Source organism: Granulicella mallensis (genome assembly GCF_014203225.1).
GTDB lineage: Bacteria > Acidobacteriota > Terriglobia > Terriglobales > Acidobacteriaceae > Granulicella > Granulicella mallensis_A.
Genome location: NZ_JACHIO010000005.1, coordinates 57672 through 173014, shown reverse-complemented (window position 1 = coordinate 173014; position 115343 = coordinate 57672). Strand labels below are relative to the sequence as shown.

81 protein-coding genes (2 of these 81 cut by a window edge) are annotated in these 115343 nt (G+C 56.5%); 56 read left to right on the top strand and 25 right to left on the bottom strand.

All coding sequences use genetic code 11. The features are described from left to right. Together HDF15_RS07035 and HDF15_RS07030 are read left to right on the top strand one after the other, a co-directional pair. On the top strand, positions 1-217 hold the 3' portion of the coding sequence (locus HDF15_RS07035; protein ID WP_184254055.1) for a class I SAM-dependent rRNA methyltransferase. Its footprint begins 1016 nt before the window's first position; 217 of the gene's 1233 nt are visible here — the last part of the coding sequence; its start codon lies off the left edge, out of view; it ends in the stop codon at positions 215-217. A 331-nt stretch (positions 218-548) separates the two neighbouring features. Continuing rightward, the gene (locus HDF15_RS07030; RefSeq protein WP_184254053.1) at positions 549-980 is read left to right on the top strand and encodes a DUF2147 domain-containing protein; all 432 of its coding nucleotides are present in this window, start codon (positions 549-551) and stop codon (positions 978-980) included. 104 nt (positions 981-1084) lie between these two features. On the opposite strand, the gene HDF15_RS07025 is transcribed toward HDF15_RS07030, so the two are convergent. The 3 genes from HDF15_RS07025 to HDF15_RS07015 form a co-directional block, all read right to left on the bottom strand. Further along, entirely contained in the window at positions 1085-4327 is a 3243-nt protein-coding gene (locus HDF15_RS07025; protein ID WP_184254051.1) for a TonB-dependent receptor, read from the bottom strand. Positions 4328-4896: 569 nt separating this feature from the next. After that, the gene (locus tag HDF15_RS07020) at positions 4897-5973 is read right to left on the bottom strand and encodes an alpha/beta fold hydrolase (protein ID WP_184254049.1); all 1077 of its coding nucleotides are present in this window, start codon (positions 5971-5973) and stop codon (positions 4897-4899) included. A 109-nt stretch (positions 5974-6082) separates the two neighbouring features. After that, positions 6083-7546, bottom strand: coding sequence for a deoxyribodipyrimidine photo-lyase (locus tag HDF15_RS07015; RefSeq protein ID WP_184254047.1), 1464 nt, complete (start codon positions 7544-7546; stop codon positions 6083-6085). Between the two features lie 90 nt (positions 7547-7636). Here HDF15_RS07015 and HDF15_RS07010 point away from each other — a divergent pair, with 90 nt between their 5' ends. The 5 genes from HDF15_RS07010 (at position 7637) to rpoD (ending at position 13839) form a co-directional block, all read left to right on the top strand. Further along, on the top strand, positions 7637-8227 hold the full coding sequence (locus HDF15_RS07010; protein ID WP_221314316.1) for an N-acetyltransferase: 591 nt from the start codon (positions 7637-7639) through the stop codon (positions 8225-8227). Between the two features lie 108 nt (positions 8228-8335). Then, the gene (locus tag HDF15_RS07005; protein ID WP_184254045.1) at positions 8336-9487 is read left to right on the top strand and encodes an acyltransferase; all 1152 of its coding nucleotides are present in this window, start codon (positions 8336-8338) and stop codon (positions 9485-9487) included. Positions 9488-9559: 72 nt separating this feature from the next. Further along, on the top strand, positions 9560-9856 hold the full coding sequence (locus HDF15_RS07000) for a hypothetical protein (RefSeq protein WP_184254043.1): 297 nt from the start codon (positions 9560-9562) through the stop codon (positions 9854-9856). 138 nt (positions 9857-9994) lie between these two features. Next, positions 9995-11815, top strand: coding sequence for a phosphogluconate dehydratase (gene edd / locus HDF15_RS06995; protein WP_409254866.1), 1821 nt, complete (start codon positions 9995-9997; stop codon positions 11813-11815). 302 nt (positions 11816-12117) lie between these two features. Beyond that, complete coding sequence (gene rpoD / locus HDF15_RS26205; protein WP_014267884.1) at positions 12118-13839, top strand: RNA polymerase sigma factor RpoD; 1722 nt, start codon at positions 12118-12120, stop codon at positions 13837-13839. A 76-nt stretch (positions 13840-13915) separates the two neighbouring features. On the opposite strand, the gene HDF15_RS06985 is transcribed toward rpoD, so the two are convergent. Next, positions 13916-14125 carry a hypothetical protein gene (locus HDF15_RS06985; RefSeq protein ID WP_184254039.1) on the bottom strand — a complete coding sequence of 70 codons (210 nt, stop codon included), beginning with the start codon at positions 14123-14125 and terminating at the stop codon, positions 13916-13918. A 2137-nt stretch (positions 14126-16262) separates the two neighbouring features. Here HDF15_RS06985 and HDF15_RS06980 point away from each other — a divergent pair. Further along, positions 16263-16469 carry a hypothetical protein gene (locus HDF15_RS06980; protein ID WP_184254037.1) on the top strand — a complete coding sequence of 69 codons (207 nt, stop codon included), beginning with the start codon at positions 16263-16265 and terminating at the stop codon, positions 16467-16469. A 28-nt stretch (positions 16470-16497) separates the two neighbouring features. Beyond that, complete coding sequence (locus HDF15_RS06975; protein ID WP_184254035.1) at positions 16498-17109, top strand: Fic family protein; 612 nt, start codon at positions 16498-16500, stop codon at positions 17107-17109. A 138-nt stretch (positions 17110-17247) separates the two neighbouring features. On the opposite strand, the gene HDF15_RS06970 is transcribed toward HDF15_RS06975, so the two are convergent. Together HDF15_RS06970 and HDF15_RS06965 are read right to left on the bottom strand one after the other, a co-directional pair. Next, on the bottom strand, positions 17248-20637 hold the full coding sequence (locus HDF15_RS06970) for a TonB-dependent receptor (RefSeq protein WP_184254033.1): 3390 nt from the start codon (positions 20635-20637) through the stop codon (positions 17248-17250). 959 nt (positions 20638-21596) lie between these two features. After that, positions 21597-21842: a hypothetical protein gene (locus HDF15_RS06965; protein WP_184254031.1), complete on the bottom strand. Its 246-nt coding sequence runs from the start codon at positions 21840-21842 to the stop codon at positions 21597-21599. Between HDF15_RS06965 and HDF15_RS06960 the strand changes: the two genes are divergently transcribed. The 4 genes from HDF15_RS06960 to HDF15_RS06945 all read left to right on the top strand — a co-directional run bounded on the left by HDF15_RS06960 (position 21841) and on the right by HDF15_RS06945 (position 23969). Continuing rightward, positions 21841-22002 carry a hypothetical protein gene (locus tag HDF15_RS06960; protein ID WP_184254030.1) on the top strand — a complete coding sequence of 54 codons (162 nt, stop codon included), beginning with the start codon at positions 21841-21843 and terminating at the stop codon, positions 22000-22002. The two genes, HDF15_RS06965 and HDF15_RS06960, sit on opposite strands and share 2 nt — an antisense overlap. A gap of 313 nt (positions 22003-22315) precedes the next feature. After that, a complete protein-coding gene (locus HDF15_RS06955; protein ID WP_184254028.1) occupies positions 22316-22951 on the top strand; it encodes a hypothetical protein in 636 nt (211 codons plus the stop codon). A gap of 20 nt (positions 22952-22971) precedes the next feature. Continuing rightward, positions 22972-23373 (top strand): hypothetical protein, encoded by a 402-nt coding sequence (locus tag HDF15_RS06950; RefSeq protein WP_184254026.1) that lies wholly within the window; start codon positions 22972-22974, stop codon positions 23371-23373. Beyond that, on the top strand, positions 23352-23969 hold the full coding sequence (locus HDF15_RS06945; protein WP_184254024.1) for a nucleotidyltransferase domain-containing protein: 618 nt from the start codon (positions 23352-23354) through the stop codon (positions 23967-23969). Before HDF15_RS06950 ends, HDF15_RS06945 begins: the two co-directional genes overlap by 22 nt. A 224-nt stretch (positions 23970-24193) precedes the next feature. On the opposite strand, the gene HDF15_RS06940 is transcribed toward HDF15_RS06945, so the two are convergent. After that, the gene (locus HDF15_RS06940; protein ID WP_184254022.1) at positions 24194-26542 is read right to left on the bottom strand and encodes a Tat pathway signal protein; all 2349 of its coding nucleotides are present in this window, start codon (positions 26540-26542) and stop codon (positions 24194-24196) included. A gap of 24 nt (positions 26543-26566) precedes the next feature. Continuing rightward, positions 26567-28303: a DUF885 family protein gene (locus tag HDF15_RS06935; RefSeq protein ID WP_311733052.1), complete on the bottom strand. Its 1737-nt coding sequence runs from the start codon at positions 28301-28303 to the stop codon at positions 26567-26569. Positions 28304-28516: 213 nt separating this feature from the next. On the opposite strand from HDF15_RS06935, the gene HDF15_RS06930 reads away from it, so the two are divergent. The 4 genes from HDF15_RS06930 (at position 28517) to HDF15_RS06915 (ending at position 37673) form a co-directional block, all read left to right on the top strand. Further along, complete coding sequence (locus HDF15_RS06930; protein ID WP_184254018.1) at positions 28517-30733, top strand: TIM-barrel domain-containing protein; 2217 nt, start codon at positions 28517-28519, stop codon at positions 30731-30733. A 25-nt stretch (positions 30734-30758) separates the two neighbouring features. Next, positions 30759-32435, top strand: coding sequence for a DUF885 family protein (locus HDF15_RS06925; RefSeq protein ID WP_184254015.1), 1677 nt, complete (start codon positions 30759-30761; stop codon positions 32433-32435). 391 nt (positions 32436-32826) lie between these two features. Further along, positions 32827-35397, top strand: coding sequence for a DPP IV N-terminal domain-containing protein (locus HDF15_RS06920; protein ID WP_184254013.1), 2571 nt, complete (start codon positions 32827-32829; stop codon positions 35395-35397). 8 nt (positions 35398-35405) lie between these two features. Then, a complete protein-coding gene (locus HDF15_RS06915) occupies positions 35406-37673 on the top strand; it encodes a hypothetical protein (RefSeq protein ID WP_184254011.1) in 2268 nt (755 codons plus the stop codon). A 150-nt stretch (positions 37674-37823) separates the two neighbouring features. Here the strand turns inward: HDF15_RS06915 and arsB are convergent, their stop codons facing one another. Continuing rightward, on the bottom strand, positions 37824-38942 hold the full coding sequence (gene arsB, locus HDF15_RS06910) for an ACR3 family arsenite efflux transporter (protein ID WP_184254009.1): 1119 nt from the start codon (positions 38940-38942) through the stop codon (positions 37824-37826). Next, on the bottom strand, positions 38942-39355 hold the full coding sequence (locus HDF15_RS06905) for a metalloregulator ArsR/SmtB family transcription factor (protein ID WP_260330904.1): 414 nt from the start codon (positions 39353-39355) through the stop codon (positions 38942-38944). The genes arsB and HDF15_RS06905 overlap by 1 nt, the downstream gene beginning before the upstream one ends. 77 nt (positions 39356-39432) lie before the next feature. Between HDF15_RS06905 and arsM the strand changes: the two genes are divergently transcribed. The 4 genes from arsM (at position 39433) to HDF15_RS06885 (ending at position 43117) form a co-directional block, all read left to right on the top strand. Further along, positions 39433-40320 carry an arsenite methyltransferase gene (gene arsM / locus HDF15_RS06900; protein WP_184254005.1) on the top strand — a complete coding sequence of 296 codons (888 nt, stop codon included), beginning with the start codon at positions 39433-39435 and terminating at the stop codon, positions 40318-40320. Positions 40321-40342: 22 nt separating this feature from the next. Further along, positions 40343-40813 carry an arsenate reductase ArsC gene (locus HDF15_RS06895; RefSeq protein WP_184254003.1) on the top strand — a complete coding sequence of 157 codons (471 nt, stop codon included), beginning with the start codon at positions 40343-40345 and terminating at the stop codon, positions 40811-40813. A gap of 148 nt (positions 40814-40961) precedes the next feature. Beyond that, a complete protein-coding gene (locus HDF15_RS06890) occupies positions 40962-41906 on the top strand; it encodes a DUF2157 domain-containing protein (RefSeq protein WP_184254001.1) in 945 nt (314 codons plus the stop codon). Beyond that, entirely contained in the window at positions 41903-43117 is a 1215-nt protein-coding gene (locus HDF15_RS06885; protein ID WP_184253999.1) for a hypothetical protein, read from the top strand. The genes HDF15_RS06890 and HDF15_RS06885 overlap by 4 nt, the downstream gene beginning before the upstream one ends. A gap of 25 nt (positions 43118-43142) precedes the next feature. On the opposite strand, the gene HDF15_RS06880 is transcribed toward HDF15_RS06885, so the two are convergent. After that, on the bottom strand, positions 43143-43811 hold the full coding sequence (locus HDF15_RS06880) for a rhomboid family intramembrane serine protease (protein ID WP_184253997.1): 669 nt from the start codon (positions 43809-43811) through the stop codon (positions 43143-43145). Positions 43812-43890: 79 nt separating this feature from the next. Beyond that, positions 43891-44889, bottom strand: coding sequence for an aldo/keto reductase (locus HDF15_RS06875; protein WP_184253995.1), 999 nt, complete (start codon positions 44887-44889; stop codon positions 43891-43893). Between the two features lie 62 nt (positions 44890-44951). Between HDF15_RS06875 and HDF15_RS06870 the strand changes: the two genes are divergently transcribed. Next, positions 44952-46625, top strand: a complete 1674-nt coding sequence (locus HDF15_RS06870; RefSeq protein WP_184253993.1) for a M1 family metallopeptidase — start codon at positions 44952-44954, stop codon at positions 46623-46625. Between the two features lie 245 nt (positions 46626-46870). On the opposite strand, the gene HDF15_RS06865 is transcribed toward HDF15_RS06870, so the two are convergent. Further along, entirely contained in the window at positions 46871-47608 is a 738-nt protein-coding gene (locus tag HDF15_RS06865) for a GntR family transcriptional regulator (RefSeq protein WP_184253991.1), read from the bottom strand. A gap of 129 nt (positions 47609-47737) precedes the next feature. On the opposite strand from HDF15_RS06865, the gene HDF15_RS06860 reads away from it, so the two are divergent. From HDF15_RS06860 to HDF15_RS06840, 5 genes are read left to right on the top strand one after another with little or no spacing between them, the layout of a single operon-like run. Further along, complete coding sequence (locus tag HDF15_RS06860) at positions 47738-48688, top strand: proline racemase family protein (protein ID WP_184253989.1); 951 nt, start codon at positions 47738-47740, stop codon at positions 48686-48688. A 1-nt stretch (position 48689) separates the two neighbouring features. Beyond that, positions 48690-49823 (top strand): FAD-binding oxidoreductase, encoded by a 1134-nt coding sequence (locus tag HDF15_RS06855; protein ID WP_184253987.1) that lies wholly within the window; start codon positions 48690-48692, stop codon positions 49821-49823. Continuing rightward, positions 49816-50061 (top strand): 2Fe-2S iron-sulfur cluster-binding protein, encoded by a 246-nt coding sequence (locus HDF15_RS06850; RefSeq protein WP_184253985.1) that lies wholly within the window; start codon positions 49816-49818, stop codon positions 50059-50061. Before HDF15_RS06855 ends, HDF15_RS06850 begins: the two co-directional genes overlap by 8 nt. Further along, a complete protein-coding gene (locus tag HDF15_RS06845; RefSeq protein ID WP_221314314.1) occupies positions 50061-51368 on the top strand; it encodes an FAD/NAD(P)-binding oxidoreductase in 1308 nt (435 codons plus the stop codon). The genes HDF15_RS06850 and HDF15_RS06845 overlap by 1 nt, the downstream gene beginning before the upstream one ends. Then, entirely contained in the window at positions 51365-52288 is a 924-nt protein-coding gene (locus tag HDF15_RS06840) for a dihydrodipicolinate synthase family protein (protein ID WP_184253982.1), read from the top strand. Before HDF15_RS06845 ends, HDF15_RS06840 begins: the two co-directional genes overlap by 4 nt. Positions 52289-52776: 488 nt before the next feature. On the opposite strand, the gene HDF15_RS06835 is transcribed toward HDF15_RS06840, so the two are convergent. Next, complete coding sequence (locus HDF15_RS06835) at positions 52777-56667, bottom strand: carboxypeptidase-like regulatory domain-containing protein (RefSeq protein WP_184253980.1); 3891 nt, start codon at positions 56665-56667, stop codon at positions 52777-52779. Positions 56668-57308: 641 nt separating this feature from the next. Beyond that, positions 57309-61145, bottom strand: coding sequence for a carboxypeptidase regulatory-like domain-containing protein (locus tag HDF15_RS06830; RefSeq protein ID WP_184253978.1), 3837 nt, complete (start codon positions 61143-61145; stop codon positions 57309-57311). A 654-nt stretch (positions 61146-61799) separates the two neighbouring features. Between HDF15_RS06830 and HDF15_RS06825 the strand changes: the two genes are divergently transcribed. After that, complete coding sequence (locus tag HDF15_RS06825; protein WP_184253976.1) at positions 61800-63374, top strand: glycoside hydrolase family 27 protein; 1575 nt, start codon at positions 61800-61802, stop codon at positions 63372-63374. Positions 63375-63767: 393 nt separating this feature from the next. Here the strand turns inward: HDF15_RS06825 and HDF15_RS06820 are convergent, their stop codons facing one another. Beyond that, positions 63768-66551, bottom strand: coding sequence for a DUF5695 domain-containing protein (locus tag HDF15_RS06820; protein ID WP_184253974.1), 2784 nt, complete (start codon positions 66549-66551; stop codon positions 63768-63770). Positions 66552-66607: 56 nt separating this feature from the next. Next, positions 66608-69802, bottom strand: a complete 3195-nt coding sequence (locus HDF15_RS06815; protein ID WP_184253973.1) for a DUF5695 domain-containing protein — start codon at positions 69800-69802, stop codon at positions 66608-66610. A gap of 128 nt (positions 69803-69930) precedes the next feature. On the opposite strand from HDF15_RS06815, the gene HDF15_RS06810 reads away from it, so the two are divergent. The 12 genes from HDF15_RS06810 to HDF15_RS06755 all read left to right on the top strand — a co-directional run bounded on the left by HDF15_RS06810 (position 69931) and on the right by HDF15_RS06755 (position 88488). Then, the gene (locus HDF15_RS06810; RefSeq protein WP_311733056.1) at positions 69931-71535 is read left to right on the top strand and encodes a family 43 glycosylhydrolase; all 1605 of its coding nucleotides are present in this window, start codon (positions 69931-69933) and stop codon (positions 71533-71535) included. A gap of 308 nt (positions 71536-71843) precedes the next feature. Then, positions 71844-73385, top strand: coding sequence for an APC family permease (locus tag HDF15_RS06805; RefSeq protein ID WP_184253972.1), 1542 nt, complete (start codon positions 71844-71846; stop codon positions 73383-73385). Between the two features lie 140 nt (positions 73386-73525). Next, a complete protein-coding gene (locus HDF15_RS06800; protein ID WP_184253971.1) occupies positions 73526-75115 on the top strand; it encodes a ribulokinase in 1590 nt (529 codons plus the stop codon). Between the two features lie 28 nt (positions 75116-75143). Next, entirely contained in the window at positions 75144-76595 is a 1452-nt protein-coding gene (gene araA, locus HDF15_RS06795) for an L-arabinose isomerase (protein ID WP_184253970.1), read from the top strand. Between the two features lie 30 nt (positions 76596-76625). Further along, the gene (locus HDF15_RS06790) at positions 76626-78212 is read left to right on the top strand and encodes an aldehyde dehydrogenase (NADP(+)) (RefSeq protein WP_184253969.1); all 1587 of its coding nucleotides are present in this window, start codon (positions 76626-76628) and stop codon (positions 78210-78212) included. Positions 78213-78813: 601 nt separating this feature from the next. Beyond that, positions 78814-81696: a beta-L-arabinofuranosidase domain-containing protein gene (locus tag HDF15_RS06785; protein WP_184253968.1), complete on the top strand. Its 2883-nt coding sequence runs from the start codon at positions 78814-78816 to the stop codon at positions 81694-81696. 377 nt (positions 81697-82073) lie between these two features. Next, positions 82074-83330, top strand: a complete 1257-nt coding sequence (locus tag HDF15_RS06780; protein WP_260330903.1) for a GDSL-type esterase/lipase family protein — start codon at positions 82074-82076, stop codon at positions 83328-83330. 510 nt (positions 83331-83840) lie between these two features. Next, entirely contained in the window at positions 83841-84188 is a 348-nt protein-coding gene (locus HDF15_RS06775; protein ID WP_184253964.1) for a hypothetical protein, read from the top strand. Between the two features lie 81 nt (positions 84189-84269). Then, positions 84270-84887: a hypothetical protein gene (locus HDF15_RS06770; protein WP_184253962.1), complete on the top strand. Its 618-nt coding sequence runs from the start codon at positions 84270-84272 to the stop codon at positions 84885-84887. 262 nt (positions 84888-85149) lie between these two features. Further along, entirely contained in the window at positions 85150-85770 is a 621-nt protein-coding gene (locus tag HDF15_RS06765) for a hypothetical protein (RefSeq protein ID WP_184253960.1), read from the top strand. 71 nt (positions 85771-85841) lie between these two features. Next, positions 85842-87245 (top strand): serine protease, encoded by a 1404-nt coding sequence (locus HDF15_RS06760; RefSeq protein ID WP_184253958.1) that lies wholly within the window; start codon positions 85842-85844, stop codon positions 87243-87245. 535 nt (positions 87246-87780) lie between these two features. Then, positions 87781-88488, top strand: coding sequence for a hypothetical protein (locus HDF15_RS06755; RefSeq protein WP_311733050.1), 708 nt, complete (start codon positions 87781-87783; stop codon positions 88486-88488). Positions 88489-88814: 326 nt separating this feature from the next. On the opposite strand, the gene HDF15_RS06750 is transcribed toward HDF15_RS06755, so the two are convergent. The 3 genes from HDF15_RS06750 to HDF15_RS06740 form a co-directional block, all read right to left on the bottom strand. After that, a complete protein-coding gene (locus HDF15_RS06750) occupies positions 88815-89531 on the bottom strand; it encodes a DUF2490 domain-containing protein (protein WP_184253956.1) in 717 nt (238 codons plus the stop codon). A gap of 43 nt (positions 89532-89574) precedes the next feature. Then, on the bottom strand, positions 89575-90033 hold the full coding sequence (locus HDF15_RS06745; RefSeq protein ID WP_184253954.1) for a DUF302 domain-containing protein: 459 nt from the start codon (positions 90031-90033) through the stop codon (positions 89575-89577). Positions 90034-90100: 67 nt separating this feature from the next. After that, positions 90101-90610: a DsrE family protein gene (locus HDF15_RS06740; RefSeq protein ID WP_221314311.1), complete on the bottom strand. Its 510-nt coding sequence runs from the start codon at positions 90608-90610 to the stop codon at positions 90101-90103. A 991-nt stretch (positions 90611-91601) separates the two neighbouring features. Here HDF15_RS06740 and HDF15_RS06735 point away from each other — a divergent pair. Further along, positions 91602-92378 carry an alpha/beta hydrolase gene (locus tag HDF15_RS06735; protein ID WP_184253952.1) on the top strand — a complete coding sequence of 259 codons (777 nt, stop codon included), beginning with the start codon at positions 91602-91604 and terminating at the stop codon, positions 92376-92378. A 405-nt stretch (positions 92379-92783) separates the two neighbouring features. Here HDF15_RS06735 and HDF15_RS06730 read toward each other — a convergent pair whose 3' ends face one another. After that, positions 92784-94316: a GMC family oxidoreductase gene (locus tag HDF15_RS06730; RefSeq protein ID WP_409254865.1), complete on the bottom strand. Its 1533-nt coding sequence runs from the start codon at positions 94314-94316 to the stop codon at positions 92784-92786. Between the two features lie 541 nt (positions 94317-94857). On the opposite strand from HDF15_RS06730, the gene mdcA reads away from it, so the two are divergent. From mdcA to HDF15_RS26420, 9 genes are all read left to right on the top strand, one after another. Beyond that, entirely contained in the window at positions 94858-96510 is a 1653-nt protein-coding gene (gene mdcA / locus HDF15_RS06725; protein ID WP_184253948.1) for a malonate decarboxylase subunit alpha, read from the top strand. Continuing rightward, entirely contained in the window at positions 96511-97431 is a 921-nt protein-coding gene (locus HDF15_RS06720) for a triphosphoribosyl-dephospho-CoA synthase (RefSeq protein ID WP_260330901.1), read from the top strand. Beyond that, a complete protein-coding gene (locus HDF15_RS06715) occupies positions 97418-97714 on the top strand; it encodes a malonate decarboxylase subunit delta (RefSeq protein WP_184253946.1) in 297 nt (98 codons plus the stop codon). Before HDF15_RS06720 ends, HDF15_RS06715 begins: the two co-directional genes overlap by 14 nt. Then, a complete protein-coding gene (locus HDF15_RS06710) occupies positions 97711-98595 on the top strand; it encodes a biotin-independent malonate decarboxylase subunit beta (protein ID WP_184253944.1) in 885 nt (294 codons plus the stop codon). Before HDF15_RS06715 ends, HDF15_RS06710 begins: the two co-directional genes overlap by 4 nt. After that, positions 98592-99416, top strand: a complete 825-nt coding sequence (gene mdcE / locus HDF15_RS06705) for a biotin-independent malonate decarboxylase subunit gamma (RefSeq protein WP_184253942.1) — start codon at positions 98592-98594, stop codon at positions 99414-99416. The genes HDF15_RS06710 and mdcE overlap by 4 nt, the downstream gene beginning before the upstream one ends. Before the next feature lies 1 nt (position 99417). Continuing rightward, positions 99418-100365 carry an AEC family transporter gene (locus HDF15_RS06700; RefSeq protein ID WP_184253940.1) on the top strand — a complete coding sequence of 316 codons (948 nt, stop codon included), beginning with the start codon at positions 99418-99420 and terminating at the stop codon, positions 100363-100365. Positions 100366-100535: 170 nt separating this feature from the next. Further along, positions 100536-101468 (top strand): ACP S-malonyltransferase, encoded by a 933-nt coding sequence (locus tag HDF15_RS06695; RefSeq protein ID WP_184253938.1) that lies wholly within the window; start codon positions 100536-100538, stop codon positions 101466-101468. A 28-nt stretch (positions 101469-101496) separates the two neighbouring features. After that, positions 101497-101943, top strand: a complete 447-nt coding sequence (locus HDF15_RS06690) for an OsmC family protein (RefSeq protein ID WP_184253936.1) — start codon at positions 101497-101499, stop codon at positions 101941-101943. Between the two features lie 54 nt (positions 101944-101997). After that, entirely contained in the window at positions 101998-102312 is a 315-nt protein-coding gene (locus HDF15_RS26420) for a universal stress protein (RefSeq protein WP_184254379.1), read from the top strand. A gap of 64 nt (positions 102313-102376) precedes the next feature. On the opposite strand, the gene HDF15_RS06680 is transcribed toward HDF15_RS26420, so the two are convergent. Together HDF15_RS06680 and HDF15_RS06675 are read right to left on the bottom strand one after the other, a co-directional pair. Next, positions 102377-103054: a hypothetical protein gene (locus HDF15_RS06680; protein ID WP_311733049.1), complete on the bottom strand. Its 678-nt coding sequence runs from the start codon at positions 103052-103054 to the stop codon at positions 102377-102379. Between the two features lie 54 nt (positions 103055-103108). Then, positions 103109-103999, bottom strand: a complete 891-nt coding sequence (locus tag HDF15_RS06675) for an AraC family transcriptional regulator (protein WP_311733048.1) — start codon at positions 103997-103999, stop codon at positions 103109-103111. A 563-nt stretch (positions 104000-104562) separates the two neighbouring features. On the opposite strand from HDF15_RS06675, the gene HDF15_RS26200 reads away from it, so the two are divergent. Next, on the top strand, positions 104563-105540 hold the full coding sequence (locus tag HDF15_RS26200) for an AraC family transcriptional regulator (protein WP_184253932.1): 978 nt from the start codon (positions 104563-104565) through the stop codon (positions 105538-105540). 460 nt (positions 105541-106000) lie between these two features. Here the strand turns inward: HDF15_RS26200 and HDF15_RS06665 are convergent, their stop codons facing one another. Further along, positions 106001-107779 carry a hypothetical protein gene (locus HDF15_RS06665; protein ID WP_184253931.1) on the bottom strand — a complete coding sequence of 593 codons (1779 nt, stop codon included), beginning with the start codon at positions 107777-107779 and terminating at the stop codon, positions 106001-106003. A gap of 814 nt (positions 107780-108593) precedes the next feature. Here HDF15_RS06665 and HDF15_RS06660 point away from each other — a divergent pair. From HDF15_RS06660 to HDF15_RS25775, 5 genes are all read left to right on the top strand, one after another. Beyond that, positions 108594-109982 carry an aldehyde dehydrogenase family protein gene (locus HDF15_RS06660; protein ID WP_184253930.1) on the top strand — a complete coding sequence of 463 codons (1389 nt, stop codon included), beginning with the start codon at positions 108594-108596 and terminating at the stop codon, positions 109980-109982. A gap of 246 nt (positions 109983-110228) precedes the next feature. After that, the gene (locus HDF15_RS06655; RefSeq protein WP_184253929.1) at positions 110229-111677 is read left to right on the top strand and encodes a TolC family protein; all 1449 of its coding nucleotides are present in this window, start codon (positions 110229-110231) and stop codon (positions 111675-111677) included. A gap of 1 nt (position 111678) precedes the next feature. Continuing rightward, complete coding sequence (locus HDF15_RS06650; RefSeq protein WP_184253928.1) at positions 111679-112935, top strand: HlyD family secretion protein; 1257 nt, start codon at positions 111679-111681, stop codon at positions 112933-112935. Between the two features lie 59 nt (positions 112936-112994). Further along, on the top strand, positions 112995-114599 hold the full coding sequence (locus HDF15_RS06645) for a DHA2 family efflux MFS transporter permease subunit (protein WP_184254377.1): 1605 nt from the start codon (positions 112995-112997) through the stop codon (positions 114597-114599). Positions 114600-114643: 44 nt separating this feature from the next. Further along, on the top strand, positions 114644-114766 hold the full coding sequence (locus HDF15_RS25775) for a hypothetical protein (protein WP_260330899.1): 123 nt from the start codon (positions 114644-114646) through the stop codon (positions 114764-114766). A gap of 245 nt (positions 114767-115011) precedes the next feature. Here the strand turns inward: HDF15_RS25775 and HDF15_RS06640 are convergent, their stop codons facing one another. Then, positions 115012-115343, bottom strand: partial view of an MBL fold metallo-hydrolase gene (locus HDF15_RS06640; RefSeq protein ID WP_184253926.1) — the end only. Its footprint extends 682 nt past the window's final position; the window shows 332 of its 1014 coding nt (coding positions 683-1014); its start codon lies off the right edge, out of view; it ends in the stop codon at positions 115012-115014.

Sequence of the window (115343 nt, the reverse complement as noted above, 5' to 3'; positions counted from 1 at the left end):
GCTGCGCATGCTCTCCACGGGCGGAACGCTGATTACGAACTCCTGCTCGCACCACGTCTCACTCGAAGACTTCACCGGCATCATCGCCTCGGCCGCAGCCGATGCCGGACGCCGCGTGCAACTGATCGAAACCCGCGCCGCTGCCCCCGATCATCCCGAGGTGCTCACGCTGCCCGAGACGCGCTATCTGAAATGCCTGATCTGCCGTGTGGATTAGGCAGGGCTGTCCTACGGCACGGAGCGCGTTCCCTGACGCTTCAGCGTCGCGGGGCGGAGGGTAAGGGAGGCAATCGCCTTTAGGCTACGGAAATAGAGGCTTAGCAAAGAGGTGGCCTTTAGGCCTGGGCTCTCTTTCGGCTGCAGACAAAAGGCCTGGGGCTAAAGCCCGACTCTTGCCTGCCCTTGATTCCGTAGCCTAAAGGCTACGGCTCCCTCCGTTTCCGGGACGCTGAAGCGTCAGGGAACGCGCTTCGCGCTATTGCACAACATTACCGGCGCTTTAGCGTTCAAAAGATTGGCTCGCATCCAACTACGATTGAGAGAGGATCATGCGACTTTTAACTGCGACTTACCTTTTGCTTCTGACTTTGAACACCTCGGCCCACGCCGCCACCGGCGTACTTGGCGACTGGATCACCCCGACCCAATCCGTCGTACGCCTCTACCCCTGTGGCAGTGATGTATGTGCGAAGATCGTCAAGGTTTCCCCCACTTCGCCTGAAACAACGGACCTGAAGAACCCCGATGCCGGGCAGCATAACCGACCGCTTTGCGGGCTCGATGTCGGCATGGGTTTCCAGCGGATCGATGCCAATCATCTCGATGGCGGACACCTCTACGATCCCCAATCCGGCAGGACCTACAAGGGGACGATCACCGCAGAGGGCGATGACCTCAAGCTGCATGGGTATATCGGGATTTCGCTGTTGGGCAGGACCGAGGTATGGCATCGCGTGTCGACGATCGTTGCCTGTAAATAATCGCCAACAGTGCCGGGTGCCCATTCATCGTGCAACCCCACTCATGCGAGATAAAACCACGCATGAATGGGGCACCCAATCGGTTTTAGTGTCATCTTCGTTCGCTAGAAGAGAAGCTTCAAAGCCAACTGCGTGTTGAAGGGTTCGCCAGGACCGATGCCGGGCGCTCCGTTGAAATCGCCGATCGTATCGGTGCTGCGTCCGAAGGAACTCGATCCAAAAGACGAAGAGCTTGGAGGCGCGAGGTTGATACGGTTGGTGATGTTATAGAACTCAGCACGGAGCTGGGCCGAGACGCGTTGCGTGATGTGCGTCGTCTTGAACAGAGATAGATCTGCCGACGCATAGCCCGGTCCGTAGTACGCATTGCGATGCAGCGTGCCGAAGCTTCCCACAGCAGGTGCGGCAAAGGCCGCTGGATCAACCCACTGCACATAACGCGAGGTCTTCGTTGGAATAAAGTTATGTGAGACATCGAACGGCTTACCGACGAGATTGACCCGTTGATAGCCTTCATTCGTTCCTGTTGTATCGCTGGAGGTAGTGATATTGAACGGCGCGCCTCCATGCAGATTGATCAAGCCGTTGGCTTGCCAGCCTTCAGCCAGCCACTTAGGACCTTTGCCGAATCTGGGCAGCTCATAGCTGACAGCACCATTGAAACCGTGACGAGTGTCATAGTCCGAGTTGCCGTATTCACCTCTGAAGTTATTGCTGTTCTGGGGCAGCTTGCTGCGATACTGCGTCATGTCGTCCAGGTTGTGACTCCAGGTGTAATTGAACTGTGAGCTCACACCATGCCACGCACTGGTGCGCACCGTTGCCTGCAGAGAGTTGTAGTTGGAGTTTCCAATCGTCTCCACCTGATTGATCACACCGTAGGTTGGAAACAGCGCGTAATAGGGACGGGAAGATTGCTGGACCGATCCGGGTTTGCCGCCAAGAACTCCTACAAGTGGATTGGTTGGCGAAGCCGGATTCAAACCTGACTGATTGATATCCACCAGCGCCACCTGATGCCGGCTCTGGCTGCCCACGTACCCAAGCGAGAAGATGGCCTTCGACCCTAAAGACTGTTCGATACCCAGGGTGTAGTTGGAGGTGATGGGCGTCTTGAAGTTCTGGCTCACTGAAAACAGGTTCAGGATGCTGGAAGGGCTGCCCTGAAAGAGAGGCACGCCCGTCTCCCAGGTATAGGCGTTCTGGCTGATGGTCTGTACGGGCGAGGTTCCAGTGGGGTTACCTTCAAATCCGTTGGGGCCGCCATTGCCCGGACGATTGTCGAGGAAGGGGCTCAGCGAAGTTGAGTCATAGAACACGCCATAGCTGCCCCGCAAAACGAGGCGGCCATTCTCCTGCGGCTGAAAGGAAAAGCCGAGGCGTGGAGCGACGTTCGTGTACTGCGTTGGGTAAAGGCTGCCAATGCCATCTCCCTGCACAACGAGGCCACCGAGCGCAGGAACAAAGGTAGGCAGATCTTTGGTGCCGTCATGCAAGGGCCCTTCATAGTCGTAGCGGACACCATAGTTCACATTCAGACGATGCGTAACCTGCCATGAATCCTGTGCAAACAGATCAAAGTTATTCACGTACACCAAACGCTCCGCGTTGCCGCGCGCGAGGGATGACGAAACTACTTTGCCGGCGAGGAAGTCCGCCAATGCAGCCACATTCGAATCGGAGCTATAAGGGTTGGTCTTATATCCGCCCTGCGAACCGTCGAACGTAAAGGTTCCCAGTCCATTGCGATAGTAGAACTCATCAAGCTGGGCCTTGCGGAACTCTCCACCAAAACGAAGCTGGTGCGAGCCGATGTTATACGACACAGCCTCCGTGACGTGCCCAACGATATCGTTGCGACCCTCCGGAGGTGTCTCACCGGTCGGATCGAAGCTACCGATCTTAATGAGCGGTGCGCCATTGGCGACATCGGTAATCAGGCCTGCGGCATTCACATCGAAGCTGTGATTGAAGTCGTGAAATACCTGGTTGTAAGCACTGACACCAAACAACAACTGATTGGTCAGGCGCGGCGTAACGACAGCGTTATATACGATCGAGTAGTTCTGAACGTGGATAGGAGCTACCTCGTAGTAATCCTTGATGTAGGAACCTACAGGTGCCGTCTGATTCCCCTGTCCGACGATCCAGCGGGCCGAGATACTATTTTTCTCGTTGAAGTTATGGTCGAGTTTTATGACTCCGTTGTTGCTATAGCCGTTTTCCGCCGAAGGAATATAGTTGTTCGCGGTCGCGGGTCCAGTCAGAACAGAGGCCGGCCAGAGAAGATTTAATACATTCGTTGAAAGGGGATTGACTGAAAGCCCATTCAACCCAAGCAGGTTTTGCGCCTCTGCCTGGTAGGCAGTCGAAGGCTCGGTTCCAGTCGTCAATACACCGATGAGAAACTGCTGCCTTTCATACGAAGCAAAGTAGAAGGTGCGATCGCGGCGGATAGGTCCGCCAAACGAGAAGCCATACGCCTCATTGCGCAGCTTCGTCCTTGGAACGAAGACCGGGTCCGCGGCGAGCGCCTCATTGCGGTTGTAGTAGTACGCGCTGCCATGCAGGCTGTTAGTGCCGGACTTGATCACCAGGTTGGCCGTTGCACCTGGATTGCGTCCGGTCTCAGCGGTCGATTGTGTCTGGATCGAGAACTGGTCGACGGCATCCAGCGGCAATACCGTTCCAGCGATGCCGCCAATGCCGCTCTGATTGATGGCCGAGTTATTGGCCCAGAGATCGTTGTTGTCCGTGCCGTCGAGCTGCCAGTTCGTCTGGTTGGTGCGCGCTCCGTTGATGGCGCCGAGCACACCGGTATAACCGGCAAAGCCGGGAATGACGCCAACGATCTTCTTGAAGTCGCGGCCGTTGAGCGGCAAGGATTGCAGAGACTTGCCCCCGATAACAGTCGTCTGCTGCGTTGTCGTCGTGTCGAGCGACAGAGCATCGGCCAGAACTTCAACGGAGGTGCTTTGGTCCGCAACGTTCAGGTGCAGTGGCAAGGTATAGATTGCGCCTGCGCTTACCGTAACGCCCTTTATATTGATCGGTTGAAAACCAGAGGTGGCGACGTGGATCGTATAGCTGCCCAGCGGCAGGTCCTGGAAACTATAGCCACCAGACTTTGAAGTCATGGTGGTGTGAACTACGCCTGTCTCTTCATCGGTTGCCGTAACCTGCGTGTCAGGAATTGCTGCGTCAGACTTATCCGCGAGTGTGCCGTTGATGCCGCCGCGAAAGGTCTGAGCGATGGCTTGCGCAGGTGTCATGACAAAAAGCGTCAGTAGGAGCCCTGATAGAAAGACATAGATGATTTGTTGCTTGATCGTTCGAGTGCTGCCCATGATGCCTCCAAACTGTGTTGCGAGTAATGGGGTAAGACAACAACGTAAAAAGAAAATGGCCCGCAGGGGAAACCTGCGGGCCATTTAGAGAAAATTGGAGTCAGCTTTATCAGCGGACGCAGTCTCTGGCCCATGCGTAGGCATGGCAACACTCGGAGTAGACAGACACGAGTAGGGAAACTGAATTCATAAAGAACTTATAGCAGAGCTGAATATCTGTTGCAATGGCAGTAACTACCGAGTACGTCGAGAGTAAGTAGTCGAAGAATGCGGATATTGCGATAGCGCGAACCGTGACGCTTCAGTGTCGCGGGACGGAGGGTAAGGGAGGCAATCGCCTTTAGGCTACGGAATCAAAGGCCAGACGAGAATTGGGCTTTAGCCCCGGGCCTCTTATCCGCAACCGAAAGAAGGCCCGGGCCTAAAGGCCACATCTTTGCTAAGCCTCTATTTCCGTAGCCTAAAGGCTACGGCTCCCTCCGTCTCCCTGACGCTAAAGCGTCAGGGAATGCGCTTCGCGCTGTAATGAACAGGCAATCATGATTCAAGGAACTGGATAACCCGCCCAGCTACCTCGCCTTCAACGCACGATCGAAGAACTTCACAGCCATCGCGGCTACCTGTGCATGCACCGCATCGCGATTTACCCCGGCGTTGTCCGCGCAGTAGACTCCCAGCTTGCTCTTCCCCACCGCAGTGCACGTATCGAGAAAGGTATAGTGCTCCACGCCACCCGAGAGCAGGGTCTCGCGCGCCCCACGTACGTTCATGTGAATCCAGTTCGCGTTGTCACGAGGATCCGCGATCGGATCCGTCTTGCCCACGACCATCTCTACCGGAAGGCGCATCGCCCGCAGGCTCTCATCCGTGAGCACCATGCCATTGGCGGGAGCGATTGCAAATACGGCCTGCACACGCTCGTCGCGAAACGATTCTCCCGAGCGGGCCAGCGATTCCCTGCTGGACTTGCGCACCGCCTGCATCATCTCCTTCGGACTGCCCATACCGCGCATCTCGGGTACATGGCAGGAGGTTGTGTCCGGATGCTCCTTGCAGAAGTCGAAGAGGATGCTGATGTCCGTCTGGGCGCCGGCCAGCTCCATCACGGCGTAGCCACCGATGGAGAACCCCGCCGCCCCCACTCGCTGCGGATCGATGTGCGGCCCGATCTCGGCATCCGCCAGCACACCGTCAAGCACTTCGCTCAGGTCGGTCGCGCGCTCCCACGACAGGATGAAGCCTTCGCTGGTGTAGGGTTCGTGCGAGTTGTTGCCCGGGTGGTCTACCGCGACCGCGATATACCCTGCCCGAGCCAGCGCCGTGCCCAGCCAGGCGAACTGCTCCGCGGAACCGCCGGAGCCATGCGACAGCAGCACCAGTGGAAGCTTCTGCACGGTGGGTGCGAACTCCGCATTCGGCGCTGCTGAACCGGCCTCAAACAGCGGTTCGTCCGGAGGCCCAATCAACTGCTTCGTCTCCGTGGCCGTTGAGACCGCCGGATACCAGATCGTGCAGCGCAGCTCCTTATGTTCTGCCCCGCGCCAGTTACGCCTCTGCTCCGGATGAAACACGCGCGTCGCCAAGCCGACGCGCGCCGTGGATTGGGCGAACAGGGGCGCGACCGCAGCACATCCCAGTGAAACCAAGATGAGAATCTGTCTCCGCATGATTTCAGCTTAGATGCAGTTTTCTGCGATCTGGTGCTAAGTCAGTTCGACAAAAGGTTTGGCGTGGCGCCGATTTGGGGAGTCATCCCTACTTTGGCAACGCATTCATCTGCTCTTTGTATTTTTGCGCGTCGAACTTCCTGCCGGTGCTCGCGCCCGACATATAGCGGCGCTTGCCGAACACGGGACGCTCGCCCCAGGCACGGTCGAACTTGCCCAGCACGGCCCACGCCACACCCGCGTAGCCGTTTGGGTCTCGGCCGTCCAGAAAATATTTATCGTTCAAATGGATGGCCCACTTCATCGCCGTCGCGGTGTTGCGCGTCCACTCCACGATCTTTTTGGCCCAGTACATTCGCAGATAGTTGTGCATCCAGCCGTAGCGCACCATCTGCAACTGGGCGGCGTTCCATAGCTCGTCGTGCGTTCGGGCTCCCTCGAGTTGCGGGAGCGTGTACAGCACCTCGCGTTCATCGCGATCATGCTCGGCGATCGTCGCGCGAGCCCAGTTGTCGGCGCAAGCGGGCGAGTCGTACTCCGGCTGGTAACGCACGAAGTTCACCGCCAGCTCGCGCCACACGATCAGTTCGTTGAAGTAGCTATCGCGCGCGGCGGCCAGCTTCGGTTGGCGCTTCACCTGTGCATTCAGGGCGAGCGCGATCGTCAGAGGCCCCATGTGCCCGAAGTGCAGATACGGGCTCAGCTTGCTCGAACCATCGAGCTCCGGGTGATTGCGGTCGCGGTCATAGGTCTCCAGCATCTGGCCGCAGAAGAGGTGCAGGCGTTTCATCGCCGCACGATGGCCTCCCTCCCAGGCAGCAACCGGAAGAACGGAGCGGTCGAAGTCCTTCCACCCGCGGGTCATGTCCTCACGCACGTCGTCAGTGTGCAGTCCGCGCGGCTTTCGCCAGGACTTTAGCGCCGCTGGATTCTCGTAGACGTGCAGAAACTCCGGCAACGCGCGATACAGCCTGGGTCGCGCGACGCCCGCGCTGAACTGCGCTTTTTCCAGCAGCTTCGACGGCACGATCACGTCCGCGTCTACCGTCCAGAAAGGAATGCGCAGGCTTTTCGCGAGCTTTGCGCGCCACCTCTCCGGCTCGCGCATCGGGTTCTCGTCGCCGATCACCATCGCGGCGTCCACATCCGCGAAGAAGCGCTCGTGATCCTCCTCGGGAGCGCGACGCATCACGAACCCCACGCCACGCGCCGCGCAGTCCTCTTCGATGTCCGGCAGTCCCTGGTTGAGAAACGCATAGTGCCGCAGGTTCGCATGGGGAAAGTTTTTAATTCCTGCGAAGTACGCGACGCACGGCAGCCCTAGCAGATTCGCCACTGCGACGGCTTTGTCGAGCGCATGATTGTCGCGCCCGCGCTGCGCCCGCTGCATCCAGTAGACAACGCACTTTCCCTTGGCCGGAGCACCCGCGCGCCGGACCGTTACTCGCGTATCGTCGGCCTGAGCGCGCAGCTCTTTCGACACGCTCTCATCTCGCGCAAAGGCTTCGGCGATGGCTACGTGCTCTGCGTCCTGTTCCTGTGTGCTCTTCATCAGGCTTCCTTCGTCATGGTATCGATGCCCCTCGCAGCTTCAACGTTATCCTGCGGCCCTGCAATTACCATGGGTTTTGCGAGAGTCTTTATGTCCGTCGATATCCGTATCCCCACCGTACCGCCCACCGTTGAGCCCGTCACCCTGCGCCGAGCCACAGCAGCCGATGCCGCCGCACTCGCACTCGTTGGCGCCGCTACCTTTCTCGAAGCCTTTACCTGGATGCTGCCGGGCGCGGACATCGTCGCCCACTGCGCGAAGAATCACACGCCCGAAGCCTATGCCACCTATCTCGCCAAACCCGACACGCGCATCACGCTGGCCGTGGCCGGTGCGGATGTGCCCGTGGGCTATGCGATGCTCACCGCACCGGAGCTTCCCAGCTTCGATGTCCTGCCTACCGACATCGAGCTCAAGCGCATCTACCTGTTCTCGCGCTTCCGCTCGTCGGCCACACCGGTCGCGGGACACCCCGGCGTTCGCACGGCGCAGGCGCTCATGGACGCGGCCATCGCCGATGCCCTCGCCCTCGGACGCACCCGCCTGTTGCTGGGAACACACGCCGGCAATGAGCGCGCCATCGGCTTCTATCGCCGCAACGGATTCAGCGAGGCCGGAACCCGTACCTTCACCGTCGGCACGCAGGTCTGCTGCGACCTGATCTTTGCACTCGACCTGTAATGTGTATCTTGTGTCTATCTCTAAGTCAGATCTGAGCCTAGAGATACCTGCAAGATCGATGCGAGGTTTCTAGCAGGTTCTTCGAGGGTTTTTATCTTGGCAGAGGCGATGGCAACCACTTCGAGCGTAGAGGCGACAGATAGCTTAGCCTCGCACAAACCCTCGCGGCGAGGTTTCTACCGGCCCGAGTTGGATGCATTGCGCTTCTTCGCCTTTCTCTGCATCTTTTTCTGCCACACGCTCAGTCGTCCCAATCCTGGCACCGACCTTCGAGACACCCTTGCCATCAGCCTGAAGTTTGCCGTAAGCCTGTTCTTTCTGCTGAGCGGATATCTGATCACGACCTTACTTTCGATGGAGAAGGAACTCACCGGACGAGTGCACCTCGGCTCTTTCTATAAACGACGCATCGCGCGGATCATGCCTCTGTACTACTGGTTTCTCGTCGTTATGTTGCTCCTCGGCACAGGAATGCCCCGTCTGCTGCCCTCGGGCAAGGCCCTTACCGCCTTTCTCTTCTTCAGCGGCAACTGGTTTATCACCCGCGGCCAGGTAGATACATTGGGCGCCACCGGAATCCTGTGGAGCGTCAATGTCGAAGAGCAGTTCTATCTGGTCTGGCCGGTGATTACGAAGTTCTGTGGACGGCGCAATCTGGTTGCGGTCTCCACGGCCATTCTGGCCGCCTCTTATGCCGTCCTACTGTGGCTTGGCGCGCGGGGCGGTTTCTCGGATCTCACTTTACGATATAGCTCCCTGGTAGAGATGCAGTACTTCGCAGCCGGCGCCTTGCTGGCGGCGTGGCTACCGCGGCAGGGAATCAAGATGCCAGGAGCGGCACGTCTGCTGCTCGGCGTAGTGGGACTTTCCTGCTGGGCAGCCGGAACACGCCTCTTTGGAGATCTAGCGGTGGGGGCTTTTGCGATCTGGTGGACTCCGGCTGCACTTTACGGCTGCGTCCTGGTGGGGTGCGTCGCCCTGTTTCTCAGTTTCTTCGGGATGCCCGAAGCCTGGATTCCGCAACCCATTCTTTGGTTGGGTAAAATCTCTTATGGGCTCTATGTCTATCACATACTAGTACTTGCGCTTGTGCGACGATGGGCGGCAGGTTGGGGGCACGGGGCTGGCATCTCTACAGTACGCCTCTGCCTTGAACTGCTGCTGTCCATTCTCGTGGCGGGGCTCTCCTATCGCTGGATCGAACAACCCTTTTTACGCTGGAAAGAGAGTTTTACCTTTGTACCAAGCCGACAAGCTTAGAAAGCGCCATTCCATGAGTGGCCTGACACGCCCCGACCTGATCTCTGCCAGGCCGCTGGGAGCAGACGCTCGATGAAGCTTACGCCCTCGCCGTATCGCGGACGGTCTTCCGCCTCTGCTGCCACTCAATCTCAGACCACCGCGCCGGGGTTCTCCAATGCAAACCGGCAGAAGGTCATCGCCGCGACCGGTGCGCCCTCCACCTCGCGCGCGAACCAGAGTATCTACCACCTCCGCTGCGGGCTCTGCGGGCATGACTACGGCTGCAACGGGCTCGACATCAAGGCCCGCCTCTGCCCGAGCTGCCAGTCCGGCGCCCCCGGCGAGCCACTCCGCGAACGCGGGCCCATGTTCGATTTCGGCGTGTAATTTAACCTCCGCTCAATACAATTACATTCCAATAGAGATTTTCAGAGGCCAAGTTCGTCCGATTATCGGATATACTTCGCCCATGCCTCTGCTCTCATTCCGCACTCTCGTCTTGCGTCAGGTGTCTTCGCCATGGATGTGAATCACCGCGTCGCCGAAGTCACCCGCCGCATCGTGGAGCGCAGCCAGGCTACCCGCTCCCGCTATCTCCAGGCCGTCGCTGCTTCCTCTCGCACGACTCCTCGCCGCCAGGCCCTCGGCTGTGCCAACCAGGCGCACGGATTCGCTGCCTGCGGTTCCCACGACAAGGCAGCCCTGCGCCAGGGGGATGCCGGAAATATCGCCATCATCACGGCCTATAACGACATGCTCTCTGCGCACCAACCGTATGAGCGCTTCCCCGAACTGATTCGGGCTGCCGCGCGTGAGGCCGGTGGCGTGGCGCAGGTTGCCGGCGGTGTTCCCGCCATGTGCGACGGCATTACCCAGGGCGAAACCGGCATGGAGCTTTCGCTGTTCTCGCGTGACGTGATCGCCCTCTCGGCCGCGGTTGCGCTCTCGCACCAGACCTTCGACGCCGCCGTCTTCCTCGGCATCTGCGACAAGATCGTCCCCGGCCTGGTCATCGGGGCGCTGTCCTTCGGGCATCTTCCGGCGGTCTTTCTGCCCAGCGGCCCCATGCCCTCCGGTTTTTCGAACGACGAGCGCAAGATACTCCGCCAGCGTTATGCCGAGGGCAAGGTCAGCCGTGCCGAGTTGCTCGAGGCCGAGGCCGAGTCGTACCACAGCCCCGGCACCTGCACCTTCTACGGGACTGCCAATACCAACCAGATGATGATGGAGATCATGGGCCTGCACCTGCCCGGCTCCTCCTTCGTGAACGCGAACACTCCCCTGCGCGATGCCCTCACCCGTGCAGCCGTGCACCGCACTCTAGCCCTGACCGCCCTCAGCCCCGAGTACACCCCCATCGGCGCGATGCTCGACGAACGGGTCTTCGTCAACGGCCTGGTTGGGCTGCTGGCCACCGGCGGCTCGACCAACCACACCATGCACATGATCGCGATGGCGGCCGCCGCAGGCATCAAGCTCGAGTGGAGCGACTTTGCCGCGCTCGCCGAGGTTACGCCGCTGCTGGTGCGCGTCTACCCCAACGGCAAGGCCGACGTGAACCACTTCCACGCCGCCGGGGGCATGGGCTTCCTGATCCGCGAGCTTCTGGGGGCGGGTCTGCTGCATCGCGACGTCAAAACCATCATGGGCACCGGCCTCGACCGCTACACGCAGGAGCCCTTCCTCGACGATGCGGGCGAGCTGACCTGGCGCGAAGGCGTAGCTGTCAGCGGCGAGGCGAAGATCCTGCGCCCGGTCGCCGAGCCGTTTGAGACCCATGGCGGCCTCGGCGTGCTCCAGGGCAATCTCGGCAAGGCCATCGTTAAAACCTCGGCGGTAGCGGACGACCGGCACGTGATTGAAGGAGTTATCCGCACCTTCCACAGCCAGGAGGAGATGCAGGGTGCGTTTCTCGCAGGGGAGCTGCACCGCGACCTCATCGTCGTCGTGCGCTTCCAGGGGCCGCGCGCCAACGGCATGCCGGAGCTGCACAAGCTGCTGCCACCGCTACAAGCCGTGCAGAGCCACGGCTTCAAGGTGGCGCTGGTCACCGACGGACGGCTCTCCGGGGCCTCCGGCGATGTGCTCTCCGCGATCCACCTCACGCCCGAAGCGGCGGACGGCGGGCCTATCGCCAAGCTGCGCGATGGCGACCGGCTGCGCATCGACGCCCGGACCAACGAGCTGACCGCGCTGGTGGACCCCGCCGAGTGGGAGGCACGCGTGCCCATCCATGAAGACCTCTCGGAGTCGCAGTTTGGGGTGGGCAGGGAGCTTTTCAGCATGTTCCGCAATACAGTGGGGACGCCGGACCAGGGGGCTTCGATCTTTTCGGGGCGGAGCTGAGGGGTTTAGGACGGACAGGCAGAGGACAACCGCTTTCGCAGCACCTTCGCTGCATCTTTTCCAGTGCCCTCCACGTCTAACTTAGTGGTACACTATGTTTCGCTGGAGACGTGCGCCTTTGAGTTGCCGAAGCCTCAAGCCCTGAGTGACTTCCGCCCGCGCCCGCGGCCTTGACCGCATACCCCGTCCTAGCGATTCCGACACAACCCAGGGAGACCTCCGCGTTCGAGCATATGAGCGTGATCTTTTCCCATAATTTTTCTCGCGCCAACCCGCGCGAGATTCCGCTAGGAGCGCCAAACGTGGCAGACGAACTCGATAAGTACGAAGAAGACGTAGACCGAATCATCGACACCGGCAAAGAAAAGGGTTACCTCACCTACGGTGAAGTCAACGACCTGCTCCCCGGAGACATCACCTCGCCCGACGAGCTTGATGACCTGATGACCACCATCAACACCCAGGGCATTGAAGTGCTCTCGGGTGAAGGCCGCCGTGCGGCCAGCGAACGCGCCGCCGAAGACTCCGATAACGAGTCCGGCGAAGAAGGCGACGACGTCGAACTCGACCTCTCGCCCGGCACGCTCGAAAAGACCAACGACCCCGTTCGCATGTACCTGCGCGAGATGGGCACCGTTCCCCTGCTCACCCGCGAGGGTGAAGTTGAGATTGCGAAGCGCATCGAGCGCGGCCAGCTGCGCGTGATGAAGGCGATCTCGCGCTCTCCGATCGTCATTCGCGAGATCACCGGCCTCGGTGAAGACCTCAAGCGCGGCGTCCGCAACATCAAGGAAGTCGTCGTATTCGACGAAGAAGAGCTGACCGAAGAGATCCTCGCCGCGCGCGTGAAGCAGACCGTCGCCCGCATCGACGAGCTGATCAAGCACCAGAAGAAGGCCGCCGACTTTGGGGCGCGCGTCGCTGAGCCGCATGGCAAGGACGCCAAGGCCAAAGAGAAGGACAAGCGCAAGAGCCGCTGGCTCATGGGCCGCGAGCATGTGTTCGTCAACCGCATCGTCCGCGAGCTGAAGTACACCAACGGCGAGAAAAAGCGGCTGCTCGACAAGGTCAACAAGACCGTCGACTCCATGCGCACGCTGGAGCGCCAGATCCGCTCGCTCGAGGCCAAGTTCGAGGCCTCGCGCTCGGAAGAGCTGAAGAAGGAGTACAAGCGCCAGCAGAAGAACTGCCGCGTCGATCTCCAGCGCGTCGAAGCTGACTCGGGCATCTCACTCGACGATCTCAAGCGCACACAGCGCGAGATGATCCAGGGCGACATGGACGCCGAGAAGGCCAAGCGTGAGCTGATCGAAGCCAACCTTCGTCTCGTGGTCTCCATCGCGAAGAAGTACACCAATCGCGGACTGCAGTTCCTCGATCTGATTCAGGAAGGCAACATCGGCCTGATGAAGGCCGTGGACAAGTTCGAGTACCGCCGTGGCTACAAGTTCTCGACCTACGCCACGTGGTGGATTCGTCAGGCCATCACTCGCGCCATCGCCGATCAGGCCCGCACCATCCGTATCCCGGTGCACATGATCGAGACGATCAACAAGCTGATCCGCACCTCGCGTCAGCTGGTGCAGGAGCTGGGCCGCGAGGCGTCTTCGGAAGAGATCGCCAAGCGCATGGATATCCCTGTCGCGAAGGTCCGCAAGGTCCTGAAGATCGCGCAGGAGCCCATCTCGCTCGAGACGCCAATTGGCGAGGAAGAAGACTCGCATCTTGGCGACTTCATCGAAGACCGCATGGCCGTCAGCCCGTCCGACGCCGTGATCTCGGTCAACCTGAAGGAGTACACCTCACAGGTGCTGCGTACCCTGACCCCGCGCGAAGAGCGTGTGATCAAGATGCGCTTCGGCCTCGAGGACGGCAGCGAGCACACGCTCGAAGAGGTCGGCCAGTCGTTCCAGGTCACCCGCGAGCGCATCCGCCAGATCGAAGCCAAGGCTCTCCGTAAGCTGCGTCATCCGTCGCGCTCGCGCAAGCTCAAGGCGTTCGTCGACGGAGTCAAGGAACTCTAAGCCATACCACCAACCAACGAAGGGCGCGCCTTGATGGCGCGCCCTTCGTTTTTCTCTACATCTCTACACTCTGTTTTTAAGCCTGTGCTGCGGGCACAAACCCATCGCATCCCGAGATGGGGGTCACCTTGAGGTGCAGTGCCGCGTGTTTGGGGTGGCCACAATCGTCCAGCATGCCCTCATCGGCCTTCTTGCTGGAGAGAATCGACACCAGAACTGTAGCCTTTGCGTGCTGCTCGCCAAAGTGGCTGCACAACCCGCACTGTCCGTCGTGAACTGCCTGCATAGTGACCTCCCGAGGCTAGCTTCGCGCCCGCTCTCTTCTTCATGGGACTCCATGCGAAGGACTGGCGTTGCCTGATGCCGCCAATTCTCTACCGCGCGAAAACCCCTGTCAACATTGGCGATGTGCGACCGAATCAGTCCGCAGGGGCTTCTTTGCTGCATGCGAACGGGTCATGAAAAGCCACAAGCATTGGTGGCATAGCTTCAGCCATGCCACCAGTGCTTGTGTTGCCGCGCGGCTTTACAGATTGCGGAAAACTCTTAGCTGGTATGAAACGGGCCGTTGGCCCTAAAGATCAGATGGGGACTTTTCCGCAACCTGTTTAGCCGCTGAGGAAATGGCGCCAAGCGTGCTGCGATTTGCCAGCCCTCGCTGAAGCGGTGCTCGACGCATTCTTGTCGGCGAATGCACCATTTCCATGAGGATCTTCTGCACACTGCAGTCTCTACAAGATTGGGCGCAGCCAAGAGCCCTTGCGTTGGATAAAACTTGTGTATCGTGAACACAAATTATTCTTATCGATCCCTTACAAGAGGACATCAGGAGCTCCTCACGACGCTGCAGCGAAAGCGTTTAAACTCCTTTGTCCATCAGGGTTTTCTCCGTTTTTCTCCGAGGAGGATATTGCTTATGCGAAATATATGAGCGGTCAACAAAAATGATGAGTTAACTTTGCAGTCAACATCGATTAAAACTTGTTCAATGGGTGAAAAAAGCTATTGTGTCTTGAGGTCCGAACCTGTATGTTCACCTTATTGGGCCCTCAGCTCTATAGCATTTGAATCCTCTGGCTTTGCGCCTGAGAGAAAGGTGGACACATGCTTACTATTGCTATCAACATTGCCGGCCTCATCGCCTTTCTGATGGGTCTCATCTCGATCACCGTTTCGTAGTTCACCCCAGCGATCGCCTGCTCCTAAGCAGGTGATCGCTGTGCCCTTTAACGGCCATTTTCGGTACTCGCTCCCGTCAGCAGCGACGCCCCATGCCATCGCAAGGCGCTGTGCCCATGAATTTTCAGCGTTTGCTAAGCCGCGAACCGCGCAAGAAATCTGTTGAATCAAACCACCGAAACGCTGTATGTTACTCTCATCGGGCCCCCACATCATGCAAACGCTCTGGTGTTATTCAGAGAGAAAGGTATTTAATCCTGTGCTGACCATCACTCTCAACATCGCTAGCCTCTTCGCTTTGCTCACAAACCTTCTTTTCATCCACTTCTAGTTCACTCCAGCGATCGCCTACTTCACAAGCGGGTGATCGCTGTTTCCTCCACGCCACTTAAACTCGCGTCAGCGGCAACGCCCATGCCATCGCAGGACACTGTACCCCATGAGTTAAGGGCTTGCTAAGCCGCGAAGCGCACACAAAAATTGTTGTATCAACCCTCCAAAAACGCTGTATGTTACTCTCATCGGTTTCCATGCAACTCAACCGCTCTGGTGGTATTCAGGCAGAAAGGTAAATCATCCTGTGTTGACCATTACTCTTAATATCGCTAGCCTCTTCACGCTCCTCGCGACCCTCCTCTCGATCACCGTCTCGTAGTTCACCCCAGCGATCGCCTGCTCCACGAGCGGGTGATCGCTGTGCTCTTTAAGCGAGCGTTTTCAACGATCTTCGCTCCGCCGGGCTTCTCCGCAGATTATCGAGTCTGCATCACGGCGTTAGAGCAGCTTTCCTATCTCCGATTTTCTCTGGCATACAATCGTTCGGATGTATAAGCGCTGGCGCAGTTGCATGATCCATAACAGTTCAGTCACTCAGCAAAGAACATCCGAGCCCCATGCAACAGAGTGCCATGGCATCCTATTGCAGAATTGAGCGTTGATTCTTATTCTCCCAATGCTAACGATCAAGATGCGTGAGCCTACATAGAAGTTCACAGAAGCGCATAAAATAGCTAGAGTGCATTCAGATCTATTGTGGAACTCTGCAATAGTGCAGGGGTTGACAAGATTCATAGAAAGCAGCAAGGATCTTCCCTTCCGAGGGAAGCGGTAAACACGACGACAGCTTGGGATATGCCGATAGGTGAGTAGGCTTAAAGGTGATTGTTGAGGTCAAGGATTAGAGCACAGCTAATATATTTGATCCTGGTCTTAGCAACGGCGTTCGTAGTGGAGGAGGAATAGCAATGGCAGATCGCAAGCAATTTATAGAGGTAGCGCCCGCAGATGTGGAGCTTTTGAAGCTCCTGGAGGAAACACGAGACGTCCTGGTATCTGACGAGCAGCTGCGTGAGCAGCGGGTCAGCTTTGCATTTGGAAATGCATTGCATTCTGAATCGATTACCAAGGACAGCGTGCGCCGCTCTTCAGAGCATGTTCGTCTGCTCGCCTAGCATAGCGCATAGAGGACGGCCTTAGACGATGTCAGTTCGAGAGAAGGATTCACCAGAGTTGTTCGCCAGAGTGCAGGAGCAGAATCTGCTGCGGCAGTACGATCTGCTGTTGAACTGCATCGAGATCGGGTTGAAGAAGGGCATCGAATCCTTCGATAAATACACGCTGTGGAGTCTGAACGCCGCCGCTGTGGCAAACATCGCCCAGTTCGGCGGACGATATAGAAAAGGCCCTATCTACGTCGGGAGTCATATTCCTCCTCACTACTCGGACGTACCGGATGAGATGGACCGATTCCTCTCGGTGATCCATGAAAACTGGACCATTATCGACCATCCAACGATTCTCCCGGCATATGCGCTATGGCGCATGAACTGGATTCACCCTTTTGTCGAAGGGAATGGTCGAACCGCCAGAGCCGCTTGCTATTACCTCCTCTGCATGAAGCAAGGCCGACTGCTACCAGGGAACAAAATCGTGCCGGAGCGCATTCGTGAGAACCGCGAACCTTATTACGCTGCGTTACAGGCTGCAGACCGCGCATGGGACGAAGGCCACTTCGATGTAAATGAACTGGCCGGTTATCTCGGGGATCTCCTTAAGGGACAGCTCACGGACGCGAGTAATCATCTCAAATAGTGCCGCCCATCTGATCTGGTGTACCTCCTACTTGCGTTCTTGTTTTTGAGATAGAGTGATCCCAACCCCAAAACAAGACACCCAGCGATTACTCGCTGGGTGTCTTGTTTTGGGGTTGGGGTTGGGGTTGGGGTTGAATTAGAACTGATACTTGAGCGCAAACTGGATCTGCCGAGGAACATAGTTGGCCGAAGCACTTGTGATTTGACCGAATGAGCTCGACTGGATGCTGTAGTGATTGCCTGGTTGAGTGATGTTCCCATTCCCGTCGCTCGTCTGACCGCTGCCCGCATAGTTCGGTACAGTGAGAGTATTCGGTGTGACGCTCAGGGTATTGTTTGGATTGGCGAAGTTCGTTGTGTTCACGATGTTGAATGCTTCTATACGGAACTCAAGGGTGGACGTTTTATAGACAGGGAAGGTCTTGAAGATTGAAAAGTCAACCTGACGGAAGTGCGGTCCGTACAGTGAGTTCCTGCTTTCAGATCCCAATGTCCCCGAAGTTTGCGGTTGGAATGCGCTCGTGTCAAAGAATTCGTTTAGATCGAACCCACTTTTATTCGCTTTGCCATTTTGGTTGGGACGCGAATTCCCTGTGGAACCGAAGGTTGTGCTAACGACGCCGTTATTCTGCAGCACCGTAAAGGGGAGACCGCTTGACCAGCGCAGCAGGGTATTGGCCTGCCAGCCTTTGCCCGCCAAGGCTGCAATGCCTTTCAGGTTCTTACCGAACGGCAGCTCGTAATTAGCAGTAAAGTTCAGGCGGTTGCGGAGATCAAGATCGCTGTTGCCGTACTCGATCGTGCTGAGTTTGCCGGGAACAGCGCCATAGCCATCATTGACTTCATTGCTATATCCCAGAACATTGTCAAGACTGTGCGCCCAGGTATAGTTGGCACCAATCGTCAGGCCTGCCGCAGCACGTCGGGTCAACGAGATCTGAAGAGCCTGATAGTTGGAAGCGCCTGTACTTGTGAACTGGGAGATCTGTGTTGCGTTGGGCAAAGTAGCCTGATAGGGACGCAAAGAGTTGAAGGCGGCTGCAGTCGTTGTTCCCTGCTGGCGAGCCAGTGCCTCCAGCGCCGTGTTGGAGATCAGAGCAGGTACGTTCTGGTCATTGGTGATCTGCGCCAGATGCCGGCCAAGTTCGCCGACATAGGTAATCTCCACCACATTAGGGCCAAAGCTCCGTTCCACGCCCAGGTTGAATTGTTCGAGATAAGACGTACGGAACCCGGCATTGAGAACACCATTGACACTTCCCGAGGGATCCGTGGCGCTGGAGGCTGTGGGTGAGGGCAGACCTTGCGCGAACCGAGTCGGCGCAACGCCGGTTGCAGGGTTTACCGGGCAGCTACCGTTATTGCATTGGTAGTCAGAGACGAAGGGCTGGGATTTTTCCGAGCCATTCGAGGTGTAGTTGCCCTGGAAGTAGGACATGCCATAACCGCCGCGAAGTACGAGGTTTGGTCTTGGCGTGTAAGCGAAACCAAACCGAGGACCGAAGTTGCTGTAGGTCGGGTTGAGTCCAGCATACTTATTGACACCATTCTGACCGGCAACCAGTAGAACGCCCTTCACGGGATCGAAGTTGGTCAACGCGTTATTGATTTCGGTAAAGGGAGTCAGCACCTCATAGCGCAGGCCAATATTAAGCGTCAGATTCGAGGCAGCACGGAAGTCGTCCTGAATAAAGACGTCCGGCTCCCATTCCCGATAGTGCGGCGTAACAAGGTCGTTGGAACGCTGCACGTTGGCGAAGTTGCCCTGGAGCAGTGCTGCAAGTCCCGTGGCATCCTGGTTAAGAGCATTGAAGGTGTAGTCTCCGATGCCGTAGTTGTTTTGCAGATTCTCGGCCTGGCGCCGGATCAACGCGGCACCAACCTTGATGCTGTGTTTGCCGTGAATGATCGTAAGCGAGCCGTTTTCCTGGAAGGTATTGTCGATATCTTTGATGGGGATAAAGGCTCCATCGCCGATGTCGCCGTAACCGGCGGTTGACGCTGGCGTGAGACCCGACGTGGTGGCATCGCCGAGGTTAATTCCCGGCAAGCCCAGAGCGTCGTCTACATTGACCCCATAGTTGAGAGGAAAGGATTGATTGTTGACGCGCGTGAATCCAAAGCCTAACTGGAGAAGAAGGTTCGGATTGATGGTGCGCACAAAGTTAATCTGCGCATTTTGCGCCTTGTCGACTGCCTGACCGTAGTAATTGAAGATCGCACCACCCGGAGCGATGTTCAGTCCGGCTAAGTTGGTGACAGGGAAGAGACCCGGGAAGTTCGACGGAACATTGTTGTAGGTATAACGGCCGTAGATCAGGTCCTTTTGATCGATCTGCCAATCCACACGTCCATCGTACGTATCCGAATTGCGCGTTGTTACCGGCGAGGCCGTAAAGCCTTGCGTGTTTGGATTGCTTGGATTAACAGGCGTATTCGCCAGCGGGTAGAGCAGAGCGTAGTTCAACCCGACCGGATCGATCGGGCCACCGTCGGCCAGCAGTGAGCTGATTGCCGCTATGTTTCCGCTGTGGAGAGTTTGATATTGCGATGGAAGCAAGGTTTGGAAGGTCTGCGGGTTCGCGCCGAAAACCTGGCGCAAGCCTTCATAGTCGCCAAAGAAAAAGAGCTTGTTCTTCACGATGGGTCCACCGAGTGAACCACCGAACTGATTCTGGCGTTGTTCAGGTTTTGGAAGAGGTTGACCATTCGCCTGCGTCGCGCCGAACTCGTACGGCGTTGCATTCAATGCGTCATTCTGGAAGAACTCATACACCGAGCCGTGAAAAGCATTGGTGCCCGATTTGGTGATGATGTTGATGACCGCACCACCGGTACGCCCTACCTCTGCCGAGTAGTTGTTCGTCTGAACATTGATTTCCTTGATGGCTTCAATGGACGGCCGAACACCAATGCCGCCGATGATGCGTTCGTTGTTATCGAGGCCGTCGACAATTTCATTATTCAGAATTTCCGACTGGCCATTCGCCACTACCGCCGAGGTTTGGCGACGATCATCCGGACGCGCGCCGCTTGTCAGTCCATTGCCCGGACCTTCATTCGCGCCAGGCGTGATCTGCACGAGGTTGATGTAGTTGCGACCGCTGATTGGGAGGTCCTGCACAGACTGATCGGTGACCGTGTGCGAGATGCTGGAGGTGTCTGTCTGTAGTGCCGGAGTCTGTGCGTCCACAGTGATCGTGGTGGATTCCGATCCGACCGCAAGCTTGGCATCTTCGCGGGCGCGATCTCCAGCATTCAAGGCGATGGCGGGAATCATAAAGGTCTGAAAGCCCGTTTCCTTGATTTGTACCGAATAGCTGCCGGGTCCAAGCTGTGTAAAGGTGTAGTCGCCCGAGTCACCTGACTGAGCGGTTCTTACTTCTTTTGTACCTAAGTTAGTGAGTGTCACAGTAGCCTTAGGCACGCTTGCGCCGGTGGTGTCGGTCACTGTTCCAGTAATGTCGCCCGTGGTGCTTTGTGCTGATAGGAAGGATGTTGCGGTGATGGCAAAACATACGCTCAATACAACTGCTTGTACTTTTGAACGAACGCTTAAATACTTGGCCCCTGAAAACAATTGCATGATACTGTGCTTCATTCATTCCCTCGTGCAGTGCGGATATAGCGCTCGAACAGCTCTGCTGCCTGCGGTGAGAAGCTTAAGCTGTTCGCTATACGACTGGCAAGACGCGCAGTACCCGATTCGGCAATGGTCTGCGGGGTCGATACGAGGTATTATGCGGGGCGATGGACGCCGCATTTAGACGTGACTTGTCTCGCAAAGGAAGGCTGCTCGGCTTTATTTTTTATGTCGATGAACCTGCGTTAGGGATCCAACTGCGAGGCCTGTAAGGCATCCTTTCCGAACCGGAAAGGATTCAGTAGAGGATGCAGGACGCTTGGCCATCGCTCAAAAGGTTGAGCATAAAGAGGTTGCGTCTCATAGAAGTGCGCCATCAAACTCGCCGCTTCAAAGTATGAATAAAGTGAGAATTTAAACGTTTGTTTTGAAGGGGCGGGGCTTCACAGGCTGCGGAAAAAGTTACAGGGAACAAGAGAGTCCTGATCTTTAGGGCCAACGGCCCGTTTCATACCAGCCTGGGGCAAAGCAAATCCGAGCCGGCACGCGACAGCGTGGTGGCTCGGAGAACGACGCCCCAGGTGAAGAGCAGATGTAGAAGCAGAGGGCTGTAAGCCCGATTCATTATGCCTGCACGATGAATCGGGCTTACAGCCCTCTGCTTTCTTGTGGACCTGCACCTGGGGCTACGCTGGCAGCGAGCGAAAAACCGCTCGCTGCTGCGCTCCACCCCAGGCTGGTATGAAACGGGCCTTTGGCCCTAAAGAGCACGACGCACTTCTTAATCTATGAGTTTCTCCGCCGCCTCCTCAGCCCCTTCAAAGCCAAAGCACAGCCAAATTCTGAAGCAAAGCTTGATGACACACTCGAACGCGCAGAGACACAGCTATCCGCTCTTCAAGCTACGCACGCGCATGCAGGGGAATCGCACTCAGCAGCCCCAGCAGCGCCACGATGCTGATGACGATTGCGATCCGCTTCGCGCGGGCGAAGTCGGGATCGTCCGTCTTGATCGAACCGAACCTGATCCACCAGCGAATGACCATCGCAGGAATCGCGAGCCTGAGAAACCAGAAACCTCCCACGCCAGCCAACCCCAGGAAGGGAACGATCTGGAGAAAGAAGAACGGCACCAGCATCCAGGCCATGATCCTCAGGACGCTGGCATCGCTGCACGCCGCGCTGATCCTGCTGGTAGCGGCAGCAGACACCTCCGCAGCCGCAGGATCGATGAGTGCGGAGCAGAACGGACATTGCCGTACCGAGGTATTGATGGTCTCCCTGCAGTTCGGGCACGGAAGTACGTGAACTGCGGAGGAAAGATTCAGGCTTCCCATGCTGGTGTCCTCTTGTCGATGCGAGCTTAGGTTAACACGGCTTGAGATAGTGTCGGGATCACGTGAAAACACGATTAATAGGAGCGCAGGGTCGATGGCTCCTGCCTAACACTATGCATGAAGCAGCGCAGTAGTCGCTCTAATGTTTAGGATTCGGAAGAATACCAGCCACGAATATGGGGGAGACGATATGATGGCTTGGCGTCTTTCAAGATTGTTGGACCTTTTTGACTATGAACTTACATAACACCCATTCATATACGATCAAGCATTGAACCGACCCTATGAGCTCTCTAAGCGACGAATACAAGATCCTCCAAGATAAGATCGATAAGATTGGCGCTTTCAGAGTGACCATCAAAGGGTGGTCCGTAACAGCCACTATTGGCGCTCTAGTTGCAATCGCCAGTGGTAAGGGGTTCTCCCCAGCTATCAGCTCTTTCGCGGTAAATGTACTATTAGCTTGGTTCTTTTGGTTCGAGCGTGAACAAGTCCGTCTCGGTTGGCTGTTTGGAGGGCGCGCCCGAAACATTGAAATTCAAATAGATAAACACCGCCGAGCCACCGGGGAAAAGGTTACTTTTTCAACACCGAACATAGCACGTTCTCTCTTCGGAACAAAAAAGCCGCGCCCCCTGATTAGCCACACGTTCAAGAACGATCAACTAAATAAAGTTCTGTCTCGCATAAATAAAGAGGCGCGGCTCGCAATTAAGTCGGACTTAATCTTTTACCTTGTCCTGGGTCTTGCCGCGTGGCTTCCAAAATGGTTCGGCGTGACGCCACAGTCTCCATCTCCTAGCGTTACGATTCAAAACACCATTCAGCCAGCAACTCAACCACTCCTGGATCAAAACTCTCAGGACGTAGTCAACGCTTCAGGGCGCAGGGCTAAGAAAAACATAAAGGTTTCCAAATGACCACCCTCCGAAGGAAACGCTTGCGCCCTCAGGTTATCGATGAGCTCATCGAAGAGTTAAAGGGCGTTCACTCTATACTTCCTAGTGCTTACAGCGACGTGGATGATGAGGATGACGACGTATTTATCGAAGCAGGGCAAATCGAATCTGAAGAAGTAGAAGTCGCTCTAAGTGCTGTGATATCGGTGATAAGTAAGCAGTGCAAACTGGTCCAAGAGCCATCGAGTCTCTCTGGGCTATTAGAGCTTCTCTTCTCTCCCGAAGATGATCTCGTCAGTGTCGCAGTAAATCTTGAAGACGCTATTAACGGCTATTTCGGGGAACTTTTCGGAGAAGATCTCGACTTGGCTGACGACTACCTAACCGATCTCATCGACCTTTTGCAACAAAGGAGGGATAAGTGGACTCAACGGAATGGTTGAAAGAAATTCTTAAGACCCGGTCCGAGACTCTCAGTCCAGAAATTCGAAGACGGTTGGATGCTGCGCACGAAATAGTGATATTTGGCTCGTTTGCTGCACACTTACAACACGCCGAATCTGATCTCGACGTGTTTTGCGTGGGAGAGAGTCGTACTCATTTTAAATCTCCCCTGATCGAGTTGATGATTTTGCCCGAACACGACGTGTTTTCGGAAATTTGGCTTGGCAGCGAATTAGCAAATCATATTAGTAATTTCGGGATTCCACTCGGATCACACCCAGACTGGTTCAGCCTCACTAGAGTCGGTCCCCTCTCTGTTACTAGAAAAGAAAAACGTATCTCTGCTTATGTACGGTCATTAGAACGTCATTGGGGATTACTAAGTGATCAGGCAAAGCTTCATTATGGAGTAAAGATTAGACGAGAATTACAGCGGCTTCAATTTCTTCAAAACGGTCAAGCGGTACCGCCGACAAAACTTTTAGATATTGCATTCGCTTCGAGAGCGGGGGGGGGATTCGATAGCCTTCAGTGTGTTTCTGGCCCCCTCCAAAAGAAAATTTTGGCGTTCTTTCCTCTTTCGTTTATGCCTTGATGTTGTAATACGTGTTCTTCACGAATGGCACCTATTACATTTAGTGAAGAACTTCGTCAGATTCCTCGGCATATCATGTTGCAACCTCGCCAAACAGCGATACAGCACATTAGCAGTTGTAAGAGCACAGGTAAACCCGTGCCCTTAACGAAACAGTGCCTTTCCCGCGCGCTTTTAAGCGCTCTATGGAGATCCGAGGCTTGAAGCTGCGGTGGATACCGCTACTAAGCAAGCTGCGTGACCACCTCAAACGCTCGTTCGCCTCTCGGAACAACAACGACAGCATCCCGATGAAGCCCTCCGAACGACGCCGCCTTGCCGTTGACCGTCGCGCTGGCCAGCTTGCGGCCGTCTCCGGCGCGGAAGGTGACGTGGAGTTCTTTGGGAAGGTCGCCCTTTGCCGGCAGGGTGATGCTGGCTGCCAACGTGTTGGGGCCTCGGGTTTCGAGGTGGTAGTCGACGCGTCCCCAGCGGGTTGGTGCGCCTGAGATGGCGATGGGCTTGCCTGTGGCTACCCACTCTCGGGGCAGGGCGCGGCCGAAGTGGAGGCGATCCTCATCGGAGTCTTCGAAGACCAACATCCAGCGGACCAGGAGAGGGATCGTCTGCTGCGCGGGAATACAGAAGAGCGCGCCGCCGCCGGTGATCCCGGAGACTTCTCCGGCGGTCCAGCTGCCGCGTGAGTGGTCGTGATAGCGGTGCGAGTAGAGGAAGAGGATGTACTCCTCGATGCGGTTGAGGCGGAGCAACGCAGCGGCGTAGCCGTAGGAGACGAACCCCAGGATGGCGCGGTCGTGGGGATTCGCGCGTTCAACGTTGGCCACCACGCCAGCAGTCGTAGCACCGTAGGCGCGCATGCAATCGATGACGATGTTGGCCTGCGCCGCAGGGAGCACATCGGGCTGGAGGAGTTCGGCGTAGCAGCGGTGCGTCCAGCCCTGTTCGCTGGGGTGCTCCTGTTCGATCGACTCGCGGAAGGTGAGTTTTACGCCGGGCATGGGGCCGATGTAGGCGGGCTTCATGTCGTGACGAATGTTGGCCTCGATGCTCTTCGTCAGTGCGGCCTGAAGCTGCTCGCTGCGGCGCGTCCAATCGGTGGCGAGGGCCTCGGCACCGGAGAACTTCAGCTTGCGCCACGTGCCGGCGATGTCGCGCCAGCCGCGGACGGTGAAGGCGCTGTTCGAGAAGTAGGCCTTGTCCCAGATCGAGGGGTCCGGCATGAGGCAAGAGTCGGACTCGCACCAGCCATGCAGCAGACCGTAGCCCGGATCGGAGGGGCTGAGTTTGAGCGACTCGTCCTGCAGCTCGGCGAGGAGCGTGGCGGTCGCTTCGATCTTTTCGCGGTGCTTGATAAGCAGCGTCTTGTCGCCGGTGAGCTGGTAGTAGCGCGCGATGAGGAAGAGCGTCAGGCCGAACTGTGCGGTCTCGGCTCCGCGCATGTTGATCATGCCCTTGCTGTCGGTGAAGTCGGAGAAGTAGTTGTCGAAGATATCGTGCGCGAGATCGAAGCGGCCGCACTCGAGGTTGGCGTAGAGGGCCATCGTGAAGATGTCCTGAAAGCCGTCGTACTCGGGGCCGTAGTAGTCGCGATCGACCGCGCCGTACTTGGGATAGACGCCGCCGGGACGCACCATCTGCTCCTTGACGAAGGCGTAGCGGACCATGTCCGTCCAGCTCTTGTCGGGCAGGCTCAGCGGCACGAGGTCGTGGGTCTGGCGCTCCCAGTACTCGGCGAACTCGAGCAGGCCTAGATAGAACTCCTCCGGCTTCGGGTCCTGGCGACGGCGCGTGTAGGCGGGATAGCTGTAACCGAACTCCACCTTGGTGGCCTTGCCGTTTTGAATGTGCGACGTGCGGTGCCACGTCTGCACGATGAAGCGATCTTTGGCGAGGACATCGCCGAAGACGACGATCTCGTAGTACGAGCCGTTGTCGCCGGGGAGAACCTTGCGCACCGCCGGCATCCATCCGCCGACAAGCCCTTCGTAGCGCAGGTTGGAGCGCTCCTGCGTGAGCTCTTTGAAGTATTGGATGGGATGATAGGTGCGCGTGCTGCCGCTGGGATAGACCGGCATCGTGTCGCTGCACTCGCGCGTGCCGACGAAGGTGTTCCAGTTGGGACGGTAGTTCGGATTGTTGCCCTCGTGGTGAGCAGAGTTCATGGGCGGAGCGGCCTTGCGGACTTCTTCTTCCCTGGGATCGCCGTGGGCAAGGAGCTTGTCCGCGAGGAGATCCGCGCCGGCCATGCCGATGTCCTTGATGTCGAGCCCGAGATGCTGCGGGCCGTCGTCTGCAAAGGTGGCCTCCGCGGTCTTGGGCAGAACGCGAGCCGTACCCGCGGATGAGACGAAGGTGAGGACACCGTCGCGCACGCTGAGGTCTTCGTAGACCGTCCAGGTCTCGCCTTTGCGAGTGAAGGTCGCGAGTTTGATATGGCCTTCTACAGAAGCTGCGGAGGGAGGAACAGAGCCTGTCTTCGAGGGGTGGAGTGCCTGTCCGGCACCCTGCGCGCTGAGCGTGTGGAGGACTGCCGTGCTGGCGGCCATGCTCTTGATGAAGTCACGTCTATCCATGGTTCGGAATCCTTTCGCTGTGCGTTACGGATGCGTGGGATGGTCGCCGTAGAACTTCCACGAAGTCTGGAAGTCCGCCGTCAGCTTGACGTTTTCGAGATCGGCTCGCAGCATCTCGATGGGCATCGCTCCTTCGTGGAGGATGGCGTCGTGGAACTGGCGGTCGGTCATCTTGTGCGAATCGACGAGCTCGTGGTGCATCGCGCGGAACTGCAGCGCCCCCATTAAATACGAGCACTGGTAGAGAGGCCCGACCGAGCCATCGAAGGAACGGCGGACCTCGGCGAGGGCGTTCTCGGAGTCGAAGCCTACGTTGTCGATGAGGAACTTTACGCACTGCTGCGGCGTCCACTTGCCGAGATGGAAGTTCATCGTGAAGAGCACACGCGCCGAGCGATGCATCCGCCAGACGAGCGCGCCGACGCGCTCCTCAGGGGTGCTCTCAAAACCCTTTTCGTAGAACAGCATCTCCCACCAGAGCGCGTTGCCTTCGCCCCAGAAGGGCGTGGAGAACGGGCGGCGATAGGTGCGGTAACGGGCGTTCATGTAGAACTGCAGGAAGTGCCCGGGGATCATCTCGTGGAACGCCGTGGCGTGCGCGAACGGGATGTTGTTGCCGCGCATGCTCATCTCACGCTGCTCGTAGGTCATGGTGTCGGTGGGGTAGGAGACGCTGATCTCGTTGCCTCCGGTGAAGAACGGATTTACGAGCTGCCGCTGGGGCGTCATCATGATCATCGTCCAGGTCTCGTCGGCGAGGGGCGGAACGGTGACGAGATCGTTCTTCTTGACGAAGTCACTGCCCTCCACAACGAGCTTGCGGATCAGCTCGGGCTGCTCGCCCGGCGGGACGTGCATCTGCTTGACCTTCTCGACGGCGGCCTGCCAGTTATCGCCAAAGCCCATCTCGTGCGAGGCCTTGAGCATCTCCTTCATGCACCAGTCGTACTCGGTCTGCGCTATGGAGATGAGCTCTTCGGGAGTGTATGGAATCATGTCGTCGGAGAGCTGGTGGAGCAGGGCGTCACGTCCGACCGGATCGCCGATGATGGTGGTCTTATCGTCAGCCGCGATGCCGATAAGCTTTTCCTTCAGGAAGCCGCTGTAGGCTGTCAGCTCCTTGTCCGCGTCTTTGTAGGGCACGTCGACCCACCAGCTGAAGGTCGGATCGTAGCCGTTGTACTGGCCGAACCAGTCGTGCAGCGCCTCACTGAGTTCGCGCGTCGCGATGACGGCGCGGTTCGCGACCACAGGATTAATCCTGGCGTGGCCCTCGGTTTTAGGATCGAACTGTTTGCGGGCCGCTTCGATCTGTTTCACCATCTCGGCAAGCAACGCGGCATCTTTCTCGGCGTCAGGCCGCTGCATCAGCCGCTTCTTATCGAGCAGCTCTTCGATGCCCGCGGCAAAGGGCAGCAGCGGCTGCATCTCTTCGATCTGGTGCTTCTGAATCGCCAACTGATGAAGGTTCGCGGTGAGGCAGTTCTTCAGGAGAAGGTAGTCGACGCGGTCCTCCTGTGAGAGCACGTTGAAGTCGACGGCGCTGAGAGTGACGAGCTCGTCCTGGTAGAACTTCGTGAAACGCTCCATGTGGCTCGGCGAGATCGAGAGCGGATACGCCCGATTGAGCGACATGCGGTCCGCGCTGAACTGCTCGATCAGCGACGGCATACGAGCGTTCGAGTCGGTGGATGGTGCCGCCGGGGCAGCGTGGACAAGTGTGCCGGACAGAGCGGCTGAGACGAAGAAAACCCGAAGCACCCGTGGACAAATCCGCATCGTTCAAGCCTTGTTGGAGCTGGAGTAACAGCGAAAGAGGGTTCAGGGACTCCCTGCGCCTCTCCTTGCCGATAGGAAAAGTTATACCGAAAGAATTTTCAGTTGTATACAAATTAGTATTTGTTTACTCTCCCGACTAGGGATTGTTCGCGAACGTCAGGTTTATACAAAGCACGGAAGATGAGGGTCTTCTCCATGAAAAAGCACTCGCGCAGGTCGGTCGTGGCAGGGTTGGGCGCTGTATCCGCAGGAGTGCTGCTGCGGCAGCGATTTACCTGGGCTGAGTTGCTTGCGCCCTCCGCCGTTGCAACAGGCTCCGTTGGGATGGACGTGACGATCACGTCCGTCACAGATTCCACCTTGAGGATTTCGATTGCAGCGGTCGATGAGACGCTGGATCGCTACTACGAGGACGGCAGCATCGCTCCGCGTACCTTTGCGAAGCCCATGCTTACGCTCCGCACGGACGCCGCAGGGCAGAGTATTCCGTGGGGCGAGTACACGGTGCGCATCGCTACGGGACCGCTGAAGATCGCGGTAGAACATTCGCAGCGCGGCGTCATCCAGGAGCTCGTCTTTCGCCCGGACCTCAACCAGATCGGCTTCGGCTACAACAACGCGCCGGTCTACGGCATGGGTCCCGGCGTTCATCCGATGGATCGCCGCGGCGTGAAGGACATGATGCGCAACGGCGCAGGCGACAACCTGCGGATCTTCGGCGCTCGCAATCCCATTCCGTGGGTCATGGGCAAGGGCTGGGGACTTTACTTCCACGAGCCCGGCGGCCAGTTCGATCTCTCCGGCGACACCGGAATCTTCAAGCCGAGCGATGTCGCGCGCGGCCAGGACCTCTACCTCTGCGTCTCGCCGACACCGGCCGGACTCCTTCGCCAATATGCGGAGATCACCGGCTTCCCTCACCTTCCGGCCAAATGGACGCTCGGCTTTCAGCAGTCGCATCGAACGATCGACAGCCGCGAACAGATCCTCGACGAGGCCCGAACGTTTCGCGAGAAGAAGCTGCCGTGCGATGCGGTGATCTATCTCGGAACGGGCTTCTGTCCCTCGGGATGGAACACAGGGCACGGCTCGTTCGTGTTCAACAAGACGGTCTTTCCCGATCCTGAAAAGATCCTCAGCGAGTTCCATGACCTGCACTTCAACGTGGTCCTGCACGTGGTGAACCCGCCGGAGAATCTGCACGGCAAGGTGGACGACACAGGCTCTGCCGCAGCGGTGCCGGGAGACGCGGCGAACTACTGGCAGCAGCATGTGCCGTTCGTGAAGATGGGCGTGGATGGATGGTGGCCGGATGAGGGCGATGTGCTGCCCGTGCCTTCACGGCTGGTTCGCAACCGGATGTACTGGGAGGGCGGCCGCCTCACCGCTCCGGACAAGCGACCGTTCGCGCTGCATCGCAATTGCTATGCCGGGATTCAGCGCTGGGGCTGGCTGTGGTCCGGCGATACGTTCTCCACGTGGAAGACGCTGGAGACGCAGATCATGATGGGCATCAATGCCGGCCTGAGCGGCGTTCCCTACTGGGGCACAGACATCGGCGGCTTTGTCCCGACGAAAGAGTTCACTGCGGAGCTGTTCGTGCGATGGTTCCAGTTCGGCGCCTTCTGTCCCTCGTTCCGCTGCCACGGGCGCACCTGGCAACTGCGCCGTCCCTGGGGCTGGAATACGGGAAGCTACGGCGAATCGGAGATGGGAGCCAACGCCGAGGCGTTCCTGCCGAAGCCCGAAGAGCTGCATAATGCCGCGGTCGAACCTATCTGCCGCAAGTATCTCAACACCCGCTCGCAGCTTATGCCGTATCTCTACTCCGCGACCTGGGAGACGCACAAGACGGGCATCCCGCTCATCCGCAGCCTCGGGCTCTCGTTCCCGGAAGACCAGACCGCCTGGGCGACCGCCGATGCTTACCTCTTCGGACCGAGCTTGTTGGTTGCGCCGGTGTTCGAGCCGGGAGTGACGGAGCGCAAGGTCTATCTTCCCGCAGGCGAGTGGTACGACTTCTGGACAGCCAAGCCTATTGATGGCGGCAAAGCCATAACCGTGCAGGCTCCGCTTGAGGCGCTGCCTCTCTTCGTTCGCGCCGGAGCGATCATTCCTACAGGGCCGGTGAAACAGTATGTTGCCGAGCACTCCACCGAACCGGTTCACCTGACGATCTATCCGGGAGCCGACGGCAGCTTTCAGCTCTATGACGATGACGGTTTGAGTTTCGCTTATGAGAAGGGGGCATTCTCGATCATTAATTTGAAGTGGGACGACGCAAAGCGAACGCTGCACTACAGCGTCGCGCACGGTGGTCTTGCCGCAGCGAAGGAGTTGACCGTTTCGCTCGCGGGCGGTGTAGCAAAAACGATCATGCCTCATCCAGCTCCGCAGACAGTAGTGCTTTAAACGATTCCGGGGCATTGAGATATCTATGCGACTGAAGTTCCTTGCGACCATCGCCTTGCTTGCTACCTTCGGCCCCGCAGCTCACGCGGAGACGCTGCAAGACTTCGCCAAAGATTTCTGGACGTGGCGCGCGCAGGAGCAGCCCTTTAGCACCGACGATATTCCCAGGCTCGATCGCCCCGCGAATCTCGTCATCGACTGGTCGCCGCGAGCCATCACTCGCTACCGCGCCCAACTCCTCCGCTTCGAAACGCGCTTCGCGAACCTCGCAGATCCCGCAGCGCCCATCGCGCAGCAGGTGGACTACCGCCTTATGGGTTCCGCGCTGGCTCGCGTGCACTGGGAGCTGGATATCGACGCACGCTGGCAGCGCGACCCGAGCTTCTACATCGACCAGACACTCGGCGCGCTTTACCTTCCCCTGCTGCCTCCACCGCCATTTTCTGCCGAGCGACAGGATGAATTAGCCGCACGGCTAGCATCGTTTCCGGCGACACTCGATGCAGCCCGCAAGAACCTCACCGACATGCGCAAGCCGTTCGCAGACCTTGCCATCGAACAACTCGCGGACATCGCGCCTCGTCTCCGCACCGTCATCTCGGAGGTCGAGCCGCAGCTCGACGCGGAACATGCCCGCGCGCTGGAAGCCTCTCTCCCCGCAGCAACAAAGAGCCTCGAAGACTTTCGCGCCTGGCTCCAGCAGCAGCACATCGCGAAGACAGAGACGGCGATCGGCCGCGACAACTACCTCTACTTTCTGCGCCAGATCGCGCTCATGCCCTACACGCCGGAGCAGATGCTGCTGATGGCCCAACAGGAGCTCCACCGCACCCTCGCAGTCGCCGCTTACGATACGGCCCGCGACGACAAGACGCAGCCGCTGCCGGTCTTCAAGTCCACAGAAGAGCATATGCAGCGGGAACAGTCCGATGAACTGGCGATCCGCGCCTACCTGCAGTCCCATCACATCCTGACCGTTCCTACCTGGGTCAAGCACTATCGCAATCTTCCGCTGCCGGCGTATGTCGCACCGCTTGAAGACCTGTCCCCAACCGACGACCTCACCTCGCCGCTACGCCTCGACCAGGACGGCACCAGCTATATCGCCGCCATCCACCCCGGCCCGCAAGGCTTCTTCGGGACGTCGCTCGACCCGCGGCCCATCATCCTTCATGAGGGTGTGCCGGGCCACTACTTCCAGAAGGTGCTGAGCTTCGCCAATCCGGACCTCATCCGCACACACTTCTACGACTCGGGCCCTAACGAAGGAATCGGCTTCTACTCCGAGGAGATGATGCTGCAGGCCGGCCTCTTCGACCGCGACCCCGGCACCCGCCGCCTGATCTACAACTTCATGAAGCTGCGCGCCCTACGCGTTGAAGTAGATGTAAAGCTCGCGCTCGGCGAGTTCACGATGGCGCAGGCGATGGAGTACATGACGAAGACTGTCCCCATGAGTTCGCACACGGCGCATGACGAAGTCGCACTGTTTGCCACGGCCCCTGGACAAGCGATGACCTACCAGATCGGCAAACTGCAGATCATCGGTCTGCTCGCGGATGTAAAGCAAAAACAGGGAGACAGCTTCTCGCTTCAGCGCTTCCACGATTTCGTCTGGCTCAACGGCAATGTACCGCTCTCGCTCCAGCGCTGGGAGCTGCTCCATGACCCCGTGGATGTTCCGGCACTTAAGCTGCGTTGATCGATCCCGTTGTTGCTTCTGCCTTTCTGGTTTGTCATTCCGAGCGCAGCGAGCGAATCTGCTTTCTCCCGTTTTCTCCGATGCCAGCACGAACGTTATGCGCTGATGCAATCTATGGCTTCCCATCTTGCCCAGGTGTTTCTGGGTGATACGGGCGAAGAGCGGGAGGAAGCAGATTCGCTCGCTGCGCTCGAAATGACAAACCAGAAAAGCAAAGGCAAGAGGCAGCAGAGGCCATCGAAACAAAGACGCACCCTTCAAACAACAGCTACCGCGCAAACCTTACCACCATCCCTCCCTGCTCCATCCGCTCCCCAACGCCAAACCGGATATCTCACTTTGGATACAATCATGTATACTTCACAAAAATAACCGGTTCCCGGGAGCCACCATGCGTACGCTGCACCTCCGCCCTCTTACCGCCACAGCCTTCTGCCTCTTCTCCCTCGCCCCCTTCCTCCACGCGCAAGGAACCTTAGCGGACTACCAGAGAGCTCATGACCTGCGGTTGAAGTCGCGCGATCTCGTGGTGAACACACCCGGGACGATGGCCTGGATCAACAACACCGACCACTTCTGGTACCCGAAGTCGGTCAAGGGCGGCACGGAGTTCGTCCTGGTCCATGCGGACGCCGGCGAAAAGAAGCCCGCCTTCGATCAGGAGAAGCTGGCCGCCGCGATCTCCAAGGCTGTCGGAAAACCGTACACCGCGCTCAAGCTGCCGTTCGCTCCGAGACAGGAACGTCCCGGCGCGCGTCCTATGCCGGAAGCACCTGGAACCACCGCGCCTCTGACGTTCGTCGATGACGAACACGCGATCCAGTTCGGCACCGAAGGTTCGCTGTACAAGTGCACTCTCTCCGACTACACCTGCACCAAGACAGGCCCCATTCCGCGCCCCGGTCGTGAGGGGCGTCCGGCGCCTGAGGACCAGTCGCTGCTCAACCCCGAGGCCAGCCTCGAAGGTCCCGGCGGAGATCCAGTCGATGGGCTCGAGTACCATCCGCCCGCTCCGCAGGATGACGACGAAGGCCACTATGAAGCGAGGCAGCCTGCCTGCGCGCCAACGCCGCATCCGCAGGATCACCCCCAGGGGCGCAGGGAACGCGCGGGAGTCGGCTCGCAGTTGCTGGGTCAGCTTCCACCCGAGCCACCTGAGGTCTGCACCTCGTTCGACGGCAACTACGAGGCGTTCGTACAGAACTTCAACGTCTTCATCAAGCCCAAGGGCGATAAGCCTGCCTATCCCATCAGCTTCGATGGCTCGGAGGGCAACTACTACTCGCTGCGTTCGTTCGCCTGGTCTCCGGACTCGAAGAAACTCGTCGCGTATCACACGCGTCCCGGCTACGATCGCGAGGTCACGTACATCGAGTCCTCGCCGGCCGACCAGATCCAGCCCAAGCACAGCACCATTCACTACAACAAACCAGGCGATACCCTCGACATCGCCTACCCTGCCCTCTTCGACGTCACCACTAAACAGCAGACAGACATCGACCCCGCGCTCTTTCCCAATCCCTACGACATCAGCGAGCCTGTGTGGTGGAAGGACGGTCGCGGCTTCACCTTCGAGTACAACCAGCGCGGCCACCAGGCGTATACCGTCATCGAGGTCGATGGGAAGACCGGCAAGGCACGGCCACTGATCTCGGAGCAGACCAAGACGTTCTTCTACTACAGCAACCTGGGCCCGGGACTCTCCGCGGGCAGAAAATACCGGCATGACATCAACGACGGCAAGGAGATCATCTGGGCTTCCGAGCGCGATGGATGGGAGCACCTCTACCTCTACGACGGAGTGACCGGCAAGGTAAAAAATCAGATCACCAAGGGCGACTGGCTGGTCCGCAACGTGGACTGGGTCGACGATGCCAAGCGGCAGATCTACTTTGAAACCGGTGGCATCGTTCCCGGCCAGGATCCCTACTTCACCCAGCTCTACCGCATCAACTTCGACGGCACCGGCCTCACCAGGTTCACCGACGCCGACGGCATGCATTCGGTCAGCTTCTCGCACGATCACAAGTTCTATATCGACACCTGGCAGCGCGTGGACCTCGCTCCGGTCGCACAACTGCGCAGGACCGAAGACCAGAAGGTCGTTCTCGATCTCGACAAGGGCGACACCTCCGCACTGGTCGCGGCGGGCTTCAAGTTTCCCGAGGTCTTCGTCGCCAAGGGACGCGATGGAAAGACCGATATCTGGGGCACCATCACCCGGCCTTTGAACTTCGATCCTTCGAAAAAGTATCCGGTGATCGAAGACATCTACGCCGGTCCGCAGGGCTCGTTCGTGCCAAAGACGTTCACCCCTGTGGCATCGGATCAGGCGTTGGCGGAACTCGGTTTCATCGTCGTCCATATCGACGGCATGGGCACGAGCAATCGCTCCAAGGCCTTCCACGATGTCGCGTACAAGAACCTCGGCGACGCCGGCTTCCCGGACCGCATCCTCTGGCATAAGGCCGTCGCCGCGAAGTATCCGTACTACGACATCTCGCGCGTCGGCATCTTCGGCACATCAGCCGGCGGCCAGAGTTCGCTGGGCGGAGTGCTCTTCCATCCGGAGTTCTACAAGGTGGTCGTCACCAACAGCGGTTGCCATGACAACCGCATGGACAAGATCTGGTGGAACGAGCAGTGGATGGGCTGGCCGCTCGGGCCGCAGTACGCCGCATCGTCGAACGTCGATAATGCGTACCGCCTACAGGGCAAGGCGCTGATCGTCATCGGCGAGATGGACACCAACGTCGATCCCGCGTCGTCGCTGCAGGTAGTCAACGCGCTGGTCAAAGCACATAAGCACTTCGACATGCTCTACATCCCCGGTCAGAACCATGGCGTCGGCATTCTCAGCGATGAGCACTATCGCGATGACTACTTCGTGCACAACCTGCTTGGCGTAGAGCCGCCGGACTGGAACAAGGTCTCGCTGGCTGCCGAGCCCACTGAAAATTGAGGTGTTTCATGAGCTGTAATCGGAACCAGAATCTTCTGCGGGCCGGACTCCTGGCCTGCGTGGCGCTTAGCTCTATCGGTGTCCAGGCACAGTATCGGCAGGAGCCTGGACACTCCATCGGCACCGTCACCACACAGGGCAATCTCATCGTCCTTACGCTGGATGAAGATGTGCTGGGGAAGGCGAATCTCTTCGACCTGGCCCATCACACCCTGCGGTTTACCCCCGAAGGTTCGCGCTATCGTGTGGAGGCCGTTCCTGTAAAGTGGGACTCCGAGTTTGGCACGGAGATGTCTGGAGCCGAGGAGAACCTCAAAGGTTTTGCCTTCCCCTTCTCCGGCAAAGCATGGAACACCTTTTCCGTTGGCGTTACGGGGTCTATCGCCTTTGGTGAAGCACCTACGGCAGGCCGGCAATCCATCGCCGAACCTAATCGCTCGGGCGGCCTGATGATCGACCGTTTCGCCGAACTCAAGCAGGCCGGTTCGTCCATCATCAACACGGTCCCCGCCATCAGCGTCTTCTTTAAGCCACGCCTCTCCGGCAAGCGTTACCTCAAGGAGACCGCAGACCGCGCCGTCATCACCTGGAGCCTGACCGAACCCATCGGCGGTGTACAGGACATGTACTGGACGCCGACTGTGAACCGCTTTCAGGCAGTCCTCTACAAGGACGGTACGATCGAGCTCAACTACGACGACGTCCACGCCGAAGACGCCATCGTCGGCGTATACCCCGTGGTCACGACCGGCAAAGAGACTGCGATCGCCACCGTTCCCGCTACGGAAAACGCGGCCATTGCCGCCAACCTCAACATCAAGAGCCTGAAGGTCTCCGCTGTCGACGGTCTGTTTCTCAAGCTGGACATCGAGACCCGTGGCCCCATCCTTCCTGAGACCGATCCCACCGCCATGGGCATCGCCTACCGCGTCTGCATCGACCGCAACAAGCCCACAGCAGACTGCACGCCGAACTCCGATACCTCATGGACCATCCAAGCCGGCGGAGGACGCCGCAATCGTGGCGGAGCGCCTCACTACATTGCGTTCGGCCCCGGCGTGCTGCCCGCAGTCAAGGTCAGCGGAGACACGATCTCCATGCAGGGGACGCTGCCCGCCGGATACAAGCCTGGCGACCAGATCTTCCTCTCCGCCGCAGTGCAATCTCCCGGAATGCCTCCGGTCATCGCTGATCGCGTCTCGCCACATCCCATCAAGCTCGCCGGTATCGCCAGCCCGGAGGTGGATCTTTCTACGTTGGAGAAGAAGGACGGCCCGTTCGCCGTCGCCTTCGAATCGTTCCACTACATGAAGCCGCCGCGCGCAGTCGATCTCACCTGCTCCATCATCAAGGCGCTGGGTGACAACTTCGATATGCTCGCGTACTACTCGGACTTCCGCATCGACAATCCCGAGGCGGGCACCTCCAGCAATGGGCCACTCGGGGGTGGGCCGAACGGCGGCGCCGTCACAGGTATCGGCGCCGAACAGCGCAATCTTGCCGCCTACTGCACGCAGGGACGTTTTCAGTGGCAGTTCATCCAGCCCGTCTACGTCGGTGCGAACCAGATGCAGGAGTATCCGCCCGACGGTCTCAACGAGACGAGCATCCACAACGTCGCGGCGTACACGCATCAACTCGCCGAGCGTACGGCGAACGGCAAGATCCCGCCTTACGATTACGCGATGTCGCAGATCGGGCATGAGATGGGGCACCGCTGGGCTGCTTTCGTTTCTGCGAAGGTTGGCAGCGAGACCATCGACCTCGGCCCCACTCATTGGGCTCGAGGGCTACAGGCGCCGGTTGCCTTTCCCTACCAGCGTCCTACTGAAGCCTCTGCCATGGGCGGCGGTGTATGGCAGGACAACTTCGACGGCACCTTCACCCAGCTCGATGACGACTACTATGTGCCCGCCACCGGCTGGTCGTACCTCGACCTCTACCTCATGGGCATGATCTCGCCTGCCGAGGTTCCGGACTTCTTCATCCTGCGCAACATGGTGCCCACGGGCCACGATGCCAACGGCCACGCGATCTTCAAGGCTGACCGCACCAAGGTCACCATCCAGGACGTCATCGCCGCGGAGGGACCTCGCCTGCCTGCGGTCGATCAGGCGCAGAAGAAGTTCAACACCGGGATGGTGATGGTGGTCGAGCACGGCAAGCAGCCGAGCCCGAAGCTCATCGAAAGCGTCACTGGAATACGCGAACGTTGGATGGACTACTGGACCACGACCACCGGCCATCGCTCCACCATGACAGCCGATCCAAAATAATCAGGAGCAAACAAAGACCCTGGAGCATAGCCTGCTCCAGGGTCTTGATGCGTGGCGGAGAGGCGGTCGATCTCCTGCAACTCTTCGTGCCATAGGGCGCGCTATCAAACTGCCCCTGGAGCGAAGTCCAGAAGCAGTTTGATGACACGTCTATGGAACACTTTCTACGGAGTGGGCCTGAACCCTCTTCATCTCTGTGCTGAAGTACCGGCGTCGCATCCAGAACGCAACATTAACCAATCCAATAAGCGCTGGGACCTCTATGAGAGGACCCACCACTCCCACAAAAGCCTCGCCCGAGTTCAGGCCGAAGACAGCGACTGCGACCGCAATCGCCAGCTCAAAGTTGTTCCCGGCAGCGGTAAAGGACAGCGTTGCGGACTGCGCGTAGTCCGCTCCCAGCTTCCTGCCCATCCAGAAGCTCATCAGGAACATGACGACGAAGTAGATGACGAGTGGGATAGCGATCTTGACCACATCGAGCGGCAGCCGCACAATCAGGTCGCCTTTGAGCGAGAACATGACGAGGATCGTGAACAGCAGCGCCACAAGCGTGAGAGGGCTGATGCGAGGAATAAAACGCGTTCGATACCACACCTCGCCCTTCGCTTGAATCAGGACGTAGCGAGTAAGAAAACCAGCAACGAATGGAACGCCAAGGTAAAGGCCGACGCTCCTTGCAATCTGTCCGATACCGATAGGAACGATACTTCCCTCTAAGCCAAACCACTTTGGAAGAACAGCCAGAAACAACCAGGCATAGAGGCTGTAAAAGAGCACCTGAAACACGCTGTTGATCGCTACGAGCCCAGCAACATAATCCGTATCCCCTTCGGCAAGTTCATTCCAGACCAGAACCATGGCAATGCAACGGGCGATGCCGATCAGGATCAGACCACGCATATAGGCAGGCTCGCCCTTGAGAAAGACGATCGCCAGGAGGAACATCAGTATCGGCCCAATGATCCAGTTCTGCACAAGAGACAGACCGAGAACACGCTTGTTGCGGAAGACCTCACCCAGCTTTTCATACCGAACTTTCGCCAGCGGCGGAAACATCATCACGATGAGGCCGATGGCGATAGGGATATTCGTCGTGCCCGACTGGAAGCGATTGATGAACCCAGCGGAGGACGGAATCAAGTGGCCGAGGGCAACTCCCATCGCCATCGCCAGGAAGATCCAGAGCGTGAGGAATCGATCCAGAAACGAGAGCTTCTTGCGAGCAGCCGGAGTACAGACACGGCCTTGAGTGATAGAAGCTGACACTAGCAAACCTCACAGGATGGAGCTTCGAGCTTGATGGGAGGTGGAGCGCCTTCTAGCAGGACGTATTTCGACGGGGAGCAACAGGCTTTTGTAAGCCGCGCCCTGTCCGTCTGCATTGTCTTTTCTTCTTTCAGCCATCCAAGCGTCTGCTTCAGGATTTGCGTGGCTCCGATGTGCGGCGGCATGACGATGCGATAGTGCATCCACTTACTTTCCCGCCGCGCTGAGACGATCCCGGCGCTACGCAGGTAAGCCAGATGCCGCGAGATCTTCGATTGAGGCCCGCCGAGGATCTCTACAAAGTAGCAAACGCAAATCTCCTGATCGCCCATGAGGTTCAGCAGCCGGAGCCGCGTGTGATCGCCAAGAGCCTGAAAGAACCGTTCCACGTTATACGTCTGTTTCACAGCCATAGACTTATATATACGCATTGACGTATATGAAAGCAAGCCATATAGTCGCCTAAGCAGATATTTTCCAGGAGATGCTTATGTCGGAACAGCTATTGGATTCGGTGAAGTCGAAGTATGGGGCGGTCGCTGAAAGCACATTGTCCAACGACCATGCAGGCGTGAAAGCGGTTGCGGAAGCATTTGGTTATAGTGCCGACGAACTAACCTCCATTCCGGCAGGAGCCAACATGGGCCTTTCCTGTGGCAACCCCACGGCAACCGCTCATTTGAGGCCGGGCGAGGTAGTCGTCGATCTCGGCTCTGGCGGCGGCCTTGACGTATTTCTCGCCTCGAAGATGGTCGGTCCTGAAGGCCGCGCCATTGGCATCGACATGACGACAGCGATGATCGAACGATCGCGAGAGAATGCACAGAAAGGCGGGTACACCAATGTGCAGTTCTTTCAGTCCACCATTGACCAGATCCCGCTTCCGAATGCCTCAGTCGATTGCGTTATCTCTAACTGCGTCATCAATCTTGCACCGGACAAACCCGCTGTCTTCCACGAGATCGCTCGCGTGCTCAAGCCTGGTGGCAGGGTCGCCTTGAGTGACATCGCGCTGAAACACGATCTTCCCGAGGCAGTAGCTCAGAGTATGGCAGCCTATGTTGGCTGCATCGCCGGAGCCATCCGGATTGACGACTACCGTGCAGGCTTACTCGCGGCTGGATTCCAGCACGTTGAGATCGTAGACAGTGCAGCCGACCTGAATGCATATGCCAAGGTTGAAAATCAGGCGGGCTGCTGCTCGCCAGGTATGGTCTCCGGAAACTCACTTCAGGTCATCGAAGACACTTGCTGCACACCTGCGTCCGTCGAGCCTTCCCTACACGAGGAACTGACTACGCTTCTTTCGCAGTACGACGTGAACGAAGCCGCAGCCAGCGTTAAGGTTTACGCCATCAAGCCCGCGGCTGCCCAGTAACGCTTGCGTATCAGGAGACATCATGCAAACGGTCATCTTCGCCTGCGTTCACAATGCCGGTCGCTCTCAGATGGCAGCGGCCTTCTTCAATCTGCTTGCCGATCCCTCCGAGGCACGGGCAGTCTCAGCAGGAACTGCGCCCGCATTGCGTGTCCATCCCGAGGTCCTTGAGGTCATGAAAGAGATGGGAATCGATCTAAGCGAAACCAGACCCCAGAAGCTCACCGATGAACTGGCGCGGCAGGGTCAGTTGCTCATCACCATGGGCTGTGGGGATCAATGCCCCTACGTTCCGGGACTTCGACGAGATGACTGGCCCTTGCCCGATCCTAAAGGCCGGTCGATCGAAGAGGTGCGCAACGTACGGAATGAAATTCGTACCCGCGTGTATGACTTGCTAAAAGCTGAAGGCCTATCGCTGGCCGAGTCGCTGCATGGACGAGCCGGACCTCCACCCGATCATTCAGGAGCAAACAAAGACCCTGGAGCATAGCGCTCCAGGGTCTTGATGCGTGGCGGAGAATCTAATTGCCTAAAATCGGACTTTCGAAACTACTCGGTCCCTCGTGAGCCGACATGTAATATCGGAATCGAACGCTGAGCACAGACATGCTACTCCACGTCCGGAGAATGAAAGCGCCATGACTATCCTTGCTCGCCTGGAGCTCTGGAAGGAGCAAGGGACAATATCGAGTGAGCAGCAGGCTCATTTAGCGAGCCTCTATCGAGGAGAACCCTTCTCGCTCTCGCTCGAGCTTAACCTTCTCCTCTATGCAGGTGTGTTGGCGTTCGTTGCCGGACTTGGCTGGACTATCTCCACATGGTCGCAGCAACTCGGTGATGTACTCGTCCTGGCCATTCTCTCCATCCTCCTCACCGCCTCCTTTTGGTATTGCTTTTCCCGGGCGTCAGCCTGGTCGGCCGCGGAGACGGCTGCACCGACTCCGATCTTCGACTATGTCCTCTATCTCGGCAGCCTCGTCTGGTGCGTAGAACTCGCTTACCTGGAGAACCGTTTCCACGTCCTTTCCGGGCAATGGGATCTCTATCTCCTGGCCACGGCCCTCCTCTTCTTCTTCCTTGCCTATCGTTTCGACAATCGCTTCGTGCTGTCTCTCGCGTTGTCCTCACTCGCCGGATGGTTCGGGCTCAGGATCTCGCATTGGCTGTCTCATCAAGACGCGGCCTACCGGCAATTTGCGTTGCTCTACAGCCTGCTGGTCGGTGTAGCGGGCGCGATTCTCCAGCGCCTCAAACTGAAGCCGCATTTCTTTGGCACATATCTGAATATCGCCACCAATGTCCTCTTATGGGCAATCCTTTCCGGGGTCTTTGAGCGGGAAGGCAATGGCCTGTGGCTTGTCTTTCTGCTGATCGCATGTGGTTCGTCTCTTGCCTGGGGCCTGAAGCGCCGCGAGTTTGCCTTTGTTGCCTATGCCGCCGTTTACGGCTACGTGGGAGTCAGCTCGCTGCTCATCCGCAACGCCTCCGACTTCACCTTTATTTTGGCCTACTTCACGATCACCGCAATCGCAATGATCGTGATGCTTGTCCAGATCGCGCGTCACTTTGGGAGGCCGGAGTGAGAATCTACACGGACTTGAACGAAGAGTCTCTGCGCGCCCACAAACTCCTGACGCAGTGGACCGACGACGGCTTCCTCAACAAGGAGCAGTACCAGCGCCTTGAACAAGACACGGTCTCCGACCTGCGCACCACGAATATCTTTTTGAGGCTGGTACTTTTCTTCTTCACCATCCTCGGCGTAGCCGCCGCGGTCGCGCTCTTCTTCGTGATCTTTCTTTCGCGGCCATCGGAACAGACCACAGGCATATGGTTATTGGTCTTCGCTGCTATCTCCTACACGGCCGCCGAGGTCGCCGTAGCCCAGGCCCGTCTGTATCGCTACGGGATCGAGGAAGCACTCGCCGTCTGTTCGGTTGCTTTTCTGTGCGCAGGACTGGCTTTCTTTTCTTTCAGTGGCACTCCCAACTCCTCGCGCGAGATTCAGCTTATGGTTTCCGCCGTTGGCGCCATGGCTTCGCTCTGGATCTGGTATCGCTTCAATCTGTGGTACGCATTTCCCGCCGCGATGATCTTCGCCATCTTCCTGCCCGTCTACTGGACCCCCTCTCCCTCGGCGCAGCATATCTTCATCTCAGTGCTGTATGCAGCCGGACTGATCTGTATAGTTCCCATTCGCTCCCGCCACCGCTTCGATTACCTTGAAGATTCGTACTCGCTCTCTGAGGCGTTTCTGTGGCTCGGTATATACCTGATCCTGAACCTCAAGATTTCAGCTTTGGGCTTGCCCTCACAGTGGTGGAGCAACACGTGGCTCACCTCGGAGTTCGCAGTCCCGTTCTACTGGGCGACGTGGGTGCTCACATGGTGCCTGCCGCCCCTCATACTCACACGCGGCGTTCGCCAGAAGGATCGCTTCATCATCGCGGTGGGCGCGATGACTGCCGTCCTCACCCTTGCCACCAACAAACCATACCTCGGCTGGCAGCGGCATACCTGGGACCCGATGCTTCTCGGTATAGCACTAACTGGCGTTGCATTGTTCCTTCGACGCTGGCTCGCTCAGGGGCCGGGCGGAGTTCGCCACGGTTTTACGGCTGCACATCTGTCGGGGAAGGACAAACACGCGATGGGCGTCGGCTCTGCCGTACTCGGCCTGATAACACCTCAATCCATAACGCCAACGCCACAAACGCCAACCCCGCACCCAACCGGTCCGGACTCTCGGTTTGGAGGAGGATCGGGAGGCGGCGGCGCTAGCGGCGATTTTTAAAGCTTCGCCCTGACTAGCGTTGTGTCTAGGCTGGCCGGGTAGGAGAGGTGGAGTTAGGCTGCGCGAGTGCCATAGCGCGCGGCCGTATCAGCAACATCCCGACGACAAACCCGGTGACTAAACCACCGAAGTGGGCGGAAAGGTCTGTCGTTCTCGTGATGGAACCATAGACGACGTTGTAGAGAACGAAGATTCCTGCTGACTTGGCAATGCTCTTCGTTACCGCTGGGTCGAGCGATCGTCGATTTCTGAGGAGAAAACCGAACACTGCTCCGTACAGGCCGAAGATGGCGCCGGAGGCGCCTGCGCCGACCACCATCGGATGCACCCAAACACTTACGAGACTGCCTCCGAGGCCTGCGAAGAAGTAAATCAGCAGATAGCGTGTGCGTCCGAAGGCCATTTCAATAAACGGCCCTATCTGGAAGAGCACATACATATTGAAGCCGATATGGATGATGCCGAAGTGAAGAAAGCAGGAGGTGAGCAGACGCCACCATTGATGTGCGCCTACGGTGAGCGGGCCGAAGTCCCCACCCCAGTTCGCGACGTCGAGGGCTGTGGGCTCGGTGAAGGAGACGCCGCTTGCCACCATGGCGGCAAAGACCAGAACATTGATCGCGATCAGGGCGTAGGTAACCGCGTAGGGACTGGGGGTGCGGGGCAGGCGTTTGGTAATGGCGGTGTGATCCATGTGTCTACAGTTCTAGCATTGCCGGGGGCTTGGGACGGGGATGGGTGGGGTATGCAGCGCCACAACCTCCTCCATCGGATCATTCAGGAGCAAACAAAGATCCTGGAGCATAGCGTGCTCCAGGGTCTTGATGCATTGCGGAGATGCGGTCTATCTCCTCCAACTCCTCGAACGTCCACTCGACCTGCATAGCCGCGACATTCTCTTCGAGATGTCTCTGCCGGCGAGTTCCCGGAATCGCGAAGATACTGTTGCCCTTCGCCAGGATCCATGACAATGCAAGCTGTGACAGTGTGATCTGTTTCCGCGAGGCCGACTCCGCGAGGCTCTGAAGAAACTTTTCGTTTCGCGCAAGGCTCTCTGCCTGGAATCTAGGCAACGAGCGGCGAAAGTCCTGTTGAGGCAGTTCGTTCGTTGCGAGTGCACCGGAGAAGAACCCACGGCCCAAAGGCGCGAAGGCGACAAAAGACACTCCAAGCTCACGGCAGGCTGGCAGAATCTCCCGCTCGGGCTCACGGCACCAGAGAGAGTATTCGGATTGCACCGTAGCGATGGGATGAATCGCGTGGGCACGACGGAGCTGTTCGACAGAGACCTCCGAGAGGCCAACGCCGCGGATCTTTCCCTCAACTACCAGTTCCGCCATGGCACCCACCGTATCCTCGATGGGGATATTGGGGTCGACCCGATGCAGCGTATAGAGATCGATCCTCTCGATGCCCAGGCGCTTCAGGCTACCTTCGACGGTCTGGCGCACGTACGCTGGAGACGCGTCGCGGCGAACCACCCTCCCTGTGTCGTCACAGACAAAGCCGAACTTGGTGGCGACCACCGCGTGGTCTCTGCGTCCGCGAAGGGCCTGGCCGACCAGCAACTCATTCTGGCCCGCGCCGTAGATGTCCGCCGTATCGAGCAGACTGCAGCCAAGATCGAGCGCGCGGTGCAGCGTCGCGACGGCCTCCGCCGGGTCGGCAGGACCATACGCATTGGACAATCCGAAGCAGCCGAAACCCAGGCCCGCTGCTTCAAGACCGGTCGAACCGAGTTTGCGTTGAGTGGAAATAGCAGGCAGTCGCATAAAATTAGCTTTCGATGCATTTAATGTATACGATTATGGATTCTCTATGTACAGTAAACAACATGCGATCGTATAGCGTTCCCCTGTTTGGCCTCGCCCTTTTGCTGATCTTTTCCACAGTCCGGGTCACCGCCCAGGTCACTCCGGCCGTGAGCGCGACCGCTCCGCCTGCACTTTCAGGCGGCGATACGCTGCTTGGGAGCTACGGTCCCTACCGCGCAAACAACGACCTGCTGTACTACCACCTCGACGTACGCGTAGATCCGGTCAAGCAGTACTTGAGCGGATCGAATGCGATTCGGTTTCGCATGCTTGAAGATGGAACGCGCATCCAGTTAGACCTGGTGCCGACGTTTCAGATCGACGGTATCTCGCTGGAGAACCCGAAGGGCAAGCCGACGCCCCTGGCGTACAAGCGCATCGCCGGCCGCTCGATCTACATCGACTTCCCTCACACCCTGCGCAAGGGACAGGTGTACACCGTCGACTTCCGCTACTCAGGACATCCCGCCGAGATGGGACGCTTCGGCGGTTTCGTATTCCGCAAAGATCCCATGGGCAGGCCGCTCGTAAACACGGCGTGCGAAGAAGAGGGAGCGAGCGTATGGTGGCCGAACAAAGACCAGTGGCGCGATGAAGTCGAGTCCATGGACATCAGCGTGGAAGCTCCCAATGAATTCACGGAAGTATCGGGAGGCCGCTTCCAGGGCAAGACCGATCTGCACGATGGCTACACGCGCTGGGATTGGAAGGTGCAATATCCGATCAACAACTATGATGTCTCGCTCAACATCGGGACCTACACACACTTCAGCGACACCTATAACAACCTGAGTCTCGACTACTACGTCTTTCCCGAAGACCTCGATAAGGCGAAGCGCCAGTTCGTGCAGGTGAAGGACATGCTGAAGGCCTACGAGCATTACTTCGGCGAATATCCCTTTCCGAAAGATGGCTACAAGCTCGTGGAAGCGCTGTATTCAGGTGTCGAAAACCAGACGGCGATTACCTACGGCAACCACTTTGAGAATGGCTACCTTGGACGACCGAAGACAGGCATCGGCACGTGGTTCGACTTCATCATCATTCACGAGAGCGCGCATGAGTGGTTCGGCAACAGCATCACGGCGCTCGATCGTTCGGACATGTGGATTCACGAGGGCTGGGCAAACTACTGCGAGAGCCTCTTTGTGGAATACATGTGGGGAAAGAAGAACGGGCTGATCTATCTCAACACCGGAAAAGACGGCGTGAAGAATGCGATGCCCGTGATCGCGGCGGAAAACATCTATGCAACGCCACCGGTGGACCAGTACAAGAAGGGCGCACTGTTTCTCAATACTCTGCGGAGTGTCGTGAACAATGATGACGAGTGGTTCAAGCTGCTTCACGACTACTATCAGCACTTCAAGTATCAGACGATCATGACGACAGACATGATCGCATTCTTCAATCAGCAGACGGGTCTGGAACTGACACCGATCTTCAATGAATATCTACGGCACGCTGCGATTCCGACCCTGGAACTCAAGTTCGATGAATCGGCTCACACCGTGTCGTACAAATGGGATGCAGAGGAGCCGGGTTTCGCCATGCCGATACGCGTCGGCAAGAGCAGCGACTGGCAGATGGTGCAGCCCTCAACAACGGAGTGGAAAACACTTTCAACACCGCTGACGAAGGATGAGTTCGAAGTCGCAACCGATCTCTACTATGTCAATGTTCGCAAGCAGTAGCTTTTGCCGTTGTCTCTGAGATAGGCCCGGGCTTTAGCCCGGGCATGATGGCACAAACACGAAGGGGGCTTTAGCCCCTGGGATAAGCCTTCCTGTCCCTCGGCATTTCTGCCTGCCGAGACGAGGGCCAATCCCAGGGGCTGAAGCCCCTTTATTACCCGTCCTGAATGTCCGGGCTAAAGCCCGGACCTATCTCAAAAGCAAAGACAAAGCTGATAGGTCAGATTTAGAAACTATCTAACCATTTACCAACTGCCGCGCTCTCCAAAGATCTCGATCACATGGCCAAGACGTTCCGAACCTTTGAGCCAATTCACCTGCAGGCCATTCTCAACACGATCGGGATCGCCGGCAAGGATCGCGCGAACGATCTCGTCATGCTCTGCTACCGAGAGATGCAGATCCTTGATGATCGAGCTTGCATACAGCCGCCAGTAGCGCTCCGTCTGCGGCTCGATCGCCTTGTGCAGCGTGGTCATGCGAGCGCCCGCGCCGTACTTGATGATGAGGCGATGGAACGAACGATCGTTCTCGAAGATCTCTCCCGGATGGCCGTCACGGTCTTTCGAGATCACTTCGAGACGCTCGTTGAGCTCCTGCAGTTGCGCAGCAATATCTTTACGCTCTGCCGTCGGCAGCGCAGCAATTCCCCGCCCCGCAATCCCTTCAAGCCTTCCAATAATCAGGTAAAGCTCATTCGCGTCCTCTTTCGTAAGAGGAGCGACGATCATGCGTGACTTCTTCACGTTGCGGTGCTCGAGAATATAGCCTTCGCGCTGCAGCCAGTGGATGGCTCCGCGGACAGGAGTCCTGCTCATATTCAAGCGTTCGGCGAGTTCAGCTTCGAGGATCCAGGTGCCTGGCGAGAGCCGGCCGTGAACGATCAGTTCGCGAATCTCTCGAAACGCAGTTAGCAAACTGGTGCCGTGCTCGGCTTTCTCTCGGGGAAGGGCCACGCCTGCGCTCTCTTTTTTCTTTTTCATGGGTGTTCCGGGTGCTGTAGACAATAGATTTGTGCTCCAGTGACACTGTACCTTTTTTTCACATTTGAGAGGTACGAATTTTAGTTTGAGAATGTATCCAAAATCGTCGACAACGCGGTATTATTTCTTATGGAAATCAGGCAGTCCGTCCATGTAATCGACTCCCATACCGAAGGTGAGCCGACCCGAGTTGTAATCTCCGGGGGACCCGACCTCGGAGATGGGCCTCTCCCCGAGCGTTTGCAGCGGTTTTCGAGTCAATTTGACCACTTTCGTTCCGGGATCGTGTGTGAACCGCGTGGTTCCGAGGTGGTTGTAGGCGCACTTCTGCTGAAACCCGTGCAACCGGACTCCTCGGCCGCCGTCATCTTCTTTAATGATGTTGGTTATTTAGGCATGTGCGGCCATGGAACCATCGGCGTATTGACGACCCTAGCCCATCTTGGCCGGATTGGGGTGGGCCTGCACAATATCGAGACCCCGGTGGGCACCGTGCAGGCTACGCTCCACCAGGACGGAAGTGTCACCGTCGAAAATGTGCCGAGCTATCGCTATCGTTCCAAGGTAGAGATCGATGTACCGGGATATGGCAGCTTTACCGGCGATATCGCGTGGGGTGGAAACTGGTTCTTTCTCGTGGAGGAAGCCCCCTGCTCGCTGACGACCGCAAATCGAGCGAAGCTCATCGAAGTTTCTACAGCTATCCGTGAAGCCCTGCATGCAAACGGCGTGACCGGGGCCGACCGAGCCTATATCGACCACATTGAGTTTTTCTCGGAGCCCGAAGACGAACTCAACTCCGCGCGAAACTTTGTGCTTTGCCCCGGCGCCTCGTTCGATCGCTCTCCCTGCGGCACCGGAACCAGCGCCAAGATGGCTTGCCTCTACGATGACGGCAAACTCGCGCCCGGAACCATATGGAAGCAGGAGAGCCTTCTGGGCACCGTCTTTCAGGGCTCCGTCCGCGAAGGTAGCGATGGACAGGTGAACCCCAGTATTCGCGGACATGCGTGGGTAACGGGTGAATCGAGATTACTGTTTGCTGAGGATGATCCCTTTTCACGAGGAATCAAGTTCTGAGATGAAATGCTTTGATGTCCTGATTATCGGCGCCGGAATTGTCGGTAGTGCCGTAGCCCGCGAGTGTGCACTGCTGGGTTGGCGCGTCGGTGTCATCGAAGGCGGTACGCCAGCCGGGGCAGCCACTGCTGCGGGAATGGGGCACGTAGTCGTGATGGACGATTCGGCGGCACAGCTTGCGCTGACCGCGTTCTCTCGTTCGTTGTGGCGCGCGGAGTCGACGAAGTTTCCCAAATCGGTGGAGTACGAGGGCCGCGGAACGATATGGGTGGCCGCCGATGAAGAAGAGATGGCCGAAGTCGGCACACGGCAAAAGGTGTACGAAGAAGCCGGTATCGCAGCGAGCCTTCTAACGGCAGCAGAACTTGCAAAGCAGGAACCGAATCTGCGCCATGGCCTGGCGGGAGGGTTGCTCGTGCCTGATGATGGCGTGGTGTATCCGCCAGCGGCAGCAGCTTTCTATTTGGCTGAAGCCAAGCGCCTGGGTGCAGAGGTGTTCTATGCGAGGGCCTTATCGGCTTCGCACAAACAGGTACGTCTCAGCGATGGCACAGAACTCACGGCTGACCGTATCGTGTTGGCCGTGGGAACGGAGTGCGATCTGCTTCCTGCGCTGCCCATTCAAAAGCGCAAAGGGCATCTCATCATCACGGATCGCTATCCGAATTTTCTTCACCATCAACTGGTGGAGCTTGGTTACCTCAAAAGCGCGCACAAGGTAACGGACGATTCGGTTGCGTTCAACATTCAGCCGCGGCAGACCGGGCAGTTGCTGCTGGGCTCTTCCCGGCAGTATGGCAATGAGCAGCCGGAAGCAGAAGCAGAGATGCTGCGACGCATGATCGACCGCGCGAAGCAGTACATGCCCGCGCTGGAAAAGCTCTCTGTGCTGCGAGTATGGACAGGCTTTCGTGCCGCGACAGCCGACAAGCTCCCGCTGATCGGGCCGGCGGCGGGACTTTCCGAAGACAGCTCGTTATGGCTTGCCGCAGGCTTTGAAGGACTCGGCATTACGAACGCGCCAGGAGCAGCCCGGCTCCTGGTCGATGGAATGCTTGGGCGCGAATCGGCCATTGATGCCACTTCTTATCTGCCTATACGACTCACGGAACCGGCAAGGCTTGCCCATGCCTAAGCTTCTTTCCATCCTCATCAACAACGTGACCTGCCAGGTTGCACCGGGCACCACGGTTGCCGCCGCCATGTTGCTGGCGCAGCAGCCGAGCCGGATCTCCGTCGACGGAGATCCCCGCGTAGCTCTTTGTGGCATGGGCATCTGCTTTGAGTGCCGTGCCGTGGTGAATGGCACATCGCATCGGCGCACCTGCCAGATGCTGTGCGAAGACAACATGACCGTGGAGACAAACTCGTGATGCGCGCGGAGGTTCTGGTCATCGGGGCTGGCCCCGCCGGCATCGCTGCGGCCACAGCGGCGGCTGAAAACGGATGCAAAGTCATCGTGCTCGACGATAACGTCACCGCTGGTGGCCAGATCTGGCGTGGTGCGACCGTCGACTCTGCGAACACACAGGATGTTGCGAAGCAGAGAGCGATGGAGAGGCTTCAGCGGTCCGGAGCCCAGGTGCTCAACGGCCGCAGCGTATTTAGCGCAGACGCCTCAGGGACCGTGCAGACCTTGCAGGAAACTGCTTCCGGCAACGTAGTGGAGCAGTTCCACTTCGAGAAGTTGGTCCTCGCGACCGGCGCGCGCGAACGGTTTCTACCTTTTCCAGGATGGACGCTTCCAGGCGTCTTCGGCGCTGGCGGTCTGCAGGCCCTGGTCAAGGGAGGCTACTCCGTCGCAGGGAAAAAGATAGTCGTAGCGGGTACAGGTCCCCTGCTCCTTGCGGTTGCCACCCATCTTGCAGAGGACGGCGCTGTGATTTCAAGCGTCCTGGAGCAAGCTACGTTGGCGCAGCTGGCTCCCTTTGCCGCATCGCTCTGGACGCATCCTGCGAAGCTGGTGCAGGGCGCGCGCTTTCGCGTCAAGCTCTGGAAGACGCCGTACCGCGCTGGCTGCTGGGTGATCGAAGCGATTGCTGGAAGCGGACAAACGTTGGCGTCTGTCCGCGTCACCGACGGCACGCGCACCTGGACTGAGCCCTGCGACCTGCTGGCTTGCGGATACCACCTCGTGCCCAACACAGAGATCGCAGCATTTCTCGGCTGCGCGTTCCGCGAGAGCTTTGTACAGGTCGATAGCGCGCAGCGCACCTCACTGCCGAATGTATTCTGCGCGGGAGAGCCTGCGGGCATTGCAGGGCTCGAAGCAGCGCTGGTGCAAGGTGAGATCGCCGGATTAGCCTGCGCTGGCCGCAGCCATGCGTCCCTGCAAAGACGCTCAGCCGCTGAACGGGCCTTCGGCGACAGGATGGAAAAAGCCTTTGCCTTACGTGCGGAACTGCGGTCGCTGCCGCGTCCCGACACGATCGTGTGCCGGTGCGAGGACGTTCCGTTTGCGCGCCTGCAGGGCCACCAGGGATGGACCGACGCAAAGCTGCAGACGCGATGCGGCATGGGTCCGTGCCAGGGCCGCATCTGCGGTCCAGCCATCGAACAGCTTCTGGGATGGAGGCCTGTCTCCATACGGCAGCCCCTCTTTCCCGTTCCCCTTCAGGCGTTCTGCTTTCCGGACGCTAGCGAAAACAACACAACCGAATTGATTAAGGAGAAAGCATGAACTGGTCTGGCGTACTACCGGCAATGACAACCCCCTTCGACACGAACCTGAAGGTAGATCACAAATTTTTGGCGCAACATGCAGCATGGCAACTGGGCAATGGTTGCGAGGGACTCGTCATGCTGGGCTCGCTCGGCGAAGGCGCGACCCTCGAGCATGACGAGAAGATCGACATCCTGAAGACAGCCGTGCGTGTCGCTGGAAAGAAGCCTGTGGTTGCGGCTATCTCTTCCCTCTCCACCCATGGCGCTGTGCGCCTGGCGAAAGAAGCAGAAGAGGCTGGATGTTCCGGCCTGATGGTATTGCCGCCGTATGTTTACACCTCCGACTGGCATGAGATGAAACAGCATGTAGCGACGGTGATCGGTTCGACGAAGCTGGAGTGCATGCTCTACAACAATCCGGTGGCGTATAAGACTGACTTCCTGCCGGCAGAGATTGCTGAGCTCGCCAACGAACACGCGAACCTCAAGGCCGTGAAGGAGTCAAGCGCGGATGTGCGGCGCGTCTCTGCTATTCGCGAAGTGCTTGGCGATCGCTTGCGCATCTGCGTAGGTGTGGATGACGTACTGGTAGAGGGCGTCGGCGCCGGTGCTGTTGGCTGGGTCGCAGGTCTCGTCAACGCGTATCCTGCCGAGTCGGTTCGACTCTTCGAGCTCGCAAAAGAGGGCAAGCACAAGGAAGCCTTCGAACTCTATCGCTGGTTCCTGCCGCTGCTGCGCTTGGATACCGTGCCGAAGTTTGTGCAGCTCATCAAGTGGGTACAGGAGAAGGCAGGCGTGGGCTCGGCCCGCGTTCGCGCTCCTCGCCTGGAGCTGCACGGCGCAGAGCTGAAGGCCACAATTGCGATCTTCGAGAAGGCCCTGGCGGAGCGTCCGTCCGTCAACGAAAAGCCATTCGCGGACTTTGCTGGAGCATAACTCGTTCGCTTTACTAACAAAGGCCGCACAGATTTCTGTGCGGCCTTTTATTGGTCTGATGGGTCATTCATTCGTCGAAAGATAGGGGCGCTCAGCACGGCGCGAAGCGCGTTCCCTGATGCTTCAGCGTCGGGGAGACGGAGGGAGCCGTAGCCTTTAGGCTACGGAAATCAGGCTTAGGAAAGATATGGCCTTTAGGCCCGGGCCTTCTTTTCGGCTGCGGACAAAAGGCCCGGGGCTAAAGCCCAATGCTTGCATGGCCCCTTATTCCGTAGCCTAAAGGCTACGGCTCCCTCCGACCCGCGACGCTAAAGCGTCACGGTTTGCGCTTCGCGCTGTGTTGAACAGGACATCATGTTCAACGAACCAAAGATTCAGGACACTTGATCCTATCTTTCCTATCGTTGAATTGGGTCATCCAAAATGACTCACAAAAAAACGGGCTTGTGCCATGGAACCGGCACAAGCCCAGGTACGGCATCGAGAAATTAGAAAGTAACGTTAGCCCGGAGCTCAATACGACGCGCTGCCTGCGCGGTCGTACTGGTGGTTCCGAAGGTTGAACTCTGGGTGCTCAAGACGGTGGAGGCAGTGCTCGTAATCCACTCGGGATGGTTGAAGGCATTGAGGAAGATACCCTGAAGGTTAATATGGACTGCCCTGAAGATGGGTAGGTCCTTCGTTGCTGCAAGATCGAAGTTGTTCCACTTCGGTCCATAGATAAAGGGCAGATTCCCTTCGGTACCAGGGGTCGTATTGGGCACAACGTAGTTGGGATTTGCGGTGCTCGTGCCTTGGAACTTTGATCCGATGAAGTTTACATACGTGTTGCCGGGCTTAGAGCGAGTGATGCCTACCGACTTCTGGATATCGTGCGCTGAAGTGCCGCCGACGAAGGTGACGCCGCCATCCGAAGCCGAGTTGATGGTGGAGGAGAGGCCGCCGGTAAGAGCAAACGGGGCTCCGCTCTGGTAGATGAAGATCATGCCTGCCGTCCAACCTCCAACGACATAGTTCGTGAGCTTGCCTTGGCTCAGGAAAGCCTTGTTCTTGCCAAAGGGAAGAGCATAGGTCCCGCTGGCTTTGAGCGCGTGACGGGTGTCGTACGAGATCGGCTGATAGTTATAGTGCAGGTTGTGCAGCGTGATGACCGACGCTGCGTTTCCAATAGATCCAGCAGCCTCGTTCGAGGAGAAGCCGAGCGTTTTGCCGTAGGTATAGTTGACGTTCAGATCGAGACCGTGTGAGACCTTCTGACGGAACTCCATCTGAAGTGAGTTGTAGTTGGACGAACCCTTGCTGCTCGTGAGACTGGCACCGGATCCCTCGAGGTAGGGATTGACCTGAAACAGGTTGCTGGGGAAGTTAGATCCCATCGGGGAAGAAGCTACAGCCTTGCACGGCGCGAAGGCCTGGCTCACGACGTTGCAGAAGTAGGTTTCGTTGTTCGCAATGGCTGCGGCCAACCCTCCAAGAGAGCCGTTTTTGAGCAGAGTTACATAGCTGCCGTTCGTGAATCCGCCGGCAGAGGCACCAGCAAAGGCAGCACTCAGGATCGGCATAGCAGGGCCGCCGCCGCGGTTACTGAAGTCGTTGGGGTGCCCTGCTGCCGCATTGATGGCGAGATTGCGCTGTGCCGCAGTGAAGTCCTGGTAGAAGCCATTATTGAGCGAATTGATTTCGTTATAGTTGATCGCAATCCAATCGTGGATGCTGCGATTTCCGACGTACCGGATTTCAAACGCGCTGGAATGACCGATCTGCCGTTGGATACCGAGAGTGTAGGACTCAACATACGGTTGCTTGATATTAGGATCGATGGCAGCCGGTGCTCCTGAGCCCTTGAAGAACAGCGATGACTGAGGAATGGTCGTCTGGTAGGTAGCGGGCGACGCAAAGAATGGTCCCATCGTCGGAATCGTCGCTGTATTGACGCAGTTGGCAATGTACCCGGTGCAGGAAGAAGGCGGAGTCACAAGCTTGATTGACCCGGGGGTGTAGTATTGCGGGCCAACGGTATTGCTGGCCGTCAGGCTATTGTTATTGAAAAAGTTATAGCCCGAGTTGGAAGCGGCCTGCCAGAAGCTCTGCCCACCCTCGGTGTAGTTCTTCAGGGTATAACTGCCGCGGATCACCGTCTTGCCGGCTCCAAAAAGCTTGCCTAAGAAGCTTTCGTCTCCGCTGGGATTCCAGGCAAAACCGATCTGTGGCTGTGGCAATACAAGACTCGAGTTGTACTTATGCTGGGACGTTGTATAAAGCGGATTCGGACTTCCTGAGTCAGCACCGGGCTGGAAGATATTCATGTAACCCGAGGAACCGAACAGGTCGGCGGCCGAAGGTCCCGTGTATCCGAGATGGGCGTCGTGGATGTCGCTGATGAAGTCCCAGCGCAGACCATAGTTCAAGGTCAGACCGGGTTGCGCGCGCCATGAATCCTGCACATAGAGCCCACCACCCAAGGATTTTTCATCGAGGAAGTAGGACCCCGGAGTGGTATACGTTCCGGTCGCAGGGTTGACAGGTAATCCATAACTGGCGCTCGTAACACGGCCGTCGAGCCAGCCATACAGGGCTGTGACATCACCCTGTGCACCGCTGAGATTGCCGGGAAGATTTCCACTCGCTCCGCTGGTAGGAACGAGACTGTTGATCGCGTTGAAGGCGGGGTCCTGGCTAATCAACCCGAGATTAATAGTGGTGGGCCCATCCGCTGGATTGTAAAAGTGATCCTGCTGATGCCAGAAGTTACCGCCAAACTTGATCGTGTGACTTCCCTTTTGCCAGCTCACATCATCGTTGCCCTGGAAGTAGGGATAGTAGTTTCCCTGCGGGACAATCGGGAAGTTGCCGCTTTGAATGCCCTGGAAGTTGTAGTTCGTGTTGCCTTGCGAAGCTACATCGAAGCCCGACGCGGAAGGACTGTTGAGACTATGCGTATAGAGGAAGCCTGCCTTGAACTGATTGACCAGGGTCGGCGTGACGGTATAGTCAACTCCAACCGCGGCTACATAGTTCTGGGAGAAAGAGCCCGTAGTCTTGATCTGGAAGCCGCCGGGAAGCGGGTCCTGATAGATGCCGTTGTTTGTGTTTCGAGTAAGGTTGGCGGAGACACTGATCTGGAGTCTCGAAGTAACGGTATAGTCGAGCCGTCCACTGGGATAGAAGATCGTGTTCTTCGCCGGTACCGCGAAGTTCAGCGTCCTGGTGTTGAGTTGGGTTGTTCCCTGCGTGAAGGTGCCGTCCTGGTACACCCCTTGATTGAGATTCTGCTGGAATAAAACTCCGCCATTGACGTTCGGATCAAGGCCGGCAGCGCCGGCTCCCTGCAGGACGTTGATCGTTGAAACGCCACCGCCTGCGTTGAAGTAGTTATAGTTTCCCGCCAGCGCGGACATCGTCGGAAGAACCGTAGAGATCGTATTGGAGTTAGGGGAGATGCGCGCGGAGAAATTGGCAAAGAAGAAGAGCTTGTCCTTGAAGATCGGACCGCCGATCGAACCGCCAAAGTCGTTGATGAGGAGATGCGGCTTCGGCAGGCGAGGAGTCTGAAAGCCATATGACCAGGGAAAGGCGTTCAACGACTCGTCCTGGTGGTTCTCAAAGAGGCTTCCATGAAACTTGTTGGTGCCACGCTTAGTCACAAAGAGCGTCTGCGCGGCGCTTTGACCACCGCCTTGGCTGGGTGGCAGCTCGCCACTTTGCACCGTGAACTCCTGGATGTTTTCAACGCGGAAGGTAATAGCTGAGCCCGAACCGCTCCCCGCCTTTCCTCGCGATGAGGTTGAATTGATGCCGTCGAGATTTGCCTGATACCCGGCCTGCGGGGTGCCATTGAAGGTGCCAGTGCCGTTGCCGGTAGCGGACGCATATCCGGGCGAAAGTGCCTGCAGCGCGATCAGGCTCCGGTTGGCGACAGGCAGGTTGTTCACTTCCTCGAGGTTGATGGAGGTGGAAAGCGTGTTCGAAGAGGTCTCAAGGACCGGCACGGACAGGGCGGATACATCGATCTTCTGGGTGTCGCTGCCGACCTTGAGGGCGATGTTCAAGGGTGTCGCAACGCCGGCCTGCACGAGAATCTTGTCGTAGGAGAGGCTGCTGAAGCCAGGATGATCTACGGTCAGGCTATAAGTCGAGGGAGGCAGCGCGTCAAAGGTGTACGTGCCGGACTTTAGCGTCGTGCCCTCGTGGGTGACGTTCGTCTCATTGTCACGTAGCACCAGGTGTGTGCCAGCCAGGAGCGCTTTCGTGGCGTCCGTAGTTTGGACGGTAATGGATCCGTCTGTCGTCTGAGCCGAAGCCACGAAGGCTGTGAGAGAAAAGATGGCTCCTGCCATCCAGGTACAGAGCAGCGCGCCGTTTAAAAGTCTCTTAATCATGAGAATCACCTTGGCTAATGTATTCAAAATAGTATTTATTGAAGCACGTAAACATTCATCTACAGAGGTGCACTCTGTCAATAGTTTTTCATCTCAGCGCAAGATTTCTTATTCGTCATCCCAGTACGATCAGAGCTTGGTGCAGTCCTAACGGGTTGGGCCGACTGCGAAAATTTTCCGTAAATGACACAATCAGCTGTTGTTATCCTGGGCATCCCGTAAATACATGAACCTACTCCGGGATAAGTGAGCCGCATTTCGCGCCTATTTCTTTTCCTCTATATCTGTCATTTGAAAGTTCATAATTGGATTCTTTAACATAAGAAATCTATAAATGTAGCTTCTCTTTCTCAGGTACTGCACACCCTAAAAGGGGTATGGATCTCTCTTGAAATGCGGAAAAGTCTGGCGAGCACTTTATTCACAATCGTCAGTAACTGGTGAGAGTTTCTTATGCATCATTGATTTCGAACTTCTACGGGCATCCTGGCCCTTTTCCGAGCTGCCTGCTCGTGGAAACTCAGCCTTCTTTCGCCCAGACAAACCTAAACGGACATTGGGATGCACGTACGGCCCCATAGTGAGAAAAGGCCTTCTCCATGATTGAGATGGAGAAGGCCCGTTTGGATCAATCTATTTATCTAGAACCGGAAGTTGCCGCGGAGCTCTATATTTCTCGGGCTGTTGGCAGTTGTACTTGTGGTTCCGAAGGTAGTGTCCTGCACGCCTGTATCCATGCCGTTCCATGCCGTATGGTTGAAGACGTTCAGGAACTCGGCCTGCAGAGTCAGGTTCATGCTTTTATAAACGGGAACGACCTTCGTGAGCGCCGCATCTGTATTGATCCACTTAGGATCATGCAGCCACAGCAGGTAAGCGAAGGTTCCAGCATTGAAGTTCGGACTGATATAGGCGTTGTTCGCCTGTCCCGCACCCGTATAGTACTTCGGATCGAACAGGTTCACCCACGGATGACCGTTTGAGGGCCGGATGTGGATCTGCTTTTGCAGTTGAGCAGGAGTAACACCGATCAAAGAGATACCGGAGTCGCTGGTGTTTGTCGTTTCGGTGCCGCCGTTGAATAGATGCGGATCGCCACTCTGATAAGTAATGATCGTACCCAGAGTCCATCCGCCGATCACAGAATCTACAACACGGTTTGTATGGCTGAAGAACTGTCGATTGCGTCCGAAGGGCAGGTCGTAGGTGCCGCTGACGTGCAGCACATTCCGTATATCGAAGGCACTAGGGAAATAGTTCAGTCGCTTGTTTCTTAGCGTATAGAAGCCGGGAGCACTGTTCCCCTGGCCGCCATAGATGCCGGGAGCTGTACTTCCCTGCACGCTGGTTCCCAGCGACTTGGCATAGGTGTAATTCGCATTGAACTGCATGCCGTGATACGAGTGCTGACGGAAGTCGATCTGCAACGCGTTGTAGTTCGAGTATCCGGCGTTCGTCAGTTCCACGACCTCGCCATTGGCAACAAAGGGATTGGCCTGGAAGAAGTTGATGGGATACCCTCCGCCGCCAGTCGCTCCTGCAGCGCCACACGGAGCAAAATGGGCAGCGCCCACCAGGGAGCAGAGGTAGCTGGGATTGCTTGCCAGATAGTTTGCAAACGCTCCGGCCTGTCCCTGGTTCAGCCAGGTAATGAACTGGCTGTTCGTGAAGTTGCTCTGGAGACCGGTGCTGGCAAAGGCCTGGTTGAGGATCGGGGTTGGATTGTGTCCCTGGAACGTTGTCCCGCCGGACGCAACCAGGTTAGCCTGCGCGCCCTTGAACTCATTCAGGAAGCCATTCTCGAAGACGTTAATCTCATTGATATTCTGGCCGAGCCACTGATCTTTACCAACATTGCCGACATATCGCACTTCAATGACATTCTTGTCATTGATCGCATACTGGATGCCAAACTGCCACGACTCAACATAAGGCTGCTTGATGTGCGGATCGATCGTCGTAACCCAGTTACCAGAAAACGTTCCGAGTGACAGCGGGACCGTGTTGGAGAACGGAACCGGGAATTGAGCTGCTGTCGCCGGAGCGGCAGATTGTCCCAGCACGAACGAACCTGCGTTATAGAATCCGGCACCGGGTGCTGCGCTGGATGGAATGACGGGCACAGCCGTGTAGTTGTTCTGGAAGTTAGCTCCTCCGTTCGAGCCGAAGGTCCAGAAGTTCTGCGTGCCTTCGACGTAGTTTTTCAAGGTATAACTGCCGCGGATCACAGTCTTACCATTTCCGAACATACGTCCCGTCCAGCTGTTTGGATCTCCATGGGGACTCCAGGCGAAGCCGAAGTTCGGCTGCGGATGGACATAGGTAGGCGCATACGCCTGCGATGAGGTGCTCTCGGTTGGGTTCTGAACGCCCGACAACGTGCCCGGCATGAAGAGGTTGTTCACACCGGAAGGGCCCCAGAGATTCGCCACATCAGGGTGCGTGTAGAACCCTGTGAGATCCGTCGAAGCGCCGGTGAAGTCCCAGCGAAGGCCGTAGTTCAGGGTAAGAGTTGGCGTTGCTCTCCAGCTATCCATCGCGAACAACGCTGCCTGCGTCAACCGCTCGTGCAGGTCGAAGTCAGTATGAGGGTCGTACTGTTTTGTTTGAGTATTTACAAATTCACTCGTGCTGTAATAGTTGACGCGTCCGGTCAGAGATGCGTACAAGCCCTGCACATCTCCCTGAGCCGAGCTCGGAGCGTTTGCGGAAAGAGCATTGATCAGCGCATTTTGGACGGGATCGCCAGTAGCGATGCCATTTGCCGTAAAGCTGGGGACAAACAGATTGTTGTAGTAGTGGTCAGGTTCGCTACCTGCTTCTACACCGAAACCAATCGTATGATTTCCCTTTTGCCAGGTTGAATCGTCCTTCACAGCAATGGTGTCATACAACGATCCGCCTGAAAGAGAATTGAATGGATTGATGCCACTGGTCAGGCCAAAACCAAGAACGATATTCCCAGTATCGAACATGGAATCTGTAGGAATGCTTACACCTTGTGTGTTGTATTCAAAGTGCGTGTAGAGAAAAGCGGCACGGAATGCATTGACAAAAGAAGGGGTGATCGACCAGTCGAAGCCCGCGGTCGCCTGCCAGTTCTTGGTGAAGCTGCTGCCGGACTGATTGGCATAAGCCGCGCCAGGATAGGGCGGAGCCCCGGTGTTGGTGTAGTAGGAAGCGGTCTCGTTCGCCGTACCCGTCAACCGGAAGTTGTGGCTCACATCGTAATCGAGCCTGGCCGTCGGGTATTTGATGACCGTTGCGCCCTGAACAGGAAAGTTCAGGTTGTTGTGGTTCAGATCAAGCGGAGTGATCGTCGCTCCCCCCACACCATACGATGCCTGAGCAGTCGCAAATGCGGCCGCGATGGTGGGATTAAGCTGTCCCGTACAAGTCGGGCATCCGGCGCTCGCTCCGGCCTGAAGCACGTTGACAGTCTGCACCGCAGAGGAGCCTATGGGAATGTAGCTGTAGTTTCCAGCCAGAGCCGCGGCTGTCGGGATCTCCGTGCTGTGCGTGAAGCTGGAGGGCTGGCGGAAGTTCGACAAGCTGACAAAGAAGAACAGCTTGTCTTTCCACAGCGGTCCTCCGACGCTTGCACCGAAGTCATGAATAATCAGATCGGGCCGGGGCAGGCCGACATAGTTGTTGTACCAGGTGTTGGCGTTCAGGCCGCGACTGCGATAGTCCTCAAATAGCTGGCCATGAAACTTGTTCGTGCCGCGTTTGGTCGTAAATCCAATGTCCATCGTAGAGCTGCCGCCATGGCTGGCATCCAGTTCACTCGTTTGAACCGTCATCTCCTGCGTATCTTCCAGGAGTTGCGTGGTTGCTGAACCGTTGTCAGCAAATCCGCTGCTCTTATTGCGAGCGGTCATCGTGGAAAAACCGTTCGAGCTGACGTTAACCGCTCCGCCAGGAAGATTGTTGAAGTTGTTGTTAACGGCTCCCGGGACGAGAAATGCGAGAGGCCCCGCATCGCGACCGCCCAGAGGAAGCGAATCTACTTGCTTCAAATCGAGCGTTGTCGTCAGAGCATTCGAAGTCGAGTCCAGAATGGGTGAAACGTCGCTCGAAACCGAGACGCTGGTCGTCGCGGCTCCGATTTTCATAGCGACTTTCAGGTTCGATACCTGGTTCGTCTGGATCGTCACCAAAGGATAGACCTCTGTCTCAAAGCCATCCTTCGAGACAGTGAGGATGTATTGAGCAGGAGGAAGGTAAGGAATGACCACAGTACCTACGCCCCTGGTGACGCCGGTATGCACGTCGTTTGTTCCCAGATCCTTCAGTACGATCGTCGCGCCCGCGATGGCAGCCCCCGACGGATCCAGAACGGCGACGTTCAGGGAGCCGGTGGACAGATCCTGGGCCCACGCCGGCGGCGAGATCGCGGTGATGGACATGAAAAGGAGGATGGAGAAACAGGCAAAGATTGCTCCTGCCGTGCGTATGGCGAATCTGCTCAGAGACATAGGTCGAAGCCCCTCTTATGGTGTCTCCGCCATCTCGTGGCGGAGGGTTCGAGTTGGCGTTTCCAGCCAGTAAAGGTTTACTGACCAACCGCAAAGACTTTTGCTATCGCAGAAGCCCCGAAACAATCCACGAAAGCTAGTGCGGTCTAACGAAAATACTTTTTTGTTTCTTAGCGGATGCCAAATGACGTCAAGTCTCTTGATAATGAGAGTCTCTTGGCTTATGTATCCAAAATAGTATTTGTTCTGATACGTAAACATTCAGCTAAAGAGGTGCATTCTGTCAACAAGTTTTAATCCTGCCGCAAGATTTCTTGCACGTTATGGCTGTACCATCAGGGCCTAATGCAGTCCTGGCGAGCCCGGCGGCCGCATATTTTTTCCAGTAAACTGCACAATCAATGATGTTTACCGGAAAATACCGCAGATGCTGGAACCTGCTCCAAGGCTAGGGACCCGTATTTCGTGTTCATCTCTTTTTCCCACATCGTTACAAAAAAGTTCATAATTGGATTCTTAAACAAGAGAAAGTCATGAAAATGATTTCGCTTTCTCAAGTACCGCTCACCGTGAAAGGCGCTTGAGCTTCTCTTGAACACGAAAAGTTTGGCGAGCACTTTATTCACAATCATCAGCAACCAGGGAGAGTTTCTTATGCGTCATTTCTTTCGAGCTTCAACGAGCACTCTGGCCCTTTTACTGGGCTGCTTTCTCGTGGGAACTCAGCCTTCTTTCGCGCAGACAAATCTAAGCGGGTACTGGGACGCGCGCACACCGAACCCCGACGGCACCTTTCGCGACACCTACTTTGAGATTCAGCAGAGCGGCGAGACCCTCAGCGGCACGCTGATCCGGAGGCCGAATGGAATTCCAATCACCGGCACGTTCAAAGAGGGAGCGATCCATTTTGTGACGGTTCCTCCAACTCCGCCACCCCCGCCCGCAGGCGCAACCGCTCGTCCCGCACAGCGGCCGATTACCTTTGACGGGACCTATGAAGATGGCAAGCTGCTGCTTCAAACCCAGGGACGCAACGGCGTCATGAAATCCGTCGCGGAAAAAGTAACGAAGGAAGCGACCCTGCCTCCGGCGCCGCTGCCGTTGCCGGAGCTCAAAGACCTTCCCGACAACGGCCTGGCCCGGACGCCGCCGATGGGCTGGAATAGCTGGAACAAATTTGCAGGCAGGGTTGACGATGCCGCCGTGCGCGGGATGGCGGATGCCATGGTCTCCAGCGGTATGAGCAAGGCAGGCTACGTCTACATCAACATCGACGACACCTGGGAGCTGGGCCGCGACGCGAACGGCAACATCACCACGAACAAGAAGTTCCCGGACATGAAGGCGCTTGCGGACTACGTGCATTCGAAGGGCCTGAAGATCGGCATCTACTCAAGCCCCGGACCGAAGACGTGCGCGGGATATGAAGGAAGCTTCGGGCATGAGGTACAGGATGCGAAAACGTTTGCTGCGTGGGGTATCGATTACCTGAAGTACGACCTCTGCAGCGGGCTCGACATCTACAAGGACGATGCGCCGACGCTGCAGGCGATCTATCAGAAGATGGGCCAGGCGCTCCAGGAGACGAATCGGCCGATCATCTACAGCCTCTGCGAATACGGGCGGGCCTCTGTGTGGACGGGTTGGGGAACGAAGAGCGGTGGAAACCTCTGGCGCACGACCGGAGACATCTCCGATCGCTGGGATTCGATGGAGAAGATCGGCTTCAGCCAGATCAAGATCGCGGAATATGCCAAACCCGGGCACTGGAACGATCCCGACATGCTGGAGATCGGCAACGGCGGCATGACGGCCGACGAGTACAGGACGCACATGAGCCTGTGGTCGCTTCTGGCGGCTCCTCTCATCGCCGGCAACGACCTGCGCACCATGACGGATGAGACCAAGAGCATCCTCATGAACTCGGAGACTATCGCGGTCGATCAGGACCCCGAGTACAAGCCGGTTGTCTCCGTGTCGAGCGAGAACAAGGTTGAAGTGCTGATGCGCCCCCTGCACGATGGCTCGGTCATCGTCGGCCTCTTCAATCGCAACGACGCTCCCACAGACGCACAGTTTGCTCGCAGCATCTTGCCGGCAAACCTCACAGGTAAAAAGACGAAGGTGCGCGACCTCTGGAAACACGAGGACGTCAAGCTGGAAGGGGACACCTTCAAAGCAACTGTTCCGAGCCATGGCGTGGTGCTGTTGAAGATCAGCTCCCGCTAAAGCATTTTCAGCGATGGTGTGTTGTTGGAGTGAACTACCCTATGGCGCGAAGCGCAAACCGTGACGCTTTAGCGTTGCGGGGCGGAGGGTAAGGGAGGCAATCGCCTTTAGGCCACGGAATTAAGGGCAGGCAAGAATTGGGCTTTAGCCCCGGGCCTTTTGTTTGCAGCCGAAAGAAGGCCCGGGCCTAAAGGCCACATCTTTGCTAAGCCTGAATTCCGTAGCCTAAAGGCTACGGCTCCCTCCGACTCCCTGACGCTAAAGCGTCAGGGAATGCGCTTCGCGCTGTGCTGAACAGACCAGCATTCTTCAATGAACTAATGATGCACCACTCTAGACACCATGCAACGCAAAGATGGCCGGCAGGCTTCCTGCCGACCATCTTCGTTCCACTTACATCGTCTTCTCCCGCAGGACGACGGTCGTTTCCCTCATACCAAGCGGAATGACATTCGCTCCCGCATCGAGGTTTGTCTTCGCACCAAGCTCCCAGCCGGGCTTTGCGGCGGTCTGCTTCACTCGCAAGCGCGCCGTTGGGACCGAGGCGCTTGCAGCAGCCAGATGCAGCGCTACGGTCTTCTTCGCAGGGTCAAAGTCAACCGAAACAAGATGACCGGCATCGAGCGTAATCCAAAGCCCCAGCGGCGCGATGAAGAGATGGTTGCGCGAGGAATCGAGGATCGTCGCGTGAACGAGACCATGATGCTCCTCGACGTTGCCGCCGAAGCAGATCCAGCCCATCGCAGCATCATGCGTGAGGAAGGTTCCCGTATTGATGGCGTGGCCGAAGAAGTTCGGGCCGTAGTCTCCAGTGTAGGGATCGAACATCATCCGGTCCGGAAACGAGTGGAACGCTGCCGAAGCAAAGCCCTTCTCGTCGATGTTCGAGAGCGGTCCCATCACACCGCCGTACCCCGCGCGCAGCAGATAGAGATCATCCGGATGCGCGCGATACTCCTCGAGCAACGGGATCGCATTCAAGCCCGAGCCATAGTGATGAAGCTGCCGCTCGATGCGCGAGTACTTACTATCCCCGCCGTAGATGAAGTCCCAGTAGCGCCGCGCGCTCCCGTTGTACCCCCAGCTGGGAATGACAGGGTCGTACGCCAGAATCGCGTTGAGTGTAACGTCCGCCTTATCGTCATTGTGGAAGTAACGCGACCAGCCATAGACCTCTTCCTGGCCGGTGGAATCCCAAGGCATCTCGCTGCCAAAGGGATAGGCTTCTCCCTTCCAGCGGTCTGCTCGCGTGCGCATCACGGCCTCCAGCTTGTCGGCTTTCTCATTCCAGCCTTCGGCCCTCAGATCTTCCAGCAGATGCAGGAACACCGTGCCTTCCATCTGTCCGTAGCGTGTGTAGTAAGGCGCTTGCGAGACCATGGCCAGCGAGGTCTCATACGCCTGGTTGAGATACCAGTCCCAGGGATGCTTCACGACGAGCCCTTTGGTATTGCGCGCCGTGCGGTAGAGCGCCCAGTAGGCGGAGACCACGTGGGGATAGTTGTAAGAGCGTCCTACGTCGTCAGCACCTTTCTTGTCCCAACTCGTCCAGCTCTTCCAGTTCAGACCGGGATCATAGGTGAAGCCGGGCACGAGCGCGGGCTCATAGAAGAAGAGGCTCTTGTGGACACCGTACTTGTGATCTCCCTCACTGTTTTGCAGATGGCCCCACAGCACGCCATCGACATAGCTCTCCAGCTTGGCGACCTCTTCCGCATCGGGTTCGAGATACTCCTTCATCGCTGCAGCGAGCCATGATCCGGCTCCGGCTTCATCACTGAGACCGGCGATCCAGACGCGAGAGTCCTGGGTGACCTGTCTCCCGGCTTCGTTGTCGTAGCTGATGATGGAGGGCGAGCGATGAAACGGATCATCGGGCTGATCGAACCATTGCTGATGAAAGAGGAAGCGGCCCATATCCGCAATGGCTTCTCTCTCGGGCTTGATGGTGCGGTAGCCGATGCTCTGCACGGTGCCGTCGGCATAGGTGACGACCAGGCGGAAACGTCCCCACTGCTTGCCGCGCAGCGTATAGGCATGGAGACCCGCTGCATTGCGTCCGTCGTCGTGGATGGTCACGGCGTCTGCAGGTTCGCTAACAATAGACCGCACAGTCGAGCCATAGCGCAGGAAGAGCCGTGCGTCGACGTCCTGGGGCAGGATGTAGCCGGGAACACCGATGGCGACCGGCCGCTTATGCTCCGCGAGAGTGGCGTCGATGTGACGGACATCTGGGGCGACGATAAAGCGGACACCAAACGTTACGCTCTTTCCCGGAGCAAGCGTCTCGGAGGTTGCAGGATTCCATTCGCTGACGTCCTTCCACTCCGTCTGGGCGAAGCCTGCGGAGTGCACCATCCAGTCGTACGAGCCTTCGAAGGTCGTACCGCGCGGAGTGGGATCGTTGTCGAGGATGCCTTTCCCGGTTGCGCGGTCACGGCGGTCGAGGATGGGCTTCCACTCCTCGAACGGCGTGTGGCCGTCGGGCACAACGAGCAGCACCGGCCCAACGCCGCTCAGCCGTATGACCTGGACGTAGCCCGCGTCTTCTCCCATATAGGGATCGTAGAAACTGCACGTGCGATAAGACTGATCGAGCGTGCGCCCGTTCATGATGTTGTTGAACACCATCGGAATCCCGACGCCGCCAAGCTCGACCGGAGAGCCTGCGGTATTCGTGACCGTGAAGCGCAGCACGAGGTCGCCACGCTCGACAGCCCAGGTGCGGACGACCTTCAGAGGCGTTCCCTCGGGCAGGCTCGATGTAACGTCGCTGACGAAGTGCGTGTCATCGGAAGCCACGACAGTGGCGGGCGCGCGGTGGAAGGCAGTGGAGACATCTGTCCAGCCGGTGGCACCCGCGGTGCGAATCCGTAGATCGAGATCGCCCAAGTGGTAGAAGGTGTCTGCGGATCGCTCTTTAAGGCGGTCGCCTGGAGTGTAGTCCAGCGTCCCATCGGCCTTGGGCGTCAGTTGCGCAACCGTGCCCGAATATTTGAGCAGGCGGATGCTGAGAGCGGGAGAAGTTAACGTCACCTCGCCCCCATCGATCATCGGCCCCGGAGGAAGCACGCGGGGACCGCGCGGCGGTGTTTGCGCTGACGCTGTAAGACACGCAATAAGAGCTAGCCCAACAAGCTGAAAGGAGCCTGTTCGCCGGAAGTTTTGAACGCGCATTGAATACCTCGACTGAATGGATGTATTGCGTATAAAAGCCGCCTGTAAGCAGCGGATTACTTCTCCGCGCGGACGAGTTCGACCGCAACCTGGCTGCCTGCGATTGGAGCCTGAAGTGTCAGAGCGCCCTCCACTGGTGTCTGCGCCGGTTGACGTTTGCCACCAACGATCAGGCTGTATCTACCCGCCGGAAGGCCAGTGAACGCGAGCGCGACAGGATGCGCAGACGTTGCGTGATTTTCGAGCGTGAAGCGCAGATGCGCGAGGTTGTCGTCGTAAGAGATTGTCTTGTCCGCGGCGAAAGCATCGCGGTCGAGAAGCAGATGCATGCGCTGGCCTTTCGTAAGGATGTGAAGGCGCTCACGCAGGCCATCGTGTGGAACGACCTCCGTCAAACCTCTGTGCTGCGCGATCGTGCCACCGTACGCATAGCGTCCAAAGATCGGGTCATCGACGACCACCGTCGCCGCATCACGCAGAGCGCCGCTGAAACCGAGTTCGATCTCACCCGAGTACCACCACGGCCCGCGGCCCATCTCCTTATTGCCCAGCCAGGCGCGTCCCCACGGACGAGGCTCGAAGCCACCACTGGCGCCGCCGTCGTTGTCCTTGCCGGGATACCAGTAGCCGTAGTTCGATTCAGCGGTACCTGAATTGATAAGCGCAAACGAACTGAGGTAAGCGGGATAGCCGAGGCGCAGATATTTTTCCGGATCGGGTGACTGGTAGTAAGCGTAGTCGAGAATGCCCCACCCGCCCATCTGCGACATGTAGCTCAACGTATAGGAGATATTTCCGTTTCCACGATAGTCGCTGCCCATGTCGTAATACGCCGTCTCCAGCCATCCACGGCTTGCAACGTTGAGCGCAAACTGGCCATCGAGAAACTGCTTGGCGTCGTCATACTTTACCTCCCTGGCGAAGGCTGCCTGCCCCGGAAGGGTGGCAGATTGTGGAGCGGCATTCGGCGGCTGGACGCGGGCCATTGCATACTTCGCCATCGCGGCCGTGGACTCGAAACCGGTGGTGTCATAGGGATACTCGGAGCCGTAGAGATACGGATGGTCATTGATAAAGAACTTGACCTTCGTCTCCCACTCGCCGCGAAGGTAGGCGGCCTCTTCATGCTGCCCTTCCTGGTCGAGGGCGTTGATGAGATCGGGAATCACAATCTCGTTGTAGGTGCCGGTATCGTACGGCGACCATTTGATGACCTCCATCGGCACAGTAAAGAAAGCCTTGGCGGTTCCGAAGGCGCGTTCGAGGTAGCCTTTGGAATCGAGGTACTTTGTCGTCTCGGGATACAGCTTCGCGACGCGATACATGTTGTAGTACATGAGCACGACGTGGGGGTAATCGTAGATGCGCCACACGTGCTGCTGGCCCTTCGTGCCGGGATCAGGGCTGTCGCGCAGCACCTTCCAGTTGGGAATTCCATAGATGGCGTAAGGGTATTTCTCCGTCGTGGTCTCCTGCAGGCCGCCCCAGACATATTTGCTGATGTAGTCCTCCACCGCGGAGATCTCTTTCTGCGACGGATAGACGATGTTCTTTTGCGCGATGAAGGCAGACTTCCCCAGCGCGGTGTCGTCCGAAGCGACAGCATACGATTGCAAGCCATCGAGATCATCGGGACTGCGCAGCTTGTGGTCCTTCATGTCCCACTGGGAGAAGAGCCCGTAATACCACTTGCTCGTATCGGTGTGCTGCTCATGCGATACGACAAACGCGGCGCGCTTCTTGAAGAGTGTCTCGATAGGCTCGGTTGCGAAAAACTCCAACGACAGATATTGGCCGCTGCCGTAGTTCACGCGCAGCATGTTTTCACCAAGCTGGCCGAAGTGGACCTTGTAGACGCGAATATCCTTGCCGCGTTCGCCCAGCGCCGTGATCTGCGTCTTCTCCGGATGCTCCGCTTCAATCTTCAGACCCGTGTTGTGAGTGTGCAGGGAGAACTCCGCATCGAGGTCCATCGGAATCGTCATCCCCGGGACGACCGCGACATCGAACAGCTTCTCCTGGTACAGCACCTCGCGGACGCCGTCGTAGTCCGGCGCCCAGCGAAAGCGGAAGCTGTACGTCTTGCTGTCTCCAGCCTTGCCCTTCGGTGCGAGGACGAGATGCGTCACAGACAATCGCCAGTTGCCACCCTTCGCCTTCAGGTCAGCCATACTCGCGGAGGCGTGGATATAGGCGTTGTAGATTCGGGTTGCGGGCACTTCCTCGAAGTACTCAAGAGCGGTGCCGGACGACGGCGTCATCACGAGATACGGGCCTTCCGCATTGGTGCGCATCCAGTAGATGTACGAACCATCACCTGCAATCGACCCATGCTGAATCACTCGCTTCGTGTAGGTCTCCGTCTTGTCTCCGACATAATGACGGTTCATCGGAAGCCCAATCGAGAGATCGCCAACCTCAACAGCGTGGCTCGTCGGGTTGCGCACGGTGATGCTCCACACCAGTGCATCTCCCACCCGCTCAAAGGTCTCCGAGGCCTGAAGATCATCCACCGGCACAACGATCCGCGTAGGCTCGCCATTCAATCGCCACTGCAGGATACCCGCCGTAGCATCCGCTGCAAGCTGCACCTCGACGCGAATACTCGTCGTGCTCACCGGCTGAAACGTAGTCTGGTTGAACGTGTCGACAGCGATTGGCGATTGCTTCGCCTGCGAGACCTCTTTCCAATCATCACCGACCTTGTAGAGCACCTTCCACGACACGGGAAGCTTCGTATTCATACGCCGTCCCGCATCGGCAGCCCAGAAGACCTCTGCGGAGTACACCGGCTCCGGCTGATCGAAGTCGTACTCGACCCACTCCGTCGTTCCCTTCTTCTCCGCCCACGTAAAACGTGCCGCGCCGAGATCGTGCGAGGTCGAAGGCTCAAACGCGGCACTGAGCACACGCGCACCGGGGCCACGCACCGAAGCGGCGACATGCGCTCCACCGGCCAGCGTCGGCTGCAACCGGCTGATGGTGTAAGGTCCGGTATTTCCCTGACGGCTCGCCGCGGAGACTTCGCTCCATGCGTCCGTGCCCTCCGCGCGATAGCGAATGGAGACATCGCCCAGCGCGTGGCCCGACTGGATATAGTCGGTGGCATATTTGTCCTGCACCTTCTGCAGACTGGAGATCCCATCCGCCGTGAACTTCAACTGGAACGGAGAGGCTGAAGGCGACTGTCCGAGGGCACAAAGGGGAACCGCCAGGAACGCGCACAGCCGAAAGAAACAAGTCCTGCTCATCTGCCATCTCCTGGATTATCTGGATGTGGATATCGGGGTGCTATATCGACCTTAATGTATACAATAAAGTATAAATATTTGTGAACAGCCGAAGGCTCAGACTCGATTGTGAGGACCTTTTGAAGAGCGTGACTCCCTTTATCCGCCGTATCGCCGGCGTTGCTTTTCTCGCGACCTCGACCGTGGCCAGGGCCCAGATTCCGCAGCCGACGATCATCCACAGCGCGGGAAACCCGATCCTCTCCGATGGCTCTTACTACTCCGCCGATCCCGCGCCGATCGTGGTCGGAGACACGCTGTATATCCTGGCGGGACGAGATGAAGCTCCCCCTAACGTCAATAACTTCGTCATGAACGAGTGGCAGCTCTTCGCAACCAAAAAGGTCGCCTCGAAGACCTGGCTGCACTACCCCGCGATCCTTCGACCGGAGACCGTCTTTGCCTGGTCCAAACCCGGCCATGCCTACGCCGGACAGATCATCCAGGGCCCCGACAAGCGCTTCTATCTCTACGCCCCCGTCCAGGAAGGAAAGCGCGAGCACGCCGACCCCTTCGTCATCGGCGTCGCCGTCTCCGATAGCGTGCTCGGCCCCTGGAAAGATGCGCATCCTAGCGGCCCGATCGTCTCGCAGTCCGTGCCCGAGCCCAACAAGATACAGAACATCGACCCAACCGTGTGGGTCGATACCGATGGCCGCGTCTATCTCTACTGGGGCACGTTCGGCCGTCTCCGCGGCATGGAGCTCGAGAAGGATATGGTGACGCCGAAGGGCAAGGAGATCACCGTCGACACGCTCACCGGGTTCTTCGAAGCCGCCTGGCTCTTCCGTCGCAAGGACACGTACTACATGGTCTACGCCGACAACAAGGCCGGCCCAAATTCGCCCTGCACGCCCGCGAATTATCACGCCTGCATCGCCTACGGCACCGCGCCAACCCCGCTCGGGCCGTGGACTTACCAGGGTGTCATCCTCGATCCCGTCTCTTCCACGACCTCGCATCCGGGTGTCATCGAGTTCAAGAAAAAGTGGTACCTCATCTATCACACGGCCGACGCCAAGGGTGGCGGCCACTTCCGGCGCAGCGTGGCGATCGACACGGTGAAGTGGGACGACAGCGTCTCACCGGCGCGCATGTTGAAGGTGCAGCAGACGCACGAGCCGCAGCCTCCCGCTGCGCCCGGCCGCAATCTTGCTTCTGCCGCGCTGGTCTCCGCCTCCAACGAACCCATCCCGGTCCAGTACTGGATCAGGGCGCTCAACGACGGCATCGTCCGCCCGAACCCCTTGCCCCCGGATATGTGGGGCAGTTGGACTCCGCACAATCCCCCCAGCCAGTGGATTCAATATGAGTGGGCCAAGCCTGTCACCCTCGACGGTTCGCGGATTCAGTTCTGGAGTGACCACCGTGCAGGCGCCAACATGGGCGTTGCACCGCCGGCTGCGTGGCATCTCGAGTATCGCAGTGGAGACGGCTGGCATCCCGTGTCCAATGCGAGCGGCTATCCAACGACCGTCGGCGAGTTCGTCGACGTGAAGTTCGATCCCGTCACCACGCGCTGCCTTCGCGCCGTGTTCGATGCCTCGGGTGACAGCCAGCAATACGCCGCAGTCGCCGTTCAGGAGTGGGAGACGCTCGGACCCAAGGTGGTTTCCCCAACCTCGCTGCCGAAGCCGCCGTCCGCCAGCGACCCCAACTCAGGCTGTTCCGCGGCTCCGGCAGGCCACCCATAGCTTTTGGGTTGACAACAATGGCTCGCTCGCGCGATGTTCTATGTACTCGAAATTGTATCCATGAATTGCACAACTACCGAAGCTACCGCTAACAGAAAGATGAACCTTGGACATGGAACTCACACATAGGCTCTTTCTTGGGGGCGCAGCCGCAATGAGCACCACAACTCTCCTGCGCGCGAATGCGGAAACGTTTTCTTATGATGCCTCCGCATCGTTTAGCCTCGTAGCGAACAGCACACTCACGCTCCGGCGGGTTCCTGGCATGGGCCCGCTCGCTGCGTCTCTCACTCAAAAGGCATAAGCGCATGCAGCAGATCGATACAGACTTGCAGCTCATTCATGACGGGGAGACCGGCACATCCCCTACCGAGTTTCGCAAGGCGCTGGGTCTCTTCGACTCCGTCATGATCGTTGCCGGCATCATGGTCGGCTCCGGCATCTTCATCGTCAGCGCAGAGATCTCCCGGCAGGTCGGCTCGGCCGGATGGCTTCTCGTCGCCTGGGTCATCACCGGCATCCTCACCGTCTTCGGCGCGCTCAGCTACGGAGAGCTCGCCGCGATGATGCCCACCGCCGGCGGCATGTATGTCTATCTCCGCGAAGCCTTCTCGCCGCTGCTCGGCTTCCTATACGGCTGGACGCTTCTCACTGTCATCCAGACCGGCTCTATCGCCGCTGTCGCCATTGCCTTCGCCCGCTTCAGCGGCGTCATGTTCCCCTCGATCAGCGAGACTCACTACTTCATCGCGCCCGTCCGCGTCCTTCCCGGCTATGCGTTCTCGCTCTCCTCCGCCCAGGCGGTCGCACTCGCCGTCATCCTGATCACCTGCTTCATCAACACGCGCGGCGTCACCTGGGGCAAGTTGGTCCAGAACATCTTCACGGTTGCGAAGCTGGCGGGCATGGTCGTGCTTCTCGGCCTGGGCGCCTATGCGTTCGTGCGCAACCCGTCGGTCTTCCACCTGAACTTTGCTGACGCCTGGCACCCCAGGCACATCTCCCTCATCCATACGATCGACGCCACCACCGGCTTCGGTCTTCTCGTCGCGCTCTGCGTCTCGCAGACCGGCTCCTTGTTCTCCGCGGACTCCTGGCACGACATCACGTTCGTTGCCGGCGAGGTGCGCAACCCCAAGCGCAATCTGCCGCTGGCGCTCGGACTCGGCACCTCAATGGTGATCGCGCTCTACCTGCTCTGCAATCTCTGCTACCTCGCCGTGCTGCCCATCAGTGCCATCCAGACGGCTCCCGGCGACCGCGTTGCAACCCTGGTCGTCGATACCGTGCTGCCCGGCATCGGCAAGCTGGCCATGGGCTGCCTCATCATGGTCTCTACCTTCGGCACCGTAAATGCGCTAACCCTCGCTGGGGGACGTGCCTGTTACGCGATGGCGCAGGATGGTCTCTTCTTCCGCCGCGCTGGCAAGCTCAATGAGGCCCGCGTCCCCGGTTGGGCGCTGGCGATCCAATGCTTCTGGGCGCTGCTGCTGGTTCTTCCGCGCACTTACGATGCCGCCACCCAGACCTACGGCAATCTCTACAGCAATCTTCTCGACTACGTAATCTCCGCCGCGCTCATCTTCTACATCCTCACGGTGATCGGCCTGTTCCGCCTGCGGTCCACACGGCCCGATGCGCCCAGGCCCTATCGCTGCTGGGGTTATCCCTGGTTACCGGCGCTCTACATCGCCGGCTCCTCCGTCGTTCTGGTCACACTCTTCATTTATCGGACATCGACTACCTGGCCCGGCCTGCTCATCGTCCTGAGCGGAGTTCCTGTGTACCTGTTCTTACGCAAAGGCAAATTGCAGGCAGACCTGGTGGCAGCGCAGAACACCTCTGGATAACGCTTCAAGCCACGCTCATACCCAAGCCCAAGGAAACAAGGGAAAACACTTTCTCAAAGTCGCGACTCTTGCGGAATACCCACTCTCAACGAGCCAGCTGGCTCCAACATGTTTGTTCTGAAGCAAAGGAAACCGGATCCATGGCCATCGTCGCCGGAGTAGATTTTGGAACGCTCAGCGTGCGAGTCACCTTGCTCGACAGCGAACGGGGACGGCTCGGAACGTCTTCCGCAAGCTACCCTCTGCATCGCCGCAGAGAAGATCCGGACTTCGCCACCCAGTCTCACCGCGACCAGATGCAGGCCCTGGCCGCAGCCACGCGACAGGTGCTGGCCGAAACAGGGGTCGCCGGCGCGAACGTCGTAGGCCTCGCCCTGGACACGACCGGATCGAGCGTCATTCCCGTCGATGCCCAACTCCAACCGCTCGATGAGTACATGCTCTGGTGCGATCACCGTGCTCACAAAGAAGCCCAGCTCATCACCGAGATGGCGCACGCCCAGAATCTCGAAGCCATTGCATGGTGCGGCGGCGTTTACTCGCACGAGTGGGGCTTCGCCAAGCTGCTCTACTGGCTTCGCAACAATCCCGGCAAGCGCGCGTATTTCGCCACCGCCCTGGAGCACTGCGACATGGTCGCCGCCACGCTGATCGGCATCACCGATCCGGCCGAAGTGCCGCGCAGCATCTGCGCCATGGGACACAAGTGGATGTGGAACCCGCGCTGGGGCGGTCTGCCTCCGCAGACATTCCTCTCCAGCCTCGATCCTCTGTTCGACGGCATCCGCGAAAAGCTTCAGGGCAGATACGCAACATCGGACTCCATCGCCGGCACCCTCAGCAAACACTGGGCCGAGCAGATGGGGCTTCGCCCCGGCATTCCCATTCCAGTCGGAGCCTTCGACGCGCATTGGGATGCGATCGGCGCGGGCTGCAAGGAAGGCGATGTCGTCAACGTCGTCGGCACGTCGACGTGCATCATCGCGATGGCCTCGCATACCAACCTGATTCCCGGCGTGTGCGGCGTGGTGCCAGGCAGCGTGCATCCAGCCTTCACGGGAATCGAAGCAGGTCTCTCCGCTACGGGTGACATCTTCGAAGCCATCGCCCGCCGCGCAGGCACCGATGTCCGCACTCTTTCGCAGGGCCTCGAAGAATATGCCGCCGCACAGACAGGGCTGCTGCGCCTGAGCTGGGATAACGGGGACCGCACCGTGCTGGTCAACTCGGAACTCGGCGGGATGACTCTCGGCTGGAACCTGCTGCACTCTGCGCAGGACGAACTCTTCGCCGCCATCGAAGGCACCGCCTTCCACACGCGCATCATCCTCGAGCGCATGGCCGAGCACGGCGTTGCCGTCGAGCGCGTGATCAATGCGGGCGGCATTCCGCAGAACAACAGCGTCCTGAACCAGGTGTACGCCAACGTGCTCGGAAAGCCCGTGCTGGTGCCGGATGGAATCCCCACCAGCCTGGGCTCGGGAATCGTCGCCATGGTGGCATCGGGAATCTATCCGTCCATCGAGACCGCGCAAAAAGCGTTATGTCTTCCCTTCAAAACCTATCGACCGCAGCCCGAAGCCGTTGCGCGTTACGACGAACTCTTTACTCACTATCGCCATCTGTACTTCGCCTTCGGGGAAAAGAAAGCCACTCCCGCATCGTTCGGGGAGGTTCTTCCAACCCTTCGCAGGATCGCCACTGAGGCACGCACGTCCTCCGCCACCTAAAACTTGTTCGATTGAAAGGAAGTTCAAGATGAATCTCAGCCATCTCGAAGTCTGGTTCGTTACAGGAAGCCAGCATCTTTACGGAGCCGAAGCGCTCGCGAAGGTTGCGGAAAACTCGCAGAAGATCGCCGCTTCTCTCAATGCCGAAAGCGCCATCCCGGTCACCATCGTCTTCAAGCCGGTGATGACCACGAGCGACCAGATTCGCGAGCTCTGCCGTGAAGCCAACAACGCCAAAAACTGCATCAGCCTCGTGCTCTGGATGCACACGTTCTCCCCGGCAAAGATGTGGATTGCCGGGCTCAAGTCGCTGGCCAAGCCGTTCCTGCATCTGCACACGCAGTTCAATCGCGAGCTTCCCTGGGCCACGATCGACATGGACTTCATGAACCTGAACCAGGCCGCGCACGGCGACCGCGAGTTCGGCTTCATCACCGCCCGTCTGCGACTGCCGCGCAAAGTCGTGGTCGGCTTCTGGCAGGACGCGGGTACCGTGTCGGAGATCGCCGCGTGGACCCGCGCCGCGGCAGGCTGGAACGAATCGCAGACCCTCAAGGTCGCACGCTTCGGCGACAACATGCGTGACGTCGCCGTCACCGATGGCAACAAAGTCTCCGCGGAGATGCAGCTGGGTTACAGCGTGAACGGATACGGCGTCGGCGATCTCGTCGAACGCATGAATCAGTTCAGCGACGCCGAGGTCGACAAGCTCGTCGCCGAATATCACGAGGCCTACACCATCACCAAGGCCCACGATCGCCCTGATTCCCTGCGCAACGCCGCGAAGATCGAGCTCGGCCTGCGGGCGTTCCTCGAAGAAGGCGGCTTCGGCGCCTTTACCGACACCTTCCAGGACCTCCACGGCATGGATCAGCTTCCCGGTATCGCAGCCCAGCGCCTTATGGCAGACGGCTACGGCTTTGCGGGAGAAGGCGACTGGAAGACAGCCGCCCTGGTACGCACGATGAAGGTGATGGCTCTCGGCATGCAGGGCGGAACCTCCTTCATGGAGGACTACACCTACGACTTCAGCGGAACGCCGAAGGTCCTCGGCTCGCACATGCTGGAGATCTGCCCTTCTATCGCTGCGGGCAAGCCGTCGCTCGAGGTCCATCCACTCGGCATCGGCGGCAAGGCTGATCCTGCGCGTCTCGTCTTCACAGCACCCAGCGGGCCTGCTGTCGTAGCGACTCTCGTCGAGATGAGCGAAGGCTTCCGATTAATCGTTAATGAGGTCGATGTCGTCCCACCAGAAGAGGTGTTGCCGAAGCTCCCTGTTGCACGCGCAGTATGGCTGCCGAAGCCAAGCCTCAAGGTAGCCGCCGCTGCCTGGATCTATGCTGGAGGGGCGCATCACACCGGCTTCAGCCAGGCGCTTACGACGGAGCACCTTGAAGACTTTGCGGAGATCGCCGGTATCGAGTTGATCGTCATTGACGCGGACACGCGCCTGCGCGAACTGCGCCGGCAGCTTCGCTAACAGATATTCATAGAAGTTCAGGAGTTACAGATGCAGTTGACTGGTGAAATGTTGATCGGCGCGCACGCCGTTCCCGGAATGGTAGGCAAGCTTCGTGCAATAAACCCCTCGACGGGCGCAGAGATGGAGCCCGCCTTCAGTGGCGGCTCCGCCGGCGATGTCGACGCAGCCTGCACCCTGGCTGCCGCGGCCTTTGATACGTACCGGGCCACAAGCCTGAAGCAGCGCGCACAGTTTCTGGAAGCCATTGCGCAAGGCATCGTCGATCTCGGCGATGTGCTCGTCGAGCGCGTGATGGCTGAGTCGGGTCTTCCGCGGCCTCGTGTCGAAGGAGAACGCGCCCGCACCGCTGGACAGCTTCGGCTCTTTGCTTCGCTGGCGCGCGAGGGCCGCTTTCTGAGCGCGACACTCGACACGCCTCTTCCCGAGCGCAAGCCACTCCCACGCGCCGATCTGCGCGCCCAGAAGATTCCCCTGGGCCCAGTCGCTGTCTTTGGCGCCAGCAACTTCCCGCTCGCGTTCTCGGTTGCCGGAGGAGATACGGCTTCCGCACTGGCCGCAGGTTGTCCCGTCGTCGCCAAGGCCCATCCTTCTCATCTTGGAACCTCCGAACTTGTCGGCCGTGTCATTCAAAAGGCCGCAGCCGACAGCGGACTTCCCGAAGGCGTCTTCTCTCTCCTCATTGACAGCGGCAACAACGAAGTAGGAACGGCGCTCGTGCAACATCCAGCGATCCAGGCTGTCGGCTTCACCGGCTCGCGGCGCGTCGGGCGCATTCTCGTCGCACTGGCCGCCAGCCGCGAAGTCCCCATCCCTGTCTATGCCGAGATGAGCAGCATCAACCCGGTCTTTCTTCTACCCGGCGCTCTCACGCAGCGCGCGGAGACCATCGCGCAGGGCTTCATCGACTCCCTCACGATGGGCACCGGTCAGTTCTGCACCAAACCCGGTATCGTCATCGGTCTCGCGGGCCCGGACTTCGACCGCTTCCGAACAGCCGCGCAATCCTCCATCGAGGCCAAGGCCGCGACCACCATGCTCAACACGGGCATTCATCGTGCCTACTGCCACGGCACCGACGAGTGGTCGAAAGACAGCGGCCTGCAGGCTCTTTCCAGCGGCGCTGCGCCCGCGCCAGAGGCAACCGCGGGCCAGCCAAAGCTCTTCAGCACGAAGGCGAACTACTTTCTTCAGTCTCCGCACCTTCTCGAAGAGGTCTTCGGACCTGCGGGCCTGCTGATCGAATGCAGCAGCACGGATGAGTTGGTGGCCGTTGCAAACCACCTGAACGGGCAGCTCACGGCGACGCTTCATCTCGAAGCAGCCGATACGGCTCTCGCACGGACGCTGGTGCCGATCCTCGAACGCAAGGCCGGCCGCATTCTCGTCAATGGCTTCCCGACCGGAGTCGAGGTCAGCTATGCGATGGTGCACGGCGGCCCCTCTCCCGCGACCTCCGATAGCCGCGTTACCTCTGTTGGGGCGATGGCAATCGAACGATTCCTGCGTCCTGTCTGCTATCAGGATTTTCCGGCGTCCCTGCTGCCCGAGTCACTTCAGGATACCAATCCCCTGCAGGTCTGGCGTCTTGTGGACGGAAAGCTGCAGCAGCCGTAAGGGTGCCACTCAACGGCCATTCGAATTGAAGATTGAGCCGTGCAAACAGCTTCTTGAGGCAAGATCCGGAAGGGCCCGGCTTCAGCCGGGCCGAAGAAGTTGCGCGCAATTTCCTTCCTCTCTGCCGAAGGCTGGAGCGAAGGCGTAGCCGGAGCGACTGAATTGCTTTCCTCGGTGCGGCCAAGACCATACAAGGTTCACCAAGCTGTATTCGTGGCTGGGGCGGCTTGTTTCGCCCACTGCAAAAGAAGGCAATTCAGTCGTTGCGCCCTGCGGGCTTCACTTCAGCCTTCGGCAGAGAGGTGTAGGGCTTTGGCCTGCTATTTGTGGCATGGCTGAAGCCATGCCCTTCCGATTCTTGCCACAGCAAAACGTTTGCACGGTGCAAGCGAGAGACCCTGCCCTTCCGGTATGTGTTTCAACGAACTGTTTGCAACCCTTCGACTCCAGAGCCAAAGAATTTTGGCAATAGGTCACAGGGAAACCTGGACACTTTCCTCTCAGCCGATGTAGGATTGTTCACAGTTTCGTATACGTTGTCGCATACAAAGAAAACGTATACTCAAAAGCCTGCGGCAGATTCGAAGGAGCACCTCTCAATATGTCTAGCAAACTCTCCAACAGTTTGATGAATCGCCCGACGGCCCAAGAGGCCGTTGCCCTCCCCGAAACCGCAGGGTCCGACAGCCTTCTGAACAGACGAAACTTCCTCGCCGGTGTGGCGGGAACCGCGCTGCTAACCGCAGTGCATCCGTCGAAAGCCCTGGCGCAGGACAGCACCTCCCTCAATCTCGCAAAGGTCGCCACGCCTTCCAGCCTCTATATCTCAGGCGACACCAGGCTCACCGCATTGAACGACGGCAACACCCCCGCCAATTCGCGCGATCAGGTTCATGGCTCCTACGGCAACTGGCCCAGGACAGATACCCAATGGGTGCAGTACGACTGGAGCAAGCCCGTCACCACGAACAAGGTCGACGTTTACTGGTGGATGGATCGCGGCGGGGTAGGCGCACCGAAGTCCTACCGGATTCTCTACTGGAACGGAACCGACTTCGTTCCGGTGGCAAACGCCCAGGGACTAGGCGTTGCCGCAGACACCTTCAACACCACCACCTTCGATGAAGTAGAGACAGACAAGCTGCGCCTTGAGATCGCCTCGGACGGCACGCACTCCACCGGCATCCTCGAGTGGCAGGTGCTTAGCTCGGGTCCTGTTCCCGACTTTCCACCAACCGTGAACGCCGGCATCGACCGGACGGTCGTTCTCGGCGGAGAGACGTACCTCATGGGCACAGCAGACTGGCTCAAGCCGGCGCGGAGCAACAGCGCTCGCTGGTCCAAGGAAGCCGGTCCCGGGCATGTGCTCTTTGCGGACGCTGCTGCGCCCAACACCAGTGCGGCCTTCTCCGCGCCGGGCGACTACGTCCTCAAGCTGACCGCCAACGGCAACCAGGAGCAGGTCAACTCCACGCTCAAAGTACGCGCGGAGGTTGCGCCACCCAAGGATCGGCTCGATGTCGTCTACACCAAGAAGTATGCGATCGATAGCCCGCTGTGGAATGCGCGTGCCAAGACACTGATCGTCAGCTGGATCCCCCATTGCATCGAGTATTGCGAACGCACCGACCTCACGCAGGGACAGGGCGGCATCGACAACTTCATCGAAGCGGGCAAGGCTGTTCGCGGCGAACCGCACGCTCGCCATAAGGGCTACGTCTTCGCCAATGCGTGGGTCCACCAGACGGTGGAATCCATGTGCATCGCGCAGATGGTCGATCCGCAGGGCGATCCCGAGATCATTGCGGCCCAGGCCAGGATGAAGGAGACGCTGGAGCGCTGGATTCCCATCATCCTCGCCGCACGCGAACCCGACGGCTATCTGCAAACCGCTTACACGCTGGCGGACCGCAGCCGCTGGCCGGAACGCTGGTCGCCCGCTCAACGTGGCAACCATGAAGGCTACGTCTCCGGTTACTTCATCGAATCCGCGATCAACCACTACACGCTGACCGATGGACAGGACTTGCGCCTCTATGACGCTGCCAAGAAACTCGCCGACTGCTGGGTGGCGAACCTCGGCCCCGGAAAGAAAGCCTGGTTCGACGGTCACCAGGAGATGGAGCAGGCGCTCGTTCGCTTCGGTCGCTTCGTCAACGATATGGAAGGTAATGGCCGCGGAGACTCGTACATCAAGCTCGCCAAGTTCCTTCTCGACTCCCGCCGCGGTGGACAGGAGTACGACCAGAGCCATCTGCCTCCGGGCCAGCAGTACGAGGCCGTAGGCCACGCCGTGCGCGCCACCTACTTCTACTCCGGCATGGCGGACATCGCGGCTGAGACCGGTGACAAGGACTACCAGAGTGCAGTGATCTCGCTCTGGGACAACATGGTCAACCGGAAGTACTATCTGACCGGCGGTATCGGCAGCGGTGAAACCTCCGAAGGGTTCGGCCCGAACTATTCGCTCCGTAACGAAGCCTACTGCGAGTCCTGCTCCAGCTGCGGTCTCATCTTCTTCCAGTACAAGCTCAACCTCGCCTATCACGACGCCCGCTTTGCCGACCTCTACGAGCAAACGATGTACAACGCTCTGCTGGGCGGCGTGGATCTGGCAGGCAAGAACTTTGCCTACACCAATCCGCTCACCAATACCCTGCGCACCCCCTGGCATGTTTGCCCGTGCTGCGTCGGCAACATTCCCCGCACACTGCTCATGATGCCGACCTGGAGCTACGTGAAGGGCAATAAGGGTCTCTACGTAAACATGTTCGTAGGCAGCCGGATCAACGTCGGCAAGGTAGCGGGCACGAACGTGGAGATGGTGCAGAAGACCAACTATCCCTGGAGCGGCAAAGTAGGCATCACGGTCAATCCAGAGGAAGCCAGGACCTTCTCGGTGTACGTGCGCATCCCTGACCGCAACACCAGCGAGCTCTACACGGAGACGCCGGCGGTCAGCGGGATGAAGAGCTTCTCCGTCAACGATCGCGAGGTAAAGCCGCGTATCGAAAAGGGCTATGCCGTCGTCACGCGTGAATGGAAGGCCGGCGACCGCATCGATCTGGAGCTGCCGATGGAACCGCAGCGCGTCAAAGCAGACAGCCGCATCAAGGCCGACGTCGATCTGGTTGCGCTGAAGTACGGCCCCCTCGTCTACAACGTGGAGACCGCAGACCAGCACAATCTCGATCAAGCCCTGAGCGATGCGCCACTCAAGATGGAATGGAGGCCCGACCTGCTTGGCGGCGTGATGGCGATGAGCGGCAAGTGGCAGGACGGCACGCCCATGCTGGCCGTTCCGAACTATGCGCGCATGAATCGCATCGAAGTCCCCAAAGAGCAGACGGCGGAAGATCCCTCCGTCAACTACGCACCGGGTTCAACGACGAACGCTGCGGCAAATCCCGCAGCGGCTGCGAATCAGCGCCGTATCCGCATGAGGACGGTTCAATCCAAGGTCTGGATGAAGAACCAGGTCTAGAGGCGGGTACCAATTCGATCTAAAACCGAACACCAGGGTTCGGTACAGCGTCTCTGCCGCCAGAGTACGACAGCGAAGACTATAGGAACAGCGTGGATATCAGGCAAAAGCCCAGCCTATTCCATTGAGCTTTTTACCGGCAAAGGAGACACCCAGTGGGCTGGAAGTGCACAGCTATGCTGAATTTAAGCGACACATTACTCCATGACAGCGCAACTTTATACTGAACTACGCGTTCTACAAGTATGTTCACCAAGCCGCGAAAAGGCTTTTTTGAGAAGGTTTTGTGTGTTTCTGCTGTTGGCCTTGCAGCATTCTTGCCCTTGCTGACTGGCTGTTCGCATTCTTTGCAGCAGACCACACCCACAGAAACTGCTTTGCCGAAGCAGTGGGTCGTCGGTTGGGGCGCATCTCCAGAGGACGCGACAGAATCGATCGGAAACCCTGGCGGATCCGACCAGACTTTCCGCTTTATCATCCTTCCCACGATCGATGGCACCGAAGAGCGTATTCACTTCTCGAACCTTCTGAGTAAACAGCCCGTGACGATCGGAGCCGCACGGCTGGCTGCCGCTGTAGGTGTAGGTCCCTCCATCGACACCACTCGTGACGCAGCACTCACCTTCAATGGCAGCACATCCGTGACACTGGCCGTTGGACAGGAGGTTGTTTCGGACCCCGTGAAGATCACCTACACCTATGGAGAGAAGCTGGCTGTTAGCGCCTACGTCAAGGGGGTCTTCCCCCCCTTGACCGAGCACAGCGCCGAGGTCCAGAACAACTTTGCATCAGCCGCAAGCGGCGGCGACATCACAACCGATGCGAGCGGTGCTGCCTATATCAACAACAGCATTGCCTGGTGGTTCATGCTGACCGGAATGGACGTGTACGGCTCCTATCAGGGAACGGTGGCTATCTTCGGAAGCTCATCGGTCGATGGCCACAATTCGAACTATGGCAATACGAATAGCTATCCAACCTATAACCTCCCTGTCGCCGGACAGGACAACGATCGTCCTTCCGACTGGCTGGCCAGGCAGCTTCTTGCCGCAGGTTACCGAATGGGAGTGCTAAACGCAGGCGCGATCGGTGACCCAGCCGGGGAAGATGCATCGACCGCCGCTGGAGTTGCCATCGCTGGGATCGACCGCATGCAGCGGGACGTGCTGCAACAAGCTGGCATCAAGACCGTTGTCATCTATTTTGGAGGAATAGATCTTCGCTCCGATTGTGTCTCGGCCACGAACGTAGAAGCTTCGCTCTCCAACATGGTCCAGCAGGCTAACACAGCTGGCGTCCGCGTGATCCTCGCCACTCTACCGCCCTCGGAATACTGCGTGAGCGAAGCCGGATATGTGCCAACATCTGCCGATCCGTATCTTGGGGATCTCAATCCTGGGCCTGAGAACTCCGGTTCTACGCAACGCCGCACTCTTAATACGTGGATCCGTACCATCGGCCCAACCTTGCCTGGAGTCATCTCCATCGCAGACTTTGACCAAGTGCTCGCCGACCCGGCACATCCCGACTTCTTGATACCCAGTTACGTCTCCGGAGATAACTTTCACCCGAATGGCAACGCCTACGGTATCCAGTCCTCGGCCATTCCTCTCAGCTCCATCCTGCCGCAGTAACGAAGGTGTATCGCTTGAATGCTCGCTCTCCGGTCAGGAGGACGAGCATTCAAGTGGCATCTCGGGGCTCAACGTCACAACAATGCCGATGCTCTGGGAGATTCTTCTGGTTCGGTCACCGGCGTGAGGCTTCGAAACCGAACGCGATCTGGCAGGCCGATCATGCGCAACCAGAATCAAGCTCGTTCGAGAAGAACCGTACGGAACGGTTGGCATGTCTGAATCCTCTTCATCGTTACACCGAGGTCAGTTCCACTGTGCGTCTCATAGGAACATGTGTCTCCACTGCGACCTTTGATGAAGTTTCTTATTAATCAGAAATTTCTAAGACTCCTCCGCAAATCTTGCGTATAGTTTTTTCACTGAGCGTTTAGGTTAGCGTTCAGTCATCTAAATCGAACATTCAAGATAGAGAAAGAGGGGAAATATGTCGAGCACCCCCAAGTTCAGAGCCCCCTCAATTTGAGGTTGACCATAACCAAGGGAAAAAACCTGGAAATTATTGGTTATTTGGCCGACCCAGAGAATTCCAAGGCAATCAATAACGGATTGAATGCAGTAGGAACAGTACATTTTGCGCGTTTTCTTCCAGACTCTGGGTTCCTCTTGGGGAACTCACAGACTCTGTGGGTCCTGACCGAGTACGACGGCACTTTCGACCAGTACATTCAAGACTTCGTTAACCAGATGGGCCCGGTCTTCGACAAGCTGCTCTCCTTCGTCGTGGATCCCCCACCCTTGCCCGTGGAAAGCCATATCGAGGCCTTCGAAAAGTGGGTCGATGCTCACAACGAAAAGAGCAACCTATACTCGGCCTACCCCACTTTAACGGTGCAAACAATCCTGAATAACAGCTAACTGCCAGCTTAAATAATCGCCAAAACAATCTACGCAGGGCCCACGTACATCGGGGCCCTGCGTGTGTTAAGGAGTCACCTATTGGATCGTCCAAGTTCGATGCTGAGCCATCACTTGGTTCAACTGTACTGGTGGGGGATGCTCGACTTGACTGAAAGTTCTGTTCTTAGCGACTTTCTCGCAACTGCCAGCGATGGCGCCTTAAAATCGATGATCGTTTACGTCGGGCGCTCCTTGTCGGAAACGCAGGAGCCGGTAGCAGAGGAGATCGTAGCCCGCTTACAGATGCTTTGGGATTACATCCTGACCTCAGACAATGCCAGGAAAGATAGCAAGGTGTTTGCGAATTTTGGCTGGTGGTTCAATACATCGTATTTCGACGACGCGTGGGCTCTAGACCGATTGCATTCAAGCCTTGTGCTGGCGGGGGGCCGCTATGAACCCGCTTTCGAAGCGTTGTCACGGCTTTCGAGGTTGGCTGAAGTTTATCCAAGCCTTGTTCTCTATTGCACGCGGGTCATCGTGCTCACGGAACGCGAATACGTGGACCTGTGGACTGTCGATTTGAGTAACATCCTCAGGACGATCCTTGGATTGGGTAACGCTGAGCTTACAGCGGAAGCTACGAGCTTAATCAACGAACTCGGTAGCAGGGGTTACCTAACGTATCGTGGTCTGTTAAAGGTATCCGCAAACTAGCTAATCGTTCGCTAGTTGTCAGGAAGGATTAATGAGAGCGCTAAACGTGGAGGGCACAGACTTACAGATGCAAGCGCAAGGAACAAAGTCTCCATATAGGAGTGAGAATCCAGTGAAGTGTTATCGAACCCAAGTTGTAACTCTAGCCCAATGCGGCTACTGAGTGCATCAGTGATAAGAAAACACACCCAAATGTAGCCCCTCGTAGTATGCTGATCCGGACATCCACAAGCATTCTAGAGGTCTGACCATGTTCCTCCAAATGGCTTCCGGCGTAGCTCTTGGTCTGCTCCTTGGAGCACTGATTGGGCTTTCTCAGTCTCCTATTGCAACAAACGTAGCGGGGGCACTCACCGGCGCCTTAGCCCTGTTTCTCGGACTCAGCACAAAGGGCGAGAGTGGCGGCCAGTTGCCGACTACATTGCGGGCATCCGCGGCCAAGACTTGCGGTTTTGGCGTCGCGTGTACCCTCTCGGTCGTACTCTCGCTTTATGCGCGAACTCACAATACGTTCAGCACTGCGGTAAAGCCGCAGATCGATGAACTTATTGGAGCCGGATTCACGCAGGATGAAGCGCATGCCTGGGTAGCTTATAAGAATGCGGGTTTGCTTTTTCGAATGAATCGAGAAATGACCGCGAGTGAAAGTGACAAGCGAGCTCAGACTGCTGAATCGATTCTATTTTCCGATCCTGGCGTGGATCCATGTTTCAATTTCGATCCTAAGAGAATTGCAGGCGTAGACGCTCGAGTTGCGGCAATGCGCAATAGTGGACCACGATTTCTCGCGCTCGCAGAGGCGATTAGCAAAATGGATCCGGCAACGAAGGAGGCAGTCATGAATGGGATGAGCCAACTCTTTTGCCCCAGAGGCACCCCATAATGAGAATGAACATGCATCTAAGACGAAGACTTCGAATCATATGCGAAGTCTTCATTTTGGCAAGTACGCTCGTGCCCACTCAAGCACAGAATTTTAGGGTTGCAGCCCCATCTGTTCTCAGGATTACGGCAGTAAATTGTTCTGGAGGAACAGGTCTTCTTGATGGTAGAACAGCTACGGCGTTTATTTGGCGCGATAGGAGTACTGCAGTCACCGCGCTACATGTAGTATCTGGCTGCTCTACCATCAATGTTTGGTACCAAGCGCGCGCAACCCAGAAGAAAGCATTTATCTCAAAGGTCTATAAGGATGGCGATCTAGCGTTGCTTACGATTCAAGAAGCATTGCCAGCCGTGCCTTTGATGGAGAGCGTCCAAGCCCCAACGGTGATGGAGCAACTTCAGGCTCTAGGGTTTCCTCTTCAAGCTCCCACGATGAGTAATACATCACTTCGCCTACGTTTTGGTGGACGTACTCTCGATGACATTGTCCCATCCTCTGTTAGGGCTCTTCTGTTGTCAGCCAAATCACCTTCGCTCAGTTTGCCGATTACTAACATTGAGGGTCATCTAGTACCCGGACTCTCCGGGGCTCCGATTCTCGATAGCCAAAACCGAGTTGTCGCGGTAGGGGATGGTGGTCTTGAGAATGGAACAGTCGGAATCAGTTGGGGAATCCCGGCACAAGCATTACAAAGATTAGTGGCATCAACCGAGACGGTCAATTCCACATCCTTGTCAGAGCCGCCGAGAGCGCTTTTTGCGGCCGAATCCGAATCGATGAATCGCGGTGAGGTTTCCTGCTCGGGCATTACACTCACACATCTGCGAACAGTATCATTTTCAAGCATTGCTGCTTCTACAGACGATCCTCTTGGGCTTCAGCAACTCGTAAACTATTTCAACGTAGACCCAAAGGGTTTTCAATACGATGTGTATCAGCATCTGGCGTCTGGAGCTACAATGGTGGTTCCAGCGGGAGCAACGTTGCAATCAGGTGCAGACGGCTGCACTTACACGAGCGACATCGCGCCCGACGTTGGGATTCGACTCCAAATTGCTTCAGTAGCCAGTGATGCACAGATAATCCCGGTCGCGACAAGTCAGGAACTCACTGCTGCCGGCGGATCGGGCCAGAACTGGGTATCTGACAACGCGTTCACGAACGTTACCTCTCAGACCCGAGTTGATGGCCTAATCGTGAGGCGAAAGGGTTTTGTGCATCTCAATCCTGCCCTCATTGGACCTAGCTCACTTCCCCAAGATAAATACCTTTTTGAGACTCTTGCGGTTAGAAACGGATTCGAAATCAACGCTTCCGTTCTCAACGATGATTCAACGGTCGAAAATAATAGAAAGGCCTTAGTGTGTCGTTTGATGCCGTCAATCGATGGGTGTGCAAGCATCAACCGCATGACGGACGAGTGGGTCAAGTTCGTTATTGCGGTTCATCTCGCGACATTCCCGATTGGATAAGAGGTATTTCCGTTTACATTCGCTAATTTGGACTAAAAGTTGAACCTGTACACCATTGTTGACCACGGCTGCTCACCAACATTTGCCACCGTTCAACAATGATGGCGATGCGGGCTGGTACGAAGGCATAAAATTTCAGGGTAATGACAAGGTGTAACGTCTCGAGATGGTGAAATCCTTGTGTATCCAGAGACCATAAGGCTGAGTTTCGATATTCAGGGCTGGGACTCGGGCCGAAAGAAGTGATAGGCGGTTATTACCTTGTCGCCTTCATCCGCTGAGGCTTTATCGCCGCTCGGACTATATTGTCGACGCGGGTTTGCAAGCCGATTCCTGAAGCCTTCAGACTTTCCAGCACATCCGGGGACGCGGAATAGAGACAGGGCCCTTTGTGAGGGCGTTCTGTAGTCCTATTTTTTATTGATATGACAAGGGAACTGCCAACTGAGCAATCGGAATGGTAAATGAAGATAAGCCTACGGTGCTGTAACCCTGCTTACCATTTCCTGATACTCTCAATGCAAGGTATAGACCGGTGGCCACAAAACGTAGTAACACCACCATCAACATCGATCCCAGGATCTCTCGTTACGCATCCCCCTTGCCTCGGGTTATGGTGGGTGCAAGCAAGAAAATCGGCGACTACCTCCGGCAGACGCCTACCCGTCGCGCACTTGCCATCACGTTTGAGAATTCGCACGAACTCGCCGCGGTCGAAGAGGTTTATCGCCACGTGGGCGAGATTCTGCCGCAGCTTATCCGATTACGGCAGCAGGAGAAGATCTCCAAGATTGTCGACGCCCTTCTGCCGGAGATGGCTCCATCCCGCTCAGCGCTGATCCAGGCGCGTATGCAGGTCGAGGCAATGACTAAGATTCTGGAGAGCGGCGACTACCTTCGCGCAGCCGAGATCGCGAAACTCGCTGGTTACAGCGAGAACAACCCGAGCGCGCAGACGAGCAAATGGAAGCGCGATAAGACCATCTTCACCGTTGAGAGAAACGGCGTTGACTACTTCCCATTCTTCGCGCTCAATCCAGAGAAGAGCTACAAGCCGTACCCAGCCGTCGGCGAGGTTCTTGATGCCTTTCAGGACACAAAGAGCGGCTGGGGCCTCGCATTCTGGTTCGCAGGCCTGAACAGCTTCCTGAACGACCAGCGTCCGCAGGATCTTCTTGCTACCAAGCCCGCGTTGGTGATCTCTGCCGCAAAAGACGCGATGGCGGAGCTGCAGCATGGCTAAGCCGTTCAAAGTTAGAGCCGCCTGAATCGCTGCAAGAGACTCTGATCGAATGGGACGTAGGAAAGACACTGTACCGAGTTCACCGTCAGCGCTACCAATCCAAAGTCTTCAATCCAACTCTCCAGGCCGTAGTCCTTCAGTCCTTGTCTGTATTCAGTAGATCAATTACTGCACTGATCTTCACAGCCATCAATAAGCCTTTACCGTGCGATAAGAAAATGTCATTTAAATACAAAAGAATTTCATAATTGTAGTCTCATAATGATATGCAGCACTGGCAGGATTCGTCATCAGTGAAACACGTTCCATGCGAGAGCTGAGACGCCTCATTGCTTATGTCTTGGAAAATAGAGATTGAGGATCAATCCTGCAGCGTTAATCTGCTGATTGGGCCGAGGTCCCGTGTTGTTATCGTGTTCGTAATAGGGATCGAGATCGAGGTGTCTGCCGAGTGGCAGCAAACAGCCTGTGTAGAGGCGTGTATTACTCCACTTGGCATACCTGCTGGTATGAAGGAATTCAACGCTAGCATAAGGCCCGGGATGATAGGAGTGAATTGTGAAACGGCGTTCCATGGTCAATCGATTGCGGTAGCGCCAGTCAAAACTGCCAACGGTCCAATCGATATCGGCGCGGTTCTGGTCGGTAACTAATATGCGTGCCCAGAAAGGCAGATGGACTCCTACAACTGGTTCGACTCGACTAGTTGTAGGTTTGCCCGGATAGATTAGTGCCCGGTAGCCCACCGACATCGTGAGGGGCACCGATTTTGTCTCGTCGAGATTAAAGAGTGTGATCTCTCTGAGGATGCGGATCGGTTTCAGGTAGAACTCAATGCTGGGCCCTAACTCCGTGCTAATGAGTCCACTATCGTCCAGCGTCCGTTTATCCTGAAACACGAGGCGAACATTTAAGTTCAAACCGACATGAGCATCTAATTCGGGCAAAGACTCGGTCATCGCCGACGTTTGTGCGTGCCCAAGACTACACAATAGTAATGCGAGGGACGCTACGGTGAACCCTCGACCGAGAATGCGCTTCATTATTTGTCCTGGAGCGCCTACGTCGAGTTGCCAGACCGCGTAATTACTCTGCAGCGCTATCAGCCAGCGCTTTGACGGCAGAGATATTTTGCACGAGGTTTTGCGGCAAATTGTGTCTCTCTTTTAAGTATTCGGGGCTATTGTAGGAGAGCCAAACCTTTCCCTGACTGTCCTCCCAGACAAGAATCTTCAGCGGGAGATCAAGAGCGATGCTGGGAGCGGCAAGCATCGGAGGCGTTCCTCCCTTGGGATTGCCGAAGATCAGAAGTTTAGTGGGTGGCATCGTTATGCCTACCTTTGCAGCTTCTCCGCTGTGATCGATCACAGCGAAGAGGGTGATCCCCTTCGATTGGAGAATACCCTTGAGCTTGTCGACGGTCTGGTCGACCGAGTGATTGCTCGCAACATTGATAATTCCATTCTTCGCCTGAACAGGGTTATCAACTCCCCATGCCGGCACAACAAATGCTAAGAGTAGTGGAACGAGGTGCCATTGTTTCATGATTTATCTCCTGTACTATCAAATCAAATTGTGGTTGCATCGAGGAGCAAGGCGATATGGTCAGTTATCACTGATAAATGAGGGTGTAACCCTGCTGCTCCAGTTGAGTAACTCTGATCATCGCGTCGGTATCGACCTTCACTCCGGAAATTAGATCTGCATTGCCCCAATGATTGGCTTGGGCGGTGGCACCACATAATTCAACCTGGACACCCTGCTTCATCCATCCGGCGATAAGTGTTCCGTAGGGGTTACCCGTTTTAACATGACGGTTGATGTTATAAGCCTCGTCATTCAGCACGAAATAGGCAGCATCTCCATGAAGAACGGCAACAATCTGACCTTTGGTATTCCCATCGCGGAAATCATTGGCCAGCAAATTGAGGTCTCCGATGACAAATGGCATATCGCCAAGATAAACGGCATGGCCGATGTCGAACACAACATTAGCTTTTTCTAACTTTACGGGAATGTCTACATGAAGGGAGGGTTCGGCGTGATTCTGCCCGCGCGCTGAACTTAGGCTAAGGGAAAGACAGGCGATCAGTATGGCCGAAAAAGATCTGTTCTTAAACATAAGATTTATCCTCGCATTGCTTTCTAGTTGGTTCGGGATCATCGACGAGCTTTTGAACAAGTGTTTAGCAATAGAGCTGATATTTCGAAGAGCATATTGACAGGTTGAGGATGTATATATTGTGTATTCCAAAAAGCTGTGGCGTTGCCACGTCGTACTCTTCACCTTACGGCTGGTCTCGGTGAAAAATAGAGACGGCCCTCGCCGAGTTCCATTTGTCTTTAGTTGCTTCTGGATTTCGTTAAAGACTCCATCCCTCCATGTTCTTCAAGAACAGGCCGTGCGACTGACTCCTGCGTTGCAAAGTTCCTGGAACGAATTGGCTTCGAGGGATTGCCCGTTATCAGTGAGGCGAGATGGAGAGATTATTTACACAATTCTCAAACAGCGTATCAGCCTCTCGTTCTCAAGGATCCCTATAGGTATTACCCTCTGCGAATACAAGTAGTGTAGAAAAATGGAGGAACAGAGTCTTTCGTGATCGAATCAGGACTTGCGGAAATGCACGGTCATAATTTGTAGCACCGCGAGGGTTCCTTCCAAACGCTGACGAGGTTAGCGGGTGCAGATTCCTGAAAATGAAGTTAGTGCCTCGGTAGCTAGTCATACCGCCGCCGACGCCCCGTTGGGACGTCTTTTCCGTGGGGCTTATCTCAGTCTTCAGGCAGGTTCCAAGGGATAATTCCTGCGTCACCAGGGTCCGAGAAAGAGTGCGATACAACAGGATTCATGATCGTGCATTTATCCAAAATGTGGTTCGATCACGAAAGACTCCCTTTCTTTCTGCTCTTACACTAGCTGTGATTGCAGATGGCGAGTCCGGACGGGACGGGACGAATACGAGGTCTAAGTAGCGTCGAGAATGGCATAAGCGATCTACATCGCTTACAAACCACGTCTCCATGATGCTTATACGATCCGTATGGTGAAGTCTGACTTATTCCAGAGCCCATAGCTTCCGCGATCAATATCATTTGGAGGAACCACAGTGGTGAAACAAGTCTCAACATTTGCGGCGGGATTACTCGCGTTCATCGCTCTGTCGGAAGTTAAGCCTGTGTTCGCGCAGAACGTTCCTGTAAAGAATATTGTCCTCGTGCATGGTGCCTGGGTCGACGGGTCCGGATGGAAGCCGGTTTACGATATTCTTGTCAAAGATGGGTATAAGGTTTTCGTCGTGCAGGAACCTCTTACTTCATTCGAGTCCGATGTAGCCGCGACGCGACGCATTCTTGCTATGCAATCTGGGCCAACGGTGCTGGTCGGTCATAGCTATGGGGGAAGTGTGATTTCGCAAGCTGGTGCCGATTCCCACGTGGTGAGCCTAGTCTATGTCGCGGCCCATATGCCCGATGTCGGGGAGAGTGAATCGGCGGATGGCAAGAAATTTCCTAGTGATCTAGCTAAATCTCGATTCATCAAGTCCACAGCTGACGACTTCAACTATCTCGATCAGACCGCCTTCGCTTCATACTTCGCTGCGGACCTTCCTCTGGCTCAAGCTCAGTTTGAGGCGAACTCGCAAATATTGACTTCAATTTCGAACTTTGCTGGCATCGTCACGACGCCAGCGTGGCGCAGTAAGCCGAGTTGGATGATCGTTGCTGGCGCCGACCGGATTATCAATCCGAAGCTCGAGCGCTGGTACGCTAAGCGAGCCAATAGCCATACATTGGAGATCGCCGGTGCGAGCCACTCTGTGTACGAGTCGCATCCCAAAGAGGTCGCGGCGATCATCGAAAAGGCAGCGCAGGCAGCTTCCCGATAGTATTCACTGTCTAAGGGAAGCCTGAACTTGGATAGCCAGGGCACAGGCTTTACATTTTTACCTTTTGAGCGTATTGCCTGTAGACCAATATTCGAACCATTACCGAAACCGAGAAAGATAATCCATGTCTTCTCAGCACTGTAAACGATGTTCCGAAGGACGCGAGGCAGGGATGGATAATATGTTGATGAGGCCAGAGCTTTGTGCCTGATGCCTAGAAGCTCTTCTGCACGTTCCAAGGTCGTTGGAGTGGGCAGGAGAAGCTTCTGCACCTTATTTTGCTCGACAGCAAGAGAGGACAGCAAGCCTGACTAGCAATTTGACCCTTTCAAGGGATAGACAGAATAAAAAAGCCGATCCAAATACTATCGCGGAAGGACAATTGTGATTGCTGTATCCGAAACGTTATACGCCATGGCAGCTTCGTATGGCGTCGCTTGCGCGCTCTCCAATCACCACGGAAGGTGCCATCGTGTTGCCTGTGGTGATCCGGGGAAGCACCGAAGCATCGGCAATTCGAAGTCTCTGCATTCCATGTACCAACAAGTCACCTCCGACTACCGACATGTCGTCCTTACCCATCTTTGCCGTGGAACTCTGGTGCCAGAAAGTTTGTACGGTACGTTGGAGATAGTCTTCCATGCCTGTATCGTCGAGCTTCCCGGGTTCCAGTTCGCAACCAGAGAATGCTCGCATCGAAGGTGAGTTTCCTAATTCGCGACAGAACTTGAGGGCGGTGAGGGCAGCAATCCTGTCCATGGGATCGGATAAGAGGTTTGGCTCGATACGCATGCCGTCCGTGGCATGCGGACCGGTCAAGAGCAGTTGGCCCCGGCTTCGAGGCTGAAGCACGGCTGACCGAATTCCCCAGATCATATTCTTTGGTCTACCTCCTCCATTCTCGGTGGCAAGAGGACGTGCAATCAGGTACGCAGCTACGTCCGGCGCAAGTTTCTCAGGAGCGCTCTTCCACAGGGCAATAGCCTGGGTCAACACAGAAGTCGATTTGGGGGCCTCCGGCGCTTCCCAGAGGCAACCCGATAACGGATGGTCCTGGAGGTTCTGGCCAACACCGGGCAGGTGATTCATGACAGGTATACCAAAGCGGACGAGCTGGTCGCGTGGACCAATTCCGGACTGCATCAGCAGCTTTGGAGTTTGTATTGCTCCAGATGACACCACAACCTCTACACCCACTTGTACAGTGACTACTTTCCCCAGATGAATGAATTCCACACCTGTTGCCTTGTTGTCAGAGAAGAGGATCTTCGTGACGATTGCCCTTGTCAGTACGGTCAGATTGGGACGGTCCATCATGGGATAGGTGTAAGAGCGAAAGATGGACTGGCGGCTTCCATCACGCGCATTCAATTCGGCTATCGAGCAACCGCCAGCGGATTCCATCAAAGGACCATTCTGTGAGTCGAATTGTGGGATTCCGGCAGCCACTGCTGCTTCGAGAAAGGCGGGTGCTAGAGGTGCGTTGGAATTGGGAGTTATATAAACCTGCCCCTTGTGTCCGCGGTAATCAATATCGGCTTCTCCGCGCCAGTCCTCGATCCGGTGATATAGTTTGCGGACAGCTTCGTGGCTCCAGGCCGGATCCCCGGTACATTCTGCGAAGAAGTCCCAGTCACTCTTGTGGCCTACTAGCCATACACACGCGTTGATGCTGGAACCTCCACCAAGGACCTTGCCCATTGGGTATGGGAGGGTGCGCCCTAGAAGATGCTTTTCTGGCTGTGTTTCAAACTGCCAGGCGAGATCTGATTTGAGAGTCGACGGCCACAGATTGGGATTTGTGCAGGAAGGCAAATCATCAGTTCCTCCCGCTTCCAGCAGCAGTACCTTCACGTTCTCATTCTCTGCAAGTCGTCGAGCTATGACCGAACCGGCACTGCCAGCTCCACAGACCACAAAGTCGTATGCGCTCAACATATTCTCAGCTAACCGCTGCTGATTCTGAGCCACTCGTATCGAGAAACTCGCATTCAAGTCAGATATTTCAAATGGTTCCATCAGGAAAACGTCCTCGCTTTATTCCATTATCTATAGAGATCCAGCATACTGCGCACCTGGACTTACCGCTACAAGCAGCGCAACCGTAACCAAGGCCTGACCGCCGTGCAGCGACAAAGCTTTAACAAAGTGTGATCCGATCTTCTCGGTCCACACTTTATATTTACCGCCAACGACTTGACCCGCTCAATCCACCCACAAGGAGAATCCCGGGTCGATGGAGCGGGGCGTTTGAGTGGTGTTCGATCGCTGTTAGTTTAGTCGCGAATTTAAATGAGATCCTATGTAGGGAATTGGAGCGGCAGCAGCCCTCTTGCAAGACATACTGCGATTTAGGGACCCAACTTACTCCTTTTGTGAAATAGTTACATTTCGCAAATTCAGTTAGATCGCGAAAGACATAACTTTATCTCTCTCCTTAGAATTCACTCAATCATAGATATGACGGGAGAGCGAGACCATGAGTGTTCAGGCGATTTCCGTGACGAGAAGTTGGTCTACGCGTCACGCCGAAAAGAAAAGGCGAATGGAGGCCGTCCGCACATGGATGGATGGGCCGATATTGCAGGCGGATCGCATTCTCGATGCACTGCACCTACTCATTCAGTCTGGTGACCGCATCGTGATCGAAGGCGACAATCAAAAGCAGGCCGACTTTCTTTCTCGTTCTTTAGCCAAAGCCGATCCCAAAAAGCTGCATGACCTGCATCTGATTATCTCCAGTATTAGCAGGCCGGAACACCTCACCCTCTTTGAGTTGGGAATAGCGAAGAAGGTTGATTTTGCCTTTGCGGCCTTGGGTCTCCGTGTAGCGCAGTTACTCGAAGATGGTGTTCTTGAGATTGGCGCTATCCATACATATGTCGAGCTGTACGCTCGTCTGTTCCTCGATCTGACGCCGAATGTTGTATTGGTGTGCGCAGAAGAGGCGGACAGGGAAGGCAACTTATACACCGGACCGAACACGGAAGACACGCCGGTGATCGTTGAGTCGGCCGCCTTTCACGATGGGATTGTTGTTGTGCAGGTAAACCGCATCGTTGACAAGCTTCCCCGTGTCGATATCCCGTCTTCGTGGATTGATGTTGTCGTTGAATCAGACCGTCCCTATGTGATCGAGCCGCTCTTTACCAGGGATCCTCGGAAAATTACCGACCTTCAGATTCTCATGGGGATGATGGTGATCCGTGGCGTCTACGAGCGCCACCAAGTTCACTCACTTAATCACGGCATCGGCTTCTCTACCGCAGCGATTGAGCTCTTGCTGCCGACCTATGGTGAATCGCTCGGATTACGTGGAAAGATCTGCGAGCATTGGGCGATCAACCCGCATCCGACCTTGATTCCGGCGATTGAGAGTGGCTGGATAAAAAGCATTCACTGCTTCGGAAGCGAGGTGGGGATGAGTGACTACATTCGCGCTCGCCCCGACATCTTCTTCAACGGCAGCGATGGCAGCATGCGTTCGAATCGTGTCCTCTGTCAACTCGTGGGCCAGTATGCAATCGATGCCTTCATCGGGTCTACATTGCAGCTTGACGGAGATGCCAACTCCTCCACCGTAACGGCTGGGCGGATCACCGGCCATGGTGGCGCGGCCAACATGGGGCACGATCCTCACGGTCGACGCCACGCGAGTCCAGCCTGGCTTGATTTGAAAGCGGATCCAAGCCCCATGGTCCGTGGACGGAAGATAGTGGTCCAGGCGGTAGAGACCTTCGTGAAGGGAGACACGCCTGCGTTTGTCGAGACCCTGGATGCTGTCGAGGTCGGCAGGAAAGCGGGGATGCCAATCGCGCCGGTAATGATATACGGAGAAGACGTCAGTCACGTGGTCACCGAGGAAGGAATTGCATACCTCTACAAGACTGAAGGAATCGAGGAGCGGCGGCGGGCAATTGCAGCTGTAGCCGGAATCAGTCCGATTGGCCTTCGTGCAAAACCAGAGGAGACTGCTGCTCTTCGGCGAAGAGGTGTCGTCGCCTATCCCGAGGACATCGGTGTGCAACGGCTGAGCGCCAAGCGCTCGCTGCTCGCGGCGCGAAGTATGGAAGACCTGGTTGCCTGGTCGGGCGATCTGTACAAGCCACCCGCGCGTTTCAGGAGTTGGTAAATGCAGACAAGCGTCTTTATCACCAACGACCCTGCTGCGCGTATGCACAGCTTGAAACGTACAGATCAGCTTGCTGCTCTAGCACGTGAGGCCTTAGTGGAAGAGGCTGAACTTACACCGAAGCCCGGGCTCGTGGACCGGCGCGGTCCTGGAGCTCACAAGGATCTGTCGCTCGAAGTGATGTTGCGATCCGCGGCAGCCCTCGAACCGTACTTTGCTGCGATGGGTTTGGTCAGTGAAGGCCGTGAGCTGAATCGAGGCCTGCGCCAGGAACTTGCCGCGATTGGCCGCCATGCCGAGTGTGCGATGTATGCAGCCACCCGGGGGAGCAATTCGCACAAGGGGGCCATTTGGATCCTCGGTCTTCTTGTCGCCGCAGCTGCGCACAGAGAGGGGCAGGCGGCGCGAGAGATAGCCGCTGCCGCCGGTTCCATTGCTCGCTTTCCGGACCGGGCTCAACCTGAGCTGCTTACTCACGGTGACATCGCTCGCAACCGTTATGGCGTCCCCGGTGCTCGGGGAGAAGCTGCGAACGATTTTCCTCACGTCATAAATCATGGCCTTCCCGCGCTGCGTAGGCAACAGGCCGCGGGCTTTCAGGAATCGGTCTGCCGGCTCGATGCGCTGTTCAGCATCATGTCTCATCTGGACGACACCTGCGTTCTCTATCGTGGAGGTGTTGAAGCTTTGCAGGCCACAAAATCGGGTGCACGAGCCGTTCTCCTTGCAGGCGGATCCAGCAGTTCAAACGGGCAAGACGAGATGCGCAATCTCGATCGGGAGCTGGTCGCGAGGCATGTGTCGCCAGGGGGAAGCGCCGACTTACTGGCCGCGACCATCTTCCTGGATCGTGTCGAGCGCCACTCATGTGAAGTCCGAAAAAACCAGGGTAAATGGGAGGAAAGAGATGGAGCAGCTTAAATTCGATTATCCCTCGGCGAACCGACGGGTTAGCAAAAAGGCACATGTCGGTGTCGTCGGATCTGGCGATATGGAGGTTCTCATGGAACCTGCAGAAACCGGGTCGGCCCATGTATCGATTCAGACCAGCGTCAATGGATTTGGAAGCAGCTGGAAGGCAGTATTGGATCGTTTCTTTGCGAGATTCGATGGCGCTGTTCGCATTCATATCAATGATGCTGGAGCCACGCCCGGCAGCGTGATGCTACGGCTCGAACAGGCTGTGGAGGTAATCGAACAATGAGCATCGCGACTGTCATTCCGGCATTTGTCACTCGGGAAAGCTTCATCGAGTTGGAGGCAAGAGAGAGGGCGCAGGCTCTGATGGACCCTGGTTCCTGGCGGGAACTTGTCGGCCCCTTCGATCGTATCGAGTCCCCATGGCTCCCCATGCAAAGCATCGCACCGCAATCCGACGACGGGTGCGTCGTGCTCAAGGGTACAATCGCCGGCCAGTCCTCTGTAGTCATTGCGCTCGAAGGGGGATTTCAGGCCGGCAGCATCGGCGAGGTGTCCGGAGCGAAGATGACAGCTGCCCTCGACCTGGCTACGCGCGATTCGCAAAACGGCAAAAAGACAGCAGCTGTGTTGCTGCTTGAGACTGGCGGCGTACGGCTGCAGGAAGCCAACCTCGGACTTGCGGCGATTTCTGAAGTGATGGCATCGATCTTTGCGCTACGGCAGTATGCCCCGATCATCACCGTGATTGCGGGAACCGTCGGATGCTTCGGCGGCATGTCCCTCGTCGCGGGGATTTCGAGCTACATCCTTATGACGCGGGAAGCTCGACTTGGCCTGAACGGTGCAGAGGTGATTGAGCAGGAGTCCGGAATCGAGGAATTCGACTCCTCGGATCGTGCGCTCATCTGGGCAATCTTTGGAGGTGAACAGCGTGTGGGTATGGGTGTTGCCGATGAACTCCTCCAGGACGATGCGAAGGAGATTGCCGCAGCCGTCCAGCGGTGCCTAAAAGCTGGGCTGCCCGCCGTGCATCGTAGCCAGCAGATTGACCTCTATCGCGACCGCATTGCGGCACTTGACACCTCACAGCAGATCGAGCCACTCACTCTGAGAAAACGTTGGGATAGCAAACAAGCCAAGGCAAAAGAAGGGAGTGCGCGATGAATAAGCAGGTGGGACTCCGCGGCAAGGCATGGTTCCAGGCGTTAACCGGTGTGGATTCGCCCATGGGTGGTGATCCCGGGTCCGTACTTACAGCGGATACCGAGCTCGGCGAAGACACAGCGCGATTTCTCTGCGTTGTACCGGATCCGAAAGCCCGCTTTCCATGTGTTCGGCGCGGTGAGGTGGGCCTCGAGGAGGCCTATACTCTGGCAACTCGTGTGCGTGAGGTCATCGATCACGGCGAGAACCTGAAGAAGAGACCCATCGTCGCCATCGTAGACGTGAAGAGCCAGGCCTATGGCCGCCGCGAAGAGACAGCTGCTATCTTTCTGGCCGCAGCGACTGCGGCTGATGCCTACGCCTCTGCGCGTATAAAGGGACATCCGGTCATCACTCTGATTGTGGGGCACGCTTTCTCTGGAGGCTTCCTGACACATGGCTACCAGGCCAACCGCATTCTCGCTTTTGATGATGACGATGTTGTGATCCACGCTATGCACAAAGAAGCAGCCGCCCGCATCACGCTTCGATCGGTTGCGGACCTTGACCGGCTCGGCCATGAGGTTCCTCCAATGTCGTATGACGTACGCGACTACGCTCGGCTCGGCCTTCTCCACAAACTGCTGCACATCCAAGATCCCGACACTCCTGCGCCGGCCACAGTGGCACAAATCCAAAAAGAACTGATCGATGCAATTGCGGATGCGCGAGCGGGGTCAACGGATCTTCGCAACCGACTCGAATCCAAGGGTGCACGAGAGATGCGCAAGGCAGGATTGGCGGCTCGTGCATACATGGAAAAGCAGTGGAGCGGGGTATGACATGACCAAGGTGCTTGCCAACGCTTTGGTGCCTATCTTTTTCGGCCTGATTCTTGGCTATGTCGCGGGACTTCGCGGCATGATGGACAATCAAAATATCAAGACGCTTATCACCTTCGTGATGAGCGTCGCCGTTCCTTCTTCGCTTTTCCTGGCTATTGCCAGAACACCGCGGGCGGCGTTGCGTGAGCAGGCCTCTACTGCTCTCGTGCTGGCCATTGTTTATGTTGTTTTGTATGCGGTCAGTTTCTTTTGGACTCACTCCAGAGAAGGTCTTTCCGTATCTGATAGCTCAGTGGTTGCCCTGACCCTTGGCTTTCCAAACGTGGCGGCGGTAGGCCTGCCATTGCTCGCATCTGTCTTTGGTCCACGAGCCGCGGTTACGGTGGCAACATCTATCGCAATCGGATCCATCACCGTTTCTCCAATTACGCTGGCAATTCTTGAAGGAAGCCGGCGCGACTCCGGCGGAGCTTCTGCGTTAACGCATATTGGCATTTCCTTGATCCGTTCCTTCAAGAAACCTATTGTTTATGCTCCCCTGCTCGGAATGGCGTTCTCTTGTGCCGGCTTGAACCTTCCTTCCTACGTTGATCGATCTTTCGCTGTGATGGGATCGGCGGCCGACGGTTCTGCTCTCCTCCTTACCGGTCTGGTCGTCTCTGCCCAAAAAATCGAGATCCGGGGAGGCACACTCCTTGCAGTCTTTTTTAAGAATGCGATCCAGCCGGCCCTTGCTATCGGAATTGCCATGCTTATCCATCTCTCGATTGACCAGATGCGTTACGTGACCCTGATCAGCGCCATGCCCTGTGGCTTCTTTGGTGTTGTGTTTGGCAGGGACTTTGACTCAAGCCCCAGGCTCGCCAGCTCCAGCCTGATTGCTTCGTACGTGATTGGGGTGGGCACGCTGGCTGCCTGGATCGTGATCGTAAACCATCTTGGCTGAGGTAAGTGGCGCATGCAGATTTCAGAAATCGACAACTCGCGGGTACACGACCTACTGCAGATTCGTCCGGAGTTTCTCTCTGACGGCTTCGCGACTGAGCCCTTGTGGGTGAGAGAGACACTCACTTCATGCCCTTGGACTGAGCGGCCTCACGCCGTGGTGACTTCCCGATGAGCGTCGCCTTTATCTTTCCCGGGCAGGGAACGCAGTCATCCGGAATGCTCCACCATCTGCTGGATCATCCTGCGGCCATCCGTACGCTCGACGAAATCAGTGAAGCACTCCATTTTGATGTACGCGATCTCGACAACGAGCGGTGTCTCGAATTTACCGACGCTGTACAACTTGCATTGTTCGCTGCGGGGGTTGCTACGGCCCGCGCGCTTATCGCCGAAGGCGTCCGGCCCGCGGCGGTAGCCGGTCTCTCCGTCGGCGCATTTGCCGCTGCTGTGACCGCTGGCGTTCTGGAGTTGCGAGACGGAGTTGAGCTGGTAAGCCTGCGCGCGAAGGAGATGGCAAAGCTCTATCCCACAGGCTATGGTCTTTCGGCCATCGTGGGTCTCACTGAATGTCAGGTCGAGGCCATCGTACGTGCCATCACTTCAGAACAAACCCCGGTATTCGTTGGGAACATCAATGCTCCGCGCCAGATTGTCGTTGCCGGCTCTAACCCGGCAATGGATCGGGTATTGGACGAAGCTCTTCGCCAAGGCGCCGGCAAAGCAGTACGGCTGCATGTTTCGGTTCCTTCGCATTGCCCCTTACTCCAGCCTGTGGCGGATCTCCTGGGGAAGCGAATTTCCGCGATGAACCTGACTGCACCACAAATGACTTATGTCGGAAACGTAAACGCTCGAGCCATGCGCACAAAGGAACTGGTTGCGCATGATCTGGTAAATAGTATTGCTCACGGAGTCCGCTGGCATGATGCAACAACAGTTCTGCAGGAGCTAGGCTGCAATCTTTTTTTCGAGATGCCTCCTGGACATACGCTCAGCGACCTTGCTAACGAGAACCTCTCCGGAGTCAATTCAGTGCCGGTCAAAGCAGCCGTGCTGTCCAGAGTCTTGCGCCTGGCCCAACAAGAGGAAGCCAACACGTAGAGATCTTCTATATGTAGGAGTAGAGACTATGTCCAGAAATGTATTCGTAAAATCCGAATCTCAGAAATACGCTCAGAACATCACCATTGGCCCTCATGTCTTACGGTCCGACGAACCTCCTGAAATAGGGGGCAATGATGTAGGTCCCAACGCGAACGAGCTTCTCATGGCCTCCCTGGGAGCGTGCGCCACCATCACTGTTCAAATGTACGCAGAGAGAAATCAGTGGCCTCTTCAGGGGGTACAGGCCGCCTTGTCATACTCGCGAGTTCTTGCTGAGAATATCGCTGAATCTGGCGCGAAGATTGTCATGGTGGACCAAATTGAAATGGAGATTTCTCTCACCGGGGATCTGTCGGAAGAGCAACAACGCCGATTGTTCGACGTAGCCGGCAGATGTCCGATTCATCGCATGTTGGTCTCTCATATTCAGATTCAAACAAGACTTGCACCTGGTCCTGTTCTGCGGCCTTAAAAGTGCGATCTATTTGCAGACAAAACCGTCTAGGAGAGAGGGGGAAGAGGTACTATTCTGGAAATTAAACTAATCCTTTGTCCTGTTGATTTCTCGGCAATCTCGGTAAGAGCCTATCGCCATGCGCTGTCAATGGCGGAGCACTATCAGGCAAAGTTGGTGGTGTTGCATATCGTAGAGGAATGGCGGCATCCTTTGGCCGATTTTGCTGGCTCCGCGGCAGACTTAACAGATGTGGCTGAAACTTCAAGAACACCAAATCTCAGTCTTTCGATCTCGCAAAGAAGAACGATTGAACCGTGCCAAGATATTTCATGTTCTCGTGATGCCTGCCATTCTTCTTGGAGTGCTGTGCATGGCAAAGCGTGAAATTAGCTGTTGCGAATCTGATGGCGAGAAAACTAGAATCTCACTCGATCTGTTCCATTCGCGGCTAGCCCGTCGTCCGTGTGAGTTTGGTCGATGAAGCGCATCGCGGACTGTGGCCATAGAATTCTCCTTCCACGTGGGCGGGCGTAAAGCTGGTCGGAAGCTTCCAAAGCGACTTAAAGAGCGTATCGAGTTCGGGGCGTAAGGAAGATTTTTCTTCAACGACACGATGGCCTTGACCGAGCGCGTCGGCGAGCAAGATCAAGTTGGATAAACGCTTCGGAATGGGGACAGCGTGCGGGCCGAAGTATCGAAAATCTTCACATAACAAGGTTCGCGCATTTTGATAATAGGGATAACGCCCGACATCGCTCGCGGCATATGCAGGGTCGGCATGTAGACCTGTTCTGCCCGTATGTTGCAGCGTTCCGGTGGTGCGGCGAAAAATGTAGAGGCAGTCCGGACGGCTTCGAAACTCTCCCCGAGAGCTATAGTAGTCCTGCGGGTCGAGAACGCGTGACACGACCGCGGCGTAGATCACGGCGCCAAGAGGGTATTCCTCGCGATTGGCAAGGGCGCGGCTGGTGATCCCAACGATACGATCACCGGGCTGTGCCGTGCGCCGAATCGCTGGCTTGCAGATTGATAATGTGAGCAGCGGGTGTCCGTCGGCAGACGGCGGCGCGCACGGTGCGCCGCCTCTGTCTGATGTCAACTTGTATATGTATGTTCGCAATAGCACTCTCGGTAGAATTCTCTATGAAAACTTGCGGACTCTCTTGAACTACTGACCCTGTTATTTGGGCAAGCAATTTGCGCGAAAAGATGAAGGGCTGACGCCTACGATTCTTCGAAATACGCGAGCAAAATGGCTTGGATTTTGAAATCCGGCCTCTAATCCCGCATCCAGAATATTAAGCTTGGGGTTGCAAAGGTGTCGCTTTGCATGTTCGATCCTCTGTTGAACGAGGTATCGATGCGGGGCAAAGCCAGTACTTTGTTTGAATAATTCCGAAAAGTAATGTGGACTCATGCCGGCAATCGCCGACAGTTGCGACAAACTTAAATCTGATCCCATGTTTTCAGCGATGTAGTCGAGCACCTGCTTCAGACGATATCCGGACAAGCCTCCTTTGTAGGCAATAGGCGTGCGTTTCCAAACGGCATAGCGACTCAGAAGGTACACTGCCAAGGCATTGGCAAGCGATTCTCCATAAATAATCCCCGCCGGAGAATTCTCGACAAGGTCGGATTGCATTTCTGACAGCAGCATTGAAATATGTGGATCGCTCAGTCCCCAACGTTCCATCAATTCAATATCGACTTCGTGTGCGGTTTCTTCTAAAGCATTTGTAAGCAAACACGGGTGAATCGCAACTGCCAGTCGCTCAGTTTCCCCAAACCAGTTGATTTCATCTACAGTGCCTCTGGGCAACAGAAAAACCTGACCAGGGTGAGATGTGAACCGAAGATTTCTCCCTCCGGTTGCCGCCTCGTACTTGACGACCCCGCGTAATACCATGTGCATGAAATGCTCGGGATGTTGATGGCGAGATACCAGTATTGGTGGGGTCGTATAACATTCCAGTGCCAAGCCCTGCCACTGTATAGCGGTACTAGACAAAGTCGGAAGAGCGTCCAAAAGAGGCTCTGCACACCCTTCACGGACTACTGTAACCCCCGGCACAACGATGCGTGTGGCCCTCGAAGAGCGGGCGCGCCAATCCTCAAGGGAGACTCTACCCAACCGTAAAATGTCGGAGCTAATCGTGAGTTTTATGAGATTGTTCCTCCAGGCACAAAGACAGCTCGCGTGGAGGAATGCGCTGTATCACGCTGCGGAGATTATATCGGGATTCGTGCAGTTCTGATTCTGGAGCCTGCTGTATTGGAAATGGCCCACGTACCTCGAAATGAGATTCGAGATTTCACTGTGTATGCGACCTTTTGCCATCACGCAATTATCGAGAGATAATGCGACCCTCGCAGACCGTAATTATATGATTCCAAACAGTTTGTAGCTGCCCGATACAGGGTCGCTTCGATAGTAGATGTGTCGGTCGGCAATGGATCATCCCCAATTAAAACGGAAGATTTGTATAGGAACGGTTCTTTGGAGCCAACCATATTAGACAGATCCGATAAGTTGAACGACAGACGAAACGGAAGCGGTTTAACACTATCGCTCTCACAAAATTCGATTGGGCCTAACGTTTTTATCTATGCTTCGGCTATTCGGAGGAGGAGTTTGTGAACTCGCAATTGCCCCTCACGCAACTTGATCGATCGGAGTACCGCGACGAAGATGACTCGACGTTTCGTCCTTGTACTCGATTGATTCGGTCCGAATTGGAATGGTTCAATCGCCCCCAATGTGAATTCGTTTCTCCCCATTCTGATTCACAGGTGGCACTCACTCGTTGGCTGACGCCAGCAGGTTCCTGGCCGATTGAACTCTCCTCCAGCGGCGGTGACAACTCTTATGTGCTCACGTTTTTCATTGGTTCACCACGTGGCAAATGGTTTTTTGGTGGCAAGCCATTTTTTGAAGGTCAAGTACCATTGAACTCGCTATGGATCAAAGAGCCGTTTCAACAAGCGCATGCAATTTATTATGGAAGTTCCACAAGCTTTCGGGTGTATCTCCCTCAATCATTGATTTCCGAATGTTATGAGGCGGCTTATGGCCGGCGCCCAAACGCAGAATTGATTTGCTCACCGACCAAAAGCACGGGCGACCGCATACTCAACCGTCTTGTCCGAATGCTTATCGACGTCGATGATGAAAACAATTCTGTTGGACCATTGTTTCTTGACGGCATAAGTTTAGCTCTTGCATCTCGCCTCATTGCGCTGGATTCAAAGAAAATGCATCTGCAAGTTTTCGACAAAGAGCCATCAGCACTAGCAAAGTGGAGGCTTAATCGAGCGATCGACTATATCGAGGCTAATCTATTTAGACCGATCTACCTGATAGAGTTGAGCAACGCTGTGGGTCTCTCGCGGATGCATTTTGCAGCCCAATTCCGGGCGGCAACTGGCTATACTCCGAACCAGTATGTCTTGCGTCGCAAGGTCGCTCATTCGCAGACTTTGCTTCGAGATCCTTCAATATCGGTCGTTGACGTCGCATTGAACCTTGCATTCGGGACACAGGCCCATTTCACAGTTGTGTTCAAGAGCATTGTTGGAAGCACTCCCGCTAACTGGCGAAAACATGTTCGTTGACTTATTTCTCTGGTAACGCGAAAAGATTATAACGAATGAAGTGAGTCTTCCGCGACCAAATCAAAGTTGCTACCGGGCGAAGGTGGATGCCCACGTAACGAAGACCGCCTCGGCTAAACCCAAGCTCGTGTAGATCAGCGCAGCCGTCCCAGTTTGTCTGATGAAACGTGACCTACTCTTCGTGGTAGAGCGGCTAGCCGCGCTGCTGGACGAGAACAGTCTGAGTATTGTTGCCCGGCAGCACGGCATCAAGAAGGCTAAAGACAGCGACCCCATCGGGAATCTGCTTACCGCATGTCTTCGTCGCGCCGAAGACATACGTGTTGTGCGCACCGAAGGAAGAGCTTTGCGAAGGTTACATCCAAAGGCACGAAGAAGGAGAAAGCCGTCTAGCTTTTGAGAGTTTGTCCTGTGTAAGGGGTTGCCGGTCGGCAGGCCCTTTTTGTTTACCGCCTGTGTCCTAAGGAATGTAATAGCGGAAACTCGTGTAGACGAAGTTATTAGTCGCCTTAGGGGCGCCGCCAACCCCGGACCATCCGTCGCGAGTGAGATAGCTGTAGGCTACCCCATATTGAAGTATGCCCGCAGATCCGTTGTAGATGCGATATACCCAGCCTCCTGAGAATTGGGAGATATCTCGGGTCGCTCCAAGACAAGGACTGGCACCCGGAGCAAAACCGGTACCTGCTGTCGGCACAGCTTCGAGGTTGCAGCCCGTATTGTTGGCATTCGGAGGAGCATAGCCTACAAGAGTTCCATCACTGCTGACATAGAAGGTACGCTGAACATATTCAGAGCCTGCATACCCAAAGATGTCGAGTTTCTTCGTCGGATGATACTCAAGAGAAAAGAGTCCCTGGGCATTGCGCAGCAGAGAGAGTGTGCCATTAGGACGAACGGTAATGTCAGGCAGTAGGGAAACGCCATAATGCCCCGTACCATCTCCAGCAACTACATGCAAGCCCATCTCAACTTTGGGAGCAATCGGGAAGCGGGCGTTAGCAACGAAGCCTCCGCCAACTCGGGTATCATTCTGCGCTCCAGCCGCAGTGGCACCCGGGTAATATCGATCCCGAAAGAAGCGCACTACGCCGCCGATCTCGTAGTGTCCAAAGCGTGGCTCGTAGCTGCCTTTTACCAGGACATCGGGTGCTACCTGATTCGTATAGTTTGCACTGGAATTATTGAGACCGCCCAGCGCACCCGGATTTCCAAAGAAAAAATTGGCTGATGCGTTCGAGGCGCTGAATTGATACTGAGAATTCTCGAGTGCCACTGCAAGTGTAAGCTTCGGAGTGAACGAATCTTGGAGCCTGAAGCCAGCCTGCCTAAGATAGGTATCCCCGACGTGCAGGTTTTGATCGAAGATGAGGGGAGCCCATTCCGACCCGGGATCGATTGTTTTCTTGTCTTCGGTGAGAAGAGTCCACATCTGGCCGCCGGTGAACTTCAGATGGCCAAAAGTCGCCTGCCCCCATGCCTGCCGTACTCTAAGTGTGTAGCTATTGCTTTGGAGATTGTTCGAGGTAATGCCGGCGGACAAGAAGTCTCCCTCGAAGAATCCACTCACTGTTCCGAACGGAGCTTTGCCGCTGAAGAGCGTGGAAAGACGGGTTGCCCGAGCGCTGGGCACCCATTCGCTGGTGTGTGCTTCTCCGGAGTTCATGTAAGGCGTCGTGTTGAAGGAGGTATAGATGTCGTCATTCATTGCTCTTTGACGCCATATGCTTTCACCGGCCAGGAAACCTCCAGGAGTAATCGTAATGCCCTTGTACCGCAACGCGGCTGGTTCATCGATGCTCTTTTGAAGAGCTTTCTGATCCTCTCGAACCTGCTGGATGCTGTCGCTTACGATGACGTCTTTTTCACGAAGATCGGTTGCCGTAGCTTGAAGGCCATCGATCTTGGTTGTGTTCTGCCGAAGTGTGCTGTCAATGTCGTGAATGTTAGTGGAAGCTTTTGCGGTCGTCTGCTGGGCATTCAGTGTCTGGGTCTTCAACGCCTCGATTTGCTCATCCTTCGCGGCAAGTTCAACTTTAAGTTCGTCAATTTGGCTTTGCAGGTCCTCGCGCATCTGCTGGATCTGGACTTCTATGGAGCGAGTGGCTCTTGTTGGGGGCACTCTGCGATGGACCGATGAAAGCTGCCGCTGGGCCGTCGCATTTGATTGTGCTTGAACGATGACGGTGGTGCCCGAGAATAGAACAAAGGCAATGAAAAACTTTAAGATCGAATTCATACAGCACCTCCAGGATCCATAACTCGTGTAGGCATGGTTTGATCAATATTTCGATCCGGACGGGGGACAAACCAGCGGGTGAAAACTCATCGCCCTCGCGCTCGTGCGTTTTCCCCCGGCGTCGTTAATAATGCCTTCCGATTTCTTCAGAGATCAGAGCATGTCGTCCCATTAACTGGCGTACCTTCGAACGTTTCGATTCAGTGCACCTAGCGGCCTCCGTGGCTGTGATGACAAGATTCGCCAACGTTTTCATGGTCCATTCCGCGTCGATCTATACCGCGGGGAACCGGTATGAGCCCGCGTGCTGCCGAATGACTATTAGAGAGGGATGAGCTCACGTTGTTTTTCAACGTGACTTCGCACGTCACTGGCAGCAACACGATGGCGATTGTTGCCTGCCTATCACTTTAGGGTGAGCGGATGTCGATATCTTCCAGAAATGCACTGTCAATCATTCAAAATGCACGATTGGATATGAGATAGGGAGCTTAGTCCGCAATAGCTATAAAAACATTTAGTGTCGCATCCGAAGCCTATCCATAAAACGACGCTTCAAAGCCATGTCGCTCCCACACCTGAAGTACGCATATCACGCCATCGACCTGTCCCCTCCGTACTCTACCGTGCGATAAGAAAAAATGTCGGCGAAATATGAAAGACGTTTACGAATCTATCCTCATAGAATTCCTTCAAATGAAGTTTATCTCTGCAAGCATCGCGTCCCGGCGTGTCTACCTCCGCAAGGAAACATTGTGTTGCAGGCTTTCATCCAGAACTGACATAGAAAGTAACTTGCACGAGGGGAAGGCATATGAACAAGTTTCAGGCTATTTTCGATAAACAGAAGGCTTATTTCGATACAAACGTCACCAAATCCTATGAATGGCGAATCGAGCAATTAGGTCGTCTTGAAAAGATGTTGAGTGAGAACGTGGATGCATTTCGTCAAGCTGTATGTAAGGATTTCAAGACCGCAGTGCCGGAACATGTTTTTGAAGTCGCCGCACCTCTCAACATCATAAAATCCACCAGATCTCACTTGAAATCATGGATGAGGCCGGAATCTGTGGTGATTCCTACGGCTCTCGCGGCATCGGGGCATACCGCTGTAGTGTTGAGGGAGCCCTATGGCGTTTCGCTTATTATTGGACCGTCGAATGGTCCGCTTATTCTTCTCTTTGATCCCGCAATCGGGGCATTATCAGCTGGAAATACGTGCATTCTCAAGCTCGCCGAGGCAAATGTAGCGACTAGTGCTTTGCTGGCGGACCTTGTTCCCAAGTACTTCGAACCAGAAGCAGTGACCACTGTTAGCGGCTCTCGAGAAGAGATTACTGAGCTTCTTAAACTCCCTTATGATTTTATTTTCTTTACAGGTAGCGTCCCTGTGGGGAAAGTGATCATGCGAGCTGCCGCCGAGAACCTGACGCCCGTGATTTTAGAGCTAGGCGGTCAGAATCCAGCCTTCATTGAGCCAACGGCTAATCTAAAGGATGCGGCAAAGAAAGTTGTATGGGGAGCAACGGCTTGGGGTGGGCAATGGTGCACATCACCTGGGTACGCTTATGTTCATGAGTCAGTTCTCCAGGAGTTCCTCGCTGAAGCGAAGAAAGCTGTTGTCGAACTCTACGGCAATGACCCCAAAAGCAACGTGGACTATTCGCGCATCATAAGTAAAAAAGCAGCGGAAAGGCTCACTTCTCTTATAAAGAAATCGACAGTTCTATCAGGAGGGGCGACCGATCCCGAAGCGCACTACGTGGAACCAACTATTCTCTTTCCCGTAACCTGGGATGACGAAATCATGAAGGAAGAGATATTCGGTCCTATCCTTCCTGTTTTGAGCTATAGCGATTTTGATGAGGCCATTCGAGAGGTAAAGAAACGCCCTAAGCCCCTGGCGGCATTTCTCTTCAGTAACGATCAATCGACGAAGGACCGATTCCTCACAGATCTATCCTTTGGTGGTGGAGCGATTAATCAAGTAAATGTCCATCTGTTCATCGACACCATGCCCTTCGGTGGCGTTGGTAATTCGGGAATCGGACACTACTATGGGAAAGCTGGATTCGACGCGTTAACACACGCGAAGTCAATCCTGATATCCCCGCCGGATGTCGCAATCGAACATCTTTTTCCACCCTATACAGCGGAAAAGGTCGAACAGCTCTCTCAGTGGGCTGAATACCCGGAAGAGTAACGCGTTGTCCATGTCCAGTCCTCCGCTTGCAGGCAAGAGTGGGAAGCCGAGGACTGGGGCACATTTATCCAGTGCGGAACGCAATTAGCTCAGCAGTGTCATACGCAAAGTCTGACGGACGGGATTCAATGTTATCGGCTACGGAATCACATCCGAACTCCTTCGAGAGCGCCGATGCGACGTTGAAGGAGGACTACCGTGGAAATCGGAAAGATAGCTTACACAACTCTCCTATATGCGATTTGCATGGGGGCTCTAGGCGGTTATGCTGATGGGCAGGTGTTGACGGATGGTAATCAAGGTTCGATCGCGACGCCGCGCCCCATTAATCCTTCCACAAGTACCACCAATCCAAGTGCTCGCGAGACGCAAAACCAGAACCCATATCTGGGCAGTGTCCCAACTGGGCCTGTGACGAGTGAAACTCTCAGCTTCACACTGCAACAAGCTGTAGGTCGAGGTCTGAAGTACAACCTGGGACTCATTGATAGTATTCAGGCGGACGCCGCGGTGCGAGCCCAGAGGCTTCGGGCCCTGGCCGCTCTCTTGCCTAACATCAATGCGAGGGCGCAACAGGCTTATGAAAACATCTCCTACTCGGAGATAGGACTCAAGCTACCTCCAATCGGGGGATTTACAATTCCACCTACGTCAGGCGCATTTGGCTTCCAGGACGCTCGGATCAGTGCAACTCAGTCCCTCTACAGTCTTGAGCTTCAGGATCGGTATCGCTCTCAGAAAATTTTAGAAAACGCCTCGCTCTTGAACACCAAAGACTCGCGGGATGTAGTCGTCTTCGCTGTTGGGCTGGCCTTTTTCCAGGTGGTAGCAAGCAAAGCCAGACTAGAAACTGCAAAGGCACAGCTTGCGTCTTCCAAGGAACTCGACTCGCAGGTTTCGAATCAGTACCGATCTGAGGTCTCGCCGGAGATCGATGCCATCAGGGCGCAGGTGGAACGCCAGACAGCGGAACAACGGGTGACGAACGCTGCGAATGAGTTCGAAAAGGACAAGCTTACCCTTGGACGCATCATCGGCCTGCCTCTCGAACAGAACTTTACGGTGTTCGGTGGCGAGGAGTATCGGCCATTACCAGATATCGCTGAACTTCGTGAGCAGCAGCAAGCCCTGGGTAATCGAGCGGATCTAGCCAGTGCTCAGCAAACCGTTCGTGCTGCAGAGTTGACCGTAAATGCCGAAAAAGCCCAAAGGATGCCTGCGTTTTCACTCAATGGCAACTACGGCACAGGCGGCACAAACTTCGCTAATGCCAACCAGCTCTATGAGGCATCAGTAGGCGTGTCCGTTCCTATCTTTACCGGTGGAAGAATCAAGGCCGACATAGATCAGGCTGAGGCCGATCTAGACCGGAGGCGCGCAGAGTACCAAGACCTCGAAGGCAGAGTGAAGTACGACATACGTGTGGCCCGTCTCGACCTAGCCTCCTCAGAATCGAGCGTCAACGTAGCCGCGAACAACAAGGCACTTGCCGCGCGCGCACTTGTACAGTCTCAGGACCGCTACAACAACGGAGTGACGAACTATCTCGAGGTGGTTCAGGCCGAAGAGACGCTCGCCGCTGCGAATGACAACTATATCCAGAGCCTCTACTCGTTCAATGTTTCAAAAATTGCATTGGCGCGCGCTCTCGGAAATGCAGACTCCCGGTTGAATGATTTATTCGGAGGAAACTGAAATGGCGCAACAGGCTGAAGTTACTACGTCCGTCTCTCCCGATGCAGCAACTAGCAGTCCTACTAGCGACTCAACGCAACAAGCGAGCCCCAGCACAGGTCGCAACCGCCTTATTGTGATCATTCTTCTCATCGTTGTAGCTGTGGTAGCCAGCCTGTGGTGGCTGCGGGCGCGAAGATTTGAGACAACCGATGATGCGCAGATCGACGGCCACTTCAACTCCATTAGCACAAGGATCAACGGCACCGTGGTCTACGTCAATCCTGATGTTGAAAACGACCATTATGTAAAAGCTGGAACCTTGTTGCTGGAACTCGATCCCCGCGACTATCAGGCGGAGTTAGAACATGCTCAGGCCGCGCTCGAAACGAAGGAGGCTGCGGCACGCTCCGCACAGGTGAATGTGCCGATCACCGACGCGACCGCGTTCAGCCAGTTACGTGGCGCAGAAGCAGCACACAGCGAGGCGTTGGCCAGCGTGAGGACTGAGCAGGCAAATCTCATCGCCGCCGAGCGCAGAGTCGATGCAGATGAAGCCATTGCTTCCCGGGCTGAACGGGATCGCGTCCGTTATCTAGCCCTCGTTGAGAAGCGCGAAGTTTCTCGCTCGTTCTATGACGCGCAAGACACAGAAGCAAAGTCAAGCGCTCAAGCTCTTGATGCTGACCGGGCGATCATCATCGCCGAGAGGGAGAAAATCTCCCAACTCCAGAACCTTGTTGCCGAGCGTCAGGCTCAGGTCGACGTGGCACACACGGCTCCTCAACAGGCTGTCGACGCACGCGACAGGTCCCGATCCGGAATCGGAGAGAGAGACCAGGCGCGAGCCGAAGTCCATACAGTTGAGCTTAATTTGAGTTATACAAGGGTCTATGCACCGGTCAGTGGAGTTATCGGACGAAAGACCGTCGAACTCGGGCATCGAGTACAACCTGGTCAATCTTTGCTGGTTATCGTGCCTGTTGATGACATCTGGGTTACTGCGAATTTCAAAGAAACGCAACTTGGACTGATGAGGCCGGGCCAACCGGTAACTATTCACGTCGATACGTTCGGCAAAGATTACAAAGGCACGGTCGAAGAGATGGCTGGGGCTGCGGGACCGCTCTTTAGCCTTTTTCCTCCGGAGAACGCCAGCGGTAATTACGTAAAAGTGGTCCAACGTTTTCCGGTTCGTATTCATTTAGATAAAGACCAGGATCCTGAACATCTTCTCCGCCCCGGCATGTCTGTTGAGTCGACAGTGAAGGTTCGCTGAACTGAACCTTGCATCTACAGAACGTTCGGATTATCTGGAGGAGAACGAAAGTGGCAATCATGAAGACAACTCCGGAGCAACTCGCAGACAGGAAGTCTGCGATCAATCCTTGGTTTATAGCAATTACCGTCATGCTCGCGGCCTTTATGGAGCTGCTGGATACGTCGATTGCAAATGTCGCGCTTCCCTATATCGGAGGGGGCCTTGGACGAAGCTACGATGAGGTGACTTGGATACTTACGACGTACCTTGTCGCCAATGCTGTCATCCTACCGATGAGCGCATGGTTGAGCCGTGTTTTTGGGCGGAGGAATTACTACCTGGTCTGCGTCGGACTGTTCACTGTGACATCGTTTTTATGTGGCATCTCGCCCTCACTGGGATTCATGCTGGTCTGCCGCATTCTCCAAGGCATCGGAGGCGGCGGTCTTGCGCCGGTGGCACAGGCAATTCTGGTAGATACTTTCCCCCCGTCAAAAAGGGCATCTGCCTTTGCACTCTATACCGTTGTGCTGGTTACCGCGCCCGCAATTGGACCGGTGCTCGGGGGATGGATTACAGACAACTACAATTGGCGCTGGATCTTCTTTATCAATGTACCCATTGGGCTGCTCGCGCTGTTTCTGACGACGAAGCTCATTCAAGATCCGCCAGCCTTTAGCGCGGAACGGGCAGCTTTACGTAAGACTGGCAAGATCGCAATCGATGGAACGGGCATTGCCCTGATCACACTGGCATCCGCAGCGTTGGAGATAACCTTGGATCGCGGTCAGATCGATGACTGGCTCGGAAGCAACTTCATCTGCTGGAGCTTGGGGATTGCGGTACTGGGATGGATTGGAACCATCCTCTGGGAACTCTACGTCGATGAGCCAATTATTGACTTCCGATTGTTGAAGAATCGAAATTTCGCGATTGCATCAGTATTGTTTTTTGTCTTTGGACTTGGACTCTTCGGAACCACGACCCTCGTGCCGCAGCTTCTCCAGGCGCTTTATGGTTACAGGGCGATTGATGCTGGATTAGTGCTCGGACCTGGAGCTCTCGTCATCACGGTTCTCGCACCTATTTCAGCACTCCTGCTTCAAAGACGTATTGTCTCTCCAAGGATGATGATGACCTTCAGTCTGTCGGTCGTCGGAGCCTCATTGTGGCACTTCAGCACCATGAATCTGGACACGAACGGCGGGCACTATCTGATGGGCAGAGTCTTTCAGGGGATCGGCTATGGATTCTTCTTTGTTCCCGTGAATATGATCGCCTACTCCATGTTGCGTCCAGAGCAGAACAATAAAGCTTCCAGTCTCACAAATCTATTTCGTAACTGGGGTGGCAGCTTTGGTATCGCATTTATCACGACGGCAGCTGAGCGACGTCAGGACCTGCATCAGGTGAATGTGGGGTCGGGGCTCGGTTCCAGTTCGCAAAGCCTTCAACAGCATATCCACACAATGACAAACTATCTGGTTAGTAAAGGATTTACAGGACCGGACGCAGCCATCGGAGCGTTTGGCACAATCTATAGGCAGTTGCACGATCAAACGCAGTTTCTGGCCTTTATGGACTGTTTCCGTGTCATTGGCTGGATAACCCTGGCAAGTGTGCCTCTGGCCTTCTTCATTAGGAAGTTTGTACCTTCGGGTGAACCCTCCGCAGGTCATTGAGGAACATCGTATGTTACATAGATGTCTCATCTCTGAGAATGTCCATGAGTGCGCTGGCATCTGCGAGAAGCGGCTCCTCCGATCTGAAAGGTTGGCGCCAAACGCCGCAAGGCAAAACCTTCCTTGATCTCATCAACGTCGAAGACCACAATGTCGTCAAGGTATAAATGCTCGTAAGCATTACCGCAATGAAAGGGATAGCGCGAGCTCAGCCATACATGGAGCTCTCCGACTCTCGATCCTCCCGGGGAAATCAAGCGAATTTACCCCGGGGAGAAATAGTGATTAAAGATAACTTGTCGATTTTCGTTTGCTGACAAGCAAGCTATGAATTGCCTGATCAGACACAATCGATAGCTGTTAATTGTGGCGGTGGTTATTCTGCAGTAAAGTTGTTCTCGCATTTAGTACCTCACAATCCTGCATAGACTAGCCGAACAAAGTGATCGGGGGCAATTACGAAATGTCCCCATTTCGCATCAAACTTGGCTGTCGGCTTCGCGGCGATAATTTCGTCCAGTGACTTGCCTTGCCGCTTTAGGGCGGCTACATTATCACGAATCGTTGTCAGCATGTCGCGGAACTCGATCAACTGCGCTCGTGTACCTACAGGTCCATGGCCAGGAACCACAATCGTTTTATCAGTGGTGCGTTCAACTAACTTGTCGGCCCACTTGATTGCATCATTGATGTTGCCACCATCCTCGTTGTCGATAAATGGATAGTTGCCATTCCAGAAGGTAT

Bases quoted from the DNA above. Each gene is read 5' to 3' on its own strand.
- HDF15_RS25775 (WP_260330899.1), top strand. From the start codon at position 114,644: ATGAGTGCGCTGGCATCTGCGAGAAGCGGCTCCTCCGATCTGAAAGGT.
- HDF15_RS06655 (WP_184253929.1), top strand. From the start codon at position 110,229: ATGGGGGCTCTAGGCGGTTATGCTGATGGGCAGGTGTTGACGGATGGT.
- HDF15_RS06865 (WP_184253991.1), bottom strand. From the start codon at position 47,608: ATGAAAAAGAAAAAAGAGAGCGCAGGCGTGGCCCTTCCCCGAGAGAAA.
- HDF15_RS06875 (WP_184253995.1), bottom strand. From the start codon at position 44,889: ATGCGACTGCCTGCTATTTCCACTCAACGCAAACTCGGTTCGACCGGT.
- HDF15_RS06740 (WP_221314311.1), bottom strand. From the start codon at position 90,610: ATGTTTAAGAACAGATCTTTTTCGGCCATACTGATCGCCTGTCTTTCC.
- HDF15_RS06665 (WP_184253931.1), bottom strand. From the start codon at position 107,779: ATGAATTCGATCTTAAAGTTTTTCATTGCCTTTGTTCTATTCTCGGGC.
- HDF15_RS06695 (WP_184253938.1), top strand. From the start codon at position 100,536: ATGAGCGTCGCCTTTATCTTTCCCGGGCAGGGAACGCAGTCATCCGGA.
- HDF15_RS06830 (WP_184253978.1), bottom strand. From the start codon at position 61,145: ATGTCTCTGAGCAGATTCGCCATACGCACGGCAGGAGCAATCTTTGCC.
- HDF15_RS06825 (WP_184253976.1), top strand. From the start codon at position 61,800: ATGCGTCATTTCTTTCGAGCTTCAACGAGCACTCTGGCCCTTTTACTG.
- HDF15_RS06890 (WP_184254001.1), top strand. From the start codon at position 40,962: ATGACTATCCTTGCTCGCCTGGAGCTCTGGAAGGAGCAAGGGACAATA.
- HDF15_RS06815 (WP_184253973.1), bottom strand. From the start codon at position 69,802: ATGAGCAGGACTTGTTTCTTTCGGCTGTGCGCGTTCCTGGCGGTTCCC.
- HDF15_RS06715 (WP_184253946.1), top strand. From the start codon at position 97,418: ATGGAGCAGCTTAAATTCGATTATCCCTCGGCGAACCGACGGGTTAGC.
- HDF15_RS06835 (WP_184253980.1), bottom strand. From the start codon at position 56,667: ATGATTAAGAGACTTTTAAACGGCGCGCTGCTCTGTACCTGGATGGCA.
- HDF15_RS06790 (WP_184253969.1), top strand. From the start codon at position 76,626: ATGCAGTTGACTGGTGAAATGTTGATCGGCGCGCACGCCGTTCCCGGA.
- HDF15_RS06855 (WP_184253987.1), top strand. From the start codon at position 48,690: ATGAAATGCTTTGATGTCCTGATTATCGGCGCCGGAATTGTCGGTAGT.
- arsM (WP_184254005.1), top strand. From the start codon at position 39,433: ATGTCGGAACAGCTATTGGATTCGGTGAAGTCGAAGTATGGGGCGGTC.
- HDF15_RS06785 (WP_184253968.1), top strand. From the start codon at position 78,814: ATGTCTAGCAAACTCTCCAACAGTTTGATGAATCGCCCGACGGCCCAA.
- HDF15_RS06745 (WP_184253954.1), bottom strand. From the start codon at position 90,033: ATGAAACAATGGCACCTCGTTCCACTACTCTTAGCATTTGTTGTGCCG.
- HDF15_RS06690 (WP_184253936.1), top strand. From the start codon at position 101,497: ATGTCCAGAAATGTATTCGTAAAATCCGAATCTCAGAAATACGCTCAG.
- HDF15_RS06975 (WP_184254035.1), top strand. From the start codon at position 16,498: ATGTCAGTTCGAGAGAAGGATTCACCAGAGTTGTTCGCCAGAGTGCAG.
- HDF15_RS07025 (WP_184254051.1), bottom strand. From the start codon at position 4,327: ATGGGCAGCACTCGAACGATCAAGCAACAAATCATCTATGTCTTTCTA.
- HDF15_RS06930 (WP_184254018.1), top strand. From the start codon at position 28,517: ATGAAAAAGCACTCGCGCAGGTCGGTCGTGGCAGGGTTGGGCGCTGTA.
- HDF15_RS07000 (WP_184254043.1), top strand. From the start codon at position 9,560: ATGAAGCTTACGCCCTCGCCGTATCGCGGACGGTCTTCCGCCTCTGCT.
- HDF15_RS07005 (WP_184254045.1), top strand. From the start codon at position 8,336: ATGGCAACCACTTCGAGCGTAGAGGCGACAGATAGCTTAGCCTCGCAC.
- HDF15_RS06645 (WP_184254377.1), top strand. From the start codon at position 112,995: ATGAAGACAACTCCGGAGCAACTCGCAGACAGGAAGTCTGCGATCAAT.
- HDF15_RS06805 (WP_184253972.1), top strand. From the start codon at position 71,844: ATGCAGCAGATCGATACAGACTTGCAGCTCATTCATGACGGGGAGACC.
- HDF15_RS06730 (WP_409254865.1), bottom strand. From the start codon at position 94,316: ATGTTGAGCGCATACGACTTTGTGGTCTGTGGAGCTGGCAGTGCCGGT.
- araA (WP_184253970.1), top strand. From the start codon at position 75,144: ATGAATCTCAGCCATCTCGAAGTCTGGTTCGTTACAGGAAGCCAGCAT.
- HDF15_RS06850 (WP_184253985.1), top strand. From the start codon at position 49,816: ATGCCTAAGCTTCTTTCCATCCTCATCAACAACGTGACCTGCCAGGTT.
- HDF15_RS06860 (WP_184253989.1), top strand. From the start codon at position 47,738: ATGGAAATCAGGCAGTCCGTCCATGTAATCGACTCCCATACCGAAGGT.
- HDF15_RS06700 (WP_184253940.1), top strand. From the start codon at position 99,418: ATGACCAAGGTGCTTGCCAACGCTTTGGTGCCTATCTTTTTCGGCCTG.
- HDF15_RS06980 (WP_184254037.1), top strand. From the start codon at position 16,263: ATGGCAGATCGCAAGCAATTTATAGAGGTAGCGCCCGCAGATGTGGAG.
- HDF15_RS06845 (WP_221314314.1), top strand. From the start codon at position 50,061: ATGCGCGCGGAGGTTCTGGTCATCGGGGCTGGCCCCGCCGGCATCGCT.
- HDF15_RS07015 (WP_184254047.1), bottom strand. From the start codon at position 7,546: ATGAAGAGCACACAGGAACAGGACGCAGAGCACGTAGCCATCGCCGAA.
- HDF15_RS06650 (WP_184253928.1), top strand. From the start codon at position 111,679: ATGGCGCAACAGGCTGAAGTTACTACGTCCGTCTCTCCCGATGCAGCA.
- HDF15_RS06965 (WP_184254031.1), bottom strand. From the start codon at position 21,842: ATGGCCTGGATGCTGGTGCCGTTCTTCTTTCTCCAGATCGTTCCCTTC.
- HDF15_RS06955 (WP_184254028.1), top strand. From the start codon at position 22,316: ATGAGCTCTCTAAGCGACGAATACAAGATCCTCCAAGATAAGATCGAT.
- HDF15_RS07010 (WP_221314316.1), top strand. From the start codon at position 7,637: ATGTCCGTCGATATCCGTATCCCCACCGTACCGCCCACCGTTGAGCCC.
- HDF15_RS06660 (WP_184253930.1), top strand. From the start codon at position 108,594: ATGAACAAGTTTCAGGCTATTTTCGATAAACAGAAGGCTTATTTCGAT.
- HDF15_RS06840 (WP_184253982.1), top strand. From the start codon at position 51,365: ATGAACTGGTCTGGCGTACTACCGGCAATGACAACCCCCTTCGACACG.
- HDF15_RS06720 (WP_260330901.1), top strand. From the start codon at position 96,511: ATGCAGACAAGCGTCTTTATCACCAACGACCCTGCTGCGCGTATGCAC.
- mdcA (WP_184253948.1), top strand. From the start codon at position 94,858: ATGAGTGTTCAGGCGATTTCCGTGACGAGAAGTTGGTCTACGCGTCAC.
- HDF15_RS06940 (WP_184254022.1), bottom strand. From the start codon at position 26,542: ATGGATAGACGTGACTTCATCAAGAGCATGGCCGCCAGCACGGCAGTC.
- HDF15_RS06710 (WP_184253944.1), top strand. From the start codon at position 97,711: ATGAGCATCGCGACTGTCATTCCGGCATTTGTCACTCGGGAAAGCTTC.
- HDF15_RS06925 (WP_184254015.1), top strand. From the start codon at position 30,759: ATGCGACTGAAGTTCCTTGCGACCATCGCCTTGCTTGCTACCTTCGGC.
- HDF15_RS06800 (WP_184253971.1), top strand. From the start codon at position 73,526: ATGGCCATCGTCGCCGGAGTAGATTTTGGAACGCTCAGCGTGCGAGTC.
- HDF15_RS06750 (WP_184253956.1), bottom strand. From the start codon at position 89,531: ATGAAGCGCATTCTCGGTCGAGGGTTCACCGTAGCGTCCCTCGCATTA.
- HDF15_RS06920 (WP_184254013.1), top strand. From the start codon at position 32,827: ATGCGTACGCTGCACCTCCGCCCTCTTACCGCCACAGCCTTCTGCCTC.
- HDF15_RS06820 (WP_184253974.1), bottom strand. From the start codon at position 66,551: ATGCGCGTTCAAAACTTCCGGCGAACAGGCTCCTTTCAGCTTGTTGGG.
- HDF15_RS06905 (WP_260330904.1), bottom strand. From the start codon at position 39,355: ATGGCTGTGAAACAGACGTATAACGTGGAACGGTTCTTTCAGGCTCTT.
- mdcE (WP_184253942.1), top strand. From the start codon at position 98,592: ATGAATAAGCAGGTGGGACTCCGCGGCAAGGCATGGTTCCAGGCGTTA.
- HDF15_RS07030 (WP_184254053.1), top strand. From the start codon at position 549: ATGCGACTTTTAACTGCGACTTACCTTTTGCTTCTGACTTTGAACACC.
- HDF15_RS06765 (WP_184253960.1), top strand. From the start codon at position 85,150: ATGGCTTCCGGCGTAGCTCTTGGTCTGCTCCTTGGAGCACTGATTGGG.
- HDF15_RS06895 (WP_184254003.1), top strand. From the start codon at position 40,343: ATGCAAACGGTCATCTTCGCCTGCGTTCACAATGCCGGTCGCTCTCAG.
- HDF15_RS06870 (WP_184253993.1), top strand. From the start codon at position 44,952: ATGCGATCGTATAGCGTTCCCCTGTTTGGCCTCGCCCTTTTGCTGATC.
- HDF15_RS06985 (WP_184254039.1), bottom strand. From the start codon at position 14,125: ATGCAGGCAGTTCACGACGGACAGTGCGGGTTGTGCAGCCACTTTGGC.
- HDF15_RS06880 (WP_184253997.1), bottom strand. From the start codon at position 43,811: ATGGATCACACCGCCATTACCAAACGCCTGCCCCGCACCCCCAGTCCC.
- HDF15_RS06960 (WP_184254030.1), top strand. From the start codon at position 21,841: ATGATCCTCAGGACGCTGGCATCGCTGCACGCCGCGCTGATCCTGCTG.
- HDF15_RS06915 (WP_184254011.1), top strand. From the start codon at position 35,406: ATGAGCTGTAATCGGAACCAGAATCTTCTGCGGGCCGGACTCCTGGCC.